Genomic DNA, 115,343 nt, shown 5'->3' with positions numbered 1-115,343 from the left:
AATGATGACTCTTCTTTCATCTTCCGGAAGACGCTTTCGAGTAATGAATCCATTTGACTCCATTCGCTTCAGCATCGGTGTTAGTGTGCCACTATCCAATCCGAGTTCTGTTCCTAATGATTGAACACTCAAATCAGATTTCTCCCACAATACAAGTAAAGCGACATATTGAGTATACGTAAGAGCATATGGTTCTAACACTGGACGATAAAGTTTTGTAAACTGTTTAGATAAAGTATAAGTCGAAAAACAAAGCTGTTCTTCTAATAAAAAGTTGTTTCCTTCCATTCTTGTTCCTCCTAAATAGGTTGTGCACAACTAAATTGTACACTATTCTTTTTTGAAATACAATCATTTTCTAACCTTCGATAATTTTTACAAAAAAATTTCGATTCCTTGGACCATCGAACTCACAAAAATAAAGACTCTGCCAAGTTCCCAAAATAAGGCGTCCTTTCAAAATAATCAGTGTCTCACTAGCTCCTACAACTGATGATTTTATATGTGCATCTGAGTTCCCCTCCATATGCCTGTACTCAGCTTTATTAGGAAACGTTTGATTCAACCCTAGAATTAAATCTTTCTTTACATCTGAATCGCCATTTTCATTAATCGTAATTCCCGCTGTTGTATGCGGACAAAATACTACCATGATTCCATTTTTGACACCGCTTTTTGATAAAGCTTGCTGCAGATGATCATCGATTGTTATAAAAGTTTGCTTCTCTTCAGTTGAAATATCAAATGAATAAAGGTTATTGGTCATCTTATTCAGCTCCTTTTACTCTTTGCCTTCATCATACAGTATTTCAAAGTATTCCTAAACATATAAGCTAGCAACTGGTATACTAAGACTACAAAAATGATTAGAAAGTCGGTGAAATCTTGCAAATTTATATTGATGCAGATGCCTGCCCAGTAAAAAGTATTATAATTGAAGAGGCCTTAGCAGAAAACATACCGGTCACTCTTGTAACTAGTATTTCACATTTTTCAACCAAAGAACAACCTGTTGGAGTAGAGACTGTCTATGTCGATACAGGAGCAGAAGCAGCAGATTACCGTATCATCAAACTCATCAAAAAGGGAGACATCCTCATTACACAAGACTATGGATTAGCTTCTTTAGGCTTAGGTAAAGGTTGTATCGTTCTTCACCATACAGGATACAGGTATACCGCTGAAAACATCGATCAATTGTTGCAATCACGGTATTTAAGCGCCATGATTCGAAAAAGCGGCAAACGAACAAAAGGCCCTAAGCCTTTTACAGATGAAAACCGTAAAGAATTCAGACAACGCTTTAAAGAAATTCTTACACAGGTTCAAGATTGCCTTTATTAAACAAGATAGACCAAATCAAACGATTATCTCAAAGCCCCATTTCCATTTTTGATAGTTTTATCTATTCAGAAATTGGGATGGGGTTTTTGAATTGGTTATTTTTTTATTCTCTCTGATTGCCCAGAGATCAAGAGAGTCCACTCTTTCGTGAAAAGACTTTTGACGAAAGAGTGATGCCTAAAATCGTCGCTACTTTTCTATAGATTGGCGCTTCACGCGAGAGTGACATTAAAAAAGTTGTCACTTATACGTCAAAGATGTTTGTACGTATAAGTAGACCCAAAATACTGGTACACATAAGACCAAAACGCTTTGCCTATCCAATTAATGTTACTAAAGATAGTCTTAATCGATAGAGAATAAGGAAAAGCCAGTATTAAGCTTGCTTTAATAGATTAATTTGATCACTCACTTAAAATTTTTGGCGGAATAGGATTTGCTTGTAGCCATTGTATTGAATTCAATGCGCATTATAATGCATTAATGCTTTATAGCTTAAGTTTTATTTGAGGCTTGAAAGCCTGAAGACTTCTTTTTAGGCTTCAGGCTTTTCTTTGATTTTGCTGTAAATAAATAGGGTCTGCTCATCAGTTTCCTGATAAGCAGACCCTATTTATTATTTCAGCTGGTTATATCTCAACCTCATTGTATGAAACTAGCTTTTAATTCATTTCTGCTTACAGTTTAAAACGACTAACCATTTCAGCTAGATTTTCAGCTAAACTTGAAAGTTGTTCAGAATTCCCAGCAACTTCCTCCATTGAGCTAGTAATTTGTTGTGAAGCTGCAGAAGTTTGTTCAACCCCAGCTGCTGATTCCTCTGAAACAGATGCAATTTCTTCAATTGAACTGTTCATGATCTCGCTATTGAATTTGATGCTTTCCAAGTTCTCAGAAATCCCTTTGATACCTTCTGCCATTGTGGTAACAGAAACGTTGATTTTGTTAAACGTCTGACCCGTCTTAGCAATTTGATTCGTACCTTCTTCTACTTCAGCGTAACCCAACTGCAGTGAATCGCTTACTCTCTTCGATTCAACCTGGATTTTTTCAACAAATCCGGTAATATCTGCAATAGAAACGGCCACTTGTTCAGCTAATTTACGAACCTCATCGGCTACCACAGCAAACCCTCGGCCATGTTCGCCCGCACGCGCTGCTTCAATTGCTGCATTCAAAGCCAACAAGTTGGTTTGGTCAGCAATTTTTTGAATGATCACAACTAAATTATTGATTTCTTTTGTTTGATGGTCTAAAGTAGCCATTTTTTTAACAGCATCTTGCACAATTCCATCTATTTTTGACATTTGTTGACTTGTGTCTTCCATGTATTGCTTGCCTTCATTGGCCATAGATAACACGCCAATTGAAGAGTCTCTGATTTCTTCACCGTTCTTATTCGTATTTTGAACTTTTTTAGTGAAATTTTCCATAACCACTGCTAGATTACTTGCCGTTGTTGCTTGTGTTTCTGAGCCTGTTGCCAATTCTTGCATCGTTATCGCTACTTGTTCAGAACCTGATTTCACTTCATTTGCAGCTTGATTCAGCTCTTCACTGTGACTGCTCAATTCTTCAGATGCATGTGAGATACTTTTCATGACGAGATTAACCGTTTCTTGCATTTTATTCATAGCAATACTTAGTTTCCCAGTCTCATCTTTTTCTGTTATTTCTAATGGTTCCAAACTAAGGTCGCCCTCAGAAATACTTTGCATCCGTTCCATTACTACTTTAAGTGGTCTTGTAATATTATTAGCTGTTAAATAAGCTACCAGAATAGATAATAGTGCTACAAGAACCATGATGACTAAACTAATAATACTAACTTGTTCGCCATTTTCAATAACTTGCTGACCAATAGTGGTAATGGCTGCTTCACGTTTATCAGCTAAATCGGTAAATCCTGTGACTAATTCTCTTTCAATAGGTTGTGCTTGTTCTATCATGATTTCATTGGCTCTTTCCGTATCGCCTTCATCATATGCCACTAAAGCTTCATCTGTTAAAGTGCCCCATTCAAATTTTTTACTAATCAAATCATTCACTTCTTCTGAATTGCTTATTTCTACAGCTTGATTTTCTAACGCAATGGTTTCAGCTAATTCATCGTCAAATTCCTGTCTATAAGAGTCATCTTCGTACAACATGAATCCTCTTATCAGACTAGTCCGCCTGTTTATATCTGCTACAAGTTTTTCGTCAACGATTAGAAGTGCCATCTCTTTTTCCATTAATTCCTTTACTGAATCATTTGTTTTATTTATTGAATTAAATGTGTACAAACTTAGTATAAGCATCAATCCGATAGTAACCGCAAAACCTGCTACTATTTTTGCACGGATACTTTTTAACTGAACCTTTTTTTTCATTTTGTTTACTCCCTCATATCTGTTAACGGATTTGAACAGTCAATTAGACAGTTTAAACTCTTAACTTCCTTTTTATTTTTTTATAGGCAAACGTTCGTACTATTTGACCTATTCACTAGTATCTTTTTATTTAAATAGTGATACTGGAAAATTTTCCAGTATCACTATTGGGTAGTTTTAAAGTCAGATTAGGTATTTTCATTGCAAAATTCAGATTTTAAATTCTTCAACCAGCTTAGCTAAATCTTTAGCTAATTCTGCAAGCTGTTCAGAATTCCCAGCAACTTCTTCCATCGAACTCGTGATTTCTTGTGAAGCGGCTGACGTTTCTTCAACTCCAGCTGCAGATTCCTCTGATACAGAAGCAATTTCTTCAATTGAACTATTCATGATTTCACTGTTGACTTGAATGCTTTCTAAGTTATCAGACATACCTTTGATGCCTTGTACCATTGTTGTGACGGAAGCATTAATTTTGTTAAAGGTATCTCCAGTTTTTTTGATTTGATTAGTTCCTTCTTGAACTTCAGTATAACCGGTTTGTAAAGAATCGCTCACTCGTTTAGATTCAGTCTGGATTTTCTCAACAAATCCGGTAATATCAGAAATAGATACTACGACTTGTTCAGCCAACTTACGGACCTCATCTGCAACTACTGCAAACCCTCTACCATGTTCCCCAGCCCGTGCAGCTTCGATTGCCGCATTCAAAGCTAATAAGTTCGTTTGATCCGCAATTTTTTGTATGATCATAACTAAATTTGTAATTTCTTTTGTTTGGTTATCTAGCGTAGCCATTTTAAATACGGCATCTAAAACAATTTCATCAATTTTGGCCATTTGACGGCTTGAATCTTCCATGTATTCCTTGCCTTGAGTAGTCATAGATAATACACCCATTGAAGAGTCTTTGATTTTTTCGCCACTTTTATTGGTATTCTGAACTTTTGTAGTAAAATTCCCCATCACAACGGACAAATTACTTGCCGTTGTTGCTTGTGTTTCTGATCCAGTTGCCAGTTCTTGCATCGTTACCGCTACTTGTTCAGAACCTGATTTCACTTCATTTGCAGACTGTTTTAATTCATTACTGTTACTTGTCAATTTCTCTGAAGCCATTTTAATGCCTTGCATTACTTCTTTTTCCATATCTTGCATCTGATTGATAGCGATAGAAAGTTGTCCTGTTTCATCTTCAGACGTTACTTCTAGTGGTTCAGAAGTCAGATCGCCATAAGCGATAAGTTTCATTCGTTCTACAACTTTATTGATGGGATTAATAATCAAATTAGACGTCACTAAAGCAATCGTGATCCCTAATACAATGACTAACAAACTGATAATAGATGTTAAGGTTAGTGACCTTTTTCCTAAATCGGTAACCGATTGAGCCTGTACATCAATAGACTCAATTCGTGCACTTGATAGTTTTTCAAATTCTTTTATTAGATCATTTGAATAAGGTTCTACAGAAGATCGTAAGTTACTAGATGCTCCAGTGGTATCTCCACTGTCGTATTGTTCGAAAACCTCTGTCCTTACCATTTCTTCCCATTCTACGCTTCTGTCAATCGCTTCTTCGGCTTCTTTTTTAGTTGTTAGAGCTAAAACTTGTTTTTCAATTACTTTACTTTCTTCGGTATATTGATCAAACAAGTTTTTGTATAGAGTATCTCCAAATAATATGTATCCTCTTGCTGCTGCGATTCTTTGCACCAGATTGAATGATAATTGATCATTAGCTATCAGTAATTCTAATTCCTCGTCTACCATTTGTTCTGTTCTATTATTTGTTTGTGAAATGGTTACAATCATTATGGTCGCTAGTATGATTACCAGTACAATAATGGTCATAAAAGCTAAGAGGATTTTAGTTCTTAAACTTTTAAAATTTAATGTTTCTTTTATCTTTGTTAAATCCCAATTTTTAATATTCCATTTACTCTTGGTAGTGTCTTTTTCTTCTAAATTATTCTCCAACTACTTTTCACCCTTTCAATCTAATCTATTCCTGATACAAATAAATCGATCTGTTCTTTTTACTATTGGTATATCTTTTATTATATCGGTCTATTTTCAAAAAACTTTAGCTAAACTAGAGAACTTTTTCAAACTAATTCATCTCACAAAAAAAAGACAAGCTTAGCATTCTGAATCAGTGCCTTAGCTTCTCTTCTTTTATGATTCAACAGCTTATACATTCGCCTTTTACGTGATCAAACTGCTACGTATTCTCCCAGCGAAATGTCGTATTGAATCACATCTTCACTTTTATTTTCATCCCAAATAATTTTACCTTGTTCGATTTCCACGACACGATTACGAAATTTATCGACAATACCACGATTGTGGGTGACCATTAAAATAGTCGTTCCCTTTTGGTTGATGCGATAAAATAGCCGCATAATCTCTAAAGCCGTTTGGGGATCTAAATTACCTGTTGGTTCATCCGCAATGAGCAGCTTAGGTGAATTGACGATGGCACGTGCAATAGACACGCGTTGCTGTTCTCCACCCGATAACTCAGTTGGTTTATCATTTGCCTTATCTTCTAAATCAACATACCGCAAAGCTTGCATCACGAGTGACCTGATTTCTTCTGGTTCAGTATCGATCACTTCTAATGCATACGCAATATTTTCAAAAACAGTACGGTCTAATAATAATTTAAAATCTTGAAAAACAATCCCAATCTGTCTTCTAAGTTTAGGTATGTCTTTTTTTTTCATTTTAGAAAACAGTTGACCACCAACCTCGATTTGCCCTTTGCTAGCTTCTTCTTCTCGGTACAATAATTTTGCTAAGGTTGATTTTCCAGAACCGCTTGCTCCAACCAAATAGACAAACTCACCATCTTCAATTGTCAGATTGATTCCTCGAAGAGCTTTTACTCCCTTTGAATAATTTTTAACAACATTTTTCATTCTAATCATGATTTTTCACCTGATTTACCTCAAATTCTTCCCAGACGCCAATTTTTTGCGTCAACCCAAATCCGATAGTGTATGTGATTAAAGATATATGTATCTTTCCTGTTATACGACTAACTGTTATTGTTTAAATTGATTAATGATGGAAGCCATTTCATCTGTTCCTTGCGCAACTTTCAGATTTAAAGAGTAAGAGCGTTGTGCTAACATCATCTCAGTAATAGATGACGCTAAATCAACATTCGATGCTTCTAAATAATGCTGTTGGATCGCACCATCTCCTGCTCCAAATGTTCCATCATAGCTAAATTTGTTCTCTCCAACAGGTTGCATCGTATTGATTTGAGTAGGGTAAAATAATGGGATCGTTCCGACCAACGTACTGCCATTTTCTGACTGGATCGTTATTTCGCCATTTTCAGCAATCGATACGTCTCCTTCAGGCCATTGATTGGTTGGGACAGTTGCTTGAATTTCCAAAGTATCCCCATTACCGTTAGTGATCGATTTGTCCCCATTTACCTGAAAAGCGCCGTCTCGCGTCAAATACTGCTCGCCGTTTGCGCCAGTGACTCCAAAGAACCCTTCTCCAGCAATAGCCAAGTGGTAATCATTTGAATCGGAGACAAGTGCACCTTGTGTAAAGTTCGTGGAAGTGACAGCACTTTTAGATCCGATAGCAATGCCAGAACCTTGAGCAGTATCTGATAAGTAGTCTTCTTCTGCGTTCATATCATTCAACAACAATTCATTAAAACTAATATTCTTAGACTTATAGCCTGTTGTATTGATATTTGCGATGTCATTTGATACCGCGTCCATTTGATTTTGAATCGCGTTCATGCCGCTTTTACTAATGCTTAAAGGGATACTCATTTTTTCATCCTCCTATACTTTCCCAACTTCATTGACTGCTTTTCGTAAGGTTTCATCTGCTGCGCTGAGGGCTTTTTGATTGGCTTCAAAGGCTCTTGAGACTTGCATCAAATTCGTGATTTCATCGACTGTTTCAACATTAGATGTTTCTAGATAACTTTGTTGCACAACTATATCGCCAACTTGTGCTGTTGTGCCACCTTGCCCCGTATATAATGTGTCACCAGTTCTTGTCAAGTTCGCCGTATCTTCAAATTCAGTGATCATCAACCGGTTTCCCGTTCCTGCAATATTGCCTCTGTTGTCAATGGCAAAATCTGTGCCATTGACTTGGATAGGCGTTGGTTGTCCATCAGCTGACACACCCATGACGCGGTAGCCTTCTTGAGTAACCAATTCACCTGTATCGTTAACGTTGAAATTTCCGTTACGTGTGTAAGAAGTATCCCCATTTGCGTCTTGAACTGTAAAGAAACCGTCTCCTTGAATGGCGATATCTGTTGCAGAAGCAGTTGCTTTTAGACTGCCTTGACTAAAATTTTGAACGATTTCATCAATCTGATTACCAAAAGTAAAGCCACCGATTTCTTGCTGCTGATTTAATAATGGACCATCCAATCGGTTCGACATCATTTCTGCTGCACGAGTACTTTGAATGATTTCTTGTGATTTATACCCAGAAGTATTAACATTGGCCACATTTGCACTAATATTTTCTTGTTTTTTTTGTAAAACATTAAAACTATTGTTGAGTGTCGTTAAGCTTCTAATCATCGTATTCTCTCCTCATCGACTCTTTTAATTTCAAAATGGTTTTACCATGTATCTGTGAAACCCTAGGCACCGAAATATCAAAGATATACGCAATTTCTTTAAGTGACAACTCTTCAACATAATACAAATTTAAAATCGTTTGCTCTCTCTTATCTAATACATTCACGTGTTTGGTCAGCAACTGCTGGCGTTCTTTATCCAATAACGTTTCTTCAGACCCTGCTTCAGTCGTGTCTTCTAAGAAATCAAGCAATTCGATTGAATTGCCATCGTCGCTAAACATAACTTTTTCTAATGATACAGATGCCAAATTATGGACAGTCTCGTGGATTTTTGTTAAAGCTTTATCATCAATTTTCAATTCTGCACAAATTTCTTTTTCAGTAGGTGTGCGCATAAGCGTTGCTTCTAATTGTTCTTTGGCGCGGTAATAGTCATTCAGCTTTCCCATCCGTGTGCGAGATACTGGAGCCGTTTTTCTGATTTCATCAATGATTGAACCCTTAATCCTAATATACGCATACCCTTCGAACGGAACTTTTTTCGATTTATCAAATTTTTCCAGTGCATCCATTAGACCAATGACGCCTATATTATATAAGTCATCTTTGTCATACTGGCTTCGCTTAACATCTATTCGATTAACAATTTTTTCTACTAAGGGAAGGTATTTAATGATTTCCTTTTCCCTATCATTTTCATAATACATTTTTACCCCTCCCTCTTAAGAAATGAAATGACTTGAGATGAATAGCATCCATGAAAATCCCAATCCTTTCACCATTCTAATTATCTCTATTCGGATTTAACCATTGATCATACCCACTGTTTCAATTGGAGTATCATTCGGGACTTCGTTCAATGACACGACTGCTAAATCAGGAAAATTATACGAAATCAAATTTTTCATAGCTGGTCTTACTTTTGGTGAAGCCAATAAAACATGTGGGATTCCTCTTGCAGCAAGTTGGTTATGGATAGTTGTGACGCTATCAAAGATCTTCGTAACTGTTTCAGGTTGCAGGATCGGAATCGATCCAGCGGCTGATTTTTGAATGCTGCGCGTGATCAGTTCTTCTGTATCTGGCAGTATGGTTACAACTTGTAGAACATTTTGATCATCTAAGAAAGGTTTAACAATCGTCCGTTTAAGCGATTGCCGCACATATTCAGTCAGCATTTCAATATCTTTGGTCGTGTTTCCATAATCCGCTAAGGTCTCTAGAATAGTGACCAAATCATTAATTGGAATGTTTTCTTTCAATAAGTTTTGTAAAACCTTTTGGACTTCTCCTAAACGAAGAACGTCCGGGATCAGTTCATCGATTACGACGCTATACTTATCTTTGATGCCTTCCAGCAATTGTTTGACTTCTTGCCTACCTAATAATTCATAACTTGACTTATATATCGTTTCCTTCAGTTGAGTCACTAAGACGGTTATCGGATCAACTACCGTGTATCCTCTTAAGTCAGCTGCTTCACGGTCACTTTCGTTGACCCACATCGCGTCTAAACCAAAAGCCGGTTCTTTGGTGGGGATACCATCAAAATCAAATTCAGTCTCACCTGGGTCTACGATCATATATTTATCTAAGTATAATTCTCCACGAGCCACAACATTTCCTTTAATTTTGATTACATAATCGTTGGCTTTCAGTTGTAGATCATCTCTGATACGTATCGGACTTAATAAAATCCCCAATTCATGAGAACTCTGCTTACGAATCGTTGTGATATGGCTCATCAAATTATTGTCTTGATTTTCATCTGCTATCGGAATCAAGCCATAACCAATTTCGATAGAAATCGGATCTACTTGAAAAGAAGCAACCGATTCGTCTGTGCTTTTTTCTTGATTTGTCCTTTGTGCAGCTTTCGTACGCATTTCTTTAGCTTTTTGATTCGAGTTCTTTGATTTTTCATTTTCCATCAATAAATACCCAGCCGCTCCGGCCGCTAATCCCAATAGTAAAAATGGAATTGTTGGAAAACCCGGCATAACAGCAAATGAAATTAAAATCACTGATAGTATCAACATAACTTTTGGCGAGTGGAATAATTCTTCTCCAATGGAACTACCAAAACCTTTGATGCTGCCCGAACGGGTAACTAAGATCCCAGATGCTACCGAGATCAATAATGAAGGAATCTGACTGACTAGTCCGTCACCAATAGTTAACTTACCAAAGGTTGACAAAGCTTCCATGATTTCCATATCATTTTGCAACGAATAGATTGCTACTCCACCAATCAAGTTGATCATTGTGATGATCAGACCAGCAATAGCATCTCCTTTTACGAACTTGCTTGCTCCATCCATTGCTCCGAAAAACTGGGTCTCTCTTTCAAGATCTGAACGTCTTTTCTTTGCCTGTTCTTCGTTGATCAGCCCTGAGTTCATATCCGCATCGATAGCCATTTGTTTACCTGGCATCGCATCCAGTGTGAACCTTGCTGAAACCTCAGAAACACGACTCGCTCCGTTTGTTACAACCATCATTTGAATGATGACGATGATGATAAAGATGACCGCTCCAACGATGAAGTTACTTCCAGTTACAACGTTAGCAAATGTTTCAATAACCGCTCCTGCTTCTCCTTCAGTTAAAATCAACCGGGTAGAAGAGATGTTCAGTGCTAACCGAAACATGGTCGTGATCAACAACATAGTCGGAAAAGTCGAGAATTCTAACACGTTTTTTGTAAACAGCGTCAGCAGCAAAATAGTGATTGATAACGCTATGTTGATGATCAGCATAAAATCGAGTAATCCAGCTGGCAATGGAATAATGATCATGCCTAGAATAGCCATAACCAAAAAGGCAACGATCACATCTAAGGAACCGGCTAGTTTTTCAATTTTCCCCCAGAAAGCATTAGACATATTTTTGAACTCCTCATCTTAAAAAGCCTTAAATCTTATATTTGTTCATTTCTTCCATTTGGTAAACCAATGCTAATATTTCGGCAATCGCTTGGTAAAGATCGATTGGAACGGGTTGACCGATTTCGACTGTCTTATACATAGCTCTAGCGACCGGTTTATTTTCAATGATTGGAATGTCGAGTTCTTTAGCTAGCTCTCTAATTTTTGCAGCTTGGTGATCTGCCCCTTTAGCCACAATGATCGGTACTTCATCTTTGCCTTTTTCATAACGAATCGCAATGGCTAAATGCGTCGGGTTTGTGATAATGGCTGTTGCCGTCTCCACTTCACGCAAACCCCCTTTTGTCAACTGACGGTAGCGTTGTCTCCTTTGAGCCTTGATCTGCGGATCACCTTCAGATTGCTTGTACTCATCTTTTAATTCTTGTTTGGACATCTTTAAATTTTTCCGGTAGTCGTAAACTTGGTAAATGTAATCGATCAAGCCTAATATCAGCAACAAGATACCCAATTGAGCTGCCAATTCCATGACAAGATCAGACATTAAGAAAAACAATTTTTCTGTCCCTACGTTGCTGGAATTAAGGATCAAGTAAACTGATGTTTCAAGTGTTTTATAAGCCATCCAAAAAACTAAAGCTAACTTAGCAACATTTTTAAATAGAGTAAACACCGTTTTTTTACTGAACATATTCTTAAATCCACTGATTGGGTTTATTTTGCTTAGCTTGAATTTAATGGGTTCTACCGAGAATAAAAAGCCAGTCTGTACAATAGTGGATACGAATGCTGCAACGAATGCAATAGCCAAAAATGGACCAGCTAACACTACTATAAACACAATCGATCTTATCCCAATATTTGCTAAATTATTTTCTAAGCCATCTACTGTTAAGCCAGCTGTTAAATAATTTTGTAAATAGAGCAAACTGTACTTCAATATGTAATTTCCTAAAAAGGTGGCTGCAAGGATAAATACGATAAAGGTAACAGCGGAAGTTAAATCTGGGCTTTTAGGAATCTCACCTTTTTTTCTGGTGTCCCGTAGTTTTTTGGGACTGGCTTTTTCTGTTTTCCCATCTTTTTCCGCCATTCATTCTCACCTCGCCTTTTTTTACAACAACTGAATAAATTCATTCATGTATTTCACCATAAGTGGCAGTGTCGTTTCGATCGTTTCGACTAAAGTTGGCAAAAATATCAGCATCAGAACGAAACTAGCTGCGATTTTTAGTGGCATCCCCAAAATCAATACATTGATTTGAGGAACCGAACGTGAGATCAACCCCAAGATAACTTCTGTCAGTAAAGCCACAATTACCATTGGGGCTGCTATATTAAAAGCTAATTCAAAAATAACACCCAGCAGCCTCATCATACCTTCTACACCAAAATCGCCTAATTCAGTACTGAAGATCGGTACGGATCGAAATGACTCCACTAAGCTTTTGATCACAACATGGTGGAGGTTGGTAATGTAAAACACACACATGGACAACCAATAATAAATCTTCCCATAATAGGAAACATTTATCCCCATACTTGGATCATAAACGGCTCCCATTGAAAATCCAACTTGAAAATCCACAAAATTCCCTGCAATCTCAATGGCCGAAAAAAAGAGTTTTGTAATAAATCCAATAGCCATCCCGAGCAAAACTTCTTTTAGGATCAATATCGCAAAAAAGAGGGTATCTGCTACTTCATTCATGACTGGCACGGCTGGATAAGCAGCAATTGTAATCCCCATTGCTAAAGCGATTTTTGCTATATTAGGCAGACCCTTGATGGAAAATCCAGGACTTACCACTATAAAAGACGTTATTCGTATGAATATTAAAATGATGGTTTGCAATTGTATGGTCATGGTCGTTCACTCACAGTTCTGCGATCATTTCGAAGATCTTCTGCGTGAACATAATGATACTGTTCATCATAAAATTCCCAAAAACGATCAATGAAACAATTACCGCTAAGATTTTAGGCACAAAACTCAACGTTTGTTCCTGCAGCTGCGTGGTTGCTTGGATGATACTAATAAACAGCCCCACTACTAATGCAATGATCAACGTCGGACCGGCTACGATTATCATCACCATGAAGGCTTCTCTTATAATGTCTAAAACTTTTTCCATTGTCATTTTTTTCTACACCTCTACTGAAATCCTGTAACTAGCGATTCGACCACTAAATACCATCCATCGACTAAAACAAATAATAATAATTTAAATGGCAATGAAATCATCACCGGAGACAACATAAACATTCCCATCGACATTAAGATACTGGCCACGACAATATCAATAACTAAAAATGGAATAAAAATTAAGAATCCAATACTGAAGGCTGTTCGCAATTCACTAATAATAAAAGCTGGGATGGCTATATTCAAGGGCAGATCATCTATAACTGATGGTTCTTCAGTTTCAGATATATCCAAAAACAATTGAATATCTTCGTCTCTTGTTTGTTTGTACATGAATTTTTTAATGGGTTGTGCAGCTGATTCAAATGCTTCTTGACCTGATATTTCTTCATTTACATACGGCGTGATTGCATCAGTCATCACTTCAGTGTATACAGGCTGCATGATAAACAAGGATAGAAACAGTGCAATCCCCATCAATACTAGATTAGGTGGATTTTGTTGGGTACCTAATGAACTTCTGACAAATGACAACACTATAATAATACGTGTAAAACTTGTCGTTAGTACTAAAAATGTTGGAGCGATACTCAATGCCGTCGTTAAAAGAAATAACTGAACGACTTGAGAGGTTTCTCCAGCTCCATTTTCAAATACCTCCGATAATCCGCTCAGCCCGTCCGTTAGTTCAGCCGCTGAAGCAACTTTTGGAAAGAGAACGAAACTAATTAAAAAGAGAGACAAGGCTAAGATCCATTTGTTCTTCTTTTGCAACTTTATTTCCTCTTTTCATAGAAAGACTGGTACTGGGACCGTAATGATTTAAAAGTCTGAACAATTTTCTTACCCGTTTGCTGTCTGTCTGATCTCATCGAAAAATCTGCTTTATTTTCTTCTAAACTATTTGCGATTTTCTCTTTTTCTACTGCTGTCAGTTCTTTTAAGATTTCATTGCGGTTATCTGCAAAACTCATCAAGTAGTACGTATCGGCAATTTCTACAATACTCAGTGCCGAACCTTTACTGGTTGAAGTTCGTTCGATCACCTTGATCACTTGATTTTTTTTTGTCATAAACGTATTTAAGTACTTTAAACCATAATTTGCTGCCCATATGATGACAATTAATGCTACGACACTTTTCAATACATAACCCAGTCCAAATCCCAATTTTCTATTTCTCCTTCTCGTCTAATCTTATTGCGTGACAATATTTGTGATGAAAATATCATCCACCAGTTCTTCATCTATTTTAGTATTAATAGCAGCTATCAATTCTTTTTTAATCAGTAATTTAGTGTCTTCTTCTTCAAAAACGGTGTCTTCTGTTTTTTTACGCAAAACTGAAATAACTGAATCTCGAATTTGAGCCATTTCAGCAGTTAATTTTTCCTCAGCGCCTTCTGTTGAACTGTGTACTGAAAGCTCGATTTTCAAAAAGTTCTTTTTAACCGATGTACCAGAGTCCAAATTGATTAAGAATTCTTCTAATGGAACGGTAGTTTCTATAATTTCTTCTTTAAATAAATCTGAAATAATTACCTGTGTCTTACCAGAAATCAAACCATAACTGATGACTCCTATAATTACTATTACAATAAGAACAATAGTAGCCCATAACCTTTTTTTCTTGCTTTTAGTTCCTTTAGTACCCTTAGTTCCTTTAGCCACTTTTGTTTTCTTTGTCGTTTTAGTTTGTTCAGCTGCCATCTGTATTTACTCCTCCTGCTGATCATAAACGAGTACAATGTTTACTTTCCTATTTTTCGCTCTATTTTCATCTGAATTATTTGGAACAGATGGGTGATATTCCCCATATCCTTTAGCTGATAACCTTGTAGGAGTAACGCTTCGCTCTTCACTTAAATATCGTAAAACGGACAAAGCTCTACTGGTAGATAATTCCCAGTTGCTGCTAAAATTAGCATTGTTCATTGGAACATTGTCCGTATAACCTTCTATTACGACATCATTTTCGAATTGTTGGATCAACTCACCTAAATTATTTAATGTATTCTTTCCAGAATCAGCGATAATTGCACTTCCACTTCCAAATAAAATAGATTCTTGAATGTTTACATAAATTCCATCTTGATCGTATTTAACACTTGCTTGAGCTGTCATATCTTTTGTTTCTAAGAATTCAACAACTTCGTCATACATTTTGATTAATTCTGGATCAATGGCATCTTCACTTGGTACTGCTATAATATCTTCGCTTGGCTCAGTTTCTGTTTCTGTATCTGTTACTGTACTTCCTTCGATTACAGAATCTCCACCATTAAAGGCTGATTGAATCGAATTGGATGCTTCTTGAAATTTTTCTAAACTGACACTTGACATAGAATAGAGGAGGATAAAAAATGTCAGCAATAACGACATCAAATCCGCAAAAGTTGTTATCCAACCCCCTCCACTAGAGCTATCAGTAGTTTCTTTCTTTTTCCGTCTTCTAGCCATAGTTTTCTTCCTCTTTTTGAAGCTTATCTGCTGCTTTCATCGCTGATTTAATCACTTCTTCTTTGCTTTCAAAAGGCAAGTAACTTTTTAATTTTTGTTCAATGACACGTGGATTTTCTCCTGCTTGCAAAGATAGTACGCCTTCTACAATCATTTCACAGAATTTCATTTCTTCAGTTGTTTGCATTTTTAAATTACTAGCGATCGGCAAGAAAACCAAATTTGCTAAAAAACTTCCATAAAAAGTTGTGATCAGCGCCGTTGCCATACCTACACCAATCGTACTAGGGTCATTTAATTCTCCCAACATAATAACTAAACCAATCAGAGTTCCAATCATTCCATATGCTGGAGCCATTTCGCCCCATTTCAAAAAGATATCTTGTCCAATACTATGCCTTTTTTCAATATTTTCAGTTGTGATTTCCATTATATCTCTGATTACTTCTGGTTCTAATCCATCGACAACCATTTGCAGTCCACTTATCATCAATTCGTTGTCTTGATCCTCGATATCTGCTTCAATCGCTAAAATCCCTTCACTTCTAGCCTTTCTAGACAATGCTATAAACGATTCAATCAACTTAGCATAATCAGGATTCGGGTCAAGCACTATCGTTTTTAGAATAGACGGCAAAGTTTTGATTGATTTCAATGGAAAACTGATTAAAATTGCACTAAAGGAACCACCAAGCGTGATCACAAGCGAAGGTGCATCGACAAAACTGGAAATATCACCACTAGACGTAATCGACCAAACAATCAACCCGACACCTAGGATCATACCGATTATGGGTACAATGTTTTTTTTCATAATTCTCCTTCTGAAAAACCGTTGCTTATTTTTCTTCTGTATTGAATAATTTTTTCCACTATTTCCTTTTCTGTTTCGGTAACACGTAAGCTTTTACCATCAGTCAACGTGATAATAGTGTCAAAAGTGCGGTCTACCCGATAAATTAGATCACAATTCAAATAAAATTCTTTTCCTGAAGTAGCTGTTAAAGCAATCATACTTAAACCCCATTCGATTTTCGGTTTTTTAGTCAAGACAGGAGGTTTTTTGGATTCCCAAAAAACCCCCTTACCTAGAAATTAATTATCTTTTTAGATTGATCAATTCTTCCAACATCGTATCAGAAGTTGTGATACTTCTTGAGTTTGCTTGGTAAGATCTGCTAGTAATGATCATTTCCGTAAATTCATTCGCTAAATCCACGTTAGACATTTCTAAAAACCCAGAACGCACACTTCCATATCCAGGATCTCCCGGATTCCCTGCTACTGGAACACCTGAGTTAGCCGATTCAATATATAAGTTTCCACCACTTTTTTCTAGTCCATCTGGGTTAGAAAATGACGTTAAAGCAATGCGGCCTATTGTCCTAGATACTCCACCACTATATGATCCTACAACGAGCCCACTACTATCTACGCTGTAACTTTGTAATGACTGGTTGTTCCCATCTTCTACAATGGTTTGTGGAATATTTATAGCCTCAAGGTTTGTTCCTAGAGTGCCCGTGTTATTAGTTGCCATGTATCCTTGTACGTTTAAGCCCCCACTAGTTACCAAATCACCTTCAGGATCCGTATAAAATCCGCCGTCTCTTGTATAGAAAGTATTGGTTCCATCATTGACTGTGAAAAATGAACTATCGCCATTTTCAATCCCAAAGTCAAGTGATCTTCCAGTTGATTGCAAAGAACCACCTGACATAACCGTATCGATTGATCCAACTTGAACCCCTAAACCAACTTGTTGAGCATTGGTACTTGCTTGTGCCGTTACATTTGTTTGACTCAGCATATCTTCAAAACGAACTCTACCTGTTTTAAATCCTGTCGTACTGACATTGGCAATATTATTTGAAATAACGTCCATTTTCGTTTGAATATTTCTCATTCCGGTAACGCCTGAGTATAGTGATTTTAACATATTTTTTCCTCCATTCAATTGTCCCACTTCAGTCGATCCATGGGATGATAGCCTCTTTTAAGTCCAGCTAGTTATACGTTTATTTTTTTCACACTGTCGATATTGGTGATGGTTTCCATTTCATTGGTGTTCATGGCCGTGATAATGGTTCGATTAGCAATACTGGCGATCAATGCCATCTCTTTATACACGATCAATGAATTTTTTGATCCCTTTTGATTCAACTCTTCTACTGCACCTGCGATAGTTGTTAAGTCCGATTGATTCAACTGAATGCCTCTTTCTTCCATGCGTTTTTGGGCATGATTAGAAATTTTCATTTCTGTAGAAGGCGTTGGTTCTTGCAGCGATTCTGTCAAAAAAGAACGGAATGTTCGATCAATTCGTTGATTGATTGGGTTGGAACTGTTGGCTATTGTTTGGTTTTGCATACTTTCAACTCGAAAAGACATTACGTCTGGTCACCGACTTCTAAAATATCATTTAGTACGTAATCTGCTCCATCTATTTGGATCGTCGCGTACCCTTGATCGAATTTAACCTTATCCACGGTCCCAGTGACAAAACCTGATTCTGCACCCGCTACTTTGACTTCTTTTCCTAGAAGACTTAGAGCTTGTTGCTGTTGCGTCATCAGAACGTTCATATTCATCATTTCTGACATACTTGTCAACTGATCCAACGTATTGAACTGAGCTAATTGAGCTAGATAGTCTGTTTCACCACCACCGCTACTGCCACTACCGCTTTCTCCAGGCATAGACGGCATTTTTATGGATGCTGCCATGATTTGTAGAAAATCTTCTGTTGAGAGTTCTGCCGTGTTTGTTTCCGTAGCTGTGCTATTATTGATTGATCCCATCATAAAATCAGTTGGAAAGTCCATTTTCTTCTTCCTCTCACACTAAGATACTGAGTCTGCCGGTATCTGTTTTCCCCTCAGAGTTCAGCGGTTCGCTTTCATTCCCCAAAATTCTTGCTTGTTTTTGTCCAAACGTCCGCTTCTGTCCTTCTCCCTGTCTTTCTTGAGAAGCCGAATCAGCTGTTGCATGATCGTTCAATTGAATCGTTAATTCTTCTAAGCGAATGTTTTGGCGGTCTAAATTATCCGTCAACCGACTCATTCCAGTTGTCAGTAATTCTCTCGTTTCAACATTATCCACAATAATTTTAGTCGTCAGCACGTTGTCAATCAATTCTACTGTGATTCTCACTTCACCCAGTTTTTCAGGCGATAAAGTCACCTGTGCAACCGATTGTTTGCCACTTAAAAGGGATTCAGCTTCTTGGATGATCACTTCGCTTACCATCTGGATACTCGCTTGTTTGACCGTTTCTCCTACACTTGATGACTTGAGCGTTAAAGCTTCAACTAGCGACTGCTGTTGGATCGGTTGACTCGATTTATCTACTTCAGCGACTTGTTCTGCGCTTTCTAAATCTTTCATAAGAGAATTGGGATCCTTAACACTCGGTTCCACTGAAGAGTTCAATTTACTCTCCATCGTAGCTAAGTTTAGCTGCTGATTGTCGCTTGTTGTTCCATTCAATTCAATTGGTTGAACGGTTTCACCTGAACCTTCATTCATTGAAACTTCTGCTAAATTAGTAGGTTCAACGATCAGTTGGGTGACACCCAATTGTCCGTTTTTCCATTCTGCCGTCAAAAAACGTCCAGTTGGTAAAATCGTTGCGCCCAATTTGATTTCTTTTGCAGTCACTAGAATTTGATTTACTTCAATCAAATCAGATTTTTTTACTAACAGGTTATCTACATTTTTAATTATTTGAGCTTTTTGGGTATCCAGCATTCCGTCCTCTTTTTTATCAAAGGCTTCTATCTTTTCCGATTCAACTGCTACTTGTGCTGCAAAAACCGGTTCACTACTATTTAGTAGTTGGTTCACTTCAACTTGTAGCTGTTCACTCTTAATCAGCGTACTTTTTATGGGTTGTTGCTCTTGATTTATGTTAAACGGCCCAAAATAAAGCACTGGTGAATCTGAGGTAAGCTTTTCCTCAGTTGGTTCTTCTTGACTGTCTTCAGTCTTTTCTTCTTCAACTGTTTCATTCGTACTTTCTTTATGTAGCGTGTGAGGCTTTTCTTTTGCTAAATATCCGGCAAATTGTGCTTCAAATTCTTCAGGCCGTACTTTTTGCTGCGACTTAGGCTTTAGTTGGACACTATTACTAATGGGAGAAACAGGAGTTGGGTTCATTGTCATTTCACCTCCTTTCAATGGATAGGATCCACTTTCTGGTATCTATGTATCTTAATAGAATGATTTTCCAAAACTTAAAGTCGCCATTTCATCTAATTGTTTTTGTTCATCTTGTTTTTCTTGTTCCATCATAAAGGTAAATTCTTTTTCCTTTAACTTTTCCATAACTTTTCGATCTTTATGAGCTTCCATTAAGGCCAAACGTGCGACTTCTACCTCTTTTACCGCTTTACCGACCACATTTTTTTGGTGAATAATTTTTTCATCGATCATATCTTTGTATAAATTTTGACGCCGCAAGACGTCGATGCGGCTAGTGGTTAAACTGTCATTTTTTATTTTTATGTTTTCGCCTATTAATCGTTGTAAGGTGGTTTCTTGTTGCAATTTATTCTGTTGAACTTGTACTAGATTTTTTTTCTTTTCTTCTTCGGTATCAGAGCGCCAATCGAGAACTTTTTCCATTGAAAATTTATAGTTTGCCACTTCAGCCACCCCAAGTCATTTATTGATTACCAAATTGTTGTACTTCAAAGAGTGTTTTTAATTGGTCAACAACTTCATCAAAGGCATACCGCTCATCAACTCGTTGTTTTAAAAAGCTTTTTATCGGTGTATTCAACTGAACGGCCCGATCAACTAGTGGATTGCTGCCTTTACGGTAAGCTCCTACATCGATCAGATCTTTCGAATCCGCATAAATCGCCATGTTTTCTTTTAATTTCCCAGCTGCAGCAGAATGTTTTTCAGCTGCAACGTCTTTCATCAAACGACTGATGCTATTTTGCACATCAATCGCTGGGTAATGGTTTTCGGATGCAATTTTTCGTGATAACACAATATGTCCATCCAAGATTCCACGTACCGAATCGGCGATGGGTTCATTCATGTCATCCCCTTCAACCAATACGGTATAAAAAGCCGTTATCGAACCATTTTCAGACATACCACTTCGTTCTAATAACTTAGGCAATGTTGTAAAAACAGATGGTGTATACCCTTTAGTGGTTGGTGGCTCGCCAGTTGCTAACCCAATTTCACGTTGGGCCATCGCCACACGCGTCACCGAATCCATCATCAAAACAACTTTCTTGCCTTGATCTCGAAAGTACTCAGCAATGGTGGTCGCTACAGCTGCCCCTTTTAGGCGGACCAACGGAGGCATATCTGACGTTGCACAAACGACAACTGATTTTCGGTAGCCTTCTTCGCCTAAATCTTTCTCGATAAATTCCAGCACTTCTCTGCCACGTTCGCCAATCAGTCCAATTACGATGATGTCTGCTTCAATGTAGCGCGCCATCATGCCTAACAACGTACTTTTTCCGACCCCACTACCTGCAAAGATTCCGATTCGTTGTCCTTCTCCAACAGTCAATGTTCCATCAATCGCTTTTATCCCTGTCGGCATAACATCTTTGATTTTTTTACGCTTAAAAGGATTTGGCGAGCTGCGGTTGACATCATAAAACACACCATCTACTACCAAAGAGGTATCCATTGGTCGACCTAAACCATCTAACGTATTGCCAAGCAATTTTTCACTGATTTCAACTTTTAGCGTTTTGCCCGTCGGTTTAACTAAACAACCTGGTCCGATGCCTTCTAATTCATCCAGCGGCATCAGTAAGACCATTTCATCCACGAAACCAACGACCTCACTCAGCGCCACTCTACCAGATGATTTGATCAATATCTCGCACACTTCGCCGACAAATGCATCTAATCCTTCTACTTTAATAATCAGACCCGTCACTTGACTGACTTTCCCCATCTTTAAGTAATAGCTTTTCCGATTCAATTGGTTATGATACGTTTCAAAAGGAATATCAAACATTAGTATCACCCCGCATTCTTCATCTCATCTATCATCGAGTCTAATTGTTTCCTGACTTGTAGGTCAACGATTGCATGGGCGTTTTCAACGATACACCCATTTTTATCTAAGGTATTATCTGACAGTACTGCAAACCGAATATCTTGGTTCTCTTTTTCAAACTCTTTTACCTTTTCTTTAACCAACTCTTTTTGTTCGGGTCTGACCATCAACGTAATAAATTGATCTTCTCGTTTCAAACGATGTAAGACCGGTTTGATCAGATCCATCACTTGATCCGATGACACATCAATGCTTTTATGAACAATGGTTTCAGCCATATGCCCCGCAAGTTCGATGAAGTCGATTTTTTTAGCTTGGTAATAACTCTCAACCACTTCTTTGGCTTCATTCAGCATGCTGTAGATCGATTCTTTCATGCGCTGGCTTTCTTCTTCAGCTTGTTTCATGCCAGCTGCATAGCCCATTTCGTATCCTTGTGCCATGCCTTCCTCAAACCCTTTTTTTTCAGCCTTTTCTTTCAGTTGTTTCGCTTCTTCTTGCGCTTCAGAAAGGATCACTTTTTTTTTTGCATGTGTTTCATCTAATAAAACTTTCGCTTGCATGACTTCAATAGGTTCTATTACTGGTTGTCCACTTAGATGCTCTTGATCTGCTTCTTTTGGTATTTTTGCGATAGTCATTTCTGTTTGGATAAATGACCGGTTTTCTTGAGTAAACGACTGTCCTTGCTTGATGATATTATGAGATAATAGAATCTTGATCGCCTCTTCTCAAGTAGATCTCGCCTTTTTCATCTAAGCGACGAATCACGGTCACAATACGTTGTTGAGCTTCTTCAACGGCTGATAAGCGAATAGGTCCCATAAATTGAAGATCTTCTTTAAGCGTCTCAACTGCACGAATGGAGAGGTTGGTATAAATGAAGCTCTTGATTTCATCCGATACTCCTTTAAGAGCCAATGCCAAGTCATCATTATTAACGTCTCTAAGAACTTTTTGGACATCGCCTTTTTCAAGCGTAATAATGTCTTCAAAGGTGAACAGACTAGCTTTGATTTCCTCAGCCAATTCGGGTTGTCTTTTTTCCAATACACTAATGATATTTTTCTCGGTACTTCTGCCAACAGAATTCAAGATTTCAACCAATGTACGAACGCCACCGACGGATTCCAAATCATTTTCAATGTACGTGAAGAATTTGTTTTCAATAACCTTTTCAATTTTCTCAATAATAGCTGGAGATGTACTTGTGATCGTTCCGATTCGTTCAGCAATTTGCGACTGCATTTCAATCGGGAATTCAGACAAAATCACCGCTGCTTTTTCCGGCTGCATGTAGCACAAAATCAAAGCGACTGTTTGCGGTTGCTCGTTTAATAATAAATTGATCAGCTGTTGCGGATCGGCTTTGCGGGCAATATTAAAGGGACGTTCTCGCAATTGAATTTGATTCAACATATCAATGATTTCTTTAGCTCTTTGAGGACCGATTGCTTTATTCAATAAATTTTTAGCGTAGTCGATTCCGCCTTCAATCATGTATTCTCTTGCTTGAGACATCTCGATAAATTCATTGATAACTGAATCTCGTTCTTCTGGATTCACCTGATCAATATTGGCTATTTCATAACTCACTTTTTGAATGTACCTATCCGGTAAATTTTTCATGATCTTGGCTGATGTTTCCGAGCCTAACGATATCAGTAATATAGCCGCTTTTTTTAACCCATCTACTTCACTCATAACTTCACCTACTTATCTTTCATCCAAATTTTAATCAAATCAGCTGCGCCTTCTGGACTTTCTTTAGCATAATCTCTAACGGTATTTTCTTTTACGGACATATTTTTATTTAGTTCTTTTTTCATTTCAGCTCTTTCTTTTGCTGCTATTTGATCCGCTGTAGGTTGAGCGGGTCGTACCGGTCTTGCGACTGGTTCTGGTTCTTCCTCATCAAAGAAATCCAATTCATCGTCATCTGAGCGTCTACGCATCAAAAGAATGATGAAAATCAACAGACTTAAAAGAACGGCTCCTCCCACTAGGTAAGGCCAATAACGTAAAAGCATATCTCGGATACTGCTATTCAATGGTTCTGTTTCTGCCTCTTCGGTTGCTTCAACAGCAGCGAAATCGATTCCTTGTACGGTGACTACATCGGCGCGTTCCTCAATGGTACCAATAGTAGTGGCCACGATAGCTTCTAAGGATGCTTGGTCATCCGGACTTAAATTGCCGTCAAAAATAACGGAAGCGCTTAGTTTTTCTACTTCCCCAGGGGCTTTAATCGTGTTCGTGGTTTCTGAATTCAGTTCATAATTCGTGGTTCGGTCATAGGCAGCAGTGCCGCCATCTTCCCCGCTTTGTACTTGGTTGATACTGTTGTCGAACCCTTCTCCTTCTTCAACATCAATAGTCTGCCCGCCTGCAGAAACGGTTTCACTACGGACAGAAGAGTCACCGTAATTGATGATTTCACTTTCATTGGAGTCGAAATTCATGTCGGCATTTACGGCAATAGTCAATTTATCGATTCCATAGATGGGAGCTAGCGTTTGAAGCAACTTTTGTTCCAATTCTTCTTCATAACTTTTGGTAATTGCTTGGTATTTACTGACCAGATCGGTCGCATTTAAGTTTGCTTCATCTTCTAACGCCGCGCTTAATAAATTGCCGGCTGTATCGACAATTTTAATGTTTTCTTTGGGCAAATTATCGACTGCTCCAGAAATCAATGACGCGATTCCTTGAATAGCCGAAACAGGAACTTGAGTCCCACTTAGCGGAGTTAATACGACAGAAGCTGAAGCTTTTGATTGATTTTCTTCATTTGTAAAAACACTGTCTTCGGGTAGCGATAACAGTACTTTTGCCTCTTCAATGAAGTCAAGCGCCGAGATGGACTGCTCCAATTCTCCTGTGACTGCTCTTTGATACATGATTTTACGATCTTCATCCGTGGCCATCATACTGGTTTCATCAAAAATTTCAAAACCAGTCGTACTTTTTGGCAGAAGATCATTTACGGCTAATTCAATTCTATATGTATCAACCTGGGCTTGATCAATGAGAATGGTTGTTCCATTATCTTCTAACTTATAAGCGATCCCTTTTGTTTTAATATCATTTACAATCGTACCTGCATCTGCTTCTTCTAAATCTGAGAAGAGTGTGGCATACTCTACTTTTTGTGTGTAGTAAGTTAGGCCGGTTACTATACTGATGACAAGAAAAAGAACCAAAACCAGTCCGATTCGTTTGTTTTTGCCAAGATTAGTCCAACCGTCCTTAATTCCCGTCCAAATTTTCTTTATTCCATCCATAATTAACCTAACTCCTCCAAGTACTCATTAAAATTGCATATTTTTTATTTCGTTATACGCTTCCAGACCTTTGTTTCTTAATTGCAAGGCCATTTCTAATGACAATTGTGCCTCGGACGTTTGGATCATTACATTATGTAGATTATCTGTGTCTCCAGTGATCAAGCCTTGCACACCTTGATCCGCTGCTACTTGTTGGTCATTTAATGAAGTCATTGCGTTTTCTAACATTCCTGAAAATGAGGATAAGCTACCTGCTGCTTCATCTTTTGAGGCATTTAGTCCACTGGTTAAATCTGGTTGGACAGGACCATTTACTAAGTTGCTAAGAAGTGCGTCTACATTCATTTAAATTCTCCTCTAAGTTGATTTATTAACCGATTGTGATTTGTAAGGCTTTTGACAGCATTTCTTTGCTGGCATTCATAGCCGTCACATTGGCATCATAGGTTCGCAAAGTGGTCATCATATCGACCATTTCATCTGCCATATTTACGTTTGACTGCTGAACGTAGCCTTCTTCATTGGCATCTGCATGCGTTGGATCATATTCCATAACGATATCTTCTGTATTTTCACTAATTTCAGTTGGTTGGACCCCAAAACTTTTTTTGGTCCCTTGACCAGCTAAAGATGCTTCAACCTGTTTTAAACTCTCTTCAAAAACCACTTCTTTTTTTAAATAAGGACCTTCTCCGTCTTCTGTTCTTGTGGTATTTGCATTCGCAATATTGGTTGAGATCGTATCTAACTTCAATCGTTCTAAACTTAATCCACTCGCATTTATCTGCATAGAATCAAAAATCGACATCCTTATACCTTCTTTCGTTTTTTAATCACTACTTCGTAATTACACTACGCAACATAGCATACTTAGCGTTTAATTGCGTCACTAACCCATTGTAATAAATGCTATTGCTAGCTTCTTCAGCCATTTCGATATCGATATCAACATTGTTGCCATTCTCTTTTACTGACGTATTGGTTCTTTTTGACACAACTGGCGTCACATCAGTTAAACTTTCGAAACCCATATGTAAATCATCTGTTTTATTTAATGCGGTACCGTTTGAAACATTTTCTAAAATACTTTCGAAGGCTACTTTGTTTACTTTATAACCATCCGTATTCACATTAGCAATATTACTTGAAATCATTTCTTGTCTCATTGATGCTGCATCTAATGCATTTTTCATCAAATTATAAGTAGGGTCACTCATGATCTTTCCCTCCATATGTCGTTTTTTTACTTTGTTGGCTTTAAGAAATTGCTGTACTCATGCATAATCATCTATAAAATACAAACGTTATTGATTTTTATTCGGTTATTTTTCGTTTTTTTGAGTAATTAATCAATTATATCAATACTTAGAAAGTATATATGATTTTTTTTTATTGAGCAATAGACTTTACAGAAACATTACGTTCATTAAAGAAACAATACTGTTTTCTATCAATATTAGTTTTCTCTAAGTATTTTCCACTTGTTTGATCATCAAAGCAAAAATGCTTTTACTCTCCAATTCTAACACAAAAAACCTTACTCTTCCCAAGTAAGGTGGAGGTGGGTCATTTAATTACTTGTTTGATTTCGACTGTTTTTAAAATGTGTCCAAAAAGCAACACTTGTCGTTTTGCTAAATTAGTCCATTTCAATCCAAGCATCGCGTAATTCTTTTACCAATTCACGGCTACGTTTTACATCCTCTGCATTTTTCGATACATTCGCTTTAATCAATTCGCTAGCGAGGTACTCATACATCCGGTATAGATTTTCTGCGACCTCTCCACCTTTTTCAAAGTTTAACGTATTCATTAATTCAGCAATGATGTTTTGTGCTTTGATCAAAGCCTGACCTGTTTTTTCAATATTTTTTTCAGCGATATGTAATTCAGCCAATTTCAAATTTTTGATGCAACCCTCGTATAAAAGGACAATCAATTTTTTTGGCGATGCATTTAAAATCTGATTCTCTTTGTAAATCGCTGATCCATTTTTTTGATACATTCTATTTCACTCCTACTCTACGATTAAATGCCTCTGTCTACAAATACCGGCTCCTGTTTCACCGATACATAATTATCTCTAACTTTATTTTTTTGATTGATTTGTTTCATTTTATCCATTAACTTTAGCTTTTCGCCCCGAATAGCAGCCATCATTTGTTGTTGCTTAGGAATAATAATCGTAAGCAGTTTTGTTTCAGCAGGTGTATACCCAAACGCTGCATCCTCGCTCAATTGTTGCTCAATCGCTTTTAACTGATCCAAATTCGGTTGATTCCCAGCTATGATAGCCACCGCCTCATCCGGATCCCCAGTCCATGTTTCCATTAGAACCAGAATATTCTCCAACACATTTGTTCGCAATTCAGCCCATTCGATATCAGTTGTCATAATGAAAACTCCTTTCTTAATTGATTACTTACCAAGTTTCGGGTTTCAAGAGAAATTTCTTCTGGAATGAACTGGTTTGCTTGTGGAGAGCCAAGGGAACACCTGAAGTCAAAAACAAATCTTCAGGCTTTCAAGCAAACCTATTCCACCAGAAATTTCAAGTAAGTGATTCACCCAATCCACTAACACTAAAAATGATAGATTTTTAGATTACTAACTAATTTACTCAGTTGTGCTAAATTGGCTTTGCAAGTAAGCTAATTGCGATTCTGCTTCCATCATAGCCGAGTCTAAGCGAGTAAACATTGCCACATAGTTTTCACGTTTTTTCTCTAATCGTTCATTGAATTTTGTAATACTGCTGGAGAGGTCTTTTAATGACTTATCATAGGTGTTCGATTTAGTTGCAATAATACCCGTTTCATCTGAAATATACGTATCCACTAATGAACGCATTTTTTGCGCCATACCCACTTCAGTTTCAGTTGTGACCGTCGTTAAAACACCAGCCTCATCCGTACTTATTGCATCAATAGAAGTGGTTTGGAACAGCATTTTCTTCACAGCCGTTGGATCATCTGCTAAAGCCGTTTTTAATTTATCTGAATCTAAAGTAGCAGCCCCAAAACGGTCTACGGAAATTCCAATAGATTCTAAATTATTGTATGCATCATTTCCCGAATTGACATTTTGACTCATTAACGAACGTAGGCTAGATTGCAACCGCATCAAAGAACTGTCCCCTACTAAAGCTCCAGTACTATTGCCTTCAGCAGAAGGATCGCCAACATCTAGTTGATCGCCAATAAAAGATAAGGTTGAATTGTATTGATCCACAAACGCTTGAAATGCTTTAACCGTGGTACTAGTATCTTCTTTGATGCCAATCGCAACAGGTTTCGAAGCTTCCGTTAAACCCTTTAGTTCAATAGTTAAATCTTCCACAGCATCTGTGATGCTATTCGTATCGCGTGTAATGGCAATACCATCTATCGTAAGTTCAGCTGATTGACCACCTTTATAAGCATCATCAACAAGACTAAAACCTAATGATTCAGCCATACTACCATTTTCAATTCCTTCGTCATCAGTTGATACACCACCAAACATCATCGTTCGTTCGCCCATTTTACTATCTGTCATTACAATATGGTTATCCACAATTTTTGCTTCTATTCCTGATTCCTTTGAATTTTCATTGATTTTTCCAACAATATCTTTTAGGCTATCTTCTGCTGCAATACTAATTTCAAAGTTTCCAATAGTCGACTCACCTTCTACTTCAGTACGAGTTGATTGACTAATACCAGTAAAGGTCCCAATCAATCCTAGACTTCCATCAATTGTTCCACCCTCTGGTAACGTAAACATACCTGAAATTGCTTGGTTTGAAGTCGCTAATTGAGTTACTTCAATACTATAATTACTCGCTACTGAATTCGTGCCTGCCGTGATAGCAACTTTAGTTGCATCACTTGAAGTCGTCGTTTTTGATTGAAAAGTCTCGTCTTTTTCAAGAGTACCTAGCTTAGAATACAAACTATCTAAGCGTGTATTGATGTCTTTCCAAGCATTTTTCTCTGCTGTAATGCCTGTTTGTTTATTTGAGTACTGAACAAGCTTACCAGATTCAGCTTCAATCAATGAATCAATTGTTGCCGTATCAATCCCTGAATAAGAGCCTAAAAAACTAATACTACCAGCCATAATTTCATTCCTTTCGATCCAATAAAATTCCTGCTGAATCCCAAATACTTGCTAATATATCGAGCATTCTTTCTGGTGGAATTTCTTTTATTACTTCTTCTGTTTGTTTATCAATCAACCTGACAACTGTTCTGCCAGTATCTTCATGGATTTTATAATCAAATTGCGTTTTTAACCCTATTAAAAAATGGTTAACTTTTTCGACCGTTTGCTCTATTTCTTCTTTGGTAATTTCAGAATCAATAATTGGCTCTTGTCTTTCTTCTACATCTGACATTTCTTCTGTGTGTGAATATTGTCTATCGGATTGATGAATCAGACTCGATTCAAGGGGACGAATCTGAAGAGATTTAGGGATAGGCTGTATGATATCCATATCTGACAACTCCATTTCTCAACATCATATAGTTTACTATAAATAAAAAGCCGGCACAACGCCCGCTTTTTATTTGTTGTGTTTTTTAATTAGTATCTGATTATTATTGTAATAATGAAAGAACACTTTGTGGCATTTGATTTGCTTGAGCCAACATTGAAGTTGAAGCTTGAGAAAGGATATTTGATTTAGTGAAGCTCATCATTTCTTCAGCCATATCTACGTCAGTAATACGAGAGTTAGCTTCAGATAAATTTTCTTTTGTTGTAGCTAAGTTAGAAACAGTATGATCTAAACGATTTTGAACAGCACCTAAGTTAGCACGTTCTTCAGAGACTGATTTAATTGCTGAATCGATTGTTTCGATTACTTTATCATAGTCTGCAGCGGTTAATTTTTCTCCTACAACATTTCCTTCAGTATCAACTGTATTAGCAACTTTCAATTTACTTACACTTATTAATTCAGTATTTGTTGAATTAGCTGTATTATAACTTGTTGCATTAGTTAATGTATCTGTTGTTGTTGTTTTAACTTCTTTTGCATTATCATCTAACAACTTTGCCTCTGCTTCTGCTATAATCGTTGCATCTCTAGTTTCAGTAAGTGTTACATTACCCGGATCTGCATCTAAAGCAGCTTGTGCATTTGTTCTGTTTGTTGTTGCACTAGTCAAGTTTCCCGCAGTAGCAGTTTGTGCTGATGTTGCTGCATCCGATGCTTCTGTTGCTTTTTCTAAGTCAAGAGCAGCTTTAGCTCCGACTGACATGCTAGTAGATAATCCTAAACCGGTAGTAGACATGTCTTTAATATCTAGACCAACTTCTTGCCCAGCATTAGCTCCAATTTGGAAAGTAAAACTTGAACCTTCCGTACCACCATTCAATAGAGATTTTGAGTTAAATTGAGTGTCTTCAGCAATACGTCCGATTTCTGATGAAAGAGAGTCCATTTCTTTTTGGATAGCGCTTGTATCTTCATCTGTATTAGTGCCATTCTTAGATTGAACTGTCAAGTCACGCATACGATTTAAGATACTATGTGTTTCACCTAAAGCACCTTCAGCTGTTTGGATTAATGAAATTCCATCTTGTGCGTTACGTGAAGCTTGAGTCATACCTGAAATTTGATTTTTCATTTTTTCTGAAATTGCTAAACCTGCTGCGTCATCTCCTGCTTTGTTGATGCGTAAACCTGATGATAGTTTAGCTAGTGAGTTACTTTTTGAAGCGTTAGCTGAAGTAAGGTTAGAGTAAGTATTCATTGCTGCTGTATTTGTATTAATTCTCATGATTGTGTTCCTCCTAAAGTCTATTTTATGTTTATGTTGCCTTATACCTCTTATATCGGCAGGTTTCATTATCTGTTAAGGATGTTTTTATTTTTTCTTTTATTCTTACTTAACATACTAAACTTCTGTTTGAATCTTGCCTTATATTCCTTATATCGGCAGAGTTAATGAAGAGTTAAGTCATTTTATAATTAAAGTTAAAAAAATACTGAACTATCTTATAGATAGTCCAGTATGCTAGTTTGCAATATTTTTGTTCCCATTGATAAAGCAGCTTGATAGGCCGTTGATTCCATCGTATACTCCATGTATTTTTCTGCTAAATCAATATCTTGATTTTCAGATAACATTGTTTTTAGGTTTAACTTTTCACTATCGTTACGTTCTAATGTTGCATTCAAACGATTATAGATAGAGCCTGTTTTTGCGCGATTAGAAACTATATTTTCGATTTCTTGATCAGCTCTGCCTAATAAGCTGGATAGTTTTTCTGTATTATCTGAGTCTAAAGCAGTCAACACCTCAGAAAAGAAGGTACCTAAATTATCTGTTCCCTCCGTATTTTGTTCGTTCATAAAATTACGGCCATCTGTATTCAGTTCAACTAAAACACCTGGTGCAATTTCGCGTGACAAATTGCCACTTGCATTATCATCGAGTACTCCATCATGATAAGTAATACCCGTGATTTCACCGTCTACACTAGTTACTTCAAACGGCTTTTCTGTTGTATTCATACCAGCAAAGACATATCGTCCGCCAAAATTAGTATTTAATGCATCAACAGTCCCTCTGATTTCAGATTCAATCTCGGCTTTATTGGCTTGGCGATCGGTATGGCTAAGCGTATCATTAGCTGAAGATTGAATCAAGGTTTTGATTCGCTGCATCGATTCTGTTGCACTGCTCAATGCAGAATCTTGTACATTTGTCCATTGAATGGCATCGTTGATGGTTGTTTTATATTGATCATTTTGAATAATTGAGTTGTTTAAATCTAAAATTTTTGATACTTTCAAAGGATCATCAGATGGTTTGCTGACTTCTTTTAACGTAGACAATTGATTTTGGTATTTCATGACGTTTTCTGTATTAGCCGAAAGATTGCGTAAAAAGTTTTTCGACATTAACGAATCAGTTACCCGCATTTATTATACCCCCGTTCGGTTGATCAAAGTATCGAGCATTTCTGAAACCACTGAAATAATGCGAGAATTGGCTTCAAAAGCACTTTGATACGTAATCGTATTGGTTACCTCTTCATTGATTGAAACACCTGAAACGGAATCTCTACGGGCTTCAAGCAGACTGACTAAGCTTCCTTGACTATCGACCATGTTATCCGATTGTTGCTTCACAATTCCCATTTGCGTGACACTATCATTGTAAGCACCGGAAACCGTTGAACCTTTTGTTGAATTTATAATCGACAATGTCATAGTGTCTTTATCATAAGTCATTCCAGCCTGGTCACTAGAGTAATCTAGTTTGGTATTTTGCAACGAAGCAATCGCTTGAGCACGTGTACCATCTCCACTAACAACTCCAGAAAGATTTTTCCCTGCATTGATTGTTGAAACATCATCTAGAATTTCTTGATTCACTTGAATAGAAGCGGCGTAATCATCTCCTGATCCCAATTCAAAGAAATCAGCACCTGTTCCACCGTCACTGTGTATTTTATTTACAGCTGTCGCAAAAGTAAAAGCTAAATCATTTAGTTCTTGTTTTTTAGTGTCAATTTCTGTTAAAGCTTCTTGCGAGCCCTTTATGTTTCCAGATGTAATAGCGATAGGTTCTCCATCGACACTTAATTGACCATCTGTTGGGTCTGTTCCAACACTCAACTCAGCTATTGAATCTTCGGTTAGAACGGATTGTCCACCAACCGTTATACTTACTCGGTTAAATTTATCGTAACTGGCTTCAACTCCAGCAATACCTGTTAATTCTTTTAACAATTTATCTTGCTGGTCTAATAAATCATTCGGTGCTTGACCTTGAGACGTTACATTAAAAATTTGGTTGTTCAATGAATCTAATTGCGCTACTTTTGAATTAAAATCTAAAACATTTTTTTCAATATCTTGAACTGTACCGTCATGTAGATTATCGATTTGATTTGACATATGGTGAAGAGTATCAGTAAACGTTTCAGAATTTTGAGCCACCATTGTTTTAGCCGTTGCAAGTTCAGGATTAGAGCCTAAATAAGTCCAAGAAGAAAAGACTTCGCTCAAATTATTATTTAAGCCAGTTGTTGAAGGTTCATTAAAGATCCCTTCCAATTGACCTAAGACATCTGATTTTTGGCTATACATTTCTAAAGAAGAGTTTTCATTTCGCAATTGGTTGTTCACATACGGATCAACGATTCGATCAATGGACGCAATTCTAACTCCTGTACCCACTTGGCCGATTCCGCCAAGAGTATACGGATTGTCTGCTACCATTGTAACTTTTTGCCTAGAGTAGCCTTCTGTATTTGCATTTGAAATATTGTGACTGGTTGTCTGCAAAGCAGATTGCTGCACATTCAACCCTTTAGTTGCATTGTTTAATGTTCCAAATAAACCTGACATTCTTTCACCTCTTTATAGGGATTGATCAATTAGATTGGCTTGTTGTGCGGCACTGTAATCTCCCCGTTTGGAGTAAGTAGAGCTACCTTTTTTGACCCCTGTACTAATAGCTTTCATCATCATTTCTTGGTAACTGATGACTTGCTGCGTTAGAACCAAATTGGTTTGTTGTAGGTTTTTGATCTCTTCAACCACTCCGATCAGGTCTTCTTTTTTCAACCCATCAGTCGTTAAAGTGGGAAGTCTATCTAAAAAGGTCTGTTTTTGTTCTACAAGTGCTTTTACTTTCGCACTGTCATTTTTGATCAGCGCGTTTTTTTCATCCATTAATACGGTTTTAAATTGGATTAGCGTATTGAGTGCTCTCGCTTTTTTACTCATTACTCTATGAACTCTCTTTGATTGTTCATTGCTTGTATCATGCCACTCGCAATTTTTTCAGGTGACACATTATAAGTGCCATTCAATACAGCTTTTTTAATAGATTCTACATTTGGTGTCATCGCTGCGTTGTCAGTTGCTTTAGCTTTTGCAAGTTGTTTAGCTGCATCAGATATATTGACTGTTACGGATTCTTCATTAACTGTTTCACTCACATTTGTCTTAGCTAATCCTTTGCTGTGAGCATTCTCTTGGTTTTGACGGACAGTATTAACATATTGATTATAGCCATTATTTCCTATTTTCATGGTTAGTGCTCCTTTCTCATACTTTAGTCTCTTTTTTATTATTGGATTTGAGTTTTGAGTTTGGTTACTGGCAGTTTATGCCTTACATATTTACTATCGGCAGGTTTTTAAGATACTTAAGTCTTTTAGCTAAAATAGCCGTCTGCAATTTTTAGCATTAGATAGATATATTGCATTACTCACTTGAAATTTCTGACGGAATAGGGTTGCTTGTAGCCATGTATTGGATTCAATGTGAATTACAGAGCGCTAACGCTCTGTTTGAAGCTTGAAAACCTTAAGACTATGGTTTTTAGGCTTCAGGTGCTCCCATGGTTTCACAAGCAATCCCGTTATTCCAAAAGAAATTACTTTTGAAAAACATCATAAGTCGCTATTTTTAGTGTTGATAACTAATTTGCATCACTTACTTGAAATTTCTGACAGAATAGGGTTGCTTGTAGCCATGTAAGGATTCAAAGTGAATTACACAGCGTTAATGCTTCAGCGATTACGTTGTGTTTGAAGCTTGAAAACCTTAAGACTGTGGTTTTCAGGCTTCAGGTGCTCCCATGGCTTCATAAGCAAACCCGTTCATTCCAAAAGAAATTTCTTTTGAAACACTGACACTTTTTATTAAGTAACTTTATTTTTCTTATGTATATCCGTTCATTGACTAGACTCTTCTATAGTAGCAATTACCTTTCCATTATTCAAGCAAAAAATAAAAAAGCCAGAACAATTTGTCCTGACTCCTTTGCCATTTTGATACATGCTAAGTTTTTTTATATTGCTAGATACATTGCGTTAAACCAGTATTTCACCGGATTAGTTCAAATGTTTGATTCGTTGTTCTTTACTTAAGATATTGGTGATCCGAATTCCGAAGCTCTCATTGATTACAACAACTTCACCTTCAGCGATCAATTTGCCATTTACATAGATCTCCAATGGCTCATCAGTCATCTTGTTCAATTCAACAACTGAACCAGTTCCAAGTGATAAAATGTCTTTGATAGTTTTTTTGCTCTCACCCAACATAACACTAAATTGCAATGGCACATCCATGATCAGATCCAAATTGCGCGGCGTTTTCAAACTGCCAGCATGCGTTAGTTCTTGAAACTCCGGTTTTTGGATGCCAATTTTGCCTTCGTTACTTTGCGTTGGTTGACTAGCAGCTGGTTGAATTGGTGCCTTCATCTCTTCCGTCTTAGGCACTTGGCGATCTTGGATGACTTCTCCTTCATCCGCTAAGACGATACTTGAAATCGTTCGAACGGTTTCAAGCGTGAAGATTTGCATGATTTCACTTTCAATCAATCCATCTACGACCATTTTAAAAGCAATCTTACACACAACAGTGTCACCGCTGATTTTATCGTAATTAACACTTTCTTGATCTTTCCACACTTCAACTTCAGGTGGGAGAATATCTACAATCCGTTCTAGCATCGTAGCCATCGCCGTTGCAGCAGAACCCATCATTTGATTCATGGCTTCTCCTACCGCACTCAATTCAAGTTCCGTAAATTCTTTTCCTTCAGCGTCTCCATCACCATCCATCATTAGATCAGCGATAATAATGGCATCTCTTTCATTCATCATCAATAAGTTGCTGCCAACTATTCCTTTTTTGAATTCGATCGTTGTCACCACTTTTGGTGTCATACTTTCGTTGAGGATCTCTTGGAATTTCAGAGTAGACACAACGGGAGTCGTGATCGTTACGCGGCGATTTAAAATAGCAGACAAGGTTGTAGCAGCTTGAGACATGGAAATGTTTCCGATTTCTCCAACAATATCTATTTGTGTTTGATCAAGGGTATCCGTTGATTTTGGCTCAGGGGTAGGTACATTTCCACTCATCATTGCATCAATTTCTTCTTGCGTTAATTTTCCACTGCTCATTCGTCTGTCTCTCCTCCAATATACTGTAATACTTCAACCGCCATGTTTTTTCCTTTTAGTCCGGGTTTAACATAATACCGTGGAAATTTTTCCACTGTCAAGATCAACGGATCAGATGTCTTACCATCCAAAGGAATGATGTCGCCCAATTCTAGATGTAGAAAGTTTTCCAACGTCATGACTGTTTCTCCTAAAAGTACTTCCATGTTTACTGGGGCAGCCTGTAGATTTTTTTCTAATTTTCCACTATCAGAATGGTCCGTTTCTTTTTCAGAATGGAACCAATTGCGTAAACTTAATTTATCTAGCATCCCTTCAAAAAAGATATAAGGAACACATAAATTGATAAACGTGCGAATATTATGCACGATAACCGTAAACGTCACCAAAACGACTGGTTCATTTGGCGACATGGTTTGCATCATTTGCGGATTGGTTTCGGTTGACTCCAATGCGCTCTCGATTTTCACTACCTCACGCCAAGCCAATTCAAATGAATGGACAAAATTGGTTAATACTTCGTCTAAAATAGCCATCTCAATATCCGTAAAACTTTCTTTTGTTATTTCCTCTTTGCTGTCGCGAATTTCTAAACTACCGCACAATAGATCAACCAATTGTAAGCAAAGTTGCGGACTGATTTCAATAATTTGTGTCCCTTCTAAAGGAGATGAACGGAATAAACCCATCAACGTAAAACGAGGGACCGAGTGCAAAAACTCATCAAAACTGACTTGTTCGATTGAAGCTAGCTGTACGGTTATATTGGTTCTGACTTGAGTGGACAACATATTGCTAGCGATCTTAGTGAACTCTCCAAAGACCATATTTAAGGTACTTATGTATTCCTTCGCTAGCCGAACAGGGCGCCTAAAGTCATACAACTTAACTTTGTTTTCTTGATCATCGTCATCTAAATCTAAAGTATCGATTTTTCCACTTTCTACTGCCTTCAATAACGAGTCAATTTCTTGCTGTGATAGAACTTGTTTCACTAGTTATCCCTCATTTTTTATAAAAATAGTTTCTCCATGTTGATGACACTCACTATTTGGTCTTTCACTTGGATCACACTTGACACAAAATCGTCAAGTTGTTCGTCCAACTGTTGAATAGCCGACGGTTCAATATCCAATACCCATGCAACATCATCCACCATAAATGCTACTTTTTCCTCATCATTTTTCACAATGATAATATTATTGTACCATATTTCTTTTGTTTCATCAGTGGGAGAAAGTAATTTAGATAAATTTATCAAGGTTATCACATTTCCTCGCAAGTTAACGAGACCTTGTACCCAAGCTGGAGATTGAGGGACTGGGGCACAAGCCATTTTAGTTGTTATTTCTTCAACGTTTTCGGAAGAAAAAGCATAATATTTTTCGTTTAGCGTAAATATTATCATCTGCATATTTTTGTCACCTTTACAAACTGGCTTTGTCTAGAGCTTTGATTACACGATCACTATCGAATGGTTTTACGATAAAATCGACTGCTCCAGAACGAATTGCATCCATAACCATGCCTTGTTGGCCCATTGCACTACACATTACCACGCGAGCTGCTGGATCAAATGCTCTAATTTCTTTTAAAGCATCTACCCCATCCATTTCAGGCATCGTAATATCCATCGTAACTAAATTTGGTTTTTCAGCTTTGTATTTTTCAACAGCCTCAAGCCCATTTTGTGCTTCTGCTACTACATTGTAGCCATTTTTCTCTAAAATATCTTTCAGTTTCATCCTCATAAAGGCTGCATCGTCTACGATCATTACATTTTTTGTCATTTGTATTTCTCCTCTCAAACTGTTAGTGCTTTTAACATCTTATCTATTATCCCTGGTTTCGGGACAAAATACAATGAAGATTCTAATCGATCTCCTAAATAATAAAATTCATTTTTTATAATCATAATGGCATTATCATACTGACTTTGTTCCATATAGATGCTACTCATGATCGCACCAAACATATCTTCAATAATAATTGGTACAGATGTGACCAAATTTCGGTCTATTAATTTCATAACCGCATTCAAAAATGAGTTGACCAATATATTCACCAGCTCTTGTAAGGCTGAATCAGCCATAGCTTCTGAATAAGGGGTGTTTTCTGGCAACATCATCGACACTAGATCTTTTGAATACTGCTGATCGACTGTAAATAAAAATACGCCTTCTGCATCGCCCATCATTTTTATAATGATGGCTTTTATCACCGTTTCTTCAGCCATGATCTGCTCATAAACATCTTCATAAGCCATCATTTCAATCACTGGAACCGTCATATGGACCGGTTTTTCGATCAATTGAGACAAACTCGTTGCGGCATGTCCGCCGCCAATATTGATGATTTCTTTTAGTACATCTAATTCGGTAGCTGAATAATTAGACTCCACTGGCTTCACCCATTCTTTCACTACAAATGGCTGACACATCCAAAATCAAGATGATACTGCCATCTCCTAGAATAGTGGCCCCTAAGTAATTTTTCAGCATATTCAACTCTTGACCCAGTTTTTTAACCACGATTTCTTGTTGTCTAATCAAATCGTCAACTGCTAAAGCACTGTAGCTATCTCCTTGTTTTACCAAGACCAAATGCAAGTTGGAATCTTCTGTTGTCTCCATACCTAGTGTTTTGTTCAATCGTACGACCGGAATAGCCAGTCCTTCGTATTTATAAACTTCACGGTTGTGCACATGAATAATGTCTTCTTCAGTTACCTTAACGATTGTTTTGATGATCCCTAAAGGAATGGCAAACGCATCTTGTCCAACTTTTACCAGCAGTGATTGAATAATCGATAAAGTCAATGGTAAGTTGATTTTAAAAACTGTTCCTTTATTAACGACACTTTCTAATTCAACGGTTCCACCTAATTCAGTGATTTTTTGCTTGACTGCATCCATTCCCACACCACGTCCAGAAATGTTGGTCACTTCTTTAACGGTTGAAAAGCCAGGATGAAAAATCAATTGTTGGATTTCTTTGTCGCTCATTCCTTCAGTTGAAACGCCTTTTCGTCCAGCACTTTCTTTGATTATTACTGGGTTAACGCCTTTGCCATCATCAGTCAACGTCAATACGACTCGGTTTCCTTCTTGATAAGCTGTGATTTTGATCAGACCTTTTGGATCTTTGCCTAGTCTCACACGTTCTTCTGGCATTTCTATCCCATGGTCCGCCGAATTCCGCAATAAATGCACCAATGGTTCGCTCAATTCTGAAACCACTGTCCGGTCTAATTCGGTATCTTCCCCTTCGATCACTAAATCGAATTCTTTGCCTAATTCGTTGCCTAAGTCGCGAATCATGCGAGGGAAACGAGTCATCACTGTGCTGACCGGTTGCATTCTGATTTTCAGAACCAATTCTTGCAATTCTGAACTGATTCTTGCTACATGTTCAAGCGGTTCTTTCATTTCAGAAACCAATGATTGATCGCTTAAATCTTCTAGTCGTGTGCGGTAAATAACCAATTCTGAAACCAAATTCATAAAGGAATCTAATTTCCCAATTTCGACTCGAATCGATTGATTTGCTACATGACTTTGCATTTTTCCTTTGGTCGCTGTTTTCGTTGGTGCTTGAATGGCTTCAACGATTGCTTCCAATTTTTTTTCTTCCAGTTGTTCAGGTTGAACAGCTGCTTTTTTTACAATCAAGTCATCCGCTTGATGAATCGTTTGAATCAAGACTTCTTCAATTTCACTATTGTCTAATGCTAAGTTAAGGACCGTTTCTTCATCTAATTTACTGACATAAATCAATTTGAAGATGTTGCCAAAGTCATCATTCTCTAGAACTTCTGTCCCCGGTTCTGAGTACAAGACATCTCCGTGTTGCTCTAACTTGCTCATCACAAGATATACACGCGCATTTTTCATTGAACTGTCTTCATCGATGCCAATAGCTAGCACATATGCATTGTAGCCATCTTCTTTAGCGGCTTCAATGATCATTAAATCTGAGTCCTCGACTTTTTCTAACGTTAGATCAAGCAATGAACCCGTTTCTTGTTCGATTGCGGAAGCTGCACCGACTGCACTTTCCCCTGTAGCTACATGATCCAACCGTTGAATAAGGGTTGTAATATCCCGTTCTGCCTCATTGCCTTCTCTTAAATCTTCCACTAAGTCAGATAATGTATCTAAACAATCAAAGACCAATGCAATCGAGGTTCCATCGGCTGAAATGATTTTTTGTTTCAATAGATCAAAGACATTTTCCATTTTATGCGTTAATTTAGCCATCGTATCGTAGCCCATGGTCGCAGCCATCCCTTTGATGGTGTGAGCTGATCTAAACATGACGTCTACAATACTGGAATCTTCTGGATTGATTTCTAATGCAAGGACTTGTTCATTCAAGCTTTGCAAATGTTCATCTGTTTCTTCAAAAAATAAATCGAGGTATTTGCTATTTTCGTCCATCGTATCCCTCCCCTTCGTTACTTCTCTTATTTGCTAATTAGATTTTTTCATAAATAAATGAAGCACGTTTAATCAAGCCATACTTTTCAGGGCTGTAAATGGTCTCGGTGGCTCCTGTGAAAAACAATCCTCCTGGAACGAGCGCATCACTGAATTTTTGATACAACACTTCTTTTACTTCATTTTTGAAATAAATGGTCACATTGCGGCAGACGATAACGTGATAGTCTCTTCCAAAACGATCTCCAATCAAATCATGTTTTTTAAAAGCTACTTTATTTTTGATTTGATTCGATAAGTAAAAAGTATGATTTTCATGAGTGAAGTACTTTTTGCGATTTTCATCGTCAACATTTTTGAGTTCCATACTAGAAAAAACACCTTCTTTGGCTCTTGCTAAGATCGTTTCATCAATATCCGTAGCGGTTATTTTTTCTGCTTGCGCAATGTTATGGTTGTCCATGATCATAGCTAGTGAATAGGCTTCTGCTCCGGTAGAACACGCTGCACTCCAAATTTTCAAAGGACCAAAACGCGGTTCAAGGTACGTTACCATCAATTCTTCAAATTCATCAAACACTTCTCTATTACGAAAGAAATCTGTTACATTGATCGTAATGTAATTCAGGAAATTCTTTTTAACGATTGGATCTGCTTGTATTTTAAGCGCATATTCTTCTAGCGTCACAGCGCCAGTATTTTTCATGATTGTTCCAATACGTCGTTGAAGCTGTTTTTCTTTGTATCCATCTAGATTAATATTCAAATGTTCTTTTGTCCATGCATAAAAAAATTCGAAATTCAACATTAGCCTCTCACCCTTATCATCCAATTGATTAATTCTGAAATTTCATTTAGACTCGCAATTTCATCAATAACACCTTTTTGTACCGCGTTGCCCGGCATCCCATAAACAATGGATGTTTCTCGGTTTTGCGCCACTGTAAATCCACCAGTTTTTTTTATTTTAGCTAAGCCACGAGCTCCATCCTGACCCATCCCCGTTAGAATAAAACTCGCCAAGCCACTGCCGTAAGCCTCAGCTGCGGTTTCGAACAAGTAATCTACAGCCGGTCTCACACCGTGAATCTTATCAGTTTCAGTTAATTTGATTTGGTTATTTTCAATCAGCATATGATACCCGCCAGGAGCAACATATACCATACCTCCTCTTATTGCCATTCCCTCTTCTGCTTCAACGACTGTTGCACTCGATTCTTTATCTAAGCGTTTAGAAAAGGAGGTCGTGAAACCTTTAGGCATGTGCTGAACGATGAAAATAGGAAAGCTTAGGTTATCCGGTAAAGACCGAATGATTGAAAATAAAGCTTTAGGTCCACCGGTAGAAGCACCAATCACAATAGCTTTTATTTTATTTGGCAGCCTTTTTTCTAATCCATTTAGTTGTAACAGTGATTTTTCTACTGGTATATCCGTTTTCTTCTGTTCAAATAAGGGTTTTATCTTATCAGCTACTTCATTTTTAAATGCATCTGATTGGTTTCTGATATCGAGCGGTTTTTCAATGAAGTCCATTGCGCCTAAATCAAGGGCTGCAATCGTATTATCTTCTCCACTGAATGAACTCATCATAATAACCGGTACTTCGTGTTCTCTTTTTATGATTTCAAGCGTTTCTAACCCATTCAATCCTGGCATTTCAATATCTAACGTGATGACATCTGGTTGAAGCAGCGGGATCGCCTTTAGTGCATCACGACCATTTCTAGCCGTACCAACAACTTCCAAGCCAGCAATACTTGTTATTGTTTCAGTAATAATTTTTCTCATGAAAGGAGAATCATCCACAACCAATACTTTTATGTTCACTATCTGTTACTCCCCTATCCCTTTTTACAATACAATTATTTCTCTATTCACCATTCGAATCGTTACCGTAAAGGTGGCCAGATCGACGATCATCGTTCTGCCCATGCTCCCTCCAGTATGAATGTTTAATAAAGGAATCCCTAGTTGTTTCAATACTGCTTCAACAGCCAGCACATTTCGATCTCCGATACTTCCATGGGGAAGATCCTTAGAAAATTGAAACATACTCGCACCGCCTGCTATCTTGGCAACCAACGGATTGCCGTTTGTTTGCTTATTTATTTCGGATACCATCTGAGGAATGGCTAAATCAGCGAATTTTTCAATTTTGTTAGCTTCTTTAAAAGCACTACTATCAGGCAGCATGATATGGCTTAATCCACCAATTTTTGTTTTAGGATCATAAATAGCGATCCCCACACATGAACCCAGCCCCACTGTTATCAAGGAATTTGGCTGCTGTGTTACCTTATAATCTGAAATACCCACTCTGAATTCATCTGCCATCCATTCTCACCATTCCTCTAACCTATCCATTTTTATCGATTGATTAATGACACCAATTCTTGCACACCATCTTTTGAAAAAATGCTATCTACATCCAATTGTAAAATGATGCCTTCTTCTGTGCGGATAAAAGCCACCACATAACTAGCCGCTTTTTGGTCGGCATTTTCTGGTGATTCTTGATCTGCACTTTCAAATGATTGAATATTAGTTACTTTATCTACCGCTAACCCAATCTTCTTCTCTTGCCAATTGATGACGATTACTTTCGTATCAGCCGTGATTTCTGTTTTATTTTGAAAAAAACGTTCGCCTAAATCAACGATTGGTAAAATTCCTTCACCATAATCTATCGCACCTAACACATAGCTTGAGGTATCTGGGATGCGAGTTAATTCTTCAACATGTATAATTTTTTCGGTTACTTCAATGGGAATGGCAAAGCTTTGGCCACTGCTACTAAAAACAACAAACTTTTCCATTTCACTACTCCTCCACGTTCTCTATTTATTCTATTAGATACGCACACTCTTTTCCGAATGCACGTATCCGTGTTTTTCTTATAGCTATCTTATGCTAACTTAAATTGATCCGTTTCTTCTTTTAATTCATTTGCAATGGTTTCTAATTTGGCAATACTTGAAGAAAATTCTTCCATCGTAGCCAAAATTTCTTCTGCATTTGCAGATACTTCTTGCGTTCCAGCAGAGTTTTCTTCTGCTGAAGCGGCAATGTTTTCAATGGCTACCAACGTTTCATCTTTTTTATCAGAGATGACAAATCCTAAGCTGGCAACATTTAAAATACTTTCAACCAGTTTATCCATTTGGTCTGTTACTTTATTTGCTGAATCGATTGCTTCATCGATTGTTTGCGTTTGTGTTTCACTTTCTGAATGGGCTTGTTCAACTTTGCTGACCATTTCATTTGATTTCTCTTGGATACCTTTGATGATAGCCGCGATATCTTTTGTTGAATCATCACTCTTCTCAGCTAGCTTTCTGATTTCATTAGCCACAACAGCAAAGCCTCTGCCGCTTTCGCCTGCGCGAGCAGCTTCAATAGAAGCATTTAACGCTAATAAGTTGGTTTGATCAGAAATTCCATCAATAACTTTAACGATTTTTTCAATGTTTTGGATATCTTCATTTACGGCATGAATACTTTCGCCCAATCTAGCCATCGTTTGGATCGTCGTTTCCCAATTCTCATGAACCTCGACCATCATTTGGTTATTTCTCCCATTGGCAATCGTTGTATCATCCGTGTGTTGCCCCATTTGTTGGATATTTTGATCAATCTCACCAACGCTTTTCGCTAAATCTCCCATTTTGTTTACTGTCTCTTCAGTATCTTTCATTTGGATACTTGTTGCCTGAGCAATCCCAGTGATTGTTTCAGATACTTCCTCTGTTGCTGAAGTCGTTTGTTTAGAAATATCATTCAATGTTTGAGTCATATCAGTTAAATAACTGCTCTTTTGTTGAATGCTCCCAACCATTTGTCTGAATTGTTGCATCATTTTATTGAATGCAAATGCGATTCGTCCAATTTCATCACTGTTTTCATTGATAGTTTTTGGTTTTGCTAATTTATTGAAAAAAGGTTTATCTGGCAACATGTTGAAATCATTTCCAGTGATTTCAGTCGTTAAATCGCCTTCTTCAACTTGATTGAAAGCTTTAGTCAATGTTGTGGTAATCGTCATAACGTACTTAGATGCCAGCAATGCACTTAAAACGGCGATAATGATTCCAATCATTAAACCAATCAAAGCTGCTCGATTTGTCGCATTGACTTCATTAGCCATTTCATCTTCGCCAACTACGCCATAAACGATCATGCCAAGACGGCTGACCTTACTATAATAACTGCCAATTTCTTGCTCATTTTGAATAAAGCCTGTTTGTTCAGTCGCTTCTTTAAACAAATTGCTATCCTCAATAGATGTTCCAACTTCTTCTGGGTCATTAGACATTAGATAATCCCCAGCTTCGGAAACCACAAAAAAGTGTCCTGTATTTCCGTTTTGGATCGATGTTAAATAATTATTCATTCTCTCTAAATCCAAATCAATAGCTAAAACGCCATAGAATACATCATCGACAATGATCGATCTGGAAACGGTCATTGCCATCATTCCGGTAACTGCATCTCGATAAGGTTCGCTCCAAATCAACGCTCCGTTGCGTTCCACCGCTCTTTTGTACCACATTGCTGAGCTCGCATCAAAGTCTGCCGGTACATCTTCAACGGTGCCGATTATGGCTTGACCTTCTGGAGCATAATAAGTATTTCCTATGTACATACTATTAGTCTTAACAAACTGTAGCTCTTCTTGAATGGTTGTACTTATATCTTCATTTTCAACAAGTTCTTGAAATTCAGGTTTTTCTGCCGTAGCATTGATCGTATTTTCTAGTTCTAGACCAATCCAGTCTAACTGGGTCGTAAATTGCGTTGCTAGATTTTTTTCACTTTGCTCGATTCGTTGAGACAACAAGTTTTGCGTGCTGTAATAATTCATGACTAACACAATAACAATCGGTATGGTAATCATAGCTATTAATGTAGGAATAATGACTACCTTAATACTTTTCTTTCTATCATTCTTATTCTTTTTAAGTCTTTTCTTCACTAATGATTCCCCCTATGTATCTCTTCTTTAAAAGAACTCTTTTCACAACCTGATGTATATTTGATTGAAAGTTTTCATGAGTCTTTTTTAGATAAACGATTGCTAAATAACATATCGGTATTTTTTGGTATTTCTTAAGTCTTTAATCTTCTTTTTTTATTTATTTTTAATATTGCGACAATTTAGTTATTTTAGCAGCAAAAAAAGGATTCTTTTGATTGAAGTCAAAAGAATCCTTTTTTTATTTCAGACTAGCTACAAGAGTATTTTCTGCTACCCATTTATGGTAATTTATTGCCAGCAGCTCGGTAGATATCGTACCATTCATCATGCGTTATACTTACTTCAGAGGCTTTAGCGTAGTCGCTCAGGCGTTCCAGTGTCATCGTTCCAACAATAGCTTGCATATGAGCAGGATGACGTAAAATCCAAGCAATAGCCATAGCTGAGTTAGACAAACCGTACCGTCCTCCAATTTCTTTCAAAATAGCATTTATTTCTGGGAAGTTTGCATTATCTACAAAAATTTCACCACCACTTTTTATCGGTGACCAAGCTTGTAAGGTCATGTCTTCTATACGGCTATAATCCAATACTCCGCCATCTCGGTCTATCCCACTATCAAATTTCGTATTCACATTAATACCGGCATCCACCATTCCAGTGTGTCCCACGCTGAATTGCATTTGGTTTGCAACAAGAGGCTGTTTGACATAATTTTTCAATAATTCGATTTGAGTCGGATTGTGATTGCTGACCCCAAAGTTTCGTACTTTACCGCTTCTTTCCAATTCATCAAAAACTTCGGCTACAACTTCAGGTTCAACTAGTGCGTCTGGACGGTGTAATAACAGAACATCCAAATAATCTGTTTGCAAACGTTTAAGAACGCCGTCTACGCTTTCCAATAGATGTTTTTTCGAAAAATCATAACTGTCTTTTCGAATTCCAACTTTAGATTGGATCAACATTTTTTCGCGGATAGGAGGATCCATTTCGATCACTTTCCCAAACATTTCTTCTGCTTTTCCTCCGCCATAAATATCAGCTAAATCAAAGAAGTCGATTTCTAAATCTAACGCATTGTTGACAACTTTGCTAGCTTCTTGAGGAGTTAAATTCCCCATTGACATACATCCTAACGCAATATTTGGTATCATTAATTCACTTTTACCTAAAAACATTCTTTTCATATTCGTCAGCTCACTTCCTTTTATCTGAGAAATCGTTTTCAGTATAACACTCTTAACTATTTTTTACTAAAATAAATGCACTATCATTACCTAAGAGCTAAAGTTGCTTATTTAAGTTGGGTTCGTTGACGAAGAAGTAAAACTTTTCTTGGGTCTACTTCTATATGAAACCTCGTTTGACGTAGAAGTGAGCGCCTTTTCTGGTCTGACTCCTACGTCAAGGGTCAATTGACGTAGGAGTGCAGAGATTTTCTTGCTGTACTCTTTCGTACTAGACCGCTTCACGAAAGACTGAACCCTTTTTCCTCTCTACTCTTCCAAGAAAATTTATGCCACCTAGAGATGGCATTCTTTTAAAGTTCTTTGACGAAAAAGTAGAGCTTTTCTTGTGTCTACTTCTACATGAAACCTCGTTTGACGTAGAAGTGAGCGATTTTTCTGGTCTCACTCCTTCGTGAAGGGTCATTTGATGTAGGAGTTCAGAAATTTTCTTGCTTCACTCTTTCGTACTAGCCGATTTCACGGAAGACTGAAGCCTACTTTTCTCTCCACACTTCCATGAAAATTTACATCACATGGATAACTATTCTTTTCTATTAGAATTAAGACATAAAAAACGACTTTTGCCATTTTTTTCTTATACTAAAAGAGACTAACAAATGTTAAGGAGTGCGATAAGCTGATGCTACTAAAAGAACGAACAAAATCGGTCACCCACCGCCTATTAGAATCTTTGAATTTCCGAATGAATTTACCAGCTGAGGAAAAAGTGAATTATGAAAATCAAGTAAAAGGTTTCGCAGGTGAAAAACAATTTGATGCCTACATGAATCAATCTAACCAGTCTGGTCTTGTATTGAATGATCTCGTTCTAACTTATAGAAACACTGTTTTCCAAATCGATTCCCTGCTTATCACGACAGATGTCGTCTATTTATATGAAGTTAAAAATTATGCCGGCCCTTACTTTTATAGAGAAGAATCCTTTTTCACAGAATCGGGCTACAAAATTCTCAATCCCCTGAGACAAATCGACAGAAGTGCAACTTTTCTTCATAACGTGCTGCTTAGTTTAGGATACCAATTGCCGATTCAACCTCTTATTGTTTTTATTAATCCAGAATTCAATCTTTACTCTCTACTGCCAAACAAACTATTCTTGTTTTCAAATCAATTACCTAAGTACCTTCATACTTTATCAAACCAAAACTTCTCGACCACAAACAAGCAGCTGGAACTTGGAAAGAAATTAAGCGAGTTACATAATGAAACTTATCGTCCTGACAAGTTACCGAATTATGATTTTGATCAATTGAAAAAAGGCATTTTATGCCCAGTTTGTTTCTCAGCTAGTTATAGAGATACAAGACAAACTTACTTTTGCGCTGTATGTGCTCACAAAGAAACCATTACAAGTGCCATTGAGCGAAGTATTTTAGAATTTAGACTGCTCTTTCCTGATAGCCCAATAACAACAAACCGAATTTACCAATGGTGTGGAGCAAGCTACTCCAAAGAACGAATTCGACTGATCTTAAAAATGACTTATCGTCGTCATTTATCCCGACAGATGACGTATTACAGTGAGAAGTAGTCATCGCTATTCAATTTTTTCTGTTTGGTGTGTATTTCACGAAAGAGTGAGGACTGTTCTCAAGTCTACTTCTACATGAAACCTCGTTTGACGTATAAGTAAGCCCATCTTCACGTCCCACTCCTACATCAACACCTTGTTCACATAGGAGTAGATGCTATTTCTTACTTTACTTTTAAGTGAAATGGGCTTTCACGAATAAGTTGTACATTCCAAGCTTCCTAAAATAAAAAAACATTCACCACCCCTAAATCAGAGTGATGAACATTTGGCTATTTAAACTATTTCGCTTTCCATAGTTGGTTTTTCCTTCAAAATAATGTTTAAAACTAAGGTAACGATCGTTCCAGCCGAAATACCAGATGAAAATAATCCACCAAGAATTCCTGGCAGCCCAGCTACTACTTCAGGACGGAAAGCCACGCCTAGTCCAACACCTAATCCGGCAGCGACAATGACTAGATTGCGGTTATCAAAATTTACACGAGCCAATGATTTCACACCAGATGCGGCTACGTTACCGAACATCAAGACTCCTGCTCCACCTAAAACTGCCATCGGCATAATCGATACAAGTGTCGCAAATTTAGGTAAGAAACTCATTACCATCAAGAGAACACCCGCGGCGATTGCAACGGATCGAGAGGCATTTCGCGTTAACGGGATCAATCCAGCATTTTGGCTAAATGTCGCTACTGGGCCTGACCCAATTGCCGGTCCAATAAATGATCCGACGCCATCTGCTCGGACACCATTTGCAATATCATCATCGGTTAATTCAGTTTCTGTTACAGCTCCAATTGTTTGCATCACACCCACGGTTTCAATAACTGTTACTAAGTAGCCTGAGATAAAGGGAATCGCAAATTTCAAATCAAAACTAACACCATATTTAAAAAGCTGTGGCATAGCGAACCAATTGGCTCGAACGACTTGACCGAAATCAACCATACCAAGGGGAATACACATCACATAGCCAATGACGATCCCAATCAAGACAGCTGCAGGTCCGATTTTCGAACTGCCATAATGGTTCAGTAAAACAATAATCAAAAATACGATTGTAGCAATCGATAAATTAAGCAACGAACCATAATTAGCTGATCCAACTCCACCAGCAACCCAGTCAAATGCAACAGGCATCAACGTTAATCCCATCAATGTAATAACGGTTCCGGTTACGGCTGGTGGGAAAAACTTCATTAACGGTTTAATGAAATAACTTAAGCTGATTTCTAAAACGGCTCCCATCATGGTTCCACCAAAATAGCCTGCAATGCCTCCGCCCATCGTATTGATGACCGCATTGGCTGGTCCGACAAAACCAAAATCAGTTCCCATGATCGTTGGAAGACCAGCTCCTACACGAAACCATTTCGGACCGATTCCTTTAGATTGAATGATCGAAACAACACCAGATCCTAACAAAGCTGCACTGATCATATAAGAAGTATCTGCGATCCCGAATCCTGCAATGCCAGATATTACTAAGGGCACGGCTATGATTCCACCAAAAGCTGTTAATATATTTTGAAATCCTAAAAGGGTCATTAAGAAAAAACCTGGTTTATCGTCTACTTGGTAAAGAAGATTCGATTCGGTTTTCGGCGATTCATTCCCTCTTATTTTCTTTTCCCCTGGCATTTCAATCGTTATTTCTGAATTATTTATTTTTTCCTTCAAAATGACCCTCCTATTAAATACGAACATTAATTTTTATAATTGTTTTATAATTCGTTATTTTTATCACTTCGTCAGTATACCCGCTCAAAAACTTTATGTAAAGCATTAAAAAAGCATTTATTCTTATTTCCTAGCTAAAAACCCTTTCATTTCGAATCGTTCGTATTTATTGCATAAAAACACCTTGATTTTTGATGTTGCTAGCTTCCATTCAATTACTTATCTATTCCTAAAGAATTTTTTTGAGATATCCAAACTATTTGTCCCAAAACAAAAAAACTTCTCACATTTAAGTGAAAAGTCCTTTTTTGGTGTTAGCCTACTGATGCTATCTGGCAAAAATAAACTGCTTTATTTAATCAACGATTGGAAACCAACCTGGTCTGCTTTCGATATACTCCCACATGGCATCTGGCAACATGAGATCTTTACGATACTCTGGTTTGATTTTTTTACGAATAGCTGTTTCGTTTCCTATTTTTACTTTTTGGACCCAATCAGGCTCAACGACTAATTCTCGCCCAAGCGCAACAATCGGTATACCCAACTCCATAGTCTTCAAAGCATCATCCGGTGTGATGATCGATCCTACTGCAATGATTGGAAAATCCTTCCCAACAAGTTCTTGGATGCGTTGAACAACAGGTGTTGCTTCATTTGATTTGCGAACCGACCCTTGAGTCCATGCATTTGTTGAAACATGAATGTAATCCAATCCTTGTTCTTTCAACTTAGCCACCAGCTGCAACGTATCTTCTATAGTAATTCCAGGTTCTTTTATTTCTTCTGGCGAAATACGGTACCCAAAAATGAAAGGTTTTTCAGCATAAGTTTGAATGGCTTTTTTTGCAGCTTGAACGACTGCCAAAGGAAAATTCATGCGTTTTTCAAGTGAGCCGCCCCAGTGATCATCACGACGATTCGAGTGTGGTGAGAAAAATTGTTGGAGCATATAATTGTTAGCTCCATGCAATTCTATGCCATCAAATCCAGCTTGGATCGCTCTTCTAGTCGCTTGTCCAAATGCATCAACTAGTTCAAGTACTTCCGTGTCTGATAAAGATCTTGGTACTTCTGCTCCTTCACTATCAAGAGGTATTGCACTTGCACTAACCGGTTGTTCGCCTCTTAGAGTTCTTTTTGATCCAAGTCGTCCCACATGGAAAATTTGCAAGATAGCTTTTGGACCTTCTTCTTGAATCGTTGCTGCTAGTTTTGACAGACTGTCGATTCGGTTATCTGACGCTGCACTTAATGAACCTGCAAAGCGCCCATTTTCCATCACTTGAGCACATGACGTTACAACTGCTCCTAGACCTGCAACGCGTCTCTTATAATAATTTTTTTCATCCGTTGTAACCATGCCATTTTCAAAAGAAGAATTTGTTGTCATTGGTGCCATAATTAAACGGTTATCAATTTTGACTCCCGATGCAAATGTAAAAGGTTCAAATAATGGATTGTATTTAGGTTTCATCGCTTTTCTCCTACTTTGTTCGTTTATTTTTTGTCTCTTTCATCATCCTTCTAATGATAAAAGAATTACACCCTTTTTTCAACCAATTTCACTTACAATTTGTCAAAAACAATCAGCGCTAACCTTTCAAGCTCACTTTTGGTATACTAGTCAAAAGAATTGATTTATAGGAGGAATTGCTAATGAAGCAAGAAAAATCATGCGGCGCTGTCATTATCACAAAAGAAATAGCTGATCCAAAAGTTCTATTGATCAAACACCACAATGGAGACCACTGGGCTTTCCCAAAAGGTCATACAGAAGGTACTGAAACGGAAGAAGAAACTGCACTACGAGAAATTATGGAAGAAACACAGCTAAACGTTGAACTGGACACTCAGTTTAGACACGTTGTCCGCTATTCTCCATATGAGGGTACAGTGAAAGACGTGATTTATTTTATTGCATATGCTTCTGAACAAGCTATTCATAGACAAGAGGAAGAAGTTCTAGATAGCACATGGTTAAATTTTGAAGAGGCTTTGGCTCTCATTACTTATGAAAACGATCGGACCGTCCTACAAGCAGCCATAGATTACCTAGCTAAAAATTAATTGAATACAGTTCAAAAAGCAGACAGTTAGTCTGTTTTTTGAACTATATTCAAGAAAAAAGATGCTGAGACCTTTGCCTCAACACCTTCCCGTATAATTTTTAGTTGGTTAGTGAATTTCAATTTGTTTAGGAGTCGTTTCGTCTGTAGCTTTTTTAGGGAGTGTTACCTTCAAGATGCCATTTTCAAAATTTGCCACAATATCTTCTTCTTTGACATTCTTTAATAGGAATTGGCGGCTATATGATTTAGTTGACCGCTCTCTGCGAATGTAATTGCCTTCATCATCTTTCTCATCCTTACTTGTCTCTTGAGTTGCCCCAATCGATAAAACATTGTCTTCATATTTCAATTGAATAGCGTCTTTAGCCATACCCGGTAACTCAGCCTCTAAAATGTAAGAGTCTACTTCTTCCCGAATATCTACTTTGAAATTAGCTGTGCTTGGTAATAAGTGGTCAAAAGGATCCTCGAAAAAATTCTTGCCAAAATTCATGAAATCACGTCCTGCTGGAAATAAATCACTCATAATCTCTCCTTCTTTCTCTTTTTTTTTTAGACCTTTTGAGCAAGTATTCTCATTGCTCACGTTTAGTATAATCCGTTTCAAAATCCTAGTCAACGAAGACCATCTATCTTATGTCTTTTCTACTATTATCTTATTCTAATAACTTTTCTCTTTTCTCTTTATTTGATATACTAGCTAGTATATATTGTACTGGAGGTAGTCGTTATGTTAAATATTGTAGGGAAATTTTTGTTGGTTGTTGGACTGATAATCATTATTTTTGGTTACTTTGGACCCGTTAAATCAGGGGACCCGATTATTGGAACGTTATTTATTATCATCGGTTTGGTTATTATAGCTTCGGCTTTTATCATTGGAAAAAATCGGACACCTAGGGTGTGATTTTCTTAAATGCAAATAATTTTTTCGTCAATTCAATGACAGCTTATTCTAAAATTAATAAAGAATGACACCATTTTCCTGAATTAGAAAGGAAAATGGTGTCATTTTTGCATACACTGAGGAAAGCGGTCGGAAATAACGAGCAAGTAAAGGAAGAAAATTTAACTAAGTAAGATGAATCATTCCTTTAAAAAGCAATCTATTTTTTGCAATCAACTAAATATCGATACTATATTAATCGGTTCAATTTATCTGATCTATTACATTAAGAGCCTTTTTTTTATATCTACTTAATCGTTTATAAGATTTAAAGAAACTAATTTTGGTCAATGATTTTTAATGAGCATATACTATTTCAAGTCAGGTTACTTTACCTGTCGTAGTAAAAGAGTTATACTTTAATTACTACGATAGATGAAGTAAAAACGAGGTGATAATTTGATATCAAGTGATGTCATGCGAGGGTTCAATAGCTTGATTCTATTGTCTATTTTAATGAAAGAAGACTCTTATGGCTATCAAATTTCAAACACAATCAAAAAAATGACTAATGGAGAATACGTGATGAAGGAAACCACTCTTTATTCTGCATTCAATCGATTAGAAAAAGGGAATCTTATTCAATCCTATTCTAGTACAGAAACCAATGGAAAGCCTCGCACTTATTATAAAATTACACCTTTAGGCAGAAAAACCTATCAGGATAAAATAAGCGAATGGTTGGATACAAAAAATGTGATGACTAAATTTGTTGAGGAGGAGTAGCACTCATGGATACAATAAAAAAATATGTTGAATCGGTTTTTGTTAATTTGCCTCGGACTACTGAAATGTTACAGCTTAAACAGGACATGCTCACCACCATGGAAGATAAGTACCATCAGTTAAAAAATGAAGGCAAAAGTGAAAATGAAGCGATTGGAACAGTTCTATCTGAATTTGGCAATATCGATGAGATCATTGAAGAGTACAACTTAGAAACTGAATCCGAACACGTTGATAAACATTCCGTTTTGTTATCAGAAAACCAAGTTGACGAGTTTATGCAGCACCGGACAAAATTCGGGTTGGCCATCGCAACTGGTGTTTTCCTTTGTATCTTAGCTCCTGCAATGCTAATTTTATTTCGCGAAATTGCTATGCTAGTTTCTCCTTCTTCAGCAGCCATGGACAGGATCAACTTATTGGCCATCATTCCGCTTTTTCTTTTCGTTGCTATCGCGGTTGGTATCTTCATTGTTTTTGGGCTAAAAGAAGAACAATACGCTTTTGATAAAAAGGTGATTGTACTTGATCCTGTTACGCGTGAGAATTTAAATCGAGAAATGAACGATTTTAAACCTAGTTTTGCAAAAGCCATCGCTTCTGGTGTAATTCTTTGCATTTTAGCCCCGATTTCATTACTACTAGCTGTTGTTTTTTTAGGCGATGATAATGCTTGGTCTGTCATTTTTCTATTGGGATTTGTAGCTGTTGGTGTTTTCTTATTCGTTTTTTATGGCATTCTATACTCAACCTACGAAAAACTGCTTTCACTTGGTGAGTATAAGCCTGAAAAAGTTATTGCCAGTAAACTAACAGATACAATTGCAGGAGTCGTCTTTCCGGTAGCCACGGCTGTTTATTTATTCTTAGGTTTTGTTTACAATGCTTGGGGTACGGCTTGGATTATTTTCCCAATAACCGGCATTCTTTTTGCAGCTTTCTCTTCACTCTACCAAGGTTTTATTGAGACTAAACGAAGAAAGTAAACTTATAATGTCTGTTCGATCAGGTTAAACAAAAATCAACTTGATTGAGCAGTCATTAGTAGTTACCTACTGGTTTTCTAAAATGTGATTTGTCATCTAAATACGTTATTTTTCGAACAAACTTATTACTTCAGCGTTAGACAAATTTGTTTTATTGCCTTTCTTACAAAAATAAGTCATCTTTTAGGAAATCATTGTTATGCAGAATACCGCATTGTATACTTAGAACTGTCGATAATATAGATTAAAAAGAATGGAGTTCTAATTCAATGTATAATACTAAAAAAAATACTCAAAAATGGCCAACTATTTTAGTTTTCCTTTCAATCGTCTTAACCCTTACCTCTATTATTATTCAAAATCAATTTGCATTGTTTAGCTTTCCTATTTTTCTTGGTACTCTCATTGCTGCCATTTTATTTAATAGCTTATCAATGATTTTATCATTAAAAGCCAGAAGCCAAACGTATACGATTATTTTATTGATTCTTAACTTATTGATTATTGCTTTTTTAGGTTTCACTATCTTCACACTCCTAATGGCTTAACTCAATTAAGGTTTTCTTCCTAAAATCTTCACACTTTCTTGTATTCATTGTCACAAATCAGAAAGAAACCATCGTAAATTTTTCATATCTAGCGTCTATACTAAAGACATACCAAACCTATAAACTTTTTCTTTTCTACTTATTTACCCCCATAAATGAGTAATTCATACCCCCTTTTTTAAACCTTTGCGATTTTCGCAAAGGTTTTTTTATTGTAAAGAGAGTTATGTGACGCCACATAGGATTTTTATTGTATTCACGGCGTAGTAGCAGGTTTTTAGTGCTTTACTCCTTCGTGAAACCCGCTTTGACCAAAGAGTGACGACCTCTTTTGATATCACTCTTACGTGAAGAGCGATTTCATAAGGAAGTAGGGCTACATTGCCACGCCACTTCTTCGTGAACCGGCCTTCCATGTAGAAGTGGGCTTTCACCGCTCCTCTCCAATCTAGCGAGAATAGAAAGCCAAAAAACTCATTCTCGCTTTGATGAAAGAAACCATCATAAGTGAGAATGAGTATGCTGCTAGGGATTTGCACTAGCAAGTTCTTCTATTGGTAGTCTAGTTAAATCGTAATTTCCTTAGTCAAGGCAATAATCGTATCAACGGACTCCTCTAAATAATGAATCGTATCGGATAAGGGTTTATCCGTCGTGATGTCGACACCTGCAACTTTAGCAGCTGGAGCTGGACGGTATTGATCTCCTAAAGCTAAGAATTCCAACCATTCTTCTACTGCTGGCTGACCTAATTCTTTGATGCGCAAGAAGGCTTGAGTTGCAATCGTCAATCCCGCAGAGTAGGTGTAAGAATACAGCCCCATATAATAATGGCTTTGACGCATCCAAGTTAATTCCGCTCCTGGATTAATTTCAACAGCCTCTCCCCAGAATTTAGTCAACACAGACCGTTTGATATCACTTAATGTAGCAGCGTCAAAACTTTTGCCTTCATCGATTAGTTGATACACTTCGCGTTGATAAGCTGCTTCCAATAAATGCGTAATAAAGTTATGGAAGTAAGTGTTGGAAATCATATTGGATAAAGCAAACCGTTGTTCACGAGGATCATCACTCTTGCGTCTTAGAGATTCGGTCAATAATAATTCATTGAAAGTTGACGGAGCTTCAATCAAGTAGAGCGACGGTTCTGATCCTAAAAGAGCATTGTTTTCGCCAGAAAGCATACCTTGCCCAGCATGTCCTATTTCATGGATCAATGTGTACACATCGGATAATTGATTGTTCCAAGACATTAGGATGTAAGGGTGTTTGCCATATGGAGACGTACAGAATCCACCGGTTGATTTTCCTTTATTTTGGACAAAATCTACCCAGCGTTCTGGATAAGCTTTCATGACACGGTCTACATAACCTTGTCCTAAAACACTCAATGCATCTGCCACTACTTCTTGTGACTGTTCGACCGTGATTTTTGATGAATAATCAGCATCTAAGTCGATTTTCAAATCAGCGTAGGTCATTTTGTCCAGACCATTAACTTCCTTTACATGGGTGATGTATTTTTGCATAACGGGAGCTAGATCATTCATGATGCGATCAATTTGACGATTGTATAATGTGCGGTCAACTTCTTGATCATACAAAAGATAGTCGATGACTGAATCGAAACCACGCATCGTTGCAATGGTTTTCTCTTTTTGGACTTGTGTATAATAAGCTGCTGCTACAACATTTTGGTAATCGCTAAGGACTGCTGAAAATTTGTCAAATGCTGCACGTCGAATCACTGTATCTGCATGGTACATATACAAGTCTTCATATAGAACAAAACTCAATGGGTATTCTTTTCCAGCTGCATTGAATGTTCCAAAATCCATATCTGCCAAGCGTGCTTGTTCATAAATCGCTTCAGGCGCACCAAGGACCGGAGAAAGTTGAGCCAATGCTTTTTCAACTTTTGGGTCCAATTGAATCGACTTATCCTCTTTTATGTGACGAATAAACGATGCAAATTGAGGTTCTGCTTGTTCAACTTGATCTAAAACAGTGGTATCCGCTGCTTTCAATTCAGAATCAAAAAAGGATAATTGAGCACTAATTTCTGCTAATACGTTGTCCATAGAACGAGACAATTGGGTATTTTCAGGATTGGTCAAATCAGTGGCGGCTGGCAAAAAGGCATAATGATTCGTCCAGTCTGCTGTTTGCATAAGTTCACTGTATTGCTTTAAAGCCGTACAAATCGTTTGGGCATCAGTTAAGTTTCCTTCATAAGTTGCACTGAATCGTTTAACCGCTGCTTTCATATCGGTTACCGCAGTTTCAAAAGCTTCTTTCTTTGGATATAACCCGGTAAGATCCCAGGTTAATGCTTCAGAGACCTCAGATCTATTCTTCAATTCTTCTTGTGTCATTTTATCGAGCTCCTTCACTAGGTTGATTGTGTCAGCTAATTTACTTATCTAGTATAACATGACTGATTTATAGGTTGCTGAACTTCTTCTATCTTGACAAATAAAAAAGGCTCTTTCAAAATGTTGTGGCTACTTTAAAATGAAATTTCTTCTGGAATGGATGTTTTTGCTTGTGGAGCCATTGGACCGCTATAAGCAACCCTATTCCGGAAGAAATTCCAGGTGTGTCATTTAATTTATTTATCAACCTTAAAAGCATAAACAAAAATCAGGCTCATTAAATCTGAGCCTGATTTTTATCCAATTGGTTATTTTTCTGCAGTCATTCGAGCGATCTCAATCACGATTTTAGCCGCCTGTTTCATACCTTCTAATGAAACAAATTCGTACTTGCCGTGTAAATTCTCAGCACCGGTAAAAATATTTGGGGTAGGCAGTCCTTTATGCGAAATAATACTGCCGTCCGTTCCACCTCTAAAGGGTTTCACATCAGGTTCAATACCTAGTGCCCGGTACGCATTTAACGCTAACTCTACAATTGAAAAGTCTTTTTCAATAATGTCGCGCATATTATAATATTGATCGTACAATTTCAAGGTAATCCGTGGTTGATCAAAAGTCTGATTAACTTGATTGACCAATGCTTTAAAATGATTTTTACGTTCTTCAAACACAGCTTTATCATGGTCTCGGATAATATAGGTTGCCTTTACTTCATCAATTGTTCCAACTTGGCTGGACAACATGTAGAAGCCTTCATATTCTTCTGTTTTTTCAGGAACTTCTGCTTGAGGCAATGCTGTTGCGAATTGAGCTGCGACTAATAAAGCATTGACCATACTATTTTTAGCCATTCCAGGATGCACGCTAGTTCCTTTGATCGTTAATTCGGCTTGAGCGGCGTTAAAGGTTTCGTATTCGAATTTGCCAACTCTTCCGCTATCCAAGGTGTAGGCAAATTCAGCTTGGAAATGATCGACATCAAATAATAAGGCTCCTCTACCAATTTCCTCATCTGGCCCAAAAGCGATGCGTATTTTCCCATGTGGAAGTTCTGGATGCTGGATAAATTCTTCCATTGCTGTCACAATTGAGGCCATTCCAGCTTTATCATCTGCTCCCAACAAGGTTGTCCCATCTGTTGTGATTACCGTTTGCCCAATGTAATTAGCCAGTTGTGGAAATTCAACGTTGGTCATTACAATACCCAATTCTTCGTTCAGCACGATATCGTTGCCAGTATAATTTGGATGGATCTGAGGTTGGATATTTTCTGCATTGAAATCGGCTGTATCGATATGAGCGATGAAGCCAATGATAGGAACTTCGTGAGTCAGATTGCTTGGTAAGGTGGCTGTCACGAATCCATTAGCTTCATTGTATTCGACTTCTGCCAACCCTATTTCTTTTAACTCTTCAGCTAACATTAAAGCAAATTCAACTTGTGTATCTGTTGTTGGAACAGTCTGACTGCTCATGTCGGAGCGTGTATTGACTTTGGCATATGTTACAAATCGTTCAAGTAAGTGTTCATCCATTTTTCACATTCTCCTATTCTGCTACATAAGCATTGCGGTAATCGTAACGATAACTGACAGAATGAACTTCTACGCCTTTAAGATTTGGATTGCGCAAATGCACTTCTGCAGTATGGTATAAAGGAATGAACCCTTTTTCATTCAACATAACGGCTTGAGCATCTAGCATATTTTCCCAACGAGCTTCTGGATCATTTGCATTCACCGTTTCGGCATCATTCAATAGTTGATCCACTTCTTCATTTTTATAAGGACCGTTATTGAACGTGGTTTCACTATTCATGATGTCCAATAAATTGATAGCATCTGGTAAAATGGCTCCCCATCCGCCTAAAATCATATCAAAATCACCTGATTGCCCTTTTTCGATTCGATTATTTTTAGGTACATTGCTCAAATTAACGGTTAGACCATCTAAATTATTTTGCAATTCACCTTGAATATATTGTCCGACCAACTTACTCGTTTCATCGTCATCCCCAAGCAAATCGAACTCGATAGTCTCTACTCCCAACTCTTCTTTTGCTTCCTCAAAGAGCTGTTTGGCATTTTCTATATCGTATGTTAAAAACTCACCTGCATCATCTGCAAAATCATTTTCAGTAACCGGATTCGTTACAAAATCATGCGGAACAAAAGCTATTGCTGGGAGAGAACCATTACCTAAGATCGTATTCGCTAATTCTTCACGATTTAATACCAGAGAGAAAGCTTCTCTCAATTTGGCATTAGAAAACATAGGTACATCGGTGTAATTAAATTGCAGAAAATTGGTACGTGCTTCTGGCTCAACTATGTAAGCTTCATGGTCGACATATTGCTTGGCAATTTCGCCTGAAAGAATGGCATCATCTAATCCACCTGATTCAAAGAGATTAAGTGCCGTTGAGACTTCTTTGATGACTTGAACGTCTATCGTATTTAATGTGATATTTTCCGCATCCCAATAATCTTCATTTTTCTCATAACTCCATGCTTGATTCGTCCCATCCCAACCCGTTAAAACAAACGGTCCATTATATAACGTCGTATCGCTACTCGTACCATAATCTGAGCCCGTCTCTTCTACAAAAGCTTGATTTTGAGGGAAAAATGGCAGAAAGGCTACTTCACCTAGAAAGTAAGATACCGGTACATTCAATTGCACGGTAAATTCATAATCTCCGACAGCTTCCACACCTAATTCTTCTGGTGTCCGTTCCCCATTGATGATTTCTTCTGCATTTACAATAGAGGTGAACATATACGCATAAGGAGCAGCCTTTTCAGGGTTCACAGCTTGTCTCCAAGCGTAAACAAAATCTTGTGCTGTAACCGGTTCTCCATTTGACCATGTGGCGTCTTCTCTTAGTTTAAAAGTGTACGTTAATCCATCTTCCGAAACAATTGTTTCTTCTGCGAGAGCTGCAACAGGCTGATTGTTTTCATCTAATCGATAAAGGCCTTCTAAATATTGACTCATCGCAGTATTTGTTCCAATATCTGATACTAGCAATGTATCACCTGTGGACAATTCATTTAGGACGCCAACAGAAATACTTTGGTCTGCTGCAAGATTTTCTCCATTAGGTGATTCTGTACCGGTTGATTCTGTCTCATTGCTAGACCCACTACATGCTGCAAGTATGGCCGCTGTTAACGTAAGACCTACAGATAATACTCCTTTTTTATTGATTCTCATGAATAGACCCCCCATAAATTAAATTAGAGTCATCTTACCACAACACACTCCAGATTTTAACTATTTTATCATCTTTTACTCATTTAAATTCAATTTAGCTGAATTGACTGCTTAACAAGTGTCTAATTTTCAGTCATAATATTTCTTTGAAACAGAAATAATCACTTTTCTAGTAATCAAACTATTTCGGTGGTATACTGCTAGTTGCGTTTAAAATGAGGTGAACGATCCCTCTTTACTTTTCAGCTTTTGAAAGGAGCTTATTTCATTGAAAGACAGTTTATCTATGGAACAACAGCGTGTCCAAGACGTTGTTAAACAAATTCAATCTGAACTAAACCAATTAAAAGAGACAGTAACGCACGACAGTGCTGAACAAAAAAAACGGTTAAAAGAATCCGGCGAAATTAAAATCAATCAAGGTTCAAGCGAAAGTATGTGGGAATCAGCCGGAGAACTACGCTTAATCGAACAAGATCTAATGATTCGCAGCAAAACACTTTTGAAAAATCAAAATCGCGTCATGGCTTTAGAAAAGATGGTAGACGATCCTTATTTTGGACGAATCGATTATGAAGATGAATTCGGACAAGAAACGATTTATATTGGGATCAGTTCTGTATTTGATGAATACGACAATTTAGTCGTCGATTGGCGCTCTCCCATTGCTTCACTTTATTATGAAGGCAATGTAGGCGACACGATCTCATTAAAAATTGGGGAAGAAAAATTAGCCTTGTTGATTGAATTGAAACGTCAATTTTTAATTCGCCAAGCAAAAATCATCCAACTATTGGATACCGATAACGTTATGGGCGATCCTTACTTGCTTGAAGCCTTAGAAGACCGTTCCACTTACCAAATGGGCGCTGTTATTTCGACGCTGCAAAAACAACAAAATCAAATCGTACGGGACACTTCTGCAAAAATCACTTTGATCGAAGGGGTTGCAGGATCTGGAAAAACCGTTGTCCTAATGCAAAAAATCGCTTACCTGCTTTATACGTTCAGAGATCAGTTAAAAGCATCTGAAATCATTTTATTCTCACCTAATAAAATTTTCCAAACGTATATCTCTCAAGTTTTACCTGAATTAGGTGAACTGAATGTAACCAGTCATACTTTCCCTGAATTTATGAATCAACGAGTTCCAAAATTTGCTCTTATTTCCAATCAAGATGAAGAGTTGTCTAACGTTACTTTGTTAAAAGGCAGTCTGCAATTTTCAGAGGCGTTGAAAGACTATACTGATCGATTAAAATCGGACTACATGCGTTTTTCTTCTTTATCTTTTCAAGATGAAATCATCATTTCAAAAGAGGAGATCAAAGAGTTGTTTTACAGCATCGAAAGCGAAGGTACGTTAGCCAGTAAATTAGCGTTTCTGCAAACCTTGCTGCTTCAAAAAATCGACTATTTCAAGCAAACGCAACGAACCGCTAATTGGGTCGAAGATGTTCTGCTTTCAATGTCTGACAGTGAGTTACGCCTACATGAAAGTGAATCGAAAAATGAGCAAAAAGCTGAGGAAACCCTGATTGATTCAATCATAGAAACGGCTTATGCACCAGTTATTAAACGAATAAAGAGATTAACGTTTATTCGTTACCAACATCAGTACATTCATTTCTTAAAAGCTGTGCCGAAGTTGCTTTCTCTAGCAGAATTTTCAATTGATGAAGACATGTGGACGGAGCATATTCAACAAGTTGTAACGAACATGGCTCATAAGCAATTGGTATTAGAAGACATTGATGCCTTTTACAGCCTATTCCAATTGATGCATGGACCCATCAGCAGTACAAAATATAAATACATTTGTTTAGATGAAGTACAAGATTTTTCTCCCTTCCAATTGCAAATGCTAAAAGATTTTTACCCGACCGCCTACTTTGTTCTAAGCGGCGATTTAAACCAAAATATTTTGATGAAACGAATTTCATTTAACGATTTAGATACCATTTTTACTGGGAATTCTTTTCAACGTTACCAGTTGCTAACGAGTTACCGTTCGACAAATGAAATCATCCAATTTTCAAATCGTTTTTTAGAAGAAAATGTTGCAACAGAACCTAATTTTCGTAAAGGAAAAAAACCAGAATTGATTTTAACTGGTAAGAACAATCATTATTTGGACTATATAAAAACAAAAGTTGCTGAAAACGAAAAAGCTGGTTTCCGCACAGCCTTTATCGGTAAAAATTATGCAGAAGCAGAGCATTTTTATCAAGAGTTAACAACTGCGGGTATTGAAAGCAATTTAGTACTGAAAGACACTGACAACAGCCATCATTCAGTTATTGTTATTCCTGTCCAATTAGCTAAAGGATTAGAATTTGACAGTGTATTTGCCCTTTTCCACTATTCGGCTCCCACTTCTTCTAATGACTTATCGACTGCTTATACCATTTGCAGCCGAGCTATGCATGAGTTGAATTTCATTGCATCTGACGCCAAAGATTCATTGGTCAGTCGCCTTGAACCAATTGATTATCAATTAGTTGAATTAAATTAAAGCAAAAAAGAGAGGATAAAAAGCAGCTGCTTTTTATCCTCTCTTTTTGATTTTCTGATTTAATTAGTTCAAAGTCATTTGGTGTAGAAGCTTCAAAAATATTTTTTTCTGAGCTATTAGCCGATTCACTTAATTTAAATCGATTGAAATCATTTCAGAATCTTTTGTTCCCTTAAGGGTAACTGTATCGGGTAGAATTTTTAAAACAACAATATTCGGATCATCTTTCCCATCAAAAATGGCGTTCATATATGGACTCCAAAGATGTTCAATCAATGATTGATCATCAGTGATTGAAACTTGTCCTGCTATTTCAACATACTTGTTATTCAGTAGCCCTGTATCATATCCTAATAAAATAAACACATTCGGATTTTTTTCCAAATCCTCTACTTTATGTGTTCGTTTGTCCGTTAATGTATAAAGAATAAATCCTTCATTAAAAAAGTACATGTAACGAGATACTGGTTTATCCACTGAAACAGTCGACATCGTTCCTACAGTATTTTTTTCAATAATTTTTAAAGCTTTATCACGTTCGTCAGCCATAATGAGATCCCTCCATTTTGCGTTTATTATGCCATAACAATCATTCTTATTCAAAGAATATGCCTTCCCGCTGCAAGCGCTTATTCTTTACACCATTTTTTGACTATGTCATACTCACCATACAATCGATTACTGCAATAAAAAGAGGAGGAGCACTACGTGGATAGTACAAAATACCGTGTTACACCAGACAAAACACCCATTAAATTAACTGATTACCCAACAACAGATAATGACCGCTTTAGTGAAGATGAACTACAAAACAAATTGATTCCTGAGAGTATAAAAAAACTACAGGATTTGCATTTGAAACTTCATGCAGAAGAAGAAAAAAGCATTATGGTCGTACTACAAGCTATCGACGCTGGCGGAAAAGACGAAGCAATCAGCTTTATTTTCTCTAATCTAACTGCCCAAGGATTGAAAACGACTTCTGTAAAAAAACCTTCTAAAACGGAAGTTAAACATGATTACCTTTGGCGGATCCATGAAGGAAAACCGGCAAGAGGAGAAATCAGCATTTTAAATCGCTCTTACTATGAAGAAGTCATTGCGCCACGTATTCATGATGTTCTAGATGAAGATCCTCTTCCTGATCATTTGATTGATGAAAATATTTGGAAAATGCGTTTTCGCCAGCTGAATGACTTTGAACGCTATATGAAAGAAAATGGATTCCCAGTGATTAAATTTTTCTTCAACGTTTCAAAAGATATACAAAAGGAACGTTTGCTTGAGAGAATGAAAGATCCTAAAAAGAACTGGGAGTTTTCTTTTAGTGACATTGAGGAAAGAAAACATTGGGACACCTACCAAGAAGTTTTTGAAGAGATGCTGAACCATACTTCTACTGAATATGCACCTTGGTATGTTCTTCCAGCTGATGATGATTGGTATGCGCGTTACATTATTTCTGAAGTCATGATAGAAGTATTGGAAAAGCTTGACCCACAGTTTCCCGAAATTTCTGGAGATGAACAAAAACAACTTAAGGAAAGCATCGAATTGTTAGAAAACGACTGATTTAAATCACTTATAAATAAAAACGAAAACGAATGAGCATTCAACTCATTCGTTTTCGTTTTTCTATTCAGTTCACTATTCTAGAACATGGCCTTACGCAGACTCATCGTCTTTTCCTTTGTGCTAACCAGCTTCTGAGACTACTGTGTAAAGCACATTATTATGCGCTGCTTGTTCAATTTCGTCAACTATGGCAATGGCAAAGTCAGCATAACTGATATAGCTTTGATTAGTTGAATTGACAATTACTTGGTCAGTTCCAGCTTGGTAAGAACCTGTTCGTTTTCCGGTAGCATCAAAGTCTAAAGCCGGACTGACAAAAGTCCAGTTTATTCCAACAGCTTCCTTTAAATCTTCTAAATTTTTAGCTTGATTGATTGCTGTCGGTTGAAAAAATGTTGGTAAATCTGGTGTATCCATTACTCGAAGGGTTTTTTTTTCGTTGACATACAAACTTCCTGATCCACCAACAACAATTAATCTAGTTTCAGGTGCCTCTTTTAATGCTTCAATTAAAATTTTGCCAAACTGTACATGTTTAACAGCTTGCTCTTGCTCCATTCCGGTACCAAATGCATTGACAACAACGTCATATTTTTTTAAATCTTCTGAAGTTAACGAAAAAAAGTCCTTTTCGACAACTTTTAAATCTTTATCTGCTAATTTTTCTGCATTTCTTACAATTGCAGTCACCTTATGCCCTCTAGCTTTTGCTTCTTTCGCAATCAAAGTTCCTGCTCTTCCAGTTGCTGCGATAACGGCTACTTTCATTTCGTTGACCTCCCTTTATTTTATCAAATTCTTTTTATCAGATTAACACATGGGGTATTTTAAATAAAATCTCTCGCTTTTAAAATACATATTCATCTTTTTTCACAGTAAATAAAATCTAAATGTCACAACAATGTGAACTTTTTTCGATAAACGCTGTTGCATTTTGTACATATTCATAGTATTATACTGCTTATAAGTGATATTCGCCTTCATTTATCAATTGTTAATTAGTTTAATTATAATTTAGGAGAGTGGATAAAATGATTACTTTATATACAACGCCTAGTTCAGCCTCATGTCGTAAAGCAAAATCATGGTTAGAGGAAAATAACCTACCTTTTGTTGAAAAAAATATTTTCAATGAAAGTTTGACCATTTCAGAACTGAAGGCTATTTTATGTCTAACAGAAAATGGAACAGAAGATATTATCTCATACCGTTCACAAGCTTTTCAAAATTTAACCATTTCATTAGATGAATTTTCATTATCTGAAGTATTAGAATTGATCCAGCAAGATCCAAGTCTAATTCGCCGACCTATTTTAATAGATGAAAAAAGATTACAAATCGGATTTAATGACGATGATATCCGTCGTTTTTTACCTAGGGAAGTCCGACGCATTGATTTATTAGAAATGCAAAGACAACTTTCTCATATTTCTTGAGATGATATAAATACTTAACATTTTTACACATGTACAGATTTCACTCAATATAAATAAGTAAACTAACACTAAAACAATTTATATTTTTAGTGTTGCTAAATAAATCAACTCTATTACTCATCCAATTTTTCTTGAGAAATAAAGTTATTTTTAGCTATGCACAGAATTTAATGTACGATTACAAATAAATCCTATTCCTCTAGAATTTTTAGGTATAAAATTAGATTAAAACTATTAATAGTAAAAATGAGATTTTCATTATGCACCACCCACCTATTTCACCTATCGCCTAATAAAAAAAAGGCAGCTCTTCCAAGAAATGATGCCCTACCCGAAAACTAGACACTCAAAAAAAGAGGTTGTACAATAAAGGACGTTGATGAGAGAAATCTCACTAACGTCCTTTATTGTACAACCAAAAAAACGTGCTTTTATAATTGTTACACCATCATTCTCTTCTTTAACTCTCTTAACACTTCTCCTCGATAAAAAATAAAAGTCACGATCAACATAATCGTACTTAACCCAATGGATAACCATGCTGGCACAGGGTCCGTCACCCAGTTAAAAAAGAGAAAAATAGCTGGGATCAAGCCAATCAAGGCTGCACACAGTAAATATAAAATGTAGTCTCCCACTTCTATTTTCACCAAACGAACCGCAATGTACATCGCAATGAGTGCAAAAATACAGATCATTGGTACCGCATGAGTAGTTGACCAAGCTGACCACCCTTCTACATAATCCCAATAGATGCTTAATAAGGATAAAGAAATGATTAAATAGACGATGCTTTTAGCAATATTTCGGCGTTTGCGAATAATAATCAAAACGACTAACCACATGCTCACGATACCAAATGAAATAATATTAAGACCTCTGGGCGAACGTAAAAAAAGCAATTCAATAATAAGAGCTATACTGATAGTTGCAATAGAAATACTCGTTAAGATACGCAAAACTTGTTGTTTATTAAAACGTAATGGGATATCTGGATACGGATTAGGTGTTGGCATGTCAGAAACTTTTTCCAACGGTTGATGACAAAGAGGACAACTTAACCATTCGCCATTAACCGATACCTGACATTCTTGGCAATAGTTCAATTTTGCTCACCTCGCAATTCTAAACCATCTATTTTATTGGCTGAAATCGTTATAGCCACTCCAAGAGCCGTTAAATCTCTAACAAATTGTTTATACAACGTGGTTTCGACAAATGGAGAATTCAAACAAATAGATAAATAGTCTTGATGACTAATAACACAAAACTGTGGTCTTACGGCAGATGTTTGAAAATAAAATTGATGCACCTTCTCATCAATCGATTGAGGTAAGTGGACACTTCCTAAATTGGACATTGCAAAGGTTAATCTGCGATTGTTAAAGTAATTGATTATTTTTAAAATACCATCCTTGATTGGTCGAAAAATCACGCGTGTAAGAGGATTAAATTCATAGGCAATCAATTTATTCAATCGTGTTTCTAGACTATTCGAGCTAAGCTGTTGCTGCAATTGCTCTTTAAGTGTTTTACAAATAACTGCTAAATTTGTTTTCTCTGACGGATCGTACGTATACTCCAAATGCGTCGTACTAAAAAAGTTTCGGGCAGAGGTTGAATCATAGAATTGCCTTAAATTGACTGGTACCGACACTGCTATTGTCATTCCATCTTCTACAATTGGATTCGTTTTTCGAATAGCTTCAATGAATAACGCCGTCAAATAAATGGTTAGAGAAGCATTTTGTTCATGTGCTAATTTTAATACAGGTTGAACGGACATGTTTAATTCAACAACATGTGTCCGATTATCAATCGTTCGTTTGCCTTTTATTTGATAAACTTTTTTTCTTTTCTTTTTCTTTTCTTTGTCAGTCATTTCATATTGCATGGCTTTTTTTCCATAATTCAATGCAAATTTACCCGCTGTCTTGCTTGCACCTGCTAATTTACGAATTGCTGATTGTGTGGCTACTGCATAACTACGTTGTCCCTTATGGCGGAAATGATGAATAAAACTATCCGTATGCTCACTGTCTACAACACGCTCTGATTGAGAACTTTCCTTACTAATTTCAGCAGAAACAAAATCATTTTGAAGGAATACATATTCACTCAACAGATCTTCAAAAAACCACATCGCTCCCGTTCCATCTGACAAAGCATGAAAAACTTCTAGATGAATTCGATTCTGATAGTAGACTACTCGAAAGAGCAATTCTTTGCGATCAAAGTGATATAATTGCGAACAAGGAGGCTGTTCATCTAACTGGACTTGTGGCTTCAAGTCACTTTCTTCTAAGTAATACCAAAATACACCTCGTCGTAAAACACTACGGTAAAGAGGGTATGCTTCAAAGTTCTTATCTAAAGCTAGTTGCAATAATATAGGGTCAATTGCTTCTTCCAGAGTTGCACTCAGTCGAAAGACCTTTGTGTCAAAATCAGTTACGGATGCGAGAAAAATATTAGACGCATTATCAAGCCGAACCCAATTTTTCCGTTTCATATTTCTTTCTCCTTTGCTCTACTAAATTCCACTGTTTTAGTCTACTACGCATTCAAAAAATTGTTTATAGCTTGATAAGCAGCCGTCACAGGGACTACAATTTTAGGATAGTTAATAAAACCATGTACGGTCCCTCCGATGCGTTGAATAACTACATCATTCCCAGCTTCTTTTAGAGCTATGCCGTACATTTCTCCTTCATCACGCAATGGATCAAATTCAGCTGTAATAACTAGTGTTTTAGGTTGCTGTGTTAAATCTTCGGCCATCAGTGGTGAAATATATGGATTTTTACGATTGGTTAGATCAGGTTCATACATTTCCATATATTCCTGGACTTTTTTAGCTGTTAAGCCGTATTCATACCCATTTGTACGAATGGATTCAAATGGGGAGTTCTCTGTATGATCCCAGTAAGTAACCGGGTAAAGTAAAACCTGCTTAGCTGGGACCGTTTTCCCTCTATCTCTCAACATTAACGAAACAGCTGCTACTAGATTTCCTCCGGCTGAATCTCCAATCAACGTGATTTGTGAAGCTTCCATTAATCCGGCTAGTTCTAGATGAGTCATCAAGGTTTCTGCTACTCGGTAACAATCTTCTAGACCAGATGGATACGGGTGCTCAGGAGCTAGCCGATAATCAACTGAATACACTACTCTCCCAGTTAAATCAGCCATATTTATACACGCTGGTGTGTATGTATCAATATCCCCAATTACCCATCCACCTCCATGAAAGAAAACTAGAACATCTTCATTTAATGGTTCTTTTGGATAAAAAATACGTACTGGAATATCGTGCGATCGATCCTTTGAATAAATTTTCTTGTCTAATACTCGGTACCCTTTTTTAGGTTTAGACGAAAAGAGTTGTTGCACTTTTCTTACCAACACGTAATCTTCTTGCATATTTATTTTTGGTGATGAGAGCAACTTTAATATGATTCTAAATAATGGATTCATTTTTTCCCTTTCACACTAACTTATTCTTTTTATTCAGCATGAGTTATTCACTTAGAATTGTCAAGATAATCTATTTTTCCTTATCTATTGAATAAATCAAATTTTTGATTGGCTATGCAAAAAAGTTTGGAATGTCTATTATCCCAAACTTTTTATTTTAATTAAGATTGTTAAAGTTATTTCATTGTTCTTTCAGCCGGTACGACAACTTGTTTTAATAACCAATAATGGAAGAACCATTCTCCACCGCCAATTAAAACAGCTGGAATCAAGACCATAATCCATTGAAGTAAGGTAGATCCATAAAATCATTGCAGCTGCTCCAGAGTCAGCGATTGTGGCAACTACATTTCCTCTTTTTTCTATTTTTTATTGCTGAAGGCGAATCACATTAACTGCCTAGCTGTATATAGTGTTCTACTTGCTGAAAGCTTACCGTGCTAACTATTTAAAAGCAAAAGTAACAACCTGATTTTTCCACACCTAGTAAATAGCTTTTATAAACGCTTCTATTTCATCAACAGCAGACATTTTGTACCCACCATATATTTTTTGTGTTTCACTTATTATGGCTCTACCGACTCCTTCACCTCTAAAGGAGGGTAAGACAGCTAAATGGCGAATTACGAATTCTTTTTCTTGTACTTCAATACCGATGATACCTATATATTTTTCTTTTTCCTGCCAGAAATACATTTCCCAATTACGGTTCTGCTGATAACGTTGCATCGTTTGTTGGAGGTACTTCAATTCATGCTCTTTTGGCATTAGCGACAGTAAACCTAGAGCCAATTTATTCTGGCTATTTCTATATTTAACTAACACTAGCTACCCCTTCCTTCTTTCCTTAAGGCATTTTTTACACCTCTTTATTACGAGAAAATAGTACCATATAACTGATAGTTGTCCAGTACATTGAACTATTAGTTATGATTTCAATTTTTCATGATATGTTTTGATTCTAATTTATCAGTAGATTTCTATTTTTAAACTCTTCATTACCTCTAATGTTTTATTATGCAGTTCTTTAGTAGTTCCTGTACATAAGTCTTCAAGTACACAGATACTAGCCAGTGGAAAGGAACTGTGTAGCATAATAGCATTAGATAATACACACACATTTGTTTCAATACCTACAAATTCAATGACTCTATCAGGATCATCGTCATATTGGTTCCTTAGTTTCTCCGCTTCTTCAGGTGAAATCGAGTGGAATTTCTTTTTTAAGACATTATGCTTTTTTAACGCTTCTTTTAATGGCTCTACTAACTCTAATCCCCATCTCTTTTCTGCATCTGATCGATTATCATCTTCTATGTTGTGTTGATTCAAAGTGTAATAAATAGGTTCCCCTTTATTTTCTTGCTCTTTTATTTCTTTTATTATCTCAGGTATCAACTTTTCGGCATTTGGCACTGAAAGAAGTCCTCTTTTTTCAATCACAAAATCATTTTGCATATCAATTACAAAAAGCATAGTCTTTCCTCCTCGTCTTAGTTACTGAAACACTAAAAAAAGCTAAACCTTCTTATGTAACTTTTTAGTATTTTAAAGTACAGCTACTTACTGATGCTGTTTATTTTTTTACTTATTTCCTACATTTGATGGATCAGAATCCGCGGGAGTATCATCACGAGAGGTGTCTTCTACTAGCTATAGTAATATTGTCAGACCTGTAGCCTTCTTTTAACAACTGTTCAACTTTCGCTGTTGTTTGTCCAAGTGTTGGGTAAACTCCCTGAATTTTTTCCATTCATTTCCACACCTTTCATCTTTTGCTTTTATTTTCTTAATCATATCAAATAAAAGAATCGCTTCAAAATGAAATGGATTTTATAAAGAGCACTTTTTTTGTGTCCATTTTAAAAGAAAATGTTCTTTTTATTTTCGTCAGCTATTTCGCACTATTCTATCTTAGAAAATCTTTCATTTGTCTAGGTACGATTTCTGTTCAAAAAAAGATTAGAAGTGATATAATAAAGAGACAACATGAAATTGGTATACAAAAAGGATTGGTTGATTTAAAGGGGGATACACATATGAAAATGAAATTTTATAATTTAGGATTACTATCTTTTACTTCACTTGCAGTATTAAGTGCCTGTGGGAATACAGAACAAGAAAGCACAGAAGACACTGGTGAAGAACAGCAAGTGCTACATTTAGCTGCTGAATCAGAAATGGATACAATGGATACCACGATATCCACTACTAATTTCACACCAATGAATAATGTTTTTGAAGGTTTAGTCACTTATGATCTTGATGGGAATTTAGTACCTGGAAATGCAGCTTCTATGCCTGAAGTATCAGAAGATGGAAGTACGTATACCTTTACTATTCAAGAAGATGCTAATTGGTCAAACGGGACCCCCGTTACCGCAGATGATTTTGTTTTCGCATGGAAAAGAATGGTAAATCCCGAGAACAGATCCGGATATGCTTATCTATTTTCAGGTATTGTAAATAATGCTGAAGCTATTTTAAATGGCGAAGCGGAAGTTGATGAATTGGGTGTTGTTGCTCTAGATGAAAAAACCTTAGAAGTAACATTAGAAAGACCGGTTCCTTATTTTCTTGACGTTTTAACGATTCCTTGTTATTTCCCTCAAAATGAAGCTTTTGTGACCGAACAAGGTGAAAATTATGGATTAAATGCAGAAAATGCTATTTATAATGGTCCCTTTACTTTAGCTGACTGGAATTCTGCTTCTGGGGATTCTTGGACGTATCAAAAAAACGACGAATATTGGGATGAAGATACTGTTAAATTAGATGAGATCACTACACAAGTTGTCAAAGAAGTCGGTACTGGGCTTAATTTATATGAATCCGGTGATTTAGATTCAATTTCTTTATCTGGTGATTTTGTTGCTCAATACACAGAAAATGCTGATTTTAAAACAAATGACAAGGCATGGATTTATTATATTGAAGTTAATCATGACGTACCCGAATTAGCGAATGAAAATATTCGGAAGGCCTTATCTTATGCCATTGACCGTCAAGGGTTTACAGATAATGTTCTGTTAGATGGATCTCAACCTATTTTTGGCCATGTTCCAAATGGATTAGCTAAGAACCCAGAAACAGGCGTTGATTTCCGCGCAGATGCTGGAAATATTGTTGAATCTGATATAGAAACGGCTCAAGCAGCTTGGCAAGCAGGTTTAGAAGAATTAGGCACAGATACCTTCTCATTGGAATTGACAACTTCTGATTCTGAAGACAGCAAAAAATTAGCTGAATTTATTCAAAGTGAGTTGCAAAATAACTTACCCGGTTTAACGATTGCTATTCGTCAAATGCCAGATAATTCACGACTAGACAATATTAAATCAGGAAATTACCAAATTGCTACTTCTTACTGGTTAGCTGATTTTGCAGATCCAATCAATTTTGTTGAACGTTTTGACACAGATATCAACCGAGGCAATTATTCGTTCGAGGATATCGATGCTCTTGTGGATCAAAGCAACCAACAATACAATGATACCTCAGCAAGATGGAATTCATTGATTGAAATTGAAAAAGTAGCTTTGGGCGAACATTATGTCGATGTTCCAATTTATCAAACAGCTGAAGCGTATCTTGAAAAACCTTATGTGAAAGATATTTACCGTCCTGTATTTGGTAGCAGAAGTTTTAAATATGCTTCCATTGATAATACTCAAATGGAATAACTTAATTTAAACCTAATCTACAAACGCTACCTTTCAGCTAAGTGAAAGGTAGCGTTTTTTTTATTAAAGTTATTTTTTGATAATAATTTATATTTTTCTTAGGAGTTTTACTATATACTCAACTTACAACTTATTTTAAGGAGAATATTCAATGAAATTAAAAATTGTAACCGATTCAACAGTCGAATTAACTGATGAAGAAGTAGCTCGTTATGGTATTCAGATTATTCCGTTATCTTCTATGATTGAAAACGTAGTCTATCATGATGATATTGAAATAACAAACGAAGTATTTTTACAAAAAATGAAACAAGCAGCTGAGCTGCCAAAATCCTCTCAACCACCTGTTGGAAAATTTTTAACTGCCTATAATGCTTTAACGGCTGATGGGAGTGAAGTTTTATCTATTCATGTGACTGAAACATTAAGTGGAACTGTCCATTCAGCACATCAAGCAGCGGATTTAGCTGATGGTAAAGTAACAGTCATCGATTCTCAATTTTGCGCCCGGGGTATGGCTTTTCAAGTACTTGCAGCTGCTGAATTTGCTAACCTTGCTTCCTCAATGGAAGAAATGCTAGCTCATTTAGAAAATATAAAATCTAGAACGATCCTTTATATCAGCATTGCAAATCTTGAAAATATGATAAAAGGCGGTCGAATAGGTAAAACGATGGGCAAACTGACTTCCTTAATGGATATCAAAGCTACTTTACAAATGACAGATGGAAAACTTCATTCAGATTCAAAAGGACGTGGCACGAAATCAATTGTAAAACGCTATAAGGAAATTTGCCAAACGTTACATGATGCTCCTAAAAAAGTAAGTGCTATCGGCTTCACACATGTTGGTATGAGCGATTACTCAACTACTATTTTAGATATGTTGAAAACAACTTTTCCTCATATTGAACCGATGGTTTCTTATGCAAGTCCTAGTGTAATGACTCATGCTGGTCCTGAAGCCATCTCTGTCCAATTTTTATTAGAAAAATAAGTTCATACGATTTATGTGATACTGAGCCAACAATAGAATTAAGCAAAAAAGCTGATCTAATGCAGATCAGCTTTTTTTGTTTAGTTCTTCAATTGTTTTCGTTCGTTATAAAATTCTTTATAAGCCATGTAACTTGCGATAACAGATGCGATACTTGTTGTGGATAGCAACATGAACGTGACCATGATTTGATATTTGATTGCATGAGTTGGATCGACACCAGCAAACATCAAGCCGGACATCATCCCTGGTAAACTAACAATCCCAATTGTTTTTGCTGAATCAATGGTTGGTGACATCCCTGCACGAATACTATCACGCACAATCGAAACGGAAGCTTGTTTTAAATCTGCTCCTAAAGCTAACTTCTCTAGGACTTGTTGGCGTTGATCAGTAAACTTTGCATTCAAATTTCGGTAGGAAATACTGATTGCAATCATTGAATTACTAGCAATCATTCCTGTAATCGGAATCACTTGTGAAGGAATAAATAGAACAGAACCTGATAATATCAAAACCAATAAAGTCAAAACTGTTGCAGTAAATATGGCAATAAAAGAAATTTTAAATGCATTTGATATACCATTACTCCTCTTCCCTGCGTTAAAAGAGGCATTGAAAATAATCACTAAAACAAGTGCTAGTGTCACAATGACATTATCTAGTTTAAAAACATAACCCAGTAAGTACCCAACTGCAAACAATTGAATAACGGCCCGTAAAACACTTATTAGAATATCTTTGCCTAAGCCTAATTTTTCTTTGTAAACAATAAATAACGCTATCCCAACTAGCGCAGTTGCAAAGAATAATGACGTGTTGTTAATTGCTAGATTCATTTAGCTTCCTCCATTTCTCCCTCAACCAAATGAATAACCCGATTTGATAGGTCGATTTCTGTCTGATTATGTGTCACCCATAACACCGTGACACCTCGTTCTTGATTTATGATACGGATCAATTTACGGATAATTTCTTGGTTTGCTGAATCTAATGCACTTGTAACTTCATCTAATAATAATATTTCAGGTAAAAATAATAGATTGCGAATCAATGCTATCCGCTGTTTTTCTCCACCAGACAAAGTAGTTACTAATTTTGTTAGGTACTCTTTTCCTAAACCGACCTCTTTTAAAGCAGAAATGGCTTTTTGTTCATTAAACGTTTGATTTCTGATTTCATAAGGAAAAGCCAAATTATCTTTTACAGTTTCTCCAAAGAGGCTAGCTGTTTGAAAAGAATAAGAAACTTCTTTTCGATAAACAGTTGGTTCATACTCTTCAATGCGCTTATTTTGATAAAGAATACTTCCTGAAGTTGGCGATAGCATAGAAGCAATCATTTTTAACAACGTACTTTTACCACTTCCAGAAGGTCCAGTTATCGTCACAAATTCTCCTTTTTCAACCAAAAAGTTAATACCTTTTAAAATAACTTTCCCTTCTGATTCATAACCTAACTGATCAATTTTTAATAGTGGTGCATTCATTTATTTTCCTCCCAGGGTCGTTTTGATTATAATAATTATTTATTTATACTGATTATAATTAAATAAAGTGTTTATGTCAATTAAAATTCAGCATAACAAAAAAACTGCCTAGTCTCAAAAGAGATGACAGTTTTTTTGTATCTTTTAATCATTTTCTACAGATAAAATCTCCCCAGTTTCAGCATTTAAATGTACCTCTACTTCGTTGTTTCCTTCTTCAAATTCTCCCGTAAACAATGGCATATTTGTATCATCATCTGCTTCTAGGTTCCAAGAAATAAGTACAGCATTTGGAGCTTCTTTCTCAGATCTTGTAATCAATTCATCAAAGGTCATTAATTCATCAACCATCAATTCTTGATCATCAGAGTCTGAAGCTTCCTCTTCAGTGTTATTTTCTATTTCTTCCCCATTCTCAGCATTTACTTCCCATTCAATTTCTTGCATATCATCAAAACCATTGATTTCAAATGTGTATTCTCCTTGATCTTTATCAAAATCAATTGAAGAAATAGCTGCATTTGGGTAAGCTGCTTGGAATTCAGCAATAGCTTGTTCAGGTGTTACTGAAAAACTTTCCCCTTCAAATTTTTCTGATTCAGACGATGTAGAACTTGAATCAACTGTTCCTGTCGTTGTTGAACTGCTTGTTGAACTACTCATTGAACTAGAACTAGCTGTTGATTCAGTTGTTGAATTTACTGCATCATCAACAGGTGCTTCTGTGCTGCCACATGCTGCTAATACTACCAAAGCAATACCAACGACTGATCCTAATTTTAAAGTTTTTAACATTATATCATCTCCTCACCTTTAATTTAATAGTAACAAATCAACTGAGGATATCATAAAATTATGTTTTTCTCAAAATAGAAATCAACTTAATCTTTTAGTGTTACCAAATTCTAAAGCTATTTCTTTGCACTTTTCAATAGAAAAAGCACGTTATCTTTTCTCAAGTTCTGATTTCAAGAAGTTTGCTAACTCTAACATAGCGTATTTTTCAGCAACTTTTTCGGCATCCGCGTTATAATTGGTATTCGTATTCACATCATATGCATAGGCTTTTCCATGAACATCAAAAATAAATTCAACAGCCGCTACATCAATTTTTTGCTCTTTTAAAAACTTTTCATACAATTTAATTTGTTCATTCGGAAGGGAATCCATAATCGTAAATTTATTGATTACTGGTACATCTCCTACTTGGCAACTATCTGCTGGACACAACTCGAATCCATCGCTTGAATCAACCTTCACAGCATAAAAGAATTTTCCGCCAATAAATTCAGAGCGGATAATAGTTCCATCAGCAGGTTTAATGTATTCTTGGATCAAACTGATTCCATCAATTGAATCTTCGAATTCTGATCCGTAAATATAGGCTTTTAATTCTTCGATTGAGTTTAGTAAACGAACACCTAATCCTTTACCAGCACGATTGTGCTTGATGATAAATGGGAATTTATTCAATCTTTCAGCAGCTTTGATAATAGCTTCTTTACCAACTGCTCCATAGGTCTCAGGTGTTTGAATGCCCTGTTTTTGCAAAGCCAAATGCTGTTTCAATTTGCTTACTTCCAGTTCAATCGCTTTTGTCCCATTGAACACAACAGCATCACGGCTTTCCAGCCAAGTCAACAGATTATCCGTTAATTCAGGTGCATAACGGTGTCCACGTGTATGCGAAGAAGCACTCATCCGATTATAAAAAATCCCTTCAGGTGGTTCTTCTTGGATATCGATCATTCCATCAGATAAATCCCACAACTCATAAGGTGCCTTGATTTCATCCAACTGCGCTGTTAAATGTCTAGTCCAATCGTTATTTTCATGAATAATATAAATTTTTTTCATTTTATTCTCTCCCCATCTCTTTTATCTTGTACTCTTTTTATTTGTTCACTTCAGTGATCACTTTCTTGTAGTCTGCTACTTTATTGTACACGAACGCATCTTCAGATTGAGCAATCAGGACTGGTGCTAACGCATTCCCTACCACATTAACTGCGGAACGACCCATATTGATAAAGAAATCGACTGAAACCATCAATGCCACTCCCTCAGCAGGTAAGCCAAGTTGTGTTGCTGCAGCTAATAATACCACTACTGCTCCTGATGGGACCGTTGCAATTCCCTTTGTAATAATCGTTAGAAATAAAACCAATGCAATAATTTCGCCAAATCCTAGTGTCACATCATACATGTTAACTATAAACATTGTGGCTAAACTAATATAGACACATGCTCCAACAAGATTAAATGAATAGCCTAGTGGTGTTACAAAAGAAGAAACTGATGACGATACACCAAATTTCTTCAGGCGGTCAATTAAAGAAGGCAAGACAACACTTGAACTTCCGGTCGTAAATACAACTACGATCAAATCACTAATTTCTTTTAGCATTGTAAAGTAAGGTACATGGAAAAACCAAGCAATGACTGGAAAAATTATCAAGAGGACAATCATAAAGGCTAGGTAAGTAAATAAGACAAATTGTCCTAAAGCAACTAAATTTTCTATCCCATATGCGGCAATATCATAAGCTAAAAATCCAAATACACCAATGGGAGCAAAAGAAATGGCATAATCAACCATTTTAAACATTGCTTGAGACCATGATTCAAAAAAAGAAATAACCGGTTTTCCTTTTTCACCTATTGAAACTAATGACAGTCCAAGAAAAATTCCAAAAAAGATGATTGGCAATAAATTCCCATCTGCAAAGGCTTGAAATAGATTGCTCGGTACAATACTCAGAAAAAAACTTTGAAAGTTAATTCCACTTGCAATGCCTTCAAGGGAATCAGTAGAGACGGCTCCAGTTTGAAAATTGCTGCCGATTCCAGTCCATTTTCCGGCTAAAATACTAAGAATGATCAATCCCGTCGTTACTGAAAAGAAATAGACAAAGGACTTTCCTGCCACTTTACCAAAGCTTTTTGTGTCACTAATATTAACTATAGATAAAATAATGACCGGGAAAATAAGTGGCACAATGATCATTTGAATCAAATTCATAAAAATCGTACCCAGTATTTCTAATTGAAGCCCCGCCGTTTTGCTAAAATAACCTACAAGTATACCTGCCAAAGCCCCAATAACCACTTGCAACATAAGGCTTGGTTTCTTTATCTTTCTTTTATTTACTAACATCTTTTTATTTTCCTCCTAGTCGATTGATTAATGTGTACAAAAAAAGTGCATGAGTGGGTATACACTCATGCACAGTTGATTCATCTTTAGAATAAATTATAAGAAAGCACCCTTACACAAAAACAGGATTTTTCTTATAATTGATTAATTGATCATAGAGCAAAAATTGATTTATTCAATCAGAAAGAAGCCCGATGAAAAGATGATTGCTGATAACATGAGTGGTTCATACAACATGGACAACACAACATGCATAGACAGTTCATCTTTTTCATTAGGGCTTCCTCCTTTTTTAATTTATTTTTTTCTTTAAAGGTGAGCGCTCACGTATTTAAAGTAAGTTCATTGTAACAATGTGAAAATGCGTTGTCAACTTTAAATCTTTCATTCAATCAAACCGCTTTGTTGGTAGTACTATACAACTTATTATTATAATTTTTCTAGTCTTACTTTCTTTTGCAGGTTCTGAGCATCTTTTACACTAAACGTTGTACTGTCATCGTGCTGAACTTTGCTGGCTGAACACGCTGTAGCAATCGTTAATGCTTCAGCAAAGGTTTTTTGCTGCGTTAAGGATGCAATAAAAGCCCCTACAAAACAATCGCCAGCCCCAGTATCATTTTTAACGACCACCACTGGAGGAGTGATTTGATAGAATTCATTTTTATGTCCGCATAAGCTACCTGATCCGCCTTGCGACACAACTACATAATCAATCGTTTTAGTTAGTTCTTTTACCGTATCCAACAATGACTTTCCCTGCTCAGTAATCTCTAGTATCTCAAATCGATTTGGTTTAATAAAGTTCACTTTGGCTTTTACTGCTGTTTTTAAAGCATCACCCGAAAGATCGCAAGCAATAAAACAACCTATTTTTTTCAATAGTTTTATTAGTTCTTCCAAATCTCTAATTTCAAAGCCTGGAGGCATAGAACCAGAAATCAGCACTGTATCTTCCTCTTCGACTTTTTCTTCAATTTTATCAAATAACAGCGTTTTATCATAATTTGAAATAGCAGAGCCTTTTTCTGTGATCAAGGCACTACCGCTTACATTTTTTTCTAAAATAACATAGCTTTCTCTAGTTGGTTTACCATAAACTTCAACAAGGTCATGGTTGATACCCTTTTCTTCTAATATCTTTTCAAGTTCTCCTAAATTAGTTGTGCCACAAAATCCTAGAGCCTGATTTTCTACGCCTAATTTACTCATTGCATAGGAATTATGATGCCCTTTACCGCCTAAATCATATGTGACCCTCTCTAATCGGTTATTCTTCTCCTTGGTCAGCTCTCCATCAAGGTACAGCATCCGATCAATGGTTGGGTTTAATGTAATGGTATAAATCATTTAAGATCCTCCTCTATTTGAAGTTGATACTATCATTTTTGCTATAAATTACTCCTATATTTTTATTATACCATTTAACTAAATTGGTCCATAAAAAAAACCACTGAAAAAGTGGTTTCATTCTGATCCTTTAAATTATGGGTCTATAATTTGCTGGGTTAATAGCTTTGTTCAATCAATTTTTAACATTTGCGCATTTATTGCAACAATAATGGTACTTAAAGACATCACAACTGCTCCAATAGCTGGCGTAATTAAAATATTTTGGTTAATTAAAACGCCTGCTGCTAGTGGAAGAGCTATCACATTATACCCTGCTGCCCATATAAAGTTTTCAATCGTTTTTTTGTGACTAGCTTTAGATAATTTGATAATATTCAATACATCTACCGGATTGCTATTCACTAAAATAATATCTGCGGTTTCAATAGCAACATCGGTACCTGCCCCTATTGCTATCCCAACATCAGATTCTGCTAAAGCTGGAGCATCATTGATTCCGTCTCCGATCATAGCTACCTTTTTACCATCTTCTTTTAATTCAGATACTTTCTTAGACTTTTCATGAGGAAGAACTTCAGCGATTACTTGTGAAAGCCCTAATTTATCGCCTACATAATTAGCCACTTTTTTATTATCTCCGGTCATCATGATGGTCTCAATACCTAAATCATTCAACTGCTTGATTACTTTATAAGAAGATTCTCTGATGATATCCGCTAATGCGATCATGCCTTGCAATTCATTGCTTTTCAAGACGAACACAACCGTTTTTCCTTGTTGAGCCATTGTTTCATAGCTTTTTTCATCAAAAGAAATTTGATCTTTTCTCATAGCTCCTGGGCTGACAACTGAAATCTCTATTCCTTTTACAGTCGCTGTTAATCCCTTACCTGCTAAATTACGGTAATTTTTAACATCATAGATTTCTAATTTGCGTTCTTTACCTTCTTTAACGATACCCTTAGCAATTGGATGATCTGATTGGGTTTCAACTGAATAAGCTAAAGTTAATAATTCAGATTCGCTTACCCCTTCAACAGGCTGAATATCGGTTATCCCAAAGTTACCTTCTGTTAACGTGCCTGTTTTATCAAAAACGATTTTATCGATTTTATATGCTCCTTCAAAAGCAATCCGATTACGGATCAACAACCCTTTACTAGCTGCAATCGAAGTTGATCTTGAAGTCACTAAAGGTCCTGCGAGCCCTAATGCATGTGGACAAGCAATAATCAATACGGTCACCATCCGTTCTAAAGCAAAATCAAAATCACCAGTAACTGACCAATAAATAACCGTAACTAAACCAACTACGACAGCTACATAAAAGAGCCATTTGGCGGCAATATCAGCAAATCCTTGTGCTTTAGATTTTGTAGTCTCAGCTTCTTGAACTAACTGAATAACTTGAGATAGATACGTATCATTCCCGACTTTATTCACTTCGATTTTCAAAACTCCTTCACCATTAACGGATGCACCGATTGCATCCATTCCAGGGCTCTTCTCTACCGGTAAAGATTCTCCAGTTAGCATGGATTCGTCTATAGCAGATGTTCCTTCATAAATAGTGCCATCTAGAGGGATTTTTTCACCTGATTTGACAAGAATTTTATCCCCCGGTTTTAAATCTTCTACCGTTACTTCAATAATGTTACCCGCTTCATCAATTTTGTGTGCTTCTTTTGGCATTAATTTAATTAACGCTTCTAAAGCTTTTGAAGCTCCCATAATTGATTTCATCTCGATCCAATGACCAAGAAGCATAATAGCAATTAAAGTAGCCAATTCAAAGAAAAAATCACTACCAGAAATAAAAAATGTCGTTAATGTGCTGTAGAAATACGCTGTAATGATCGCTAACGAAATCAACATCATCATTGCTGGGGTTCGTGATTTCAGTTCACTCCATGCTCCTGTAAGAAATGGTTTTCCTCCGTAGAAAAAAAGAATAGTTGATAGAACAAACAACAGAATATTATCTCCTAAAAAAAGAATTTCATATCCAAAAAGCATTTGGAACATTGGAGATAAAATAGAAATAGGAACTGCTAGAATCAATGAGACCCAAAACCTTTTTTTGAAATCCTCAATCATCATTGCATGATGTCCCGAATGCCCACCAGTATGGCTCATACTGCTGTGATCCATACTGCTGTGATCCATGTCGCTATGATCATGATGATTTGATGGTTCTTTATGTTTTTCCATATTTATCTCTCCTTATTAATTTCAATTATTTTTTCGTTTACAACTGTAATCAACTTACTTTTAACTTTATACTTATTAAATACCCTTGTCAAGGATCTCATTCGTATAAAACAAACTTTATTTTCTAAGCTTATTTATATATATCACACACAAAATTTATTTTTCATCTCACTATTTCTATTTTTAAAATAAAGTTAACATTGAAATAATTGATCGTAACAATAAATAAATTCTTCAATCTGAAAATTTTTCATAGTATTAAACACCCTTAACGACGAAAAAAACCTTTACCTTTAGGCAAAGATTTTTTACTTTAACTTATACATTTCTAGCCGGTTTGGCATCTGGTAAGTACGGATTCTCTTTAATGAATAAGGTCATAATAAAGGCCACTAGCGAAAACAGTCCTACTAATTTGAAAACCATTTGAAATCCTGCTAAATCAGACAATTCAGTTGATAGCTGCTGTGCAACACCTTCTTGAGAAACAACTGTCATCACAACAACGAATAAAGCTGTTCCCATTGAACCCGCTAACTGGCGTTGCGTATTAAACATTGCTGATGCATGGGCTGCAAGTTCTAATGGAACAGCATTGAAAGCAGCTGTTTGGATAGGCATCAATGTCAGTGAAAAGCCTAATGATCGAACGATTTGAAGCAAGACAATATATTTGATTGGTGTGTTTAAATCAATCAGTCCTATGATAAAAGTTCCAATTGTGACCAGTAATAGCCCACTCATGGCTAACCTTTTAGAGCCATATTTATCAAACATTTTACCCGTGACAGGACTCATAATAGCCATAAGAATCGATCCTGGCAAAAGAATCATTCCTGATTCCAGTGGCGTCATCCCGCGGATAGTTTGAAAATAAATCGGCAACAACATGATAGCTCCATACATTCCAGCTGTTAGTACAAATGAAATAATAAGATTTAACCGATACCCTTTATATTTAAAAATACCAAAATTCAGTAAAGGTTCTTTTGAATGATTAGAGCGATTGACTAATAGAACTAAAGAAATAATTCCAATGATCAGTGATAAAGCTACATTAACGCTTATAAAGTCATTTGAAGATGCATTGCTAAGTCCAAACAACAACCCACCAAAACCTAGCGTTGAATAAATGACACTGATACCATCTAATTTCGGATGACCCGTTTCCCCAACGTTGTTTAAAACAAAGAAGGCAACCACAACATCTATAACAGCAAATGGTAAAATGAAGTAAAACAGCATATTCCAATGGTAGTTTTGTACGACCCATCCTGAAAATGTCGGTCCAATAGCTGGAGCGAAATTCATTGCTAAACCAACTAGTCCCATTGCTGAACCTCTTTTTTCAATTGGAAAAAGATATAAGATAACAATCATCAATAATGGCAAAACAATTCCTGCCCCTATTGCCTGAATCATTCGGCCAATGATCAGTACTGCATAAATATTAGCAGTAGCCGCTACAAAAGTACCCATTGAGAAAACAATCATCGAAAACAAGTACAGTTGTCGCGTTGTAAAGCGGTTAACGAGATAGGCCGTAATAGGTACCATGATTCCATTGATCAGCATATAAGCCGTCGTTAACCACTGACCTTGAGTGGCAGTAATCGAAAATTCTTTCATTATACTTGGAAGAGCAGTACTCATAAGCGTTTGATTTAATATGGTCACAAAGGACCCCATTAAAATAACTCCTAAAATAGATTTAACTTGTGCGGATGGTATATTTTGATTTTTTGCTTGAATCATAGCTTTTCTCCTTTATTCAATTTTTGTATCTTTTTTTCCCTTCTCTTCATCTAATCACCCAAAGGAAAAGCACTCTATAATAGCTTATTTTTTTAATTTAGACTACGGAATGCTATACTAACTATTGAAAGATTCATTACCCATTTAACGGGTTGAGCTTTCTTATTTACTGTTCTTAAAACTAATCTAAGGAGCTGAAATTATGCAAAAAGAGCAATTCGAACGAATGAAGAATGGTAAGGGTTTTATTGCAGCATTAGACCAAAGCGGTGGAAGTACTCCAAAAGCTTTGGAACTCTATGGCATAGCACCTGAGACTTATTCAAATGAAACTGAAATGTTTGATTTAGTCCATGATATGCGAACTCGTCTAATGACTTCTCCAGCTTTTAATTCTGATACAATCTTAGGTGCTATTTTATTTGAACAAACAATGGATCGCAAAGTTGAAGGCCTTTATACAGCCGATTACTTATGGGAGAAAAAAGGTGTAGTCCCATTCTTGAAAATTGATAAAGGATTAGCGGAGGAAACAGATGGTGTTCAGTTAATGAAACCTAACCCTGACCTCGATGAATTATTAAAAAGAGCTAACGAACGTCACATATTTGGAACAAAAATGCGTTCGTTGATTAAAGAAGCTAATCCTGAAGCCATTAAAAAAGTGGTTACCCAACAATTTGAAGTCGGCAAACAAATCATTGCAGCCGGACTTGTTCCAATTATTGAACCAGAAGTGGATATTAATAGTAAAGATAAGGAACAGTCTGAAACCCTTTTGAAAGATGAGATTTTGGCTCAGCTAGATACTTTGAGCGAATCAGAAAATGTCATGTTGAAATTATCGATTCCAACCATCGATGATTTTTATAAAGAATTGATTGATCATCCAAAAGTTATACGAGTAGTAGCTCTTTCTGGTGGTTATACCCGCGAAAAAGCTAATGAAGCATTAACACGTAACCATGGTTTAGTTGCTAGTTTTTCAAGAGCCTTATCTGAGGGGTTAAGCGCTGGTCAGTCAAGTGAGGAGTACAATGCATCGTTAAAAGAATCGATTAAACAAATTTATAACGCTTCGATCACTTAATAATTTAATGTTAGGAAGCTACAGAATAAACACAACGTATAATAAGGTAATCCCTTTATTATACGTTGTGTTTTCACTTTTAACAGTATACTCTTGTTTACATAAAAAATCAAAACACGACATTTTTAGTTAATAGTTATTTCTAATCATTAACTAAAGGCGTTGGTATCCGTGTACCAAGATAATTCACCACAACTAAATAGTATAAAACTTTATCTTCGTGTTCATTACATTTATATCTTACTATTATTTTTATTCCAGCCTTCCAACGTCATATCAAATTCTTCAATTGGTTCCGGTCCTCGCATGATATCTTTTTGAATGATTAAAACACCTTTTGCACTTACTTGAGTTTCCCATCTTATCAACTGGACTTTACCTTCTTTTATTTCAATTCCCGTAATGCTCGTGGGATAGACACAGCAACCGGTGTTAAAATATGGAAGATCTTTATTTTTTGGATATTTAAATCGATGTGTGTGACCGCAAATAAGCATTATCTTATTCTTTGTGATCCATTTGTTGAAGTTCCTTTCAATTTTATGCCGTTTTGCTACATTTTTCACTGGACTTGTGGGATTTCGAATACCAAATCCATGCAGAAAACGCCAAAAGAATTTCAATGATAACATAGTGAAAAAAGCAAATTGATCATTTGGCGCATCACCTTGGTGGCCATGTACGGTCAAAATTTCTTGTCCTGTTTTTTTGTATCTCAATACCAGTGCTTCAATCGGTTTGATTCCTTTTAAGAAATCAAAAAATTCTTCAGTGTATTCATCGTAATTTGTGTAATAATTTTCTTTCACAAACTTCGGATTTTTTAAAGCAATATCATGGTTGCCATACAATTTTATTAATCGACCATCATCAAAAAAATTTTTAATGACATTATACACTTCACTATGTGCATTTTTTGTGAAAGTAAAATCAGAATACTCTAACAGTTCATCACCATCTCCAGCTTCAATATAAGTAAACTCATTTTTATAATAATACTTTAGAGCATGCAGAAAAACATTTCGATTTCGCGTAAACTCATCTGTTATATTTCCATTTCCGCGATGAACATCGCTAAAAAATATATATTTAGAATTCTCATCAAACTCTTCTACTCTAGCTTTTTTATAAGCTTCCGTTAACCTTCTATCTATAAACATCTATTCCACCTCATAATTAATTATCACTTTTTTTCATCAGCAACCGAATTGCTAACCTTGTTAACAGTATACTTTATCTGGTCTAGTAAAAAAAATGATTGCTTTCATATTTTTATAACCATTTGTTTAAGAAAGTAGATATCTTTTTTGAAACTGTCGTTGACTGTGCTTTTAAAACCAATAGTTTAAATAAACTTGACTGTTATTCTTTTAGTTTTTTTATGTACCTCTTGAAATCATTTTACCTTAAAAGGGTTTCTTGCTTCTAAAAAACATATACCTACGTTTTTAGATAGCCAAATAATTTTTATTAAACTTTTTAGCTATCATTAGAACTTTGAATGCTTCTACATTCATACTCCTATTTTTTTAGATTCCCTTTTCCTAAGCTCTTTTTTTTGCTTTAATTTCCTTAACTTTTATATAATAACCATGAGTCAAACAAATTAATCTTAGGGAGGAATAGAATATTATGAAATTTGTAAAAGGAAGTTACCTCACTTTAGAAGAAGCTAGAATCGCCGTTGACGAAGTGGTGGCTGAAGGCTATGACAGAAAATTGATCACACTTGTCACAAACAGAGAAACTGCTGATAACTTACCCAATGATTTAGATGTGGGTGTCTCTATTGAGCACGCTGACAATGATGGTAGCGAAGATGAATCATTCATGGACAAGGTGAAAGGTATCTTTACAATGAGTGATGACGAAGCTGAAAATGCAAACGTAGACACAACAGATGACAGTTATGACGAAATGGATGATGGTTACGAAGTGGATGAAGCTGTATTGAGTGATTATAAAGAGGATATTAATAGCGGTTCTATTGTTATTCTCGTAGATGATTTCAGTGATGAACCAGGCGTACAAGACCCTCGATAACAATACTCCCTCAGGAACGACGGAAATCAATACTACTCTTCATCTTGATGATGGGTCTACAGTAGAAGGGGATGCGTTCGTTATCGGCTTAGGGGTCTCCCCTCGTGTATCGTTAGCTGAACAAACCGGTCTTAAAACAGACGATGGTGTTTCTGTTGATGAATACTTGCGTACCAAGGATCCCTCTATCTGGGCTGCTGGTAATAGTGCTTTTTATCCGGATAAAATTTCAGGCAAAACACGGATCAAACATGTACCAGATTTAGCTGCTGTTCGTGCTATTTTGAGTGATCCACCGACCAATCCCCAATCTTTAAAGCGCATGATTCGTTCCAAATAAAAATAATCATCCGAACAAACTAGCCCCACCTTATAGCTGCTCTAACAGAGTCTAGAAGGTGAGGCTAATTGATTTAACTATTTTCAACAACTCGCTGGAAATTCTTATGCAGGTCATCCATTACAACAAACCGAGCTTCGCGAATCACTTCTTTTCCTTCAGCGAATAGCAATAATGCTGGAACAGTGAATACTGTGAATTGGCTGGCAACTTCGGGAATATCATCTGCACTGACTTGAATAGGTTTAATAGATGGGAATTCTTTTAGCATCTCTTGTACTCGTGGTTGAACAGCATGACAAACACCACAATTTTCTCTTGAAATATAAACAAAAACAAGAGTGTTCTCTTTTATAACCTGTAAAACTTCTTCTATGGATGATGCTTGAGAAAATGTATTCACTTTTCATTCTTCTTTCTATTAGTTGATTATCGATTAGAGGAAAATGCTTGCTTCTGTCTAAATTTAGATGAATGGACAGCTAAATTTAGATATGCCAATTCTCGACTTAGATATTTCTTTCAATTTAGCAGGATAGATTCCATTAGTCAACAAAAGAGATTAAAATCGTAGACTCATTGTAACCCGATACATAGATTTGGCGTTTTCATGCTTTAATAGAACCTATTCTATTTTCAAAACATTCCTATTAGGAGGAAACGCTATGATTTCAATTATTGTATCCGTTCAAAATGTTGAAAAATCATTACCTAAATGCCTACACAGTATCAAAGGGCAAACGTATCGCAATTTACAAGTTATCTTAATTGATAATGGTTCCATTGATAAAAGCAGTGAAATTTGTAGGAAATTCACTAAATCTGACTCTCGCTTTAAAGTCATTCATATAGAAAGCAGCAATCTTTCCGTGGCTAAAAACACTGGTCTTTCTTTTGATCAGGACAGTGAGTTTTATGAAGACCTATTAGTCACCATTTGCCAGTAAATGTTTTAAAGCACAAAGAAAAATTAACAGGATTAAAGGTCCTAGAAAAAGCCATTGATTTATTATCCCAAGACTCTTCAATCGATACAAGTGTATTAAAAAATTACCATATTCAATTGACTCTTTCTTCATTGTTTCTCTTAGTAAATTCAGAAAATGTAAATGATCCCTTAATAGCTGAACTTAAAAATAAGTTACCCTACTATAGTATGACCGAACATAAAGATAAAAATTTAAGAAAAAGTTGCGTGATTACCCTTAAAAACATAGGATTGGGTAAATTTTATTGGGACATTTTTTATAAAAAAGAAGTAACAGAATAATAAAAAGGTAGTATGGTCATTAGAATAAGACCATACTACCTTTTTATTTAATTTCACGTTACTAAGCTAACTCGATACCGCCTGTTACACCGTAAATTTGAGCTGTGACATAGCTAGATTTTTCAGAAGCTAAGAAAACATAAACGTCTGAAAGTTCTACCGGTTGACCAGCACGTTTTAATGGCGCTTCTTGACCAAACGTTGGAATAGCTTCACTTGGCTGTCCACCAGAAATTTGCAATGGTGTCCAAATAGGTCCTGGAGCTACAACGTTAACTCGAATCCCTTTGGGTGCTAGTTGTTTTGCTAAACCACGGCTGAATCCGTTAATGGCAAATTTAGTTGCTGCATAATCCAATAAATTTGCGCTTGGATTATACCCTTGCACAGAAGATGTTGTGATGATTGTAGAACCTTCTGGAAGATACGGTAAAGCAGCTTTGATGACCCAAAAAAGAGAGAATACATTAATTTCAAATGTTTGACGTAATTGTTCTGTTGTAATATCAGCAATATCTTTAACAGCTTGTTGTTTGCCTGCAATTAAGGCTAAGATATCTAACCCGCCAAGTTCATTGTATGCTTTATCAACTAATTGCTTACAAAAAACCTCATCACTTAAATCACCAGGAATAAGAACTATTTTTCGTCCCTCTGCTTCAACTAACTGCTTAACTTCCTCAGCATCTGACTACTCTTCTGGAAGATAATTTAATGCTATGTCGGCACCTTCACGCGCATATGCAATAGCTGCAGCCCGACCTATACCAGAGTCTCCTCCTGTTATCAAAGCTTTTCGTCCAACTAATTGCTCATTACCCTTATAAGATTCTTCACCACAATCTGGACGAGGTTCCATTTTATTCTGTAAGGCAGGAGGTTCTTGATATTGTTTTGGAAAATCATCTGCAAAAAATTGTTTTAATGGGTTTTCTAATTCTTTATCTGTCATTATCTCTCTCCTCTATTCGTAGAATAAAACTATCTTAAAGTGTCCATTGAAGAACTTCAAATTATATGCCTTTATTTAATAATTATTGAAAATAAATAAAATCATCCATGTAAGAAATGCAACATAGATGATTATTTTGATTTGATTTTCTTTTATATTTATTCAAGTTTACTATTATACTCGCTAGTTACCAAACAAAAATTCGATACAAAAAAAAGTGTACCATGGAAAGAAATTCATTGTGAATATCTGAAAAACACTTCTAATTATGGTGATAACTTTTTATTAAAAGTAGCATTAGCTAGCTTATGTCCAGTAAATCGCTGAACTCAAACTAGCTAATTGATTGCGTAGTAAGAACTTTTGCTTTTAAAAGTCATTACTGTATCAGACTTTTAAACATTCTTATTACTATTTTCCTAATCCGCCTAAAGGATTACCGCCAACCGTTTTTTTAGCTTCGTCCATTAATTCCTTTTTTTCATTTTTATCAATAGAACCATCTTCATGAGCTCTTTTTACTTCTTTTATTAATTGTCCTGCTTTTTCTTTGTCTACACTTTTGAGTTTTTGTTTCAATTCATCAAATTTTTGACTCATCCTAACATCTCCTCTTTCATTTATTTGTAGTACGCCTTAAGAATAGAAAAAACAGATAAAAATTTCAAAGGATTTGATTTATACTTAAAAATAAAGGTATTTCATCTAATAATAAACAAAAAAGGTTTTATAGTTTTTAGTATAGATGACCTACCATTAAATTATTTTCTCTGCCAAAGTTAAACTATTTTAACCAACGTTCTTCCTTTCATTTCACCCGCCATAATCTTAGCAAAAGATTTTGGTAATTCTTCGAGTGTGACTTGGTGATCAATCATACGTTCTAACTGTTCAGGTTTCATATCTGTTGCAAGACGATTCCACAATGCTATTCGTTCGGTCAAATTAAAATCTACTGAATTAATTCCATAGATATCGATACCTCGTAAAATAAATGGCAAAACAGTAGCCTCAAATTTTATTCCTCCCGCATTTCCACTTAAAGCAACTCCACCATTTGAAGCAAGTTGAGCAAGATAATCAGAAAGATACTCTCCACCAACTGGATCTATTACTGCTTGCCATCTTTGCTTGCTTAATGGCTTTCGTTTTTCTAAATGCGACTCGTCTGGGTGAATAACTTTATCCGCACCAATAGCCACTAAGTAATCTTGCTGTTCTGCTTTTTTACGTGATTCAGCTTCAACAGGGTAACCTAATTTTGAGAGGATCTGAACAGCCATACTGCCGACCCCTCCAGTAGCGCCTCTCACAAGAACGGGAAGCATTGCTTTTTCTAATCCATTTTTCTCAAGGGCCTGAACAGATTGCCCAGCTGTAAAGCCAGCTGTTCCGATAATCATTGCTTCTTTTAAACTGAGACCTTGTGGCAATTTCACTACCCATTCTTTTGGAACACGAGCATACTCACTAAAGCCACCCAAATGGTTTATTCCTAAACCATAACTCGTTACAATGACCTTCTCGCCAACTGAATAATCTTCTGTTGTAGACTCTACTACCTCGCCGCTCAGATCAATTCCCGGAACGATTGGATAAGAGCGAATAACTCCGTTTTTACTATTTGTCGCTGCAAGTGCATCTTTGTAATTCACACCAGAATAATGTACCTTGATAAGGACTTCTCCTGGTGGTAAATCATCTTTTGATAATAATTTCACCTTCGTTACAACTTTTCCTTCTTCAATTACATCAGCCCATAATGCTTTAAATTTATTCATTTTTTGAACTTCCTCTCATTCTCACTTAGTTGCTCTAATACAGTCTTAAAAATAACATCTTATCGCTTTACAAAAAGCGTACTAAAAAAAACCAAATTAAGCAATCGTTTTCATTTATACTCCAACTAATCCTTGATGGAAGAGTTGGAGTATAAAGTGAAGCTACATATCTATGAAATGACTCTTCACGGCGGAGTGACAACAAAACGTTTCTTACTTATCTATGAAAGTTAGTTTCATAGATAAGTAAACCAAATAAACCTTGCTTTTCCGTGGAAAAGCAAGGTTTGAACGTGCTGTAAGACTAGAATTACTCCAGGATTTATTTTTTTCTAATTCAGTTGTTAAACCTTTTCAGCTTCTTTTCTTACTTGAGGCGTATTAGGTTGTAGATCCTCTGAAAGGAGTTTATTAGCAACTAGGAAAAGAATCGGTAGGATAACGTCGTCTGCATATCCGACTACCGGAATGAAGTCGGGCACAAAATCGATAGGACTAATAATGTACAGAATGATCCCTGCTACCATTAGTTTCTTTTTTCCGCTTGTTTTTGTATTAAATAAGGAAAGGATCAGAGATTTCACTTGCGACATTGGAGTCTTCATTTGTTTTGTCTTCATTTTCATCTTTATATGACCTCCATATAATTTGATTAAGTCAAGTATAGCTGCAATTCCACTATAACGTATCGGTCTAAAGCATGATTTTTTTTAAATTAACTCTCTAGCTTTTTTTGAAAAATCTGTCATTTCAGCTGCTAGGTTTGAACGCAAATCAGATAAATTGTTATTTACTAGTTGTTTGTTTCGAACAACTGATGTCCCATTAATAAAAACATCCTGCACATTTGACGCATTCGCAGAATAAACTAGTGCTGCATAAGGATCAAAAATTGGAAACATATTTACAGAACTTGTTTCAACTAATACTATATCAGCTCTTTTCCCTACTTCCAAAGAGCCAATTTGATTTGCCATATTCAATACTTTTGCGCCTTCAATAGTCGCCATTGCAAAAATTTCTTTAGCTGGAAAAACACTTCTATCGTGGAGCGTTGTTTTATGAAAATTAGCAGTCAATTTCATTTGTGTAAATAAATCAAGTGTGTTGCCGCTACTGGGTCCATCTGTTCCTAAACCTACTGGAATAGCTAATTCAAGCATATCTTTTATGCGAGCAACTCCTTTAGCAGACTTGGTGTTCGCTCCGATGCAGTGAGCCACACCGACACCCTCCTCTTTTAAAATTTGCAAATCTTGATCTGATAAATGGATACAGTGGGCTGCAATAAAGCGAGGGTTGAGAACTTTAAGCGACTGTAAAAATCCAATTGGTGTAGTGTTATATTTTTTTCTAAAATAGTTTAATTCATAATCCATTTCTGCTACATGCATGATTAATGGAATGCCGTATTTTTCTGCTAACGCAGCAGCTTCTTTTATTGCTTCTGGATCATTAGTATTCGGGGCATGTGGGGCAATCGCCGGTGTGATCAATTCATGGTTAAGCCATTTTGGAATAAATTTTTCAGCATAATCAATACCGCCATGAGCTATTAGGGTATCACAAGTCGGAAAGTCAACAACTGTTTCCCCTAAGATGGCTCGTGACTTCATTTCATCGGTAGCTTGTGCTAAAGTATCTTCAAAATAGTACATATCTACAAACGTTGTAATACCAGCTAACTGCATTTCCGCAATCGCATATTTGCCGCTATGATATGCTAATTCTTTTGTCATGCAGGCGATTTCTAGAGGAAATAGAATACGACGCAATCGATCAGGGCAGTCATCTCCTAATGAGCGAAAAGGAATCATTCCAATATGAGTATGAGTATTTATCATTCCAGGTATTGCAATGGTTTGATCACCATCAATTACTTTATCAAATTCGGTCTCTTTTTGTACTAATTGATCATATGACCCAATTTCCAAGATTGCGTTATCTTCTATTATTAGATAACCATCAGAATATTCTGTTCGTTTATCATCCATTGTTAAAATATGGCTATTTTTTATTAAAGTCTTCATCTAATTTCCTCCAGTAATGGAATAAGACAGTGACTATGCACGTCAAACATACCTTTATCCGTGATTTTAATAGCAGGAGACACAGGTAGAGACAATGTTGAAAATGACATGATCACATTAGAGTTATGGTAGCCTAAATCAACCATGCTCTGTCTTACTTCGCTTAATTGCTGTCCAATGACTTGAATAGGTGCATCACTGATAATCCCTCCAATCAAAAGGGGACAACAGCTGACTACTTGCTCATTTTGAACTGTCAGATAGCCTCCTTGTATTTCAACCAACTTATTTTGTGCTACTATTAAATCTGCAATAGATGTTCCCATAACCATTAAATTATGGTGATCATGTGCCCAGGTTGTTCCTATCGCTCCTTTTTCTGTCAATGCATTCTCAACTAAGCCATATGCTTTATTTCCGTTTTTTCCATAACGTTCCATTACTACAATCAATGCTAAACCACTTGATTCCCAATCTAAATATCCCTCTTTTATTGGCAGTTCTTTTTGAATGCATTCTGTAAATGTTCCTACTTCAGATATATGGATTACGTTACAGACTGCTGAGCTTCCTTCAGCTCGTATCTGAAAATCACTCTGTTCAGCTTTCTCACAATGCACGGAAGAATAAAAATAATCAGGAAAATTTGGTTTCATTTCAGGATAACCTATCTCATTCCCTTTTTCATGTACCAATTTTCCAGCTTTATAAACAGCTGTAACTTCCATTTTTTCTGGATCTTCTAATAGAATAAAATCAGCTTTAAAACCAGAAACAATTGCCCCTCGATCTTGGAAACCCATCCTTCTCGCAGGAGTATAGGTTGCCATGTATATTGCTTGTTCAATAGGGAGACCCGCTTCAATAGCCAACTGAACATTTTTATTCAAATGCCCATTCAGTAACTCATCTGCCATAATATCATCCGTCACAATGGCACAATATTCATAAAAGTGATTTTGAACGATGGCTGCTATATTTTCTTTAGTTATCGATTTGTGCTGCAGCTCAACAAACATCCCACTGCTAATTTTCTCATATATGGACTGCGGACTTTGTTGTGTATGATCAGCTGTTATTCCTTGGTACATAAATTTGGCTAACTCTATTCCTGATACTAACGGTACATGTCCTTCAATCGGCATAAATGGTTTCTCTTGTTGGACTGTGTGTAAGATTTGACGAATCAAAGAATCAGAATCATTTACGATACCGTCAAAATTCATTGCTTCTCCAAGAGCAATCACTTTAGGGTGGTTCAATAATTGTTGAACTTCTTTTATTCCCATAAATCCACCAGTGGTTTCTAATGCTAAAGTAGTTGAAGGGACCGAAGAAGGTATTGCATAAAAAATATCCATTTCTGTTTCTTCCTTCATAAATGCGTCCATGCCTGTTACACCAAAAACATTCACCATTTCATGAGCATCTGCAACAACCGTTGTTATTCCATGGGATAAACCTGCTTTAGAGAAAATAGCAGGAGGTACCATGGAGCTTTCAATATGCATATGAATATCAATTAATCCTGGAATCATGTAGCTCCCTTTTGCATCAATTACACCACTTGGTTTCAAATCTGTTAGAGTATCTATCCCCGTTGAAAAGAATTTACCATTAAGAATGGCAACATTTTTCCATTCAAATACTTTTAAAAAACTATTAAATACTTGGACATTTGAAATAAGTGTATCTACTTTCATATCGTTTCCACCTTTCTACTAACTTCCTAAGCTAAAAAAATAACCTCCTAAAGAGGTTATTTTCTATTATCAGACCTTAATCTATTGATTCATCGTTTTGTTCCACATGTCGATCCAATCGTCCAGTTGTGTATTTACAAAATCAAAATCAACTAATTTTGTTAATTCAGCAATATCACCATATGTTTTATTTTCAGCAACTTCTCCACTTAATTCAACGTTTTTATTTGTAGGAGCCTCATTTAAAGAAGCCGCAGTAATCATTTGTAATTCTTTACTTAATCTCCAGTTTATAAAATTATAAGCCATTTCTTTATTTTCAGAATTGATATTAATATTTATGGTATTAAAGTTTGCATACGTTCCAGAAAGGGGAACAACATATTGAACAGATGGTTGAGCTTCAGAGATCATTGGAATTGCAAAATCACCTACAACTGCTGCAACAATTTCACCAGACTGAAACATATTGGCTAAGTCAGAGGATTTAGCATATGTTTTAACAACATTAGGAGCGAGTTCTTCCAGTCCTTCAAAAGCAGCTGCTCCATTATCGGTTGTAATATCTACACCTTTATAATCACTAGCAACATACATCATAGAAGGTCCAAAAGTTGTAGCAATATCTGGAATCGAGATTTTCCCTTCAAGTGAAGGATCCCACAAATCAGAAAATTCATCAATCTTCATGCCGGCAGCTTCTTCATCATAAATGATTCCTATACTGTTCAAGGTATATGCTGCTCCAGAACCATTTTCACTTAAAACTTTTGCACTATCGATTAAATCAGCTAAATTTGGAATTTTTTCTGTATCGATTTCTTCAAATAGTCCTTCAGCTGCTCCTTGAGAAGCATTAGATTGAGGCAGATCAATAATATCAATAGTAGAGTTAGGATTGTTTTCAAATTTAGTATATCTCTCAGAACTCGTACCTGTTTCCACTACAATATCTACTCCATATTCTTCTTCGAACGGTAAAAATATATCTTCTTGCATAACATCTTCACTTAATCCAAACGTCGAAATTACTAACTCTTTATTTTCTCCACTTGCTTCTTGTCCACATGCCCCCAACATTAGTGCACTCATAACGGTTAAACTTGCCAACACTATTTTCTTCTTCATTACTTAAAATCCCCCTTTTTATAATTGCTTACACTAAAACTAACTTTTCCTTTGGGATAACTAAACGAACTTTATCTCCAACCTGATAGGCTTGTAACTGAGCATCATTAACTAAAAGCTTTCCAATAGTTGTTTCTATTTCATACTGATAACTGTTTCCTAAAAAAGTACGAACTTGGATAGTTCCTGATAAGCTATTAGCCAATTTTTCTTGAGCGTAAGCAAGAACTTCAATATCATCTGGGCGAATCGTTCCCGTTACTTGTTGCTTGTTTGCTGTATGCACTGTCTCGATTTGAGTTCCATCTACTGTTGTGTACGAATACAAATCCTGTTTTGTTAAAGTGAAAAAATTTTCAAATCCAATAAAACGAGCTACAAACTCTGTTTTTGGATTTTTGTAGATTTCTTCAGGAGAATCATATTGTTCAATGACCCCGTTGTTCATGACTGCTACTTTATCTGAAATAGAGAAACATTCTTCTTGATCATGTGTAACAAAGACTGTTGTAATACCCAATTTGCGCTGAATTCGTTTGATTTCGATGCGCATGTTGATACGCAATTTAGCGTCCAGATTACTTAAGGGTTCATCGAGTAACAACAATTGCGGTTCAATCACTAACGCTCGAGCGAGAGCTACACGTTGACGCTGCCCTCCCGAAAGTTGTTTTGGATAACGCTCAGCGTAATCAGATAAATCCGTAGCCGCTAAAATGGCTTGTACTTTTTTTTCGATGTTGTCTTTTCTTTCTTTTCTCATCTTCAATCCGAAACCAACATTTTCTTTAACCGTTAAATGTGGAAACAAAGCGTAACTTTGAAATACCATACCAAAGTTACGTTTATGAACCGGAATCTTTGTCAAATTAGTATCACCTACAGTAAAGGTTCCATCATTGGGCTCAATTAGACCTGCAATAACCCGTAAAGTGGTGGTCTTTCCACAACCTGATGGTCCTAGTAAAGAGACCAACTCCCCTTTTTCAATGGAAAGATTAAGTTCTTTCAGTATGTTATTTTTCCCATCATAACTAACACGAATATTTTCTAAATCAACAAATGACATAACAGTACATGTCCTCCTTAAGGATATTTAACTAAACCCTTGTCTTTTACGGTAAGTATTTAACTTTATTTTCACCACTAGTGCAGCTCACCAGTCTACTTTCTAAGTCATTCACTAGACTACTTTTGCCAACCCAAGTGTTTTTTCAATTACAAACATTAAAATAATCGTTCCCAACATTAAAAGTACTGATAAAGCAGAAACGATTGGATCATAATTGTACTCAATGTAATTCATTAAAGTAGTTGGTAAAAGTGAAATTCCAGGGCCAGATAAGAATTGCGAAACAGGTATATTATTAAAAGAGTTAATAAATGCCAACATAAAGGCAGCAAATATGCTGGAAGAGATGTTCGGTAATACGATACTAATAAAAGCCTTAACCTTTGTGCTTCCTAATGTCCAGGCTACTTCTTCTATTGAAAAATCTAGCTGCTCTAGACTAGAGCCTACTACTCGAATAATGTACGGTATACTAATTAAAAAGTGTCCCAATAGTAATCCTTGAAATATAGGTACTTGCAGACGAATAACGATAAATTGAAACAAAGAATACCCTACTACTACACCCGGAATGATGGTTGGCGATAAGAAAAAACTTTTGATCCAATTTTTCCCTTTAACAGACTGTCTTGTTAATGCATATGCAGCGGGAATTCCAACGGCTAAGGCTAATAAAGTTGCAAGAAGAGAAACTTCCAAGCTTAAAAAGAAACTATCTATGAAAGATTGATTTTCAAAAACAGCTGCAAACCAACTAAAGGTAAACCCAGTAATAGGAAATTGAATGGTCGGTTTTTCTCCAAATGAGGTTATAGTTATAATAATTAGGGGAATGAATAAGAAAGAAAATACAGCTCCTGCAACTAATGATAAGCCTCTTTGTTTACGCATCTTGTTCACCTCGTTTGTCAATTCGATTGGCAATTAAGTTAAAAACTTTCATCACAATTAAAGTGGTAACAATCATCAGTAGTGCAATGACACTTGCATCTTTCCAATTACCTAGAGTCATTGCGTTCTGATAAAGAAATGTTGACAGCATCATATTGCGGTTACCTCCAAGCAATTGAGGAGTCGTATAAGCCGTTAGAGTTCCTGTGAATACTAAAACACTTCCTACAATAATCCCAGGGCTACTTAATGGCAAAACTACTTTAATGAAAGCTTTTATACGGCTAGCTCCAAGTGTTTCAGCTGCTTCCATAATTTCTGGATTGATATTTTCCATTATGCCGACTAATGTAATAATTAAAATTGGTAAAAATAAGTATATTGAACCAATAACAATTGAGAATTCCGTATACAACAAGGTTAATGGTTTAGAGATGACCCCAATACTAGACAACACTTTATTGATTACACCGTTTTGCCCTAGTAGATTGATCCAAGCAAAACTTCGAATGACGGAATTGGTTAACATTGGAAATAACGTGAGTGCCATTAGTAATCCTCTCCACTTTGGGGTTGTTCCAGATATATAATAGGCTGTGGGAACACCTAAAAGAATACAACTGATAGTCACAATAAGCGAAATACGAATAGTACGAACAAAAACCCCTACGTTATATGAATCTTGAAAAAAAGAAGTGTAAGAATTAAACGATAATGCTCCATCATAAAAAGTTGGCCAGATAACTGATACTAACGGTACCAACAAGAATAAAATCAATAAGATAAATCCCGGAGCTAGAATTAAATACGGGATTTTTTTCGACATACAACAATTCCTCCTTAGAAAATAAAAAAAGTACAAATCCTCTTTAAAAAACTTGCATATTTCTCTTTATTTCTTAACATTAATGACTCCATACAAATTAGTATACCCGTTTATAAAAGAGCGAGCAACGAAATTAACGAATATATATTTAAGTTTAATTTTTAACGTTCGTGTTTTTTTAGTTTTTTTATATTTACCAAGTTTTTTAGCATAAATCTTTTTTTTGGAAAATTAAAAAGAGATTAGAGTAGAATGAGGATGATTCCTAAAAAAATAAGCCACTAGATGTTTTCCATCTAGCGCCCCATTTCTATTGGCTGTATAATTTTTGGTGTGGATAAATAAATCAATTGAATTACTTACCCAAAATTTTTGGAGGAATAAGGTTGCTTGTAGCCATGTAAAGGATTCAATGAGAATTACAAAACGTTGACGCTTTAGCGGGATTACGTTTCGTTTGAAGCTTGAAAGCCTGTAAGACTTCTTTTTAGGCTTCAGGCGTTCCCTTGGCTCTCCACAAGCAAACCCGTCTATTCCAGAAGAAATTTGATTTTGAAGCACCCTCAGCATTTGACCTAGAACCTTTCTATTTTCTATTTCTTTTAAACTAAATTTTGCCACTCCTAATATCAGATACTTCCTAACATAGCGCCAACAACGTACGCAACTAGAGCAGCCAGACCACCGACTAGTAACATTTCAAAACCTGATTTCAACCAATTAGTATGAATAACTTTAGATTTCATTGCTCCTAAACTAAATAATGTCATTCCAGTAAGGGTTGATGCAATAAGAAAACTATTTTCCAATAAGTTTGGTATAAACATGGCAACTATATAAATCAAAAGCGGAACTACACCAAAGACGCTAAAAGACAAAAAAGTCACTGCAGCATTTTTCATCGGTGAGTCTTCAGTAGTATTAGAACCGTATTCCAATTTCATGACTTGGTTTACAAATGGCTTATCATACTTGGCAAGTGTATTTACTAATAAGTTGGCATCCTCTTCATTGACCCCTTGTTCAATAAGTGAGTTTCTAAGCTGTCCTTTTTCCTGTATAGGATGTTGCGTTATAGCAATTTGTTTTTTATGTCGCACATTTTTTTCATACTCATTTTGTGATTTTGTAGAAAGAAAGTCTCCCACCGCCATCGAAAATCCATCAGCTAGTAGATTTGAAAAGCCTAAAATTAAAACAACTCTAAAAGACAAGTCTCCACCAAAACTTCCCGCTACTACAGCAAAAGTTGTAATAATACCGTCTAATCCACCATAAACAATGCTCTTGATGTATTGCCCACTACGGTTCCTAGGAGTTTCTGATTTATTTTCCATTTTTTTAGCCTCCGCCTATGATTTAGCTATCTCTACCAACTGTTCAATTTCTATCTTGTTAGTAAGTTTAGTAGCTGTATAAACTATGATCTATTACTCTCTTGCTCATGGAAATTTCTTATATGTTAAGTATACTATATTGTTTTCTAGATTCAAATAAAAGTAGGATGGTCACCGACCATCGAGCGAAAACCCTTCAGGCTAAGCCTAAGTGTAAAATGTCTATACGTAGTTGAAGCAACTACAGTCATGACAAGTGGATGTTGAATTTGCTTTTTGGAACACGTTTTATAACAATCCTTCAAGGATCTCTTGGCTTTCCACAAACAAACTTTCCCATTCCAGAAAAAACTTATTTTGAAGCATCCTATTATTTGACCTAGAGCCTTAATAATCAGTAAAAGCAAAAAAGACATCGATACCAAAATTGGTATCGATGTCTTTAATAAATTAATTTTTTGATCAAGCAACTTTCATCATTCAAGAGGTATTTCTTACTTTTTGAACTTTTTTGAAATCTATTTTTATTGAACTACTTTTAAAAAGCCTTTTAAGAAGTCAGCTGAATCTCCAACATAACTGTAATCAGAATGTTTAAAGATAGGTGCTTCTGGATCTTTATCAACAGAAATCACTAATTCCGCATGTTCAATTCCGGTTGTATATTGTACAGCTCCATGGATACCTAAATTAATTAATAATTTAGGTGCAATGGTATTACCAGATTGTCCAATTTGATCATCTCCACTAAATTTAGGATGATCTGTCAGTGGACGGGTAACTCCAATTTTTGATCCTAACTTGCGAGCGAGTTCTTCAGCCATAGCAATTACCTTATCGTCTACAGCACCTCGTCCTAACGCGATTACGCGTTCGGCATTTGCAATACTATCGCTTTTAGAAAGTAAAGGAGTCTCTTCCATGACTTTTATACGATCTGCTACTTTAAAAGGTAAATCAGTTATTTCAGTCACTATGACTGACTTGTCGCTGACTTTAGTAGCTACAAAAGTATTTGGTCTTACAGAAGCCATCTGTGGGCGATGATCTGGACATATAATTTCACACATAATGTTATCTCCATAAGATGGTTTCGTTTGAACTAATAATTCTCCATCAAATGATAAGTTTAAACAATCCGAAGTCAAACCTGTATTTAACTTTGCTTGCAGTCTAGGTGCGATTGAACGACCCACAACTGTAGCTCCAAAAAGAATACTGTTTGGTTGGCGACGATTGGCTAATTCTGCCATTAAGAAAGCAATCTCAGAATCAGCTGCATCTTTCAGACGATCATCTTTTACTACAACGATTTCATCGGGACCATATTCTTTAATAGAATCTTCAAGATTATTATCTGTTGCTTCAAATAGGATAACAATAACTTTTTTACCATTTGCAATTGCATTTGCTTTAGTTATTAATTGATAGGTAACCGGTTGAATGATTCCTAGATGTTTCTCTGCGTATACCCAAATTTCTTGACTAGTCATTTTTTTCCACCTCTTTTAAAGTAAATTGTTGGCTGTTAATTGTATTAGTAATTCACGAATTGCTTCATCTGCTGTCCCTTTAAGAAACTTCGTAGCTTTCGCTTCTTTTTCAGGTGCCCAAACACTACGTACGACTGTTGGAGAACCTTTCAGACCGATTCTATTAGGATCAGCTGACAAACTATTTTCATCCCAAATACGGATATCTTTTTTATAACTTTGTTGAATATTACGTGGTGTTGGATAACGTGGTTCGTTCATTTCGCTGCGAACAGTTACTACTGCTGGTAGTTGGAATTCAATTTTTTGTTGCATATTTTCTAATAATCGAGTTGCAGTCATAGCTTGTTTAGAATAACTGTGTAGATCGCTAACAAATGTGATCTGCGGCCAATCTAAAAATTCAGATACAATGGGTCCAACTTGACTAGTGTCTGCGTCAACTGATTGGCGACCAAATAATACTAAATCTACATCTCCCAATTCTTTTATAGCTTGTGACAGAACATATCCAGTTGCTAAAGTATCTGCTCCACCAAATTGTCGAGAACTTAAGAGTACTGCATCGTCACATCCCATAGCTAAACCTTGACGTAACGTCATTTCGAAGTCAGGAGGTCCCATAGAAATAAGAATGATTTCTCCACCCCATTTATCTTTTAAACGTAAAGCTGCTTCAATGGCGTTCTTATCAAAGGGATTCATGATCCCAGCTTCTCCAGAACGAATTAAGTTTTTAGTAATTGGGTCAATTTTCAAGTTATTAGAAACAGGTACTTGTTTAATGCATACTACAATTTTTAAGCCCATTGAACTCATTCCTCTCCCTCGTTTACAACTTCTTTAGCTATTTCAATCATCATTTTTTCTAACGATCCTTCGGCAAGTTGTAAAGCACGAGCATCACGAATCAAATGTTCCACTGGATATTCTTTACTGTAACCATATGCACCTAATACTTGTAATGCATGGTCAGCGGCAGTTACTGCTGCACGACTACCATATGATTTTGCCATAGTGGCCACTTTAGCATAAGATTTACCAGCTTCTTTTAACTTAGCAGCTTCTTGGTAAAGCAACTGTGTATTTTCTTTTGCAATAGCGATTTCTGTAATTTTTGTTTGAATAGAATGTAATTGAATAATAGGAGTATCGATTGCTTCACGTTTTTTTGCGTACTCAACCGCAATGTTTAAAGCATGTTCAGTAATACCAGCTGCAATCGCTCCCATTAAAATACGAGCGTCATAATGGGCATTATCCCCAATTTCTACACCTTGTCCAATTTTCCCAAGTAGATGTTCTTCACTGACAACAACGTCTTCCAAGAAAATTTCGCCTACAGGTGTGCCATTCATTCCAATAAACTCTTCCCTTTTTCCATGTTTAAATCCGTTCATATCTTCATCCACAAGGAAGCAAGATAATTCCATTGGAGCTGTTTTAAGAAGTACACAGTATACTTGTGCCAATCCGCCATTTGTAATCATCGTTTTGTTACCGTTTAAAATCCACTTATCTCCCTCTTTGACTGCTTTTGCAGTATGTCCCATTACATTAGATCCACCTTGTGGTTCTGTTGAAGCGAAACCAAAGATTCGGTGATTTGCTTGAGGCAAATATTCTTCTTTTAATGCAGGTGTGGCATATTTTAGTACTTGATCAACTGTTTTGTAATGACCTTCTAAGGTAAAAGCAACACTTGCATTCCGACTAGCTAAATCATAGATAGTTTGAGAACTAGCAATAGTATCAAACCCGGCGCCACCATACTCTTCTGGCAAAACTAAGCCTAAAAAGCCAGTGTTCACAAGATCATCCCATAATTTTTTAGGGAAATCTCTTTGTTTATCAATCAACATATCCAGTGGTTTTACTTCTTTATCAGCAAAATCTGTAACCATCTGATGTAACATTACTTGAGACTGTGTTAATTTTATACTCATTTTTTACACTCCTTTGTTCAAATATGCACAATAATAAATACGACATATCTAATAAACTAACTATACCTTGTTTTTTTTGGGATATACTTGATTTAAATCAAGTACAATTAGTTTATAAAGATAATGACCTCTTTTCTAATATATAAATTACTGGTACACTATAGATGTAAAGTGAAGATTCATTGAGGAGATCATGAGATGAAAAAAAAATATGTAAAGTCTGAACAGCAGACGTTTATATGCGGAAATACAGAACATCATTGCATAGATGCTATTCCCTTATTTCAATCACTTACAGACGAACAAAAGAAAAAAATACATCCATTAATCCAACACAAACACTTTCTTCGAGGCGAAACGCTTTACCGCCCTGGACAAGTTGCTGACTCCCTTTATGTACTAAAAAGTGGCAAGACCCGAATATATCGATTAGCTGATACAGGTAAAGAACAGCTGATACGTATTGTAACTCAAGGAGAATTTACTGGAGAATTAGCTTTATTTAAAGAAGGTATTTATGAGGCGTTTTCAGAAGCATTAACCGATTGTTTCGTTTGCGCCATTAAGCACTCGGATTTTCGTGAGTTGCTTCTAAAATATCCCGCTATATCAGTTGAAATGTTAGCTACGATCGCAAAAAGATTGGCAATTTCTGAGCAGCAGACCGCTTGGGCTACTACCGAAACTGTTAGAGATCGATTATTGCATTTTTTGATTAGTTTAATTGACTCTAAAGAAACAGAACCGATTGTTGAATTAAAGATGGCTAAAAAAGACTTAGCTTCTTATTTAGGAACCACCTCTGAATCATTAAGCCGAGAATTCGCCCGATTAGAAAAAGAAAAAATTATTGAAGAAATTTCATATGGAAAAATTAAATTATTAAATTTTTCATAATACGACTATTCTTTATTTTAATTTAGAAGTGGACCAAACAATAAAAAAAGAAAAACTAAAGCATAATTAGCAACAATTAAAAAGAGTCTGTTTATCAGGAAGCTGGTTAACAGACTCTTTTTTGTTATGTATTTCGATTATTCAAAAATAGAATTGGTGTTTTAAAAGAAATTTCTTCCTTCTGGACTTCTGGAATAACAAGTTTGCCTGTGTAGAGCCGTATAACCGTCTCAAATTCTACCCACGAGGCTACTTTTAGAATTAATAATTGGATAAACAAAGAGTTTAGAACTTATACCACAATTTTTTCTTTTTAAATCGTAATTTCTATCCAATTACCTTCTGGATCGGCTACAACACTTTCGTAATACCCATCTCCAGTCCAACGAGGCTGACCGATAATCGTGTGCCCATCTTCTGTAATGACAGTCGTTAAGTTATCAACTTTCTTTTCACTTCCAACACTAATGGCTAAATGTGCCCATCCTAGTGGTGTTTCTTCTGGTTGGTAAGTAATTACAGACTGCTGCATCAATTCTAATTTCGCTTCTGATCCAGGAAACGTTAAAAAATAACTAGCAAATCCTTTATTCGTATTTTCATAACGTTCTCCCGCTTGTGCGTTAAAGTAGGTTTCATAAAAATGACGTAACTGCTCAATATCCTTAGACCATAATGCTACATGTGAAATTTTCATACAATAGTCCCTCCTTGAATTTCAGCATTTTGCTCAATAGCAACTTCTGCCCAATAAGCTATTTGCTTTTCTTCCCAATTTTTTTTATCCGCTTGGGTGATGTCTCGAATAACGCGACACGGATTCCCAACTGCAATCGTATTAGCCGGAATATCTTTAGTGACCACTGATCCAGATCCGATAATAGCATTGTCTCCTATGGTAACACCAGGATTCACTACGGCACTTCCACCAATCCAAACATTATTCCCAATCGTAATTGATGTACCGAATTCCAATCCATTAGTGCGCACTGTCGGATCAATTGGATGGCCTGCCGTATAAAGGCATACTCGCGGTCCAAACATAACGTTGTCTCCAATCGTAATTGGAGCAACATCTATCATTACACAATCAAAGTTAGCATAAAAATTGTCTCCGATGGTAATATTTTGCCCATAGTCTATCCGTAAAGTTGGTTCAATGTAGATTTTACCTGATACCTTACCGAAGATTTCCATTAACAATTTCGTACGGTACGGTTTTTCCTCTTCAGTAGTAGTATTAAATAATCGAATCAATTGTTGTCCTTTTTGTCTTATAGCTCTTAATTCTTCTCCCTGTGCACGGTACAGTCGACCTGCTATCATTCTCTCTTTTTCTGACATCTTAAATCTCTCCTTTTGCTAATTTTTTTCATTTCACATGATGCTGAATAATTCATATACTCCAAATACTTTGCTAACTTTACTTAAAAGTTCTTTTTATCCTATTAGATAGTCCACTACAATCGAACCCATTGTTTTGGCAGCAACAATCAAACTTGATTCACTGATGTTAAATTTAGGATGGTGGTGCGGATAAGCTTCGCCTTCTTCAGGAGCAGCACCAACATAAAAAAACATACTTGGACGTTCTTTTGCATAGTAAGCGAAATCTTCTGAAGGGGGTTGTGCATCACACATTTCAATTCCTTTTAATTCAGGAATCGCCGTTCGTTTCAATTTACTGATTGTCTCTTCTGTCAGATCAGAATCGTTATATAAAACAGGGTAATCATTTTCATATTTCAATTCATAAGTAACATCAAACATAGCTGCTATACCGTCTAATTTAGCCCGAATTTCTTTTTCGATGATTGCACGAACTTCTTCAGACATTGAACGTACGTCACCTTCTAGGAGAACTGAGTCTTTGATAATGTTGAAAGATCCACGGCCATCAAAGTTTCCGATTGTAATTGAACCCACATCAAATGGATTTAAGCGACGGCTCACTATTGATTGCGTTGCTACAACAAAATAACTTGCAGCTACAATTGCATCATTTGCTTTATGTGGAGAAGAACCGTGTCCTCCGACCCCTTGGATTTTAATGTGGAAATTTGCACGTCCAGTTTGAATGTTTCCAGGACGATAAAATAGTTTACCTGTTTCCATTTGAGACATCACATGAATACCAAAAACAGTGTCCACGCCATCTAATGCGTGATCTTGAATCATCTGTATTGCTCCGCCTGGAGGCATTTCTTCAGCATGTTGATGTAAAACAACAATTTTCCCTGCCAATGAAGCTTTTATTTCAATCAAAGTTTCAGCTAAAATCAGCATGTATGCTGTATGTGCATCATGACCACAAGCATGCATTACTCCCGGATTTTTCGATTGGAATGCTAGACCAGATTCTTCTTGAATTGGCAATGCATCAAAGTCAGCCCGAATCGCAATTGTTTTCCCCGGTTTACCAGAATTGATTGTTACGACTATCCCTCGTCCACCTACGTTTGTACGCACATCACAGTCTTTATCTGAATAAAAGTCAGCAATATACGCTGCCGTTTTTTCTTCTTGAAAAGACAATTCAGGGTTTTCATGCAACTGACGACGTATTTTAATCATACGGTCTTGTTTTGCATTCATTCTTTCAAAAAGAATATTTTTTATAGATTCATTCATTTTTTCCCTCCTAATACTTTTTTCAGCGCATTTGAGTTTAGAAATCTAAGCCTAATCAACTTGTCAAAAAATATATGTTATAGTAAACATGCTGATTTAGTGTATTCAGTTGAGTAATGGAGGTAATGAGTTGAACAGTAACGAGAAGAGAAAAAGAGTTTTATTATATGGCTTTGGCCTGTTATGTATTGTTGCATCTATGTTATTTATTCAAAATAACTTTAACCTATACGATCAACCGATAGCAGAAGTTGTAACAGTGACCCTTAAAGAAAAAAAGAGTGTTGCTGAAACAATAAACGAGGATGAGCTATTTGTTCAAACTTTAGTTGGCAAAATTAAGAATGGAGCACAAAAAGATCAATTGATTTCGCTAGAAAATACTTACTCTTCATCTGGAGCTTTTGATCACCGTTATCAAGTTGGCGACAATCTATTTGTTGCCATTCAAAGCAGCGAAAGCGTTCAATTAACCGGTACTATCGATGGACCCAAACGAGACAAATATGTTTTAGCCGCAGCCTGGTTATTTATACTAACTGTCTTAATTGTTGGGAAAAAGAGTGGCTTGTTTTCATTAATTAGTTTAGCAATCAATATACTTGTATTGTACCTTGCCTTAAACAGTTACATAAATTCAGAACGAGCAAGTTTATTGCTTATCTCTAGCGGGTTAGCCATTTTTTTCACCGTAACATCTTTATTATTAGTTAATGGGAAAAACGAGAAAACTCTTGTTGCTATCTTGGCAACCATAATGGGCACCTTTTCTGCTCTTCTCATAGCTTATCTTACAATGTGGCTGACAGCAGAACAAGGTCTAAGATATGAAGAAATGGCATTTATCACAAGATCCCCGCAAAAGGTATTCTTAGCCAGTATTCTAATTGGTTCTCTAGGTGCGGTAATGGATATTGCAATTACCATAACTTCTTCACTATATGAGCTATATGATAAAAACAATGCTATTTCCTTAAAAGATTTAAAAGTATCAGGAAATGAAATAGGTAAAGATATCATGGGAACAATGACGAATGTGTTATTCTTTGCCTATGTTAGTGGCGGTATTCCTATGATTTTGCTCTATTTAAAAAATGGTTCAACATGGGGGTACACTTTATCAATGAATTTATCCTTAGAATTGACTAGAGCACTTGTTGGAAGCATCGGGATCGTGCTGACCATTCCAATAAGTATCCAAACGACGCTTTATTTTATTCGTAGAAGGAGCGTAGCTAAATGAACGTATTAATTCTTTTATCAATTATTTTATTTGTACTAATGAAGATCATTAGTGGGGAAAAAGGCACAAAATCGTTTATTGCCCTTTTTTTAAACTTTGGTATTATACTTTTGACCATATTATTGATGGCTAAAGGAGTAAGCAATCCAATTTTCTTAACCTTGCTTGCCTGCATCATTATTAGTTGCATTAATTTATTTTATATAAATACAATCAACCTTAAATCAATGATCGCTTTCATTTCTACCATGATCACATTACTTTTTTTAGTAATTGTCATCTTTTTCATCGTTAAGAGAGCAAACATACAGGGGTTTGGAATAGAAGAGATTGAAGAATTTAATTTCTTCAACCTTTATATCGGAATAGATTTTCTTGAGATTGCCATTAGTACGATCATTATGGGATCTATTGGTGCCATTACAGATACTGCTATTTCTATTGCTTCTGCTATGAATGAAATATGGGTACACAATCCTAAACTAAGTCGATCCAATCTTTTCAAATCTGGCATGAATATAGGGAAAGATATTTTAAGTACAACTACAAACACGCTGTATTTTGCCTTTATTGGCGGATATTTAGCCTTGTTATTATGGTTTAACGACCTATCCTACTCACTCGGTGAAGTAATCAATTCCAAAGTATTTAGTTCGGAAGTTATTTCGATTTTTTGTATCGGGACTGGTGCAATTCTGGTTATACCCATTACAGCTTGGCTTGCGGCTTATGTTTTTACCAAGTAAAAAAGTGAAGTTCCAGTAAGTAAATCTTTTCATGCCTAAAACAAATAAATAGAATTCATATTTTTTCTTCGGCAATTTTTCCCTATTTAAGAAATTTTAATTGCCAAGGTGCAGTTGAAAAATATTTTTCTTAACTTAAACTAATAACAATCCATCCAAATCAATTATTTTAATCCGTTTATGAGTAATTTGTTTGATGTAACCGCGTTCCTCTAAATCATTAAATTTACGACTGATTGTTTCAGGAGTGGTTCCTAAATAAGAGGCCAAATCTTTTTTACTCATCGCTAACGTAAGTTCAACCGTTCCAGCATCTTCAGCATCGAGACTTTCAGCTAAATATAAAGCGATACGCGTTTCAACTTTTTCTGTTGAAAAACGGGTAGTTTGCTTTTCAGAGGCCTCAAGGCGACTTGAAAATTCAGCAATCACTTTTAAAGAAATAGAAGGATATTTCAACAAGAATTCTTGTAGCTCTGCGCGTTTAATTAAACAGATTTTTGTATTTACTACAGCTTCAGCATAAGCTTCGTGTGTGGCTTCAGAAAACAATGCCATTTCACCAGTAAAATCACCAGGATTCAGAATGCGAACCAACTGTTCTTTTCCAGATTCTGATAATCTGTAGATCCGTACTTTTCCTTTATTAATGATATAAAGAGAATCCGATTCATCTCCAGCACGGTAAATAAGTTCATTTTTCTCATAAGAAACAGATTGCGTGGCTGCCATAATTTCATCTAACTGCTCATCTTCTAAATGATTAAAAATTGGAACTAAAGATACGCAAGCTTTATGTGACCCATCGGTATGGTGATGATGTGCATTACTTTTATTCATTTTTTTTCCTCCAATAAAATACTTTCTTGAGATTACTACTTACAGCAATTGCCTTAAGTATAACACTTAAAACTTATTCTTAGATTAAAGTTGACTATTTTTGCACCTATAGTTATTCAAAACAGCCTGTTACAGAAATGAAGTCCTTCTGTAGCAGGCTGTTTTTTTATTTATTAAGATTAAGCCTTTGTTCGAGAAACTTAAAATAAAAAATCAAGTTCAAGCTAATTTGATTTAATGATTAAATTTCAATTCTTTTTAGTTTTTTCATATAAATAGTATTGCACTAGCTAAAATCCCCAAAACAATATTATGAATACCCATTTCTTTTTTAGAATGAAATAGACTCAGGACACCTGTCAATAAAGCTAGAAGTGCTAGTCCAAATGATGGATAAAATATTGCTGTAAACCCACTGACCATTCCAATTATTCCGATAACAAAAATTAGTTTGTTTTTCATTTGCCTTAACCTCCTTCAAAAAATAATCTATTATAAGTTTTGCGCTGAGAGATTTCATTAAGATTAACATTGAAACTTATCAATAAAAAATCCCGGGATAGTTTTGCGGAACCTGTTTTTTACGTTTGATGCTTTACTTTCATTCCTTCTTTTTGCTGCTCTACTTCATTAGTATAATACGGGATTGGAGGGTAATCCTGTCTGCGAAGATATCCTATAATGATGGCTCCAATAAACAAGATAAGGGATAACACCTGCGAAATACGCATGAAATCGCCGACCCATAAACTATCTGTTCTCATACCTTCAATAAAGAATCTCCCTACCGAATACCAAAGTACATAACTTAGTGCTACTTCTCCTTGTCGCAATACGTTCTTACGATTCCGTAAAATAACAATGAGGACAAAACCCAATAGACTCCATAAAGACTCGTATAAAAATGTTGGGTAGTAGTAGGTACCGTTAATATTCATTTGGTCAATGATAAATTCCGGTAAATATAGATTTTCTAAAAACGAACGGTTGACGGGCCCTCCATGCGCTTCCTGATTCATGAAATTTCCCCAGCGACCGATAGACTGCGCCAATAAAACATTTGGTGCCAAAACATCTAATAGTAAAGCTAAAGAGATTTTATGTTTCTTTGTGTACCAATACAAGGTGAGGCCACCTGCAATCAACCCTCCATAAATAGCAATTCCACCATTCCAAATAGCTAGTATCTCTGCTGGTTTTTGTAGATAATAATCTAGTTCAAATAAAACATAATAAAGACGAGCGCCTATAAAGCCAATCGGAATAGCCCATAATGCCATATCGACAACTGTATCTTCTTTAAGTCCTTTTTTCTTTGCCTCTTTTGCACTTAAATGAATAGCTAAATACATTGCTGCAGCAATAATAACACCATACCAATGGATAATAAACGAACCTATCTCTATAGCATGTGGGTCAATAATTCCTAATGTTAATCCCATTTTAAACTACTCCATTCACCTGTTTTTCCAAAAAAAAGGATTCCCCTCCTAAAAGTTGGAATCCTTATTCAGACTATTTTTCAGTATTTATATGTCCAAGTAGTCTTACGATACTTTAGCAGATAATACTGGGTAGCCTAATTTTTGAATTGTTTCTTGAATTTTACTAGCTTCAATAGTTGTTTCATCAAATTCTGTTTTTACTTTGCTAGAATTGAACATTACCTTAGCCGTTTTGATGCCCTCAGTTTTGTTTAAAGTCGTTTCGATTTTTTTAATACAAGATGGACAAGTTAATGGTTCTAATTGGTATACCGCTTTACTCATAATTTTTTTCCTCCTATTTGTTGGTGTCTTCAATACAACTGATATTCATAATTCAAAAATTGATTTCATCAATTTCTGTAAGCGTAACTTAAGAAACTTTTGAATTTAATACTGGATAGCCTAATTTTTGAATCGTTTCTTGAATTTTACTAGCATCAATCGTTGTTTCATCAAATGCTGTTTTTACTTTGCTAGAATTGAACATCACCTTAGCCGTTTCGATGCCCTCAGTTTTATTTAAAGTCGTTTCGATTTTTTTAATACAAGATGGACAAGTTAATGGTTCTAATTGATATACCGCTTTACTCATAATTTTTTTCCTCCTATTTGTTTGTACCTTCAGTATAAGTAGTACTCATAATTTAAAAATTGATCTTTATCAATTTCTGCAAGACTACTTAAGAAACTTTTGAATTTAACACTAGATAACCTAATTTTTGAATCGTTTCTTGGATTTTACTAGCATCAATCGTTGTTTCATCAAATGCTGTTTTTACTTTGCTAGAGTTGAACATCACTTTAGCCGTTTCGATGCCCTCAGTTTTATTTAAAGTAGTCTCGATCTTCTTGATACAAGATGGACAAGTTAACGGTTCTAATTGATATACGGCTTTACTCATAATTTTTTTCCTCCTATTTGTTTGTACCTTCAGTATAGTCGGCACTGCTAATTAAAAAATTGATCTCAATCAATTTTTCTGACCTATTTTATAGTTAGTGTTATTACAAAAAAACAACATAAAAAAGTCGAAAACACTTATCAACCGTGTTTTCGACTTTTAATAACATTATAAAGTTGTGGTCTCAAGTTTCTTGATTCCTATATTTGTAAATCCGCTAACGACAGTTAAAACAGGACAAAGAAGACAAAAGAAAGCATACGGCAAGTAAGTCAACGTTGGGACACCTAGAGCTGTAGAAATAAATACGCCACTCACACCCCAGGGAATCATGGAATTAACAACTGCACCGGCATCTTCTAATACACGGGAAAGAGCTAGCGGTGATAAACCCATTTGCTTGTACGTCTTCTTAAATGCATTACCTGGAAGTACGATCGCCAAGTACTGTTCTCCGACCAAAGCGTTCACTCCGACAGCAGACAACGCAGTGACCAGGATTAGTCTCCCGGTAGACATGTTAGCATTAGAGATAGGAGACATGACTGTATCAATAATATTGAACTCCATCAATAATCCTCCAAGAGCCAAGGCTAAAATAATAAGTGAAATTGACCACATCATACTTTGCACTCCGCCTCTTGATAATAGCGCATCGATTATTTCATTGCCTGTCGTCGAAATGTATCCTTCTTGAAGGTAACTTGAAATTTGCGAAAGTTTAACATTTGGCGAATTAAATTTTAATAATCCAATCGATAAGACAATATTAATCAGTAATGTTGGAATAGCTGGGATTCGTTTCCATGAAAAAATAAAAATGAAGATAATTGGAATTGCAGCTAGCCAATTTACTTGAAAATTAGATTCTATAACTTTCGTCAAACCTGCAACTTGATTCGTTGTTGCAAGCTGTTTATTCATACCAAAAAATAAAAATAGCAAAGTAGATAAAATCAAACTCGGGATCGTTGTCCACATTAGATTTTTTATGTGTCTAAATAGATCAACTTCAGCAACCGCCGCAGATAAATTTGTACTATCGGATAAAGGTGACATTTTATCTCCAAAAACGCTTCCTGATACAATAGCTCCTGCCACCAGACCAGGAGTAAAACCCATTGCTGTTCCCATTCCAAGAAAAGCTAAGCCAATTGTAGAAACGGTGGTAAAGGCTGAACCGATGGACGTCCCAACCACAGCACAAATCAAAAAGACAGATGGAATAAAAAAGCTGGGATTCAATAATTTAAACCCAATGACCATCATAGAAGGAATAATCCCAGCAGCGATCCAAATAGAAATGAGTGCACCAATTAGAATAAAGATAATCATTGGTATGATACCCGTCCTAACGCCTCTTTGTATACCCTTATGGATGTCATCCCAACTATATTTACGGAATTTTCCCCAGAAAATCAGCAACGTAATGGCCAATAGTAAAGGCGTTTGTGGATCTAAATTAAACTTGATAATGCTGACACCTATCAACAGTAATAACAAAATCAGTAAAGCAAAACCTTCTCGTATGGATAATTTTTTCATTCTATACACTCCTAATTTTTATAGTGTTGAAGTAAAATTAGTCATACGATAATAGGCAATGCCCCCTGTAGTATTGCACAAAAACATGCCCTAACTTCCTTTCTTTTATTTATGTATTAATCCACCTAATTTACCCAGTGAAAAAAACTATCTCTTCAGTATGTACTATTGATAAAAGATTGTCAAAGCAAAGTCGTCATATAAAAAAGAAGAAGAGTTTTATAAGATACAAACTCCTCTTCTTTTTTATTTTCAAAAACATTTCTTTTTCAAGATAGCCCCTTCAATCATGCCAAATTCAAAATTCGCTTTTTAGATATTTTTTGAAATCACTAATTTGCTATTAATCGATTTCATGCTTTTCTTACTTCTAATTTAGGCATTTTTCTTTTTATATATTCATTGGCAAAGTCGGTATTGGTTAAATAATCTTTTATATCTGATTCTTCAATTAGGATTGGCATACGATTATGAATAGGTGTTACCGATTCATTTGAATCAGTTGTCAAAATAACACTTCTTGTTCCATCCTTAAATTCCTTATATAAACCACAAATATAAACTGGTTGCATAGTTAGAGTAAACAGGTGCTTCGATTTTTCTTTTGTCCATTCAAAAAATCCTGTTGTAGGGAAGACACAACGTGTAGCCTGAAAATCTGAAGAAAACATTTTTTTCTCATTTACCGTTTCACTA

At 36.2% G+C, this 115,343-nt stretch carries 119 protein-coding genes and 1 pseudogene (2 of these 120 cut by a window edge); 20 read left to right on the top strand and 100 right to left on the bottom strand.

The window, feature by feature from the left end; genetic code table 11:
- Nucleotides 1-288: the 5' portion of a MarR family winged helix-turn-helix transcriptional regulator gene (locus BP17_RS02680; RefSeq protein ID WP_035051382.1), read on the bottom strand. 156 nt of this gene lie to the left of the window's left edge; the window shows 288 of its 444 coding nt (coding positions 1-288); it begins with the start codon at nucleotides 286-288; the stop codon falls past the left edge of the window.
- Nucleotides 289-358: 70 nt separating this feature from the next.
- A complete protein-coding gene (locus BP17_RS02675; RefSeq protein WP_035051381.1) occupies nucleotides 359-766 on the bottom strand; it encodes a secondary thiamine-phosphate synthase enzyme YjbQ in 408 nt (135 codons plus the stop codon).
- A gap of 119 nt (nucleotides 767-885) precedes the next feature.
- Here BP17_RS02675 and BP17_RS02670 point away from each other — a divergent pair, with 119 nt between their 5' ends.
- Nucleotides 886-1,344, top strand: a complete 459-nt coding sequence (locus BP17_RS02670) for a YaiI/YqxD family protein (RefSeq protein WP_035051380.1) — start codon at nucleotides 886-888, stop codon at nucleotides 1,342-1,344.
- Between the two features lie 677 nt (nucleotides 1,345-2,021).
- Here BP17_RS02670 and BP17_RS02665 read toward each other — a convergent pair.
- From BP17_RS02665 to BP17_RS02425, 49 genes are all read right to left on the bottom strand, one after another.
- Nucleotides 2,022-3,716 carry a methyl-accepting chemotaxis protein gene (locus BP17_RS02665; RefSeq protein WP_035051379.1) on the bottom strand — a complete coding sequence of 565 codons (1,695 nt, stop codon included), beginning with the start codon at nucleotides 3,714-3,716 and terminating at the stop codon, nucleotides 2,022-2,024.
- A gap of 210 nt (nucleotides 3,717-3,926) precedes the next feature.
- On the bottom strand, nucleotides 3,927-5,696 hold the full coding sequence (locus tag BP17_RS02660) for a methyl-accepting chemotaxis protein (protein WP_051910422.1): 1,770 nt from the start codon (nucleotides 5,694-5,696) through the stop codon (nucleotides 3,927-3,929).
- 236 nt (nucleotides 5,697-5,932) lie between these two features.
- On the bottom strand, nucleotides 5,933-6,649 hold the full coding sequence (ftsE, locus tag BP17_RS02655) for a cell division ATP-binding protein FtsE (protein ID WP_035051378.1): 717 nt from the start codon (nucleotides 6,647-6,649) through the stop codon (nucleotides 5,933-5,935).
- 117 nt (nucleotides 6,650-6,766) lie between these two features.
- On the bottom strand, nucleotides 6,767-7,522 hold the full coding sequence (locus tag BP17_RS02650; RefSeq protein WP_035051377.1) for a flagellar hook-basal body protein: 756 nt from the start codon (nucleotides 7,520-7,522) through the stop codon (nucleotides 6,767-6,769).
- A gap of 12 nt (nucleotides 7,523-7,534) precedes the next feature.
- Nucleotides 7,535-8,296 carry a flagellar hook-basal body protein gene (locus BP17_RS02645; protein ID WP_035051375.1) on the bottom strand — a complete coding sequence of 254 codons (762 nt, stop codon included), beginning with the start codon at nucleotides 8,294-8,296 and terminating at the stop codon, nucleotides 7,535-7,537.
- Entirely contained in the window at nucleotides 8,289-9,005 is a 717-nt protein-coding gene (locus BP17_RS02640) for a sigma-70 family RNA polymerase sigma factor (RefSeq protein ID WP_035051373.1), read from the bottom strand. Before BP17_RS02640 ends, BP17_RS02645 begins: the two co-directional genes overlap by 8 nt.
- A gap of 96 nt (nucleotides 9,006-9,101) precedes the next feature.
- Entirely contained in the window at nucleotides 9,102-11,183 is a 2,082-nt protein-coding gene (gene flhA, locus BP17_RS02635) for a flagellar biosynthesis protein FlhA (protein ID WP_035051372.1), read from the bottom strand.
- Nucleotides 11,184-11,211: 28 nt separating this feature from the next.
- The gene (flhB, locus tag BP17_RS02630; RefSeq protein ID WP_035051371.1) at nucleotides 11,212-12,279 is read right to left on the bottom strand and encodes a flagellar biosynthesis protein FlhB; all 1,068 of its coding nucleotides are present in this window, start codon (nucleotides 12,277-12,279) and stop codon (nucleotides 11,212-11,214) included.
- 21 nt (nucleotides 12,280-12,300) lie between these two features.
- The gene (fliR, locus tag BP17_RS02625) at nucleotides 12,301-13,053 is read right to left on the bottom strand and encodes a flagellar biosynthetic protein FliR (protein ID WP_035051370.1); all 753 of its coding nucleotides are present in this window, start codon (nucleotides 13,051-13,053) and stop codon (nucleotides 12,301-12,303) included.
- 10 nt (nucleotides 13,054-13,063) lie between these two features.
- Nucleotides 13,064-13,327 carry a flagellar biosynthesis protein FliQ gene (gene fliQ / locus BP17_RS02620; protein WP_035051369.1) on the bottom strand — a complete coding sequence of 88 codons (264 nt, stop codon included), beginning with the start codon at nucleotides 13,325-13,327 and terminating at the stop codon, nucleotides 13,064-13,066.
- A 14-nt stretch (nucleotides 13,328-13,341) separates the two neighbouring features.
- Nucleotides 13,342-14,106, bottom strand: a complete 765-nt coding sequence (gene fliP / locus BP17_RS02615; RefSeq protein WP_035051368.1) for a flagellar type III secretion system pore protein FliP — start codon at nucleotides 14,104-14,106, stop codon at nucleotides 13,342-13,344.
- 2 nt (nucleotides 14,107-14,108) lie between these two features.
- Nucleotides 14,109-14,501, bottom strand: a complete 393-nt coding sequence (locus BP17_RS02610) for a flagellar biosynthetic protein FliO (RefSeq protein ID WP_051910421.1) — start codon at nucleotides 14,499-14,501, stop codon at nucleotides 14,109-14,111.
- 27 nt (nucleotides 14,502-14,528) lie between these two features.
- Complete coding sequence (locus tag BP17_RS02605; RefSeq protein ID WP_051910420.1) at nucleotides 14,529-15,041, bottom strand: flagellar basal body-associated FliL family protein; 513 nt, start codon at nucleotides 15,039-15,041, stop codon at nucleotides 14,529-14,531.
- Between the two features lie 6 nt (nucleotides 15,042-15,047).
- Entirely contained in the window at nucleotides 15,048-15,791 is a 744-nt protein-coding gene (locus tag BP17_RS02600) for a flagellar motor protein MotB (RefSeq protein WP_035051367.1), read from the bottom strand.
- On the bottom strand, nucleotides 15,784-16,605 hold the full coding sequence (locus BP17_RS02595; RefSeq protein ID WP_035051366.1) for a motility protein A: 822 nt from the start codon (nucleotides 16,603-16,605) through the stop codon (nucleotides 15,784-15,786). Before BP17_RS02595 ends, BP17_RS02600 begins: the two co-directional genes overlap by 8 nt.
- Entirely contained in the window at nucleotides 16,602-16,805 is a 204-nt protein-coding gene (locus tag BP17_RS02590; protein WP_035055027.1) for a flagellar FlbD family protein, read from the bottom strand. The genes BP17_RS02595 and BP17_RS02590 overlap by 4 nt, the downstream gene beginning before the upstream one ends.
- An 85-nt stretch (nucleotides 16,806-16,890) precedes the next feature.
- The gene (locus BP17_RS02585; protein WP_035051365.1) at nucleotides 16,891-17,730 is read right to left on the bottom strand and encodes a flagellar hook-basal body complex protein; all 840 of its coding nucleotides are present in this window, start codon (nucleotides 17,728-17,730) and stop codon (nucleotides 16,891-16,893) included.
- Nucleotides 17,731-17,801: 71 nt separating this feature from the next.
- Nucleotides 17,802-18,161, bottom strand: a complete 360-nt coding sequence (locus BP17_RS02580) for a TIGR02530 family flagellar biosynthesis protein (RefSeq protein ID WP_035055025.1) — start codon at nucleotides 18,159-18,161, stop codon at nucleotides 17,802-17,804.
- 20 nt (nucleotides 18,162-18,181) lie between these two features.
- Nucleotides 18,182-18,616 carry a flagellar hook assembly protein gene (locus BP17_RS02575; RefSeq protein ID WP_051910418.1) on the bottom strand — a complete coding sequence of 145 codons (435 nt, stop codon included), beginning with the start codon at nucleotides 18,614-18,616 and terminating at the stop codon, nucleotides 18,182-18,184.
- 13 nt (nucleotides 18,617-18,629) lie between these two features.
- Nucleotides 18,630-19,955 (bottom strand): flagellar hook-length control protein FliK, encoded by a 1,326-nt coding sequence (locus tag BP17_RS02570; RefSeq protein WP_084676239.1) that lies wholly within the window; start codon nucleotides 19,953-19,955, stop codon nucleotides 18,630-18,632.
- A 48-nt stretch (nucleotides 19,956-20,003) separates the two neighbouring features.
- A complete protein-coding gene (fliJ, locus tag BP17_RS02565) occupies nucleotides 20,004-20,438 on the bottom strand; it encodes a flagellar export protein FliJ (protein ID WP_232219592.1) in 435 nt (144 codons plus the stop codon).
- A 19-nt stretch (nucleotides 20,439-20,457) separates the two neighbouring features.
- Nucleotides 20,458-21,789 (bottom strand): flagellar protein export ATPase FliI, encoded by a 1,332-nt coding sequence (fliI, locus tag BP17_RS02560; RefSeq protein WP_035051363.1) that lies wholly within the window; start codon nucleotides 21,787-21,789, stop codon nucleotides 20,458-20,460.
- Between the two features lie 5 nt (nucleotides 21,790-21,794).
- Complete coding sequence (locus tag BP17_RS02555; protein ID WP_232219591.1) at nucleotides 21,795-22,472, bottom strand: FliH/SctL family protein; 678 nt, start codon at nucleotides 22,470-22,472, stop codon at nucleotides 21,795-21,797.
- A gap of 58 nt (nucleotides 22,473-22,530) precedes the next feature.
- A complete protein-coding gene (gene fliG, locus BP17_RS02550; RefSeq protein ID WP_035051361.1) occupies nucleotides 22,531-23,535 on the bottom strand; it encodes a flagellar motor switch protein FliG in 1,005 nt (334 codons plus the stop codon).
- 8 nt (nucleotides 23,536-23,543) lie between these two features.
- Complete coding sequence (gene fliF, locus BP17_RS02545) at nucleotides 23,544-25,115, bottom strand: flagellar basal-body MS-ring/collar protein FliF (RefSeq protein ID WP_035051360.1); 1,572 nt, start codon at nucleotides 25,113-25,115, stop codon at nucleotides 23,544-23,546.
- A 27-nt stretch (nucleotides 25,116-25,142) separates the two neighbouring features.
- Complete coding sequence (gene fliE, locus BP17_RS02540; protein ID WP_035051359.1) at nucleotides 25,143-25,463, bottom strand: flagellar hook-basal body complex protein FliE; 321 nt, start codon at nucleotides 25,461-25,463, stop codon at nucleotides 25,143-25,145.
- A 25-nt stretch (nucleotides 25,464-25,488) separates the two neighbouring features.
- Nucleotides 25,489-25,926 carry a flagellar basal body rod protein FlgC gene (gene flgC / locus BP17_RS02535; protein ID WP_035051358.1) on the bottom strand — a complete coding sequence of 146 codons (438 nt, stop codon included), beginning with the start codon at nucleotides 25,924-25,926 and terminating at the stop codon, nucleotides 25,489-25,491.
- A gap of 28 nt (nucleotides 25,927-25,954) precedes the next feature.
- A complete protein-coding gene (gene flgB, locus BP17_RS02530) occupies nucleotides 25,955-26,335 on the bottom strand; it encodes a flagellar basal body rod protein FlgB (protein WP_035051357.1) in 381 nt (126 codons plus the stop codon).
- A 422-nt stretch (nucleotides 26,336-26,757) separates the two neighbouring features.
- The gene (gene fliS, locus BP17_RS02525) at nucleotides 26,758-27,123 is read right to left on the bottom strand and encodes a flagellar export chaperone FliS (RefSeq protein WP_035051356.1); all 366 of its coding nucleotides are present in this window, start codon (nucleotides 27,121-27,123) and stop codon (nucleotides 26,758-26,760) included.
- Nucleotides 27,124-27,146: 23 nt separating this feature from the next.
- Entirely contained in the window at nucleotides 27,147-27,512 is a 366-nt protein-coding gene (locus BP17_RS02520) for a hypothetical protein (RefSeq protein WP_035051355.1), read from the bottom strand.
- Between the two features lie 222 nt (nucleotides 27,513-27,734).
- The gene (gene fliD, locus BP17_RS02515) at nucleotides 27,735-29,219 is read right to left on the bottom strand and encodes a flagellar filament capping protein FliD (RefSeq protein WP_035051354.1); all 1,485 of its coding nucleotides are present in this window, start codon (nucleotides 29,217-29,219) and stop codon (nucleotides 27,735-27,737) included.
- Nucleotides 29,220-29,223: 4 nt separating this feature from the next.
- Nucleotides 29,224-29,595 (bottom strand): flagellar protein FlaG, encoded by a 372-nt coding sequence (locus BP17_RS02510; RefSeq protein WP_232219590.1) that lies wholly within the window; start codon nucleotides 29,593-29,595, stop codon nucleotides 29,224-29,226.
- Nucleotides 29,596-29,698: 103 nt separating this feature from the next.
- Nucleotides 29,699-30,886 carry a flagellin N-terminal helical domain-containing protein gene (locus BP17_RS02505; RefSeq protein ID WP_035051348.1) on the bottom strand — a complete coding sequence of 396 codons (1,188 nt, stop codon included), beginning with the start codon at nucleotides 30,884-30,886 and terminating at the stop codon, nucleotides 29,699-29,701.
- Nucleotides 30,887-31,104: 218 nt separating this feature from the next.
- Entirely contained in the window at nucleotides 31,105-32,034 is a 930-nt protein-coding gene (flgL, locus tag BP17_RS02500) for a flagellar hook-associated protein FlgL (RefSeq protein WP_035051346.1), read from the bottom strand.
- A gap of 3 nt (nucleotides 32,035-32,037) precedes the next feature.
- Nucleotides 32,038-33,468: a flagellar hook-associated protein FlgK gene (gene flgK, locus BP17_RS02495; protein WP_035051344.1), complete on the bottom strand. Its 1,431-nt coding sequence runs from the start codon at nucleotides 33,466-33,468 to the stop codon at nucleotides 32,038-32,040.
- Between the two features lie 12 nt (nucleotides 33,469-33,480).
- Nucleotides 33,481-33,849 carry a flagellar motor switch protein gene (locus tag BP17_RS02490; protein ID WP_035051343.1) on the bottom strand — a complete coding sequence of 123 codons (369 nt, stop codon included), beginning with the start codon at nucleotides 33,847-33,849 and terminating at the stop codon, nucleotides 33,481-33,483.
- Nucleotides 33,849-34,157, bottom strand: a complete 309-nt coding sequence (gene flgM / locus BP17_RS02485; protein WP_035051342.1) for a flagellar biosynthesis anti-sigma factor FlgM — start codon at nucleotides 34,155-34,157, stop codon at nucleotides 33,849-33,851. Before flgM ends, BP17_RS02490 begins: the two co-directional genes overlap by 1 nt.
- A gap of 807 nt (nucleotides 34,158-34,964) precedes the next feature.
- Nucleotides 34,965-36,047 carry a flagellar motor switch phosphatase FliY gene (fliY, locus tag BP17_RS02480; RefSeq protein WP_035051340.1) on the bottom strand — a complete coding sequence of 361 codons (1,083 nt, stop codon included), beginning with the start codon at nucleotides 36,045-36,047 and terminating at the stop codon, nucleotides 34,965-34,967.
- Nucleotides 36,044-37,042: a flagellar motor switch protein FliM gene (gene fliM, locus BP17_RS02475; protein WP_035051339.1), complete on the bottom strand. Its 999-nt coding sequence runs from the start codon at nucleotides 37,040-37,042 to the stop codon at nucleotides 36,044-36,046. Before fliM ends, fliY begins: the two co-directional genes overlap by 4 nt.
- A 17-nt stretch (nucleotides 37,043-37,059) precedes the next feature.
- A complete protein-coding gene (locus BP17_RS02470; RefSeq protein WP_035051338.1) occupies nucleotides 37,060-37,461 on the bottom strand; it encodes a chemotaxis protein CheW in 402 nt (133 codons plus the stop codon).
- Between the two features lie 13 nt (nucleotides 37,462-37,474).
- Nucleotides 37,475-37,837 carry a response regulator gene (locus BP17_RS02465; protein WP_035051337.1) on the bottom strand — a complete coding sequence of 121 codons (363 nt, stop codon included), beginning with the start codon at nucleotides 37,835-37,837 and terminating at the stop codon, nucleotides 37,475-37,477.
- Between the two features lie 14 nt (nucleotides 37,838-37,851).
- Nucleotides 37,852-38,448 carry a chemotaxis protein CheC gene (locus BP17_RS02460; RefSeq protein ID WP_035051336.1) on the bottom strand — a complete coding sequence of 199 codons (597 nt, stop codon included), beginning with the start codon at nucleotides 38,446-38,448 and terminating at the stop codon, nucleotides 37,852-37,854.
- The gene (locus BP17_RS02455) at nucleotides 38,438-40,486 is read right to left on the bottom strand and encodes a chemotaxis protein CheA (protein ID WP_035051335.1); all 2,049 of its coding nucleotides are present in this window, start codon (nucleotides 40,484-40,486) and stop codon (nucleotides 38,438-38,440) included. Before BP17_RS02455 ends, BP17_RS02460 begins: the two co-directional genes overlap by 11 nt.
- A gap of 37 nt (nucleotides 40,487-40,523) precedes the next feature.
- Nucleotides 40,524-41,294, bottom strand: coding sequence for a CheR family methyltransferase (locus tag BP17_RS02450; protein ID WP_035051334.1), 771 nt, complete (start codon nucleotides 41,292-41,294; stop codon nucleotides 40,524-40,526).
- Complete coding sequence (locus tag BP17_RS02445; RefSeq protein ID WP_051910417.1) at nucleotides 41,294-42,316, bottom strand: protein-glutamate methylesterase/protein-glutamine glutaminase; 1,023 nt, start codon at nucleotides 42,314-42,316, stop codon at nucleotides 41,294-41,296. The genes BP17_RS02450 and BP17_RS02445 overlap by 1 nt, the downstream gene beginning before the upstream one ends.
- A gap of 24 nt (nucleotides 42,317-42,340) precedes the next feature.
- The gene (locus BP17_RS02440; RefSeq protein WP_035051333.1) at nucleotides 42,341-42,823 is read right to left on the bottom strand and encodes a chemotaxis protein CheD; all 483 of its coding nucleotides are present in this window, start codon (nucleotides 42,821-42,823) and stop codon (nucleotides 42,341-42,343) included.
- Nucleotides 42,824-42,855: 32 nt separating this feature from the next.
- Complete coding sequence (locus BP17_RS02435; protein WP_035051331.1) at nucleotides 42,856-43,305, bottom strand: chemotaxis protein CheW; 450 nt, start codon at nucleotides 43,303-43,305, stop codon at nucleotides 42,856-42,858.
- An 89-nt stretch (nucleotides 43,306-43,394) separates the two neighbouring features.
- Nucleotides 43,395-45,461, bottom strand: coding sequence for a methyl-accepting chemotaxis protein (locus BP17_RS02430; protein ID WP_035051329.1), 2,067 nt, complete (start codon nucleotides 45,459-45,461; stop codon nucleotides 43,395-43,397).
- A gap of 281 nt (nucleotides 45,462-45,742) precedes the next feature.
- On the bottom strand, nucleotides 45,743-46,654 hold the full coding sequence (locus BP17_RS02425; protein WP_035051327.1) for an aldo/keto reductase: 912 nt from the start codon (nucleotides 46,652-46,654) through the stop codon (nucleotides 45,743-45,745).
- 682 nt (nucleotides 46,655-47,336) lie between these two features.
- Here BP17_RS02425 and BP17_RS02420 point away from each other — a divergent pair.
- Entirely contained in the window at nucleotides 47,337-48,248 is a 912-nt protein-coding gene (locus BP17_RS02420; protein WP_035051326.1) for a nuclease-related domain-containing protein, read from the top strand.
- Nucleotides 48,249-48,524: 276 nt separating this feature from the next.
- On the opposite strand, the gene BP17_RS02415 is transcribed toward BP17_RS02420, so the two are convergent.
- Together BP17_RS02415 and BP17_RS02410 are read right to left on the bottom strand one after the other, a co-directional pair.
- Complete coding sequence (locus BP17_RS02415; RefSeq protein WP_198022501.1) at nucleotides 48,525-49,931, bottom strand: uracil-xanthine permease family protein; 1,407 nt, start codon at nucleotides 49,929-49,931, stop codon at nucleotides 48,525-48,527.
- Between the two features lie 355 nt (nucleotides 49,932-50,286).
- On the bottom strand, nucleotides 50,287-51,408 hold the full coding sequence (locus tag BP17_RS02410) for an NADH-dependent flavin oxidoreductase (RefSeq protein WP_035051325.1): 1,122 nt from the start codon (nucleotides 51,406-51,408) through the stop codon (nucleotides 50,287-50,289).
- Nucleotides 51,409-51,590: 182 nt separating this feature from the next.
- Between BP17_RS02410 and BP17_RS02405 the strand changes: the two genes are divergently transcribed.
- A complete protein-coding gene (locus tag BP17_RS02405) occupies nucleotides 51,591-52,001 on the top strand; it encodes a bis(5'-nucleosyl)-tetraphosphatase (RefSeq protein WP_035051324.1) in 411 nt (136 codons plus the stop codon).
- A gap of 108 nt (nucleotides 52,002-52,109) precedes the next feature.
- Here BP17_RS02405 and BP17_RS02400 read toward each other — a convergent pair whose 3' ends face one another.
- Complete coding sequence (locus tag BP17_RS02400; RefSeq protein ID WP_035051323.1) at nucleotides 52,110-52,529, bottom strand: Hsp20/alpha crystallin family protein; 420 nt, start codon at nucleotides 52,527-52,529, stop codon at nucleotides 52,110-52,112.
- 204 nt (nucleotides 52,530-52,733) lie between these two features.
- Here BP17_RS02400 and BP17_RS13515 point away from each other — a divergent pair, with 204 nt between their 5' ends.
- The 4 genes from BP17_RS13515 to BP17_RS13230 all read left to right on the top strand — a co-directional run bounded on the left by BP17_RS13515 (nucleotide 52,734) and on the right by BP17_RS13230 (nucleotide 55,209).
- The gene (locus tag BP17_RS13515) at nucleotides 52,734-52,910 is read left to right on the top strand and encodes a hypothetical protein (protein WP_198022500.1); all 177 of its coding nucleotides are present in this window, start codon (nucleotides 52,734-52,736) and stop codon (nucleotides 52,908-52,910) included.
- 438 nt (nucleotides 52,911-53,348) lie between these two features.
- Entirely contained in the window at nucleotides 53,349-53,675 is a 327-nt protein-coding gene (locus BP17_RS02395; RefSeq protein WP_035051322.1) for a PadR family transcriptional regulator, read from the top strand.
- A gap of 5 nt (nucleotides 53,676-53,680) precedes the next feature.
- Nucleotides 53,681-54,661: a permease prefix domain 1-containing protein gene (locus BP17_RS02390; RefSeq protein WP_035051321.1), complete on the top strand. Its 981-nt coding sequence runs from the start codon at nucleotides 53,681-53,683 to the stop codon at nucleotides 54,659-54,661.
- A gap of 269 nt (nucleotides 54,662-54,930) precedes the next feature.
- Nucleotides 54,931-55,209, top strand: a complete 279-nt coding sequence (locus tag BP17_RS13230; RefSeq protein WP_084676231.1) for a hypothetical protein — start codon at nucleotides 54,931-54,933, stop codon at nucleotides 55,207-55,209.
- A 566-nt stretch (nucleotides 55,210-55,775) separates the two neighbouring features.
- Here the strand turns inward: BP17_RS13230 and pepF are convergent.
- The 3 genes from pepF to BP17_RS02370 form a co-directional block, all read right to left on the bottom strand.
- Nucleotides 55,776-57,587: an oligoendopeptidase F gene (gene pepF, locus BP17_RS02380; RefSeq protein WP_035051319.1), complete on the bottom strand. Its 1,812-nt coding sequence runs from the start codon at nucleotides 57,585-57,587 to the stop codon at nucleotides 55,776-55,778.
- A gap of 308 nt (nucleotides 57,588-57,895) precedes the next feature.
- Entirely contained in the window at nucleotides 57,896-59,125 is a 1,230-nt protein-coding gene (gene pepT, locus BP17_RS02375) for a peptidase T (RefSeq protein WP_035051317.1), read from the bottom strand.
- 13 nt (nucleotides 59,126-59,138) lie between these two features.
- Nucleotides 59,139-60,806, bottom strand: a complete 1,668-nt coding sequence (locus BP17_RS02370; RefSeq protein ID WP_035051316.1) for a peptide ABC transporter substrate-binding protein — start codon at nucleotides 60,804-60,806, stop codon at nucleotides 59,139-59,141.
- 268 nt (nucleotides 60,807-61,074) lie between these two features.
- Between BP17_RS02370 and helD the strand changes: the two genes are divergently transcribed.
- The gene (helD, locus tag BP17_RS02365; protein WP_232219589.1) at nucleotides 61,075-63,321 is read left to right on the top strand and encodes an RNA polymerase recycling motor HelD; all 2,247 of its coding nucleotides are present in this window, start codon (nucleotides 61,075-61,077) and stop codon (nucleotides 63,319-63,321) included.
- A 129-nt stretch (nucleotides 63,322-63,450) separates the two neighbouring features.
- On the opposite strand, the gene BP17_RS02360 is transcribed toward helD, so the two are convergent.
- A complete protein-coding gene (locus BP17_RS02360) occupies nucleotides 63,451-63,870 on the bottom strand; it encodes a pyridoxamine 5'-phosphate oxidase family protein (protein ID WP_035051315.1) in 420 nt (139 codons plus the stop codon).
- A gap of 159 nt (nucleotides 63,871-64,029) precedes the next feature.
- Here BP17_RS02360 and BP17_RS02355 point away from each other — a divergent pair, with 159 nt between their 5' ends.
- On the top strand, nucleotides 64,030-64,893 hold the full coding sequence (locus tag BP17_RS02355) for a PPK2 family polyphosphate kinase (protein WP_035051314.1): 864 nt from the start codon (nucleotides 64,030-64,032) through the stop codon (nucleotides 64,891-64,893).
- A 123-nt stretch (nucleotides 64,894-65,016) separates the two neighbouring features.
- Here the strand turns inward: BP17_RS02355 and BP17_RS02350 are convergent, their stop codons facing one another.
- Complete coding sequence (locus tag BP17_RS02350) at nucleotides 65,017-65,664, bottom strand: NAD(P)-dependent oxidoreductase (protein WP_035051313.1); 648 nt, start codon at nucleotides 65,662-65,664, stop codon at nucleotides 65,017-65,019.
- Nucleotides 65,665-65,927: 263 nt separating this feature from the next.
- Here BP17_RS02350 and spxA point away from each other — a divergent pair, with 263 nt between their 5' ends.
- On the top strand, nucleotides 65,928-66,332 hold the full coding sequence (gene spxA / locus BP17_RS02345; RefSeq protein WP_035051312.1) for a transcriptional regulator SpxA: 405 nt from the start codon (nucleotides 65,928-65,930) through the stop codon (nucleotides 66,330-66,332).
- Between the two features lie 440 nt (nucleotides 66,333-66,772).
- Here spxA and BP17_RS02340 read toward each other — a convergent pair whose 3' ends face one another.
- The 5 genes from BP17_RS02340 to BP17_RS02320 form a co-directional block, all read right to left on the bottom strand.
- Complete coding sequence (locus BP17_RS02340; protein WP_035051310.1) at nucleotides 66,773-67,438, bottom strand: DUF6320 domain-containing protein; 666 nt, start codon at nucleotides 67,436-67,438, stop codon at nucleotides 66,773-66,775.
- A complete protein-coding gene (locus BP17_RS02335; protein ID WP_035051309.1) occupies nucleotides 67,435-68,844 on the bottom strand; it encodes an alcohol acetyltransferase in 1,410 nt (469 codons plus the stop codon). The genes BP17_RS02340 and BP17_RS02335 overlap by 4 nt, the downstream gene beginning before the upstream one ends.
- A 44-nt stretch (nucleotides 68,845-68,888) precedes the next feature.
- Nucleotides 68,889-69,809: an alpha/beta hydrolase gene (locus BP17_RS02330; protein WP_035051308.1), complete on the bottom strand. Its 921-nt coding sequence runs from the start codon at nucleotides 69,807-69,809 to the stop codon at nucleotides 68,889-68,891.
- A gap of 483 nt (nucleotides 69,810-70,292) precedes the next feature.
- Nucleotides 70,293-70,634 (bottom strand): GNAT family N-acetyltransferase, encoded by a 342-nt coding sequence (locus tag BP17_RS02325; protein WP_035051307.1) that lies wholly within the window; start codon nucleotides 70,632-70,634, stop codon nucleotides 70,293-70,295.
- Between the two features lie 144 nt (nucleotides 70,635-70,778).
- Nucleotides 70,779-71,285: an isochorismatase family cysteine hydrolase gene (locus tag BP17_RS02320; protein WP_035051306.1), complete on the bottom strand. Its 507-nt coding sequence runs from the start codon at nucleotides 71,283-71,285 to the stop codon at nucleotides 70,779-70,781.
- Nucleotides 71,286-71,848: 563 nt separating this feature from the next.
- Here BP17_RS02320 and BP17_RS02315 point away from each other — a divergent pair.
- On the top strand, nucleotides 71,849-73,492 hold the full coding sequence (locus BP17_RS02315; protein WP_035051305.1) for a peptide ABC transporter substrate-binding protein: 1,644 nt from the start codon (nucleotides 71,849-71,851) through the stop codon (nucleotides 73,490-73,492).
- 151 nt (nucleotides 73,493-73,643) lie between these two features.
- On the top strand, nucleotides 73,644-74,489 hold the full coding sequence (locus BP17_RS02310; protein ID WP_035051304.1) for a DegV family protein: 846 nt from the start codon (nucleotides 73,644-73,646) through the stop codon (nucleotides 74,487-74,489).
- An 80-nt stretch (nucleotides 74,490-74,569) separates the two neighbouring features.
- Here the strand turns inward: BP17_RS02310 and BP17_RS02305 are convergent, their stop codons facing one another.
- From BP17_RS02305 to BP17_RS02270, 8 genes are all read right to left on the bottom strand, one after another.
- The gene (locus BP17_RS02305) at nucleotides 74,570-75,328 is read right to left on the bottom strand and encodes an ABC transporter permease (RefSeq protein WP_035051303.1); all 759 of its coding nucleotides are present in this window, start codon (nucleotides 75,326-75,328) and stop codon (nucleotides 74,570-74,572) included.
- Entirely contained in the window at nucleotides 75,325-75,978 is a 654-nt protein-coding gene (locus tag BP17_RS02300) for an ABC transporter ATP-binding protein (protein ID WP_035051301.1), read from the bottom strand. Before BP17_RS02300 ends, BP17_RS02305 begins: the two co-directional genes overlap by 4 nt.
- Before the next feature lie 144 nt (nucleotides 75,979-76,122).
- Entirely contained in the window at nucleotides 76,123-76,773 is a 651-nt protein-coding gene (locus BP17_RS02295) for a PepSY domain-containing protein (RefSeq protein WP_035051299.1), read from the bottom strand.
- 150 nt (nucleotides 76,774-76,923) lie between these two features.
- Nucleotides 76,924-77,835 (bottom strand): ATP-grasp domain-containing protein, encoded by a 912-nt coding sequence (locus BP17_RS02290; RefSeq protein ID WP_035051298.1) that lies wholly within the window; start codon nucleotides 77,833-77,835, stop codon nucleotides 76,924-76,926.
- Nucleotides 77,836-77,872: 37 nt separating this feature from the next.
- Complete coding sequence (locus BP17_RS02285) at nucleotides 77,873-79,135, bottom strand: dicarboxylate/amino acid:cation symporter (protein WP_035051297.1); 1,263 nt, start codon at nucleotides 79,133-79,135, stop codon at nucleotides 77,873-77,875.
- 429 nt (nucleotides 79,136-79,564) lie between these two features.
- Nucleotides 79,565-80,485 (bottom strand): 1-phosphofructokinase family hexose kinase, encoded by a 921-nt coding sequence (locus BP17_RS02280; RefSeq protein ID WP_035051296.1) that lies wholly within the window; start codon nucleotides 80,483-80,485, stop codon nucleotides 79,565-79,567.
- Between the two features lie 171 nt (nucleotides 80,486-80,656).
- Nucleotides 80,657-82,699: a copper-translocating P-type ATPase gene (locus BP17_RS02275; protein ID WP_035051295.1), complete on the bottom strand. Its 2,043-nt coding sequence runs from the start codon at nucleotides 82,697-82,699 to the stop codon at nucleotides 80,657-80,659.
- Nucleotides 82,700-83,017: 318 nt separating this feature from the next.
- Entirely contained in the window at nucleotides 83,018-84,454 is a 1,437-nt protein-coding gene (locus BP17_RS02270) for an MDR family MFS transporter (RefSeq protein ID WP_156955990.1), read from the bottom strand.
- Nucleotides 84,455-84,656: 202 nt separating this feature from the next.
- On the opposite strand from BP17_RS02270, the gene BP17_RS02265 reads away from it, so the two are divergent.
- Nucleotides 84,657-85,544 (top strand): fructose bisphosphate aldolase, encoded by an 888-nt coding sequence (locus tag BP17_RS02265; RefSeq protein WP_035051294.1) that lies wholly within the window; start codon nucleotides 84,657-84,659, stop codon nucleotides 85,542-85,544.
- Nucleotides 85,545-85,777: 233 nt separating this feature from the next.
- Here the strand turns inward: BP17_RS02265 and BP17_RS02260 are convergent, their stop codons facing one another.
- Nucleotides 85,778-86,704, bottom strand: coding sequence for a metallophosphoesterase family protein (locus BP17_RS02260; RefSeq protein WP_035051292.1), 927 nt, complete (start codon nucleotides 86,702-86,704; stop codon nucleotides 85,778-85,780).
- A 472-nt stretch (nucleotides 86,705-87,176) separates the two neighbouring features.
- On the opposite strand from BP17_RS02260, the gene BP17_RS02255 reads away from it, so the two are divergent.
- On the top strand, nucleotides 87,177-87,587 hold the full coding sequence (locus tag BP17_RS02255) for a general stress protein (protein ID WP_035051291.1): 411 nt from the start codon (nucleotides 87,177-87,179) through the stop codon (nucleotides 87,585-87,587).
- Nucleotides 87,559-87,927 (top strand): FAD-dependent oxidoreductase, encoded by a 369-nt coding sequence (locus BP17_RS02250; RefSeq protein ID WP_232219588.1) that lies wholly within the window; start codon nucleotides 87,559-87,561, stop codon nucleotides 87,925-87,927. The genes BP17_RS02255 and BP17_RS02250 overlap by 29 nt, the downstream gene beginning before the upstream one ends.
- A 73-nt stretch (nucleotides 87,928-88,000) precedes the next feature.
- On the opposite strand, the gene BP17_RS02245 is transcribed toward BP17_RS02250, so the two are convergent.
- Complete coding sequence (locus BP17_RS02245; protein ID WP_035051289.1) at nucleotides 88,001-88,330, bottom strand: thioredoxin family protein; 330 nt, start codon at nucleotides 88,328-88,330, stop codon at nucleotides 88,001-88,003.
- A gap of 262 nt (nucleotides 88,331-88,592) precedes the next feature.
- Between BP17_RS02245 and BP17_RS02240 the strand changes: the two genes are divergently transcribed.
- Together BP17_RS02240 and BP17_RS02235 are read left to right on the top strand one after the other, a co-directional pair.
- Nucleotides 88,593-88,874: a glycosyltransferase family 2 protein gene (locus BP17_RS02240; RefSeq protein WP_035051288.1), complete on the top strand. Its 282-nt coding sequence runs from the start codon at nucleotides 88,593-88,595 to the stop codon at nucleotides 88,872-88,874.
- A complete protein-coding gene (locus tag BP17_RS02235; RefSeq protein ID WP_035051287.1) occupies nucleotides 88,865-89,197 on the top strand; it encodes a hypothetical protein in 333 nt (110 codons plus the stop codon). Before BP17_RS02240 ends, BP17_RS02235 begins: the two co-directional genes overlap by 10 nt.
- Before the next feature lie 61 nt (nucleotides 89,198-89,258).
- Here BP17_RS02235 and BP17_RS02230 read toward each other — a convergent pair.
- From BP17_RS02230 to BP17_RS02160, 15 genes and pseudogenes are all read right to left on the bottom strand, one after another.
- Nucleotides 89,259-90,149 (bottom strand): annotated as a pseudogene (locus tag BP17_RS02230) (SDR family oxidoreductase).
- Between the two features lie 411 nt (nucleotides 90,150-90,560).
- Nucleotides 90,561-90,749 carry a hypothetical protein gene (locus tag BP17_RS02225; protein WP_035051285.1) on the bottom strand — a complete coding sequence of 63 codons (189 nt, stop codon included), beginning with the start codon at nucleotides 90,747-90,749 and terminating at the stop codon, nucleotides 90,561-90,563.
- A gap of 179 nt (nucleotides 90,750-90,928) precedes the next feature.
- Nucleotides 90,929-91,930 carry an acrylyl-CoA reductase family protein gene (locus tag BP17_RS02220; protein ID WP_035051284.1) on the bottom strand — a complete coding sequence of 334 codons (1,002 nt, stop codon included), beginning with the start codon at nucleotides 91,928-91,930 and terminating at the stop codon, nucleotides 90,929-90,931.
- A gap of 344 nt (nucleotides 91,931-92,274) precedes the next feature.
- Nucleotides 92,275-92,556: a YkvA family protein gene (locus BP17_RS02215; protein WP_051910414.1), complete on the bottom strand. Its 282-nt coding sequence runs from the start codon at nucleotides 92,554-92,556 to the stop codon at nucleotides 92,275-92,277.
- Between the two features lie 84 nt (nucleotides 92,557-92,640).
- Nucleotides 92,641-93,960, bottom strand: coding sequence for an amidohydrolase (locus BP17_RS02210; RefSeq protein ID WP_035051283.1), 1,320 nt, complete (start codon nucleotides 93,958-93,960; stop codon nucleotides 92,641-92,643).
- Nucleotides 93,957-95,663 carry an adenine deaminase C-terminal domain-containing protein gene (locus tag BP17_RS02205; RefSeq protein WP_035051282.1) on the bottom strand — a complete coding sequence of 569 codons (1,707 nt, stop codon included), beginning with the start codon at nucleotides 95,661-95,663 and terminating at the stop codon, nucleotides 93,957-93,959. Before BP17_RS02205 ends, BP17_RS02210 begins: the two co-directional genes overlap by 4 nt.
- Nucleotides 95,664-95,744: 81 nt before the next feature.
- Nucleotides 95,745-96,791, bottom strand: a complete 1,047-nt coding sequence (locus BP17_RS02200; RefSeq protein ID WP_035051281.1) for an ABC transporter substrate-binding protein — start codon at nucleotides 96,789-96,791, stop codon at nucleotides 95,745-95,747.
- Nucleotides 96,792-96,819: 28 nt separating this feature from the next.
- Entirely contained in the window at nucleotides 96,820-97,860 is a 1,041-nt protein-coding gene (locus tag BP17_RS02195; RefSeq protein WP_035051279.1) for an ABC transporter ATP-binding protein, read from the bottom strand.
- Between the two features lie 114 nt (nucleotides 97,861-97,974).
- Complete coding sequence (locus BP17_RS02190; RefSeq protein ID WP_035051278.1) at nucleotides 97,975-98,754, bottom strand: ABC transporter permease; 780 nt, start codon at nucleotides 98,752-98,754, stop codon at nucleotides 97,975-97,977.
- Nucleotides 98,747-99,580: an ABC transporter permease gene (locus BP17_RS02185; protein ID WP_035051276.1), complete on the bottom strand. Its 834-nt coding sequence runs from the start codon at nucleotides 99,578-99,580 to the stop codon at nucleotides 98,747-98,749. Before BP17_RS02185 ends, BP17_RS02190 begins: the two co-directional genes overlap by 8 nt.
- A 231-nt stretch (nucleotides 99,581-99,811) precedes the next feature.
- Nucleotides 99,812-100,201: a hypothetical protein gene (locus tag BP17_RS02180; RefSeq protein ID WP_035051275.1), complete on the bottom strand. Its 390-nt coding sequence runs from the start codon at nucleotides 100,199-100,201 to the stop codon at nucleotides 99,812-99,814.
- A gap of 8 nt (nucleotides 100,202-100,209) precedes the next feature.
- Entirely contained in the window at nucleotides 100,210-100,917 is a 708-nt protein-coding gene (locus tag BP17_RS02175; protein WP_035051274.1) for a VIT1/CCC1 transporter family protein, read from the bottom strand.
- Nucleotides 100,918-101,441: 524 nt separating this feature from the next.
- Nucleotides 101,442-102,410, bottom strand: coding sequence for an electron transfer flavoprotein subunit alpha/FixB family protein (locus tag BP17_RS02170; protein WP_035051273.1), 969 nt, complete (start codon nucleotides 102,408-102,410; stop codon nucleotides 101,442-101,444).
- Between the two features lie 15 nt (nucleotides 102,411-102,425).
- On the bottom strand, nucleotides 102,426-103,220 hold the full coding sequence (locus BP17_RS02165; protein WP_035055010.1) for an electron transfer flavoprotein subunit beta/FixA family protein: 795 nt from the start codon (nucleotides 103,218-103,220) through the stop codon (nucleotides 102,426-102,428).
- Nucleotides 103,221-103,225: 5 nt separating this feature from the next.
- Nucleotides 103,226-104,356 carry an acyl-CoA dehydrogenase family protein gene (locus BP17_RS02160; protein WP_035051272.1) on the bottom strand — a complete coding sequence of 377 codons (1,131 nt, stop codon included), beginning with the start codon at nucleotides 104,354-104,356 and terminating at the stop codon, nucleotides 103,226-103,228.
- Between the two features lie 198 nt (nucleotides 104,357-104,554).
- On the opposite strand from BP17_RS02160, the gene BP17_RS02155 reads away from it, so the two are divergent.
- Complete coding sequence (locus BP17_RS02155; protein WP_035051271.1) at nucleotides 104,555-105,253, top strand: Crp/Fnr family transcriptional regulator; 699 nt, start codon at nucleotides 104,555-104,557, stop codon at nucleotides 105,251-105,253.
- A gap of 313 nt (nucleotides 105,254-105,566) precedes the next feature.
- On the opposite strand, the gene BP17_RS02150 is transcribed toward BP17_RS02155, so the two are convergent.
- The 3 genes from BP17_RS02150 to BP17_RS02140 form a co-directional block, all read right to left on the bottom strand.
- A complete protein-coding gene (locus tag BP17_RS02150) occupies nucleotides 105,567-105,950 on the bottom strand; it encodes a VOC family protein (RefSeq protein WP_035051270.1) in 384 nt (127 codons plus the stop codon).
- A complete protein-coding gene (locus BP17_RS02145) occupies nucleotides 105,947-106,597 on the bottom strand; it encodes a sugar O-acetyltransferase (RefSeq protein WP_035051269.1) in 651 nt (216 codons plus the stop codon). Before BP17_RS02145 ends, BP17_RS02150 begins: the two co-directional genes overlap by 4 nt.
- A gap of 96 nt (nucleotides 106,598-106,693) precedes the next feature.
- Nucleotides 106,694-107,884: an amidohydrolase gene (locus BP17_RS02140; RefSeq protein ID WP_035051268.1), complete on the bottom strand. Its 1,191-nt coding sequence runs from the start codon at nucleotides 107,882-107,884 to the stop codon at nucleotides 106,694-106,696.
- 130 nt (nucleotides 107,885-108,014) lie between these two features.
- On the opposite strand from BP17_RS02140, the gene BP17_RS02135 reads away from it, so the two are divergent.
- Both BP17_RS02135 and BP17_RS02130 read left to right on the top strand, forming a co-directional pair.
- Nucleotides 108,015-109,127: a YibE/F family protein gene (locus BP17_RS02135; protein WP_035051267.1), complete on the top strand. Its 1,113-nt coding sequence runs from the start codon at nucleotides 108,015-108,017 to the stop codon at nucleotides 109,125-109,127.
- Nucleotides 109,124-109,873, top strand: coding sequence for a YibE/F family protein (locus tag BP17_RS02130; protein ID WP_035051266.1), 750 nt, complete (start codon nucleotides 109,124-109,126; stop codon nucleotides 109,871-109,873). The genes BP17_RS02135 and BP17_RS02130 overlap by 4 nt, the downstream gene beginning before the upstream one ends.
- Nucleotides 109,874-110,008: 135 nt before the next feature.
- On the opposite strand, the gene BP17_RS02125 is transcribed toward BP17_RS02130, so the two are convergent.
- The 8 genes from BP17_RS02125 to BP17_RS02090 form a co-directional block, all read right to left on the bottom strand.
- Nucleotides 110,009-110,713 carry a Crp/Fnr family transcriptional regulator gene (locus BP17_RS02125; RefSeq protein ID WP_035051265.1) on the bottom strand — a complete coding sequence of 235 codons (705 nt, stop codon included), beginning with the start codon at nucleotides 110,711-110,713 and terminating at the stop codon, nucleotides 110,009-110,011.
- Between the two features lie 267 nt (nucleotides 110,714-110,980).
- Nucleotides 110,981-111,175 carry a hypothetical protein gene (locus tag BP17_RS02120; RefSeq protein WP_035051264.1) on the bottom strand — a complete coding sequence of 65 codons (195 nt, stop codon included), beginning with the start codon at nucleotides 111,173-111,175 and terminating at the stop codon, nucleotides 110,981-110,983.
- Between the two features lie 119 nt (nucleotides 111,176-111,294).
- Nucleotides 111,295-112,155, bottom strand: coding sequence for a prolipoprotein diacylglyceryl transferase (gene lgt / locus BP17_RS02115; protein WP_035051263.1), 861 nt, complete (start codon nucleotides 112,153-112,155; stop codon nucleotides 111,295-111,297).
- Between the two features lie 105 nt (nucleotides 112,156-112,260).
- Nucleotides 112,261-112,482, bottom strand: coding sequence for a heavy-metal-associated domain-containing protein (locus tag BP17_RS02110; protein WP_035051262.1), 222 nt, complete (start codon nucleotides 112,480-112,482; stop codon nucleotides 112,261-112,263).
- A gap of 88 nt (nucleotides 112,483-112,570) precedes the next feature.
- Nucleotides 112,571-112,792: a heavy-metal-associated domain-containing protein gene (locus BP17_RS02105; protein WP_035051261.1), complete on the bottom strand. Its 222-nt coding sequence runs from the start codon at nucleotides 112,790-112,792 to the stop codon at nucleotides 112,571-112,573.
- Nucleotides 112,793-112,880: 88 nt separating this feature from the next.
- Complete coding sequence (locus tag BP17_RS02100; RefSeq protein WP_035051260.1) at nucleotides 112,881-113,102, bottom strand: heavy-metal-associated domain-containing protein; 222 nt, start codon at nucleotides 113,100-113,102, stop codon at nucleotides 112,881-112,883.
- Nucleotides 113,103-113,270: 168 nt separating this feature from the next.
- On the bottom strand, nucleotides 113,271-114,647 hold the full coding sequence (gene nhaC / locus BP17_RS02095) for a Na+/H+ antiporter NhaC (protein ID WP_035051259.1): 1,377 nt from the start codon (nucleotides 114,645-114,647) through the stop codon (nucleotides 113,271-113,273).
- Between the two features lie 353 nt (nucleotides 114,648-115,000).
- On the bottom strand, nucleotides 115,001-115,343 hold the 3' portion of the coding sequence (locus BP17_RS02090) for an SOS response-associated peptidase (protein ID WP_035051257.1). The gene runs 218 nt beyond the window's last position; 343 of the gene's 561 nt are visible here — the last part of the coding sequence; its start codon lies off the right edge, out of view — the gene reads right to left on this strand; its stop codon occupies nucleotides 115,001-115,003.

The organism is Carnobacterium pleistocenium FTR1 (assembly GCF_000744285.1).
Taxonomy (GTDB): Bacteria; Bacillota; Bacilli; order Lactobacillales; family Carnobacteriaceae; genus Carnobacterium_B; species Carnobacterium_B pleistocenium.
The sequence above is the reverse complement of the archived record's forward strand: the minus strand, read 5'-3'. Positions and strand labels throughout refer to the sequence as shown.

Bases quoted from the DNA above. Each gene is read 5' to 3' on its own strand.
- flhB (WP_035051371.1), bottom strand. From the start codon at position 12,279: ATGGCGGAAAAAGATGGGAAAACAGAAAAAGCCAGTCCCAAAAAACTA.
- fliI (WP_035051363.1), bottom strand. From the start codon at position 21,789: ATGTTTGATATTCCTTTTGAAACGTATCATAACCAATTGAATCGGAAA.
- BP17_RS02570 (WP_084676239.1), bottom strand. From the start codon at position 19,955: ATGACAATGAACCCAACTCCTGTTTCTCCCATTAGTAATAGTGTCCAA.
- BP17_RS02210 (WP_035051283.1), bottom strand. From the start codon at position 93,960: ATGAAGACTTTAATAAAAAATAGCCATATTTTAACAATGGATGATAAA.
- BP17_RS02145 (WP_035051269.1), bottom strand. From the start codon at position 106,597: ATGTCAGAAAAAGAGAGAATGATAGCAGGTCGACTGTACCGTGCACAG.
- BP17_RS02350 (WP_035051313.1), bottom strand. From the start codon at position 65,664: ATGAAAGTAGCCGTTATCGCAGCAACTGGAAGAGCAGGAACTTTGATT.
- fliD (WP_035051354.1), bottom strand. From the start codon at position 29,219: ATGGCTGGTAGTATTAGTTTTTTAGGCTCTTATTCAGGGATTGATACG.
- BP17_RS02645 (WP_035051375.1), bottom strand. From the start codon at position 8,296: ATGATTAGAAGCTTAACGACACTCAACAATAGTTTTAATGTTTTACAA.
- BP17_RS02130 (WP_035051266.1), top strand. From the start codon at position 109,124: ATGAACGTATTAATTCTTTTATCAATTATTTTATTTGTACTAATGAAG.
- BP17_RS02140 (WP_035051268.1), bottom strand. From the start codon at position 107,884: ATGAATGAATCTATAAAAAATATTCTTTTTGAAAGAATGAATGCAAAA.
- BP17_RS13515 (WP_198022500.1), top strand. From the start codon at position 52,734: ATGTTAAATATTGTAGGGAAATTTTTGTTGGTTGTTGGACTGATAATC.
- BP17_RS02165 (WP_035055010.1), bottom strand. From the start codon at position 103,220: ATGGGCTTAAAAATTGTAGTATGCATTAAACAAGTACCTGTTTCTAAT.
- BP17_RS02200 (WP_035051281.1), bottom strand. From the start codon at position 96,791: ATGAAGAAGAAAATAGTGTTGGCAAGTTTAACCGTTATGAGTGCACTA.
- pepT (WP_035051317.1), bottom strand. From the start codon at position 59,125: ATGGATGAACACTTACTTGAACGATTTGTAACATATGCCAAAGTCAAT.
- BP17_RS02575 (WP_051910418.1), bottom strand. From the start codon at position 18,616: ATGGACTTTCCAACTGATTTTATGATGGGATCAATCAATAATAGCACA.
- BP17_RS02470 (WP_035051338.1), bottom strand. From the start codon at position 37,461: ATGCAGATGATAATATTTACGCTAAACGAAAAATATTATGCTTTTTCT.
- fliQ (WP_035051369.1), bottom strand. From the start codon at position 13,327: ATGACAATGGAAAAAGTTTTAGACATTATAAGAGAAGCCTTCATGGTG.
- BP17_RS02305 (WP_035051303.1), bottom strand. From the start codon at position 75,328: ATGAATCTAGCAATTAACAACACGTCATTATTCTTTGCAACTGCGCTA.
- BP17_RS02100 (WP_035051260.1), bottom strand. From the start codon at position 113,102: ATGAGTAAAGCCGTATATCAATTAGAACCGTTAACTTGTCCATCTTGT.
- BP17_RS02175 (WP_035051274.1), bottom strand. From the start codon at position 100,917: ATGGAAAATAAATCAGAAACTCCTAGGAACCGTAGTGGGCAATACATC.
- flgB (WP_035051357.1), bottom strand. From the start codon at position 26,335: ATGAGTGACCCTACTTATAATTTGATGAAAAATGCATTAGATGCAGCA.
- BP17_RS02585 (WP_035051365.1), bottom strand. From the start codon at position 17,730: ATGTTAAAATCACTATACTCAGGCGTTACCGGAATGAGAAATATTCAA.
- BP17_RS02520 (WP_035051355.1), bottom strand. From the start codon at position 27,512: ATGACAACTGATATCGAATGGGCTGAATTGCGAACAAATGTGTTGGAG.
- BP17_RS02330 (WP_035051308.1), bottom strand. From the start codon at position 69,809: ATGAATCCATTATTTAGAATCATATTAAAGTTGCTCTCATCACCAAAA.
- BP17_RS02400 (WP_035051323.1), bottom strand. From the start codon at position 52,529: ATGAGTGATTTATTTCCAGCAGGACGTGATTTCATGAATTTTGGCAAG.
- BP17_RS02425 (WP_035051327.1), bottom strand. From the start codon at position 46,654: ATGAAAAGAATGTTTTTAGGTAAAAGTGAATTAATGATACCAAATATT.
- BP17_RS02640 (WP_035051373.1), bottom strand. From the start codon at position 9,005: ATGTATTATGAAAATGATAGGGAAAAGGAAATCATTAAATACCTTCCC.
- BP17_RS02205 (WP_035051282.1), bottom strand. From the start codon at position 95,663: ATGAAAGTAGATACACTTATTTCAAATGTCCAAGTATTTAATAGTTTT.
- BP17_RS02315 (WP_035051305.1), top strand. From the start codon at position 71,849: ATGAAAATGAAATTTTATAATTTAGGATTACTATCTTTTACTTCACTT.
- BP17_RS02665 (WP_035051379.1), bottom strand. From the start codon at position 3,716: ATGAAAAAAAAGGTTCAGTTAAAAAGTATCCGTGCAAAAATAGTAGCA.
- BP17_RS02120 (WP_035051264.1), bottom strand. From the start codon at position 111,175: ATGAAAAACAAACTAATTTTTGTTATCGGAATAATTGGAATGGTCAGT.
- BP17_RS02290 (WP_035051298.1), bottom strand. From the start codon at position 77,835: ATGAAAAAAATTTATATTATTCATGAAAATAACGATTGGACTAGACAT.
- BP17_RS02185 (WP_035051276.1), bottom strand. From the start codon at position 99,580: ATGTCGAAAAAAATCCCGTATTTAATTCTAGCTCCGGGATTTATCTTA.
- BP17_RS02215 (WP_051910414.1), bottom strand. From the start codon at position 92,556: ATGAAAATGAAGACAAAACAAATGAAGACTCCAATGTCGCAAGTGAAA.
- BP17_RS02410 (WP_035051325.1), bottom strand. From the start codon at position 51,408: ATGAAACCTAAATACAATCCATTATTTGAACCTTTTACATTTGCATCG.
- BP17_RS02490 (WP_035051343.1), bottom strand. From the start codon at position 33,849: ATGAGTAAAAAAGCGAGAGCACTCAATACGCTAATCCAATTTAAAACC.
- BP17_RS02195 (WP_035051279.1), bottom strand. From the start codon at position 97,860: ATGTCATTTGTTGATTTAGAAAATATTCGTGTTAGTTATGATGGGAAA.
- BP17_RS02310 (WP_035051304.1), top strand. From the start codon at position 73,644: ATGAAATTAAAAATTGTAACCGATTCAACAGTCGAATTAACTGATGAA.
- BP17_RS02110 (WP_035051262.1), bottom strand. From the start codon at position 112,482: ATGAGTAAAGCGGTATACCAATTAGAACCATTAACTTGTCCATCTTGT.
- lgt (WP_035051263.1), bottom strand. From the start codon at position 112,155: ATGGGATTAACATTAGGAATTATTGACCCACATGCTATAGAGATAGGT.
- BP17_RS02155 (WP_035051271.1), top strand. From the start codon at position 104,555: ATGAAAAAAAAATATGTAAAGTCTGAACAGCAGACGTTTATATGCGGA.
- BP17_RS02650 (WP_035051377.1), bottom strand. From the start codon at position 7,522: ATGAGTATCCCTTTAAGCATTAGTAAAAGCGGCATGAACGCGATTCAA.
- flhA (WP_035051372.1), bottom strand. From the start codon at position 11,183: ATGTCTAATGCTTTCTGGGGGAAAATTGAAAAACTAGCCGGTTCCTTA.
- pepF (WP_035051319.1), bottom strand. From the start codon at position 57,587: ATGACACAAGAAGAATTGAAGAATAGATCTGAGGTCTCTGAAGCATTA.
- flgL (WP_035051346.1), bottom strand. From the start codon at position 32,034: ATGCGGGTAACTGATTCGTTAATGTCGAAAAACTTTTTACGCAATCTT.
- BP17_RS02555 (WP_232219591.1), bottom strand. From the start codon at position 22,472: ATGACTATCGCAAAAATACCAAAAGAAGCAGATCAAGAGCATCTAAGT.
- BP17_RS02360 (WP_035051315.1), bottom strand. From the start codon at position 63,870: ATGGCTGACGAACGTGATAAAGCTTTAAAAATTATTGAAAAAAATACT.
- nhaC (WP_035051259.1), bottom strand. From the start codon at position 114,647: ATGAAAAAATTATCCATACGAGAAGGTTTTGCTTTACTGATTTTGTTA.
- BP17_RS02170 (WP_035051273.1), bottom strand. From the start codon at position 102,410: ATGACTAGTCAAGAAATTTGGGTATACGCAGAGAAACATCTAGGAATC.
- BP17_RS02435 (WP_035051331.1), bottom strand. From the start codon at position 43,305: ATGGAAAAGTTTGTTGTTTTTAGTAGCAGTGGCCAAAGCTTTGCCATT.
- BP17_RS02265 (WP_035051294.1), top strand. From the start codon at position 84,657: ATGCAAAAAGAGCAATTCGAACGAATGAAGAATGGTAAGGGTTTTATT.
- BP17_RS02300 (WP_035051301.1), bottom strand. From the start codon at position 75,978: ATGAATGCACCACTATTAAAAATTGATCAGTTAGGTTATGAATCAGAA.
- BP17_RS02605 (WP_051910420.1), bottom strand. From the start codon at position 15,041: ATGGCAGCTGAACAAACTAAAACGACAAAGAAAACAAAAGTGGCTAAA.
- fliY (WP_035051340.1), bottom strand. From the start codon at position 36,047: ATGAGCAGTGGAAAATTAACGCAAGAAGAAATTGATGCAATGATGAGT.
- BP17_RS02225 (WP_035051285.1), bottom strand. From the start codon at position 90,749: ATGAGTCAAAAATTTGATGAATTGAAACAAAAACTCAAAAGTGTAGAC.
- flgK (WP_035051344.1), bottom strand. From the start codon at position 33,468: ATGTCAGGTTTATTTGGAACATTAAACAATGCAACTAAAGGGTTGAAT.
- BP17_RS02285 (WP_035051297.1), bottom strand. From the start codon at position 79,135: ATGTTAGTAAATAAAAGAAAGATAAAGAAACCAAGCCTTATGTTGCAA.
- ftsE (WP_035051378.1), bottom strand. From the start codon at position 6,649: ATGATTAGAATGAAAAATGTTGTTAAAAATTATTCAAAGGGAGTAAAA.
- flgM (WP_035051342.1), bottom strand. From the start codon at position 34,157: ATGAAAATAGGAAATAATGGCTATAATCAATATGTTAATACTGTCCGT.
- BP17_RS02275 (WP_035051295.1), bottom strand. From the start codon at position 82,699: ATGGAAAAACATAAAGAACCATCAAATCATCATGATCATAGCGACATG.
- BP17_RS02240 (WP_035051288.1), top strand. From the start codon at position 88,593: ATGATTTCAATTATTGTATCCGTTCAAAATGTTGAAAAATCATTACCT.
- fliF (WP_035051360.1), bottom strand. From the start codon at position 25,115: ATGGATGGAATAAAGAAAATTTGGACGGGAATTAAGGACGGTTGGACT.
- BP17_RS02125 (WP_035051265.1), bottom strand. From the start codon at position 110,713: ATGAATAAAAGTAATGCACATCATCACCATACCGATGGGTCACATAAA.
- BP17_RS02440 (WP_035051333.1), bottom strand. From the start codon at position 42,823: ATGGCAGATGAATTCAGAGTGGGTATTTCAGATTATAAGGTAACACAG.
- fliG (WP_035051361.1), bottom strand. From the start codon at position 23,535: ATGAGTGAAGTAGATGGGTTAAAAAAAGCGGCTATATTACTGATATCG.
- BP17_RS02280 (WP_035051296.1), bottom strand. From the start codon at position 80,485: ATGATTTATACCATTACATTAAACCCAACCATTGATCGGATGCTGTAC.
- BP17_RS02595 (WP_035051366.1), bottom strand. From the start codon at position 16,605: ATGAAAAAAAACATTGTACCCATAATCGGTATGATCCTAGGTGTCGGG.
- BP17_RS02220 (WP_035051284.1), bottom strand. From the start codon at position 91,930: ATGAATAAATTTAAAGCATTATGGGCTGATGTAATTGAAGAAGGAAAA.
- BP17_RS02295 (WP_035051299.1), bottom strand. From the start codon at position 76,773: ATGTTAAAAACTTTAAAATTAGGATCAGTCGTTGGTATTGCTTTGGTA.
- fliS (WP_035051356.1), bottom strand. From the start codon at position 27,123: ATGTATCAAAAAAATGGATCAGCGATTTACAAAGAGAATCAGATTTTA.
- BP17_RS02590 (WP_035055027.1), bottom strand. From the start codon at position 16,805: ATGATTGCTTTAACAGCTACTTCAGGAAAAGAATTTTATTTGAATTGT.
- BP17_RS02600 (WP_035051367.1), bottom strand. From the start codon at position 15,791: ATGGCTAGAAGACGGAAAAAGAAAGAAACTACTGATAGCTCTAGTGGA.
- BP17_RS02675 (WP_035051381.1), bottom strand. From the start codon at position 766: ATGACCAATAACCTTTATTCATTTGATATTTCAACTGAAGAGAAGCAA.
- BP17_RS02150 (WP_035051270.1), bottom strand. From the start codon at position 105,950: ATGAAAATTTCACATGTAGCATTATGGTCTAAGGATATTGAGCAGTTA.
- BP17_RS02320 (WP_035051306.1), bottom strand. From the start codon at position 71,285: ATGCTTTTTGTAATTGATATGCAAAATGATTTTGTGATTGAAAAAAGA.
- BP17_RS02370 (WP_035051316.1), bottom strand. From the start codon at position 60,806: ATGAGAATCAATAAAAAAGGAGTATTATCTGTAGGTCTTACGTTAACA.
- BP17_RS02250 (WP_232219588.1), top strand. From the start codon at position 87,559: ATGAACCAGGCGTACAAGACCCTCGATAACAATACTCCCTCAGGAACG.
- spxA (WP_035051312.1), top strand. From the start codon at position 65,928: ATGATTACTTTATATACAACGCCTAGTTCAGCCTCATGTCGTAAAGCA.
- BP17_RS02465 (WP_035051337.1), bottom strand. From the start codon at position 37,837: ATGACAAAAAATGTAATGATCGTAGACGATGCAGCCTTTATGAGGATG.
- BP17_RS02405 (WP_035051324.1), top strand. From the start codon at position 51,591: ATGAAGCAAGAAAAATCATGCGGCGCTGTCATTATCACAAAAGAAATA.
- fliR (WP_035051370.1), bottom strand. From the start codon at position 13,053: ATGACCATACAATTGCAAACCATCATTTTAATATTCATACGAATAACG.
- BP17_RS02335 (WP_035051309.1), bottom strand. From the start codon at position 68,844: ATGAAACGGAAAAATTGGGTTCGGCTTGATAATGCGTCTAATATTTTT.
- BP17_RS02190 (WP_035051278.1), bottom strand. From the start codon at position 98,754: ATGCGTAAACAAAGAGGCTTATCATTAGTTGCAGGAGCTGTATTTTCT.
- BP17_RS02455 (WP_035051335.1), bottom strand. From the start codon at position 40,486: ATGGACGAAAATAGCAAATACCTCGATTTATTTTTTGAAGAAACAGAT.
- BP17_RS02580 (WP_035055025.1), bottom strand. From the start codon at position 18,161: ATGCAAAACCAAACAATAGCCAACAGTTCCAACCCAATCAATCAACGA.
- fliE (WP_035051359.1), bottom strand. From the start codon at position 25,463: ATGAATGTAGACGCACTTCTTAGCAACTTAGTAAATGGTCCTGTCCAA.
- BP17_RS02510 (WP_232219590.1), bottom strand. From the start codon at position 29,595: ATGGATATCATACAGCCTATCCCTAAATCTCTTCAGATTCGTCCCCTT.
- BP17_RS02390 (WP_035051321.1), top strand. From the start codon at position 53,681: ATGGATACAATAAAAAAATATGTTGAATCGGTTTTTGTTAATTTGCCT.
- BP17_RS02160 (WP_035051272.1), bottom strand. From the start codon at position 104,356: ATGAGTATAAAATTAACACAGTCTCAAGTAATGTTACATCAGATGGTT.
- flgC (WP_035051358.1), bottom strand. From the start codon at position 25,926: ATGTCGATTTTTGATTCTATGCAGATAAATGCGAGTGGATTAAGTTTA.
- BP17_RS02450 (WP_035051334.1), bottom strand. From the start codon at position 41,294: ATGTTGAATTTCGAATTTTTTTATGCATGGACAAAAGAACATTTGAAT.
- BP17_RS02505 (WP_035051348.1), bottom strand. From the start codon at position 30,886: ATGAGAATTAATACAAATACAGCAGCAATGAATACTTACTCTAACCTT.
- BP17_RS02260 (WP_035051292.1), bottom strand. From the start codon at position 86,704: ATGTTTATAGATAGAAGGTTAACGGAAGCTTATAAAAAAGCTAGAGTA.
- BP17_RS02105 (WP_035051261.1), bottom strand. From the start codon at position 112,792: ATGAGTAAAGCGGTATATCAATTAGAACCATTAACTTGTCCATCTTGT.
- BP17_RS02420 (WP_035051326.1), top strand. From the start codon at position 47,337: ATGCTACTAAAAGAACGAACAAAATCGGTCACCCACCGCCTATTAGAA.
- BP17_RS02255 (WP_035051291.1), top strand. From the start codon at position 87,177: ATGAAATTTGTAAAAGGAAGTTACCTCACTTTAGAAGAAGCTAGAATC.
- BP17_RS13230 (WP_084676231.1), top strand. From the start codon at position 54,931: ATGTATAATACTAAAAAAAATACTCAAAAATGGCCAACTATTTTAGTT.
- BP17_RS02270 (WP_156955990.1), bottom strand. From the start codon at position 84,454: ATGATTCAAGCAAAAAATCAAAATATACCATCCGCACAAGTTAAATCT.